Origin of the sequence: Streptomyces sp. NPDC032940, assembly GCF_040636935.1 — a bacterium.
Taxonomy (GTDB): Bacteria; Actinomycetota; Actinomycetes; order Streptomycetales; family Streptomycetaceae; genus Streptomyces.
On sequence record NZ_JBEZVJ010000004.1, the window covers coordinates 115344 to 222796 of the forward strand.

Sequence of the window (107453 nt, forward strand, 5' to 3'; positions counted from 1 at the left end):
GGGCCACTCTCCAGCAGGACCGGAAATGACCGACGCCCGCCCGCAGGACGGAAGCAGCTGAATCACCTCCATGCCAGGACAGTTCGAACCGCTCCCCGGCGGCGGCGCGGCCGTCGCCCTCGACGACGTCGAGATCTCCATCATCCGTTCGCTGGCGGTCCAGCTCCTGGAGCTGATCGGCCCCGGCCCCGCCGAGGACGCCTCGGACGACCCGCTCGCCGAGCTCTTCGCCGAGGGCCCCAGTGAGCCGCCCTCCGACCCGGTGCTGCGCCGCCTGTTCCCGGACGCCTACGGCGACCCGGAGGCCACCCCGGGGCCCCAGGAGGCCGAGGAGCAGCGGGCGCACTCCGCCGAGTTCCGCCGCTACACCGAGAACGACCTGCGGGCCGGCAAGCGGGAGAACGCGCTCGCGGTGATCCGCGCCCTGGACTCCCTCGCGTCGGCTTCGGCCGGCGAGGACGGCGCGGTGCTGAAGCTGTCGCCGGACGAGTCCCGGCAGTGGCTGGGCGCGCTGAACGACCTGCGCCTGGCGATCGGCTCCCGGCTGGAGATCGCCGACGAGGACGACTCCGACCTGCTCTACCGGCTCCCCGACGAGGACCCCCGCAAGCCCATGGTCATGGCCTATCTGTGGCTCGGCGGGCTCCAGGAGACGCTCGTCGCCACCCTTATGCCCTGATCCGTCCCGGTCTCGAGGCTCTCGCGTCCGATCAGCGGAGCCTCAAATCCGGATAACGATCGCGTCAAACCCGCGCCCTTCTTTGCACCCTCAGGGTGCCTTTTGTCCGCTTCTGCCTGTGGGGCACATCACAGGCGCCCCCTGTGATCAGCGCCGCGGCCGTGGTAAATCTTCACGACCGCCCGGCGAACACCACCCGAATGTTCGGCCGGGTGCGCCACCGAGCCGGCGGACCGCCGGCCAGGCACGAGCGGGACGTGAGGCCCGCTCAGCTCCATCATCCGGGGGGATCGAGACCCGATCCGAGGCCGACGACAGGCCCGGGTCGGCATGGAGAAAGGCGCACCACACATGACCTCTGCGCAGGTCGACACGGAGAAGGCCCCCGAAGAGGGGTACGAGCGCGGGCTCGGCAGCCGTCAGGTCCAGATGATCGCGATCGGCGGCGCCATCGGCGTCGGCCTCTTCCTGGGAGCCGGGGCCAACATCGCCAAGGCCGGCCCCAGCATCATCCTCATGTACGCCCTCGCGGGTGTGATCATCTTCTTCATCATGCGGGCGCTCGGCGAGCTCCTGCTCTACCGTCCCGTCTCGGGCTCCTTCGCCGAGTACTCGCGCGAGTTCCTCGGCCCCTTCTTCGGCTACTTCACCGGCTGGACGTACTGGCTGATGTGGGTGGTCACCGGCATGGCGGAGCTGACCGCCGCCGCCATCTACATCCACTACTGGTTCCCGGACATCCCGCAGTGGGTCTCCGCCCTGGTCTTCCTGGTCGTGCTCTTCGCGGCCAACCTGATCTCGGTCAAGCTCTTCGGCGAGATCGAGTTCTGGTTCTCGATGGTCAAGGTCACCGCCATCATCGGCATGATCGTCATCGGCGTCGGCGTGCTCACCCTCGGCTTCAGCCAGGCCGGCGACACCGCTGCCGTCTCCAACCTGTGGGAGTTCGACGGCTTCTTCCCCAAGGGCATCGGCTCGTCCCTGATGACCCTCCAGGGCGTCATGTTCGCCTACCTCGCCGTCGAGCTGGTCGGCGTCACCGCCGGCGAGTCCGAGAACCCGGAGAAGACCCTCCCCAAGGCGATCAACACCCTGCCCTGGCGCATCGCCCTCTTCTACGTCGGCGCCCTCACCGTCATCCTCGCCGTCGTGAAGTGGACCGAGTTCGCCGAGGGCGTCAGCCCCTTCGTGAAGGCCTTCGCGGTCATCGGCATCCCGGCCGGCGCCGGCATCGTCAACTTCGTCGTGCTCACCGCCGCCCTGTCCTCCTGCAACTCCGGCATGTACTCCACGGGCCGCATGCTGCGCACCCTCGCCGACAACGGCGAGGCGCCCAAGGTCTTCAGCCGGCTGTCGTCCACCAAGACCCCGGCGTTCGGCATCACCGTCTCGGTCGTCTTCATGGGCATCGGCGTCGTGCTGAACTACATCGTCCCGGAGAAGGCCTTCGGCTACGTCACCTCCGTCGCCACCGCGGCCGGCATCTGGACCTGGCTGATGATCCTGGTCAGCCACGTCCTCTACCGCCGCCAGGTCGTCGCGGGCCGCCTGCCCGCCTCGTCCTTCCCGGCGCCGGGCGGCTCGGTCTTCTCCTACGTCGCCATCGCCTTCCTGCTCTTCGTCACCGGCCTGATCGCCTACGACGCCGACTCCAGGATCTGTCTGTACGTGATGGCCGGCTGGGCCCTCGCCCTGGGCATCGGCTGGTTCGTGCTCAAGATCCGCAACCCGCAGGTCACCGAGCGCCACGGCGAGCCGGAGTTCGAGAAGGTCGGCTGACCGCCGCCCCACCGGACCCCGCTGACCAGCGCCTTCGCGCGCACCCGGGACATCCGGCCGCACGGGACGCTCGTGGCTCCCCGGCGCGGCCACCGCTCAGGATGTCCGGCATACGGGCCGATCCGTACCACTCCTCGGTACGGGTCGGCCCTTCTGCTTATGCTGGCCGCATGCTGACCCTCACCCAGGCCCTGTACGACCAGATCGTCGCCCACGCGCGCGAGGACCACCCCGACGAGGCGTGCGGCGTGGTGGCCGGCCCCGTGGGCGCCGGCCGGCCCGAGCGGTTCATCCCGATGCTCAACGCCGCCCGCTCGCCCACCTTCTACGAGTTCGACTCGCAGGACCTGCTCAAGCTCTACCGCGAGATGGACGACCGCGACGAGGAGCCGGTGATCATCTACCACTCCCACACGGCCACCGAGGCGTACCCCTCCCGCACCGACATCACCTACGCCAACGAGCCCGGCGCCCACTACGTCCTCGTCTCCACCGCGGACACCGACGGCGCCGGCGACTTCCAGTTCCGTTCGTTCCGGATCGTGGAAGGCGAGGTCACGGAGGAGGAGGTCAAGGTGGTGGAGGCGTACTGATCTCGCACTGCGGATGAAAAGCGTCCGAAGGGTGAGATCACACTCCGGAAGCCGGACCGGGAATCGATACGATGAGCCCATGGTTCTTCTCGACGTGAGCAAAAAGGCGCCGGGCACACTGCTCGTGGCGCGGCTGCACGTCGACCTGTGCAGGCTGAACAGCGCCATCTGTTGATCTTCGCTGCCGCCGTACGGCCGTGAGCCGCGGCGGGCTGCCGCGCGCCGCCGCGCGCCCCACCGAACCCACGACACCTTCCGACAGGAGCCCTCAGCCATGGCCATCGAGGTCCGCATCCCGACCATCCTCCGCCAGTACACCGACGGCCAGAAGGCGGTGGAGGGCACCGGGGACACCCTCACCGAGCTCTTCGCCGACCTCGAGACCCGGCACACGGGCATCCAGGCCCGCATCGTGGACGGGGACCAGCTGCGCCGCTTCGTCAACGTCTACCTGAACGACGAGGACGTCCGCTTCCTGGACGGCATCGACACCAAGCTCGCCGACGGCGACAGCATCACGATCCTGCCGGCCGTGGCCGGCGGTATGGCCTGATCGGGATGCGGTACGACTCCCCGCTGGCCGCGGTGGGCAACACCCCCCTGGTGCGCCTGCCGCGGCTCTCGCCGTCCGACGACGTCCGCATCTGGGCCAAGCTGGAGGACCGCAACCCGACCGGCTCGGTCAAGGACCGCCCCGCGCTCCACATGATCGAGCAGGCGGAGAAGGACGGCCGCCTCACCAAGGGCTGCACGATCCTCGAGCCGACCAGCGGCAACACCGGCATCTCCCTGGCCATGGCCGCCAAGCTCAAGGGCTACCGCATCGTCTGCGTGATGCCCGAGAACACCTCGCAGGAGCGCCGGGACCTGCTCGCCATGTGGGGCGCGGAGATCATCTCCTCCCCGGCCGCGGGCGGCTCCAACACCGCCGTACGGGTCGCCAAGGAACTCTCCGCCGAGCACCCGGACTGGGTGATGCTCTACCAGTACGGCAACCCCGACAACGCGGGCGCCCACTACGCGACGACCGGCCCGGAGATCCTCGCCGACCTGCCGTCCATCACCCACTTCGTGGCCGGCCTCGGCACCACCGGCACCCTCATGGGCGTCGGCCGCTATCTGCGCGAGCACAGGCCGGACGTCAAGATCGTCGCCGCCGAGCCGCGCTACGACGACCTGGTCTACGGCCTGCGCAACCTCGACGAGGGCTTCGTGCCCGAGCTGTACGACGCCTCCGTGCTCACCACCCGCTTCTCGGTGGGCTCCGCCGACGCGGTCACCCGCACCCGCGAACTCCTCCAGCAGGAGGGCATCTTCGCGGGCGTCTCCACCGGCGCCGCCCTGCACGCGGCCATCGGCGTCGGCAAGAAGGCGCTCAAGGCGGGGGAGAGCGCGGACATCGCGTTCGTCGTCGCCGACGGCGGCTGGAAGTACCTCTCCACCGGCGTCTACACCGCCGCCACCACCGAAGAGGCCATCGAGACCCTCCAGGGCCAGCTCTGGGCCTAGACCGCCACGGCCCGACGCCTCATCGGGCGAGGTGCCGCACCTGGTCCCACAGGGCCGGGTCCACCTCGCCCACCCGGCGCCGGAAGTCCCGCAGCGGGACCCGGCGCAGCTCGTCCGTCTCCAGGTAGCTCGCCCGCCCCCGCCCGTCCCCGACGGCCCCCGGCGGCAGCGGGATCACCCCGGCCCGCCCCTCCCGGTACCGGCTGGTGATCTTCGCGACCAGCACCTGCCGCCCGCGCACCGCGATCACCAGACACGGCCGGTCCTTCGCACCCCGGACGTCCTCGAAGGGCACGTTCGCCCACCAGATCTCCGCCGGCCGCGGCCGTACCGCCCGGTCCCGCGGGCCCCGGGGCCGCCCCGGCGGACGCCGGACGCCCGCGGGCCGCCGCCGTCCCCCGCCCCAGCCGTCGACGACCGTGGCGACGAGCGCGAGAAGCACCACCGCCGCGAGCGCGAGCCACCAGGACGTGTCCATACCGACGACGTTACCGGCGCGCGCCCGCGCCGCGCGCCCCCTCAGTAGCCCCGGGCGCCCCAGTTCCAGCCGAACCGGTGACACCACAGGTGAGTTCGCCCACAACGGCCCCTGGCGGAGGAGCGACCCAAGGTTTCGCGCCTTACGCTCGACGGACCGCACGACCCCCGTCTCTCCATACCCGCCAGCGGAGGTTTCTGCTTCATGAAGCTCACCGTCGTCGGCTGCTCGGGGTCGTTCCCGTCCGCGGAATCGGCCTGCTCGAGCTACCTCGTCGAGGCCGACGGCTTCCGGCTGCTCCTCGACCTGGGCAACGGCGCCCTCGGCGAGCTGCAGCGCCACTGCGGTCTCTACGACCTCGACGCGATCTTCCTCAGCCACCTGCACGCCGACCACTGCATCGACATGTGCGCCTACTTCGTGGCGCGCTACTACCGGCACGACGGCGGCCGCTGCGCGCCCCTCCCGGTCTACGGACCCGAGGGCACCGAGCACCGGCTCACCACCGCCTACGCCGACACCCCCTCCGCCTCCTCGATGAGCGAGGTCTTCGACTTCCACACGGTCAAGCCGTCCACCTTCGAGGTCGGCCCCTTCACCGTGCACACCGAGCGCGTCGCCCACCCCGTGGAGGCCTACGCCATCCGCGTCGAGCACGGCGGGCGGTCACTGACGTACTCCGGCGACACCGGCGCCACCCCCGTGCTGGACGAACTCGCCCGGGACACCGACCTGTTCCTGTGCGAGGCCGCCTTCACGCACGGCAAGGAGAACATCCCCGACCTGCACCTCAACGGGCGCGAGGCGGGACAGAGCGCGAGCCGCGCCGGCGCCCGCCGCCTGGTCCTCACCCACATCCCGCCGTGGACCGACCCGCAGATCAACCTGACCGACGCCCGCGAGGTCTACGAGGGCCCGGTGGACGTGGCGGCGCCGGGCGCGGTGTACGAGATCTGACGCCGAAGCACCCTCCGCGCAGACGACGAGGCCCCCGGAGCCGTTGCTCCGGGGGCCTCGGTCATGCCGTGCGGCGGGACATCACGCCTTGGTGAGGTCCTCGACCTCCTCCTCGGGCTCGCGGCCCGGGGTCTTGAGGTTGAACTTGACGATGGCGAAGCGGAACGTCACGTAGTAGATCGCTCCGAACACCAGGCCGATCGGGATGATCAGCCATGGCTTGGTCGCCAGGTGCCAGTTCAGGGCGTAGTCGATGAAGCCGGCCGAGAAGTTGAAGCCGGCATGCACCCCCAGGCCCCAGGTCACCGCCATCGAGACGGCCGTCAGCACCGCGTGCAGCACGTACAGGACCGGCGCGATGAACATGAAGGAGAACTCGATCGGCTCGGTCACACCGGTGACGAACGAGGTCAGGGCGAGCGACACCATCATGCCGAGGACGGCCTTGCGGCGCTCCGGGCGGGCGCAGTGGGCGATGGCGATCGCGGCGGCCGGCAGACCGAACATCATGATCGGGAAGAAGCCGGCCTGGAAGAGTCCGGCGTTCGGGTCACCGGCCAGGAAGCGGGTGATGTCGCCGTGCACGACCTCACCGGCGGAGTTGGTGAAGTCGCCGAGCTGGAACCAGGCCACGGTGTTCACGAACTGGTGCATGCCGACCGGGATCAGCGCGCGGTTCACGCCGCCGAACAGGGCGGCGCCGCCGGAGCCGAGGCCGGTCATCCACTCGCCGAAGTTCGAGATGCCGGTGCCGATGGGCTCCCAGACCAGACCGAAGAAGACGCCGACGACGATGCCGACGAAGGCCATGATGATCGGCACCAGCCGGCGGCCGTTGAAGAAGCCGAGCCAGTCCACCAGCTTGGTGCGGTGGAACCGCTGCCACAGCACGGCAGAGAGCAGACCCATGATGATGCCGCCGAGCACACCCGGGTCGTTGTACGTCGCGGCGACGTCCTCGCCCTTCTGGATCACCGCCTCGGTGACCGGGAAGGCCTCGAGGACCTTGCTGTACACGAGGAAGCCGACCACCGCGGCCAGCGCCGTGGAGCCGTCCGCCTTCTTGGCGAAGCCGATGGCCACGCCTATGCAGAACAGGATCGGCAGCGAGCCGGTGAGGGCACCGCCCGCGTTGTTGAAGACGGCGGCGACCTTGTCCCAGCCCAGGCCGTCCTTGCCGAAGATGTCGTCCTGGCCGAGCCGGACCATGATGCCCGCCGCCGGCAGTACGGCGATCGGGAGCTGCAGGCTGCGGCCGACCTTCTGCAGGCCCTGGAACAGGCCCTGTCCCCGCTTCTTTGCGGGGGCCGCCGTTGCGGTGGCGGTGCTCATAAGTCCTCCATCGGGTGATGGTCTACACCACTCAGTGGTGTAGACCTGTTGTAGCACGATGAAGGCCGCGTAAGGAACCCGCGAATCCGCTACCGCGGCGCTACGCGCAGTGCCGGTCGAGCGCACCAGGTCAGACCCCCTCCGGAGCGCGCCGGAGCGCGCCGAAGGCCCCCGGACCAGAAGTCCGGGGGCCTTCGCGAGACCACCCCCACAGGGTACGTGAGGTCTACCCCTTGGTGACGTCCTCCACCTCGTCCTCCGGCTCCCGGCCAGGGGTCTTGAGGTCGAACTTCGTGATCGCGAACCGGAAGACCACGTAGTACACGACCGCGAAGCACAGGCCGATCGGAATGATCAGCCACGGCTTCGTCGCCAGATTCCAGTTGATGACGTAGTCGATGAGACCGGCCGAGAAGCTGAACCCGTCGTGCACCCCGAGCCCCCAGGTCACCGCCATCGACACACCCGTCAGCACCGCGTGCACCGCGTACAGCACCGGCGCGATGAACAGGAACGAGTACTCCAGCGGCTCGGTGATGCCCGTCACGAACGACGTCAGCGCCACCGACAGCATCAGCCCGCCCACCTCCTTGCGGCGGTGCGGCTTCGCGCAGTGCGTGATCGCCAGCGCCGCGGCCGGCAACGCGAACATCATGATCGGGAAGAAGCCCGACGTGAACTGGCCCGCGTTCGGGTCCCCTGCCAGGAACATGTTGATGTCGCCGTGCACCACCGTGCCGTCCGGCTTGGTGAAGCTGCCGAACTGGAACCACATCGGCACGTTCAGGAACTGGTGCAGCCCGATCACCAGCAACGCCCGGTTCGCGAGCCCGAACACACCCGCGCCCCACGCGCCGATCCCGTTCAGCCAGTCGCTGAAACTCTCCAGCGCGTCGCCGATCGGCGGCCACACCCACAGGCACAGCGCCGCGAACACGATCGCCACGAACGCCATGATGATCGGCACCAGCCGGCGGCCGTTGAAGAAGCCGAGCCAGTCCACCAGCCTCGTCCGGTGGAACCGCTGCCAGAAGTACGCCGACAGCAGCCCCATCACGATGCCGCCGAACACCCCCGGATTCTGGAAGACGAACGCCGTCACGGTGCCCGAGCCGTCGGTCACCTGACAGCCGATCTGCGGGATCGCCTTCGACCCCTCCGGACAGTCCTCCGGAAACTGCCGCAGCACGTTGAAGTAGACGAGGAACCCCGCCACCGCCGCCAGCGCCGTCGACCCGTCCGCCTTCTTCGCCATCCCGATGGCGACACCGACGCAGAACAGCAGCGGCAGCCCCAGCGAACCGTCGAGGAGCGCGCCGCCCGCGCCCGTCATCACCTTCGAGACGTCCGTCCAGCCCAGGCCGTCGTCCCCGAACACGTCGGGCTGCCCGAGCCGGTTGAGGATGCCCGCGGCGGGAAGGACCGCGATGGGCAGCTGGAGGCTGCGGCCCATCTTCTGCAGCCCCTGGAACGCCTTGTTCCAACGGGCACGCGCAGGACTGACCGCACTGTCGGCACTCATCCGGTCTCCATCCGGTCGCCGGTACACTGGTGTAGACCAGTTGCGGGACGGTTCCTCTGTCGTGACGCCATCATTCGGTACGCACCGCATGGCCGCTCGCGAAGATGGGCCAACTGTGGGTTACTGCGACAAAGCGGTTCGGATCAGGGAGAAGGAACATGGCCAGCAAGGCTGAGAAGATCGTCGCCGGCCTCGGCGGCATCGACAACATCGACGAGATCGAAGGCTGCATCACCCGCCTCCGCACCGAGGTCAACGACCCCGCCCTGGTCGACGAGGCCGCCCTCAAGGCCGCCGGCGCGCACGGCGTCGTCAAGATGGGCACCGCCATCCAGGTCGTCATCGGCACCGACGCCGACCCGATCGCCGCGGAGATCGAAGACATGATGTGAGCCACCGCTCACCGGCGAGGGGCCTTTCCCACTGCGGGACGGGCCCCTTCCCCATGGGCCGCTAGGCTCACCCGCATGTCACGAATCGACGGCCGCACCCCCCAACAGCTCCGCCCCGTCACCATCGAACGCGGCTGGAGCAAGCACGCCGAAGGCTCCGTCCTGGTCTCCTTCGGCGACACCAAGGTCCTCTGCACCGCCTCCGTCACCGAAGGCGTCCCGCGCTGGCGCAAGGGCAGCGGCGAAGGCTGGGTCACCGCCGAGTACGCCATGCTGCCCCGGGCCACCAACACCCGCGGCGACCGCGAGTCCGTCAAGGGCCGCATCGGCGGCCGCACCCACGAGATCAGCCGCCTCATCGGCCGCTCCCTGCGCGCCGTCATCGACTACAAGGCGCTCGGCGAGAACACCATCGTCCTCGACTGCGACGTCCTCCAGGCCGACGGCGGCACCCGCACCGCCGCCATCACCGGCGCCTACGTCGCCCTCGCCGACGCCGTCGCCTGGGCCCAGGGCAAGAAGCTGATCAAGGCCGGCCGCAAGCCCCTCACCGGCACCGTCTCCGCGGTCTCCGTCGGCATCGTCGGCGGCACCCCACTCCTCGACCTCCGCTACGAGGAGGACGTCCGCGCCGACACCGACATGAACGTCGTCTGCACCGGGGACGGCCGCTTCGTCGAGGTCCAGGGCACCGCCGAGGCCGAGCCCTTCGCCCGCGACGAACTCAACGCCCTCCTCGACCTCGCCGCCGGCGGCTGCACCGAACTGGCCGAACTCCAGCGCAAGGCGCTCGAGACCGTCCTCGAACGGTAAGAACGGCAAACGAGAACGTAAAGAGGACGCCAAGAAAACGACACCGGGCGCGCAACTCGCCCGCCCGTCACCGCGTCCCTAGCAGTACAGCACCACGGGCGTACGGCACACCTCGCCGTACGCCCGACGCCGCACCGCAGACGGGCCACCCGGCCCTGTCCCCAGGGGAGGACCGAGACCCATGGCCGCGAGCCGCCACCGCAGCCTTCGCCGCACCGTCATCGCCGCCGCCACCGTGGCGACCATCGCCCTGACGGCCGGTCTCACCACCGGCTGCGACGCCGTCGACAAGGCGCTCGACTGCGTCCGCACGGCCGACGCGATAGCCGACAGCGTCACCGAACTCCAGCAGGCGGTGGAGAACACGGACGACCCCACCCAGTGGGAGGAGTCCCTCGACTCCATCGACAAGAACCTCGACAAGATCGGCGACCAGACCGACGACGCCGACGTCAACAAGGCCGTCGACGACCTCGGCAAAGCCGTCGACAACGTCCGCACATCCGTGGAGAACGGCGACCGGACCCCCGACCTCAGCCCCGTCACCGACGCGGCGGGCGAACTGACCAAGGTCTGCACGCCGTAAGGCAGGGCACCGGGGTCCGGAATACTGGGCCCCATGACGCGCCTGATCCTCGCCACCCGCAACGCCGGAAAGATCACCGAACTCAGGGCCATCCTCGCCGACGCGGGCCTGCCGCACGACCTCGTCGGCGCGGACGCCTACCCCGAGATCCCCGACGTCAAGGAGACCGGCGTCACCTTCGCCGAGAACGCCCTCCTCAAGGCCCACGCCCTCGCCCGGGTCACCGGCCTGCCCGCCGTCGCCGACGACTCCGGCCTCTGCGTCGACGTCCTGCACGGCGCCCCCGGCATCTTCTCCGCCCGCTGGGCCGGCCGCCACGGCGACGACAAGGCCAACCTGGACCTCCTCCTCGCCCAGCTCGGCGACATCGCGGACCCCCACCGCTCCGCCCACTTCGCCTGCGCGGCGGCCCTCGCCCTCCCCGACGGCACGGAACGCGTGGTCGAGGGCCAGCTCCGCGGCACGCTGCGCCACGAGCCCGCGGGCACGGGCGGCTTCGGCTACGACCCGATCCTCCAGCCGGACGGCGAGACCCGCACCTGCGCGGAGCTCACGGCGGAGGAGAAGAACGCCATCAGCCACCGCGGCAAGGCTTTCCGGGCGCTGGTACCGGCGGTGCGGGAGCTGTTGGGCTGAGACGCCACGACAACGGCCTGCGCATCCTCCTTGGATTCGCAGGCCGTCCATGTGCGGCGGAAGGGATTCGAACCCTCAAGCCCGGTCAGGGGCCACAGATCCTAAGTCTGCTGCGTCGCCATTGCGCCACCGCCGCCAGTGTCTGCCATCGTACCGGGAGTCGCACGTCGCCTGGCGCGTCCCCTGCACCAGGTGCTAGTAGTCGCGTGGCAGTTGGGGCACAGCAACCGCAGATTCTCGCGCCGATTGTCACTCCGGTCCCCGTTGACGTGATCGACCTCCAAGGTCATCGGCTTTCCGAGCCACTCCGGCCCGGTGCCACATTCGGCGCACTTCTCGGGTACGCCGATCTCGCGGAGTGCGCGGCGGAGCGGTGCGGTCCGGGCCCGGTTGCCGTCGTCCCGCCTGACGAGGATCTCGTCAGGTTGCTTGCCCAACGTCGGGCGAGACTTGCCTCGCTGATGTGCCTGCCCCAGGAAGTGCGCGGTGGTGAGGCCCTCTTCGGCGACCCATTGGCGTAGGAGCGCCCGTTGCCTGCCCGTGTCCGGGCGCTCCAGGCGACGGAGGGTCTCTGCTATCGAGGAAGACTCACCAACCGCGGCACTCAACTCGTCCGACGAGGGGCGGGCCGGCAGTCGCCAGGGCTTGAAGTGCGAGATGTCAATGTCGAAGTGGGCGAAGCGACGTGTGAGGTGGCGTCGCAGTGTCGCGTAAGGCCGGGTGCCGAAGAAGGCGATGACCTCGTCGATGTCGGAACACTGGGCGGCAGCTTCGATGAGTTGCTCGCGCGAGTACCGGACGCTGTCGTTCATGAGGCCGCTCCCCTGGGGCGCCCTTTGCCGCGCCCTCGGTACTCGTCCGTCGTCGAGTGGCAGTTGGGGCACAGGAACCTGAGGTTCTGAAGGCGGTTGTCTCGCCAGTTGCCATTGATGTGATCGACCTCGAGCGGTAGCGGTCGGCCACGCCAAGTCGTCTGCACACCACAGAGGTCACACTGCTCCGGAACCCCGAGTGTCGTCATCGCCCATCTGAGACGGTCGCTGTGGATGCGTCGGGCCGCAGCGGACACCTGCTCGACGAGCAGGACCTCAGGGGTTCGCGGGCGGCGTGGCTCGCCGCGCCGGGACGGTACCCGGAAATGCGAGATGTCGATGCCGTACGCCTTGATCCGGCGGCTGATGTGCGTGTGGTGTCCGCCGACCACCTCCAGCCCGAGGCGACGGAGCACCTCGCACATGTTCGTCGAGGCCGAGACCGCTTCCTGAAGGACTTCTCTGGTCCACTTCACCCCCTCCCGCTGGAAGTGGGAGGTGTCCACTCCCAGTTTCTTCATCCGCCCCAGCAGATACCGGCGCGTCGAACTCTTCGGATCCACCCCCAGCCGTACCAGCGCCTCGGACAGCGTCCGAGATCCCCGGGCCGCCTCCTCCAGGCGCTCCCTGCTGTATGCACTGGCTCCCATCGAGCCCCCTCCGTTCTCGGCCACTCGTTCGTGTCCTCGTACGGAGTAACGAACCGTTTATCGGACCGTCACGCACGACATGCGGAAGGGCCCGTACCGGAGTCGGACGGTACGGGCCCCCGGGGGCGGTTCAGATGCCCAGGTCCTTGATGATCTTGGCCACGTGGCCCGTCGCGCGGACGTTGTACAGGGCGCGTTCGACCTTGCCCTCCTCGTCCACGACGATCGTGGAGCGGATGACGCCCATGTAGGTCTTGCCGTAGTTCTTCTTCTCGCCGAAGGCGCCGTACGCGTCCAGGACCTTCTTGTCGGGGTCGGCGAGGAGCGTGACCTTGAGGGACTCGGTGTCGCGGAACTTGGCCAGCTTCTCCGGCTTGTCGGGGGAGATGCCGAGCACGTCGTACCCGGCGGAGGCCAGCAGTTCCAGGTTGTCCGTGAAGTCGCAGGCCTGCTTGGTGCAGCCGGGGGTAAGCGCGGCGGGGTAGAAGTAGACGATGACCTTGCGGCCCTTGTGGTCCGACAGGGACACCTCGTTGCCGTCGGCGTCCGGGAGGGTGAAGGCGGGGGCCGGGTCCCCGGGCTGGAGTCGCTCGCTCATCGAATCAGCGTAACCGGGGGTCCTGACAGTGCGGAGCGGCGAGTTGCTGACAGACTGTCCGGGACAGCGTCAGCAGATTTCGGAGGCCGTACGGTGGCGGACACGTCGGACATCAGAACCCCGGCGCAGATCGAGGCGGACATCAGGCGCCGCCGCGAGGTGCTGGCCGAGACGCTCGACGAGATCGGGGTGCGGGTGCACCCGAAGACGATCATGGGCGATGCGAAGGCCAAGGTCGCTTCCAGCGTCGACCACACCCTCGGACGGGCGTACGTCCAGGTCAATCGTGTGGTCAGCGATGTGAAGTCCCGGTTCGTGGACGAGGAGGGTGCGCCGCGGCTGGAGCGTGTCGTGCCGGTGGCCCTCGTCGTGGTGGGAGTGGTGGGGCTGCTCACCCTCGGCACCCGGCGGCGTAAGGGCTGAGGCGGGGCAGGTAGGTTTCAGGGCGTGAGCGCCAAGAGAAACGAGCACAGTTCCCCGGACGACAAGCTGCCCATCCGGATGCTGCACGACCGTGTACTCGTGCGGCAGGACACCGGTGAGGGCGAGCGGCGTTCCGGGGGCGGCATCCTGATCCCCGCCACGGCCGCGGTCGGCAAGCGGCTGGCCTGGGCCGAGGTCGTCGCGGTCGGGCAGAACGTGCGGACGGTGGAGCCCGGCGACCGGGTCCTGTACGACCCGGAGGACCGGGCGGAGGTCGAGGTGCGGGGCACGGCGTACGTGCTCATGCGCGAGCGTGATCTGCACGCGGTGGCCGCGGACCGCTTCGAGGGGTCCGAGGACTCGACCGGGCTGTATCTGTAGGGATCGGCGGTGCCGAGGGGCTGGTGACCACGGTCACCAGCCCCTTCGTGCTGTCTTTGCTACGGTGGAGGCATCCCGACGAGACGCGCCGTACCGGGTTGAAGGAAAAGACGACGCACCCCGTTCAGTTCGCTTCACGGAGGTGCCTTGTCATGGCGTGGGTTCTGCTCGTCGTCGCCGGTCTGCTCGAGGTCGGCTGGTCGATCGGGATGAAGTACACCGAGGGATTCACCCGGCTCGTGCCGAGTCTGCTCACCGGCGCCGGGATCGTGGCCAGCATGCTGCTGCTGTCGTACGCCGCCCGGACGCTGCCCATCGGTACCGCCTACGGCGTGTGGGTGGGGATCGGTGCGGCCGGTGCGGCGGTGCTCGGCATGGTGGTGCTGGGTGAGCCGGCGACCGCCGCCCGGATCTTCTTCATCTGTCTGCTGCTGGTCGCCGTGGTGGGGCTCAAGGCGACCTCGGGTCACTGATGTCGGTGGCGTCACCGGCCCCGTGCGGGGTCATTCGTGCCGCGGGGGCGTGGTGATGCCGCCGACGAATCCGCCGGTGTCCGCCTCGCCGCCGCCCGCTCCGTCGGTGTCCCCCTCGTCCGTGCCGCCGTCGCCGTTGTCCCCGTCCCCGCCGCCGGTGGGGCCGGGTTCGGTGCTGGCGCCGCCCGACGAGGGGCCGCCGGTGGTGGGGTCGCCGTCGTCGCCGGTGTCGCCCTCGTCGGTGCCGCCGTCGCCGGTGTCGCCGGTGTCGCCCGGGGTGGCGGTGTCGGTCTCCTGGTCGCCGGTGCCGTCCTCGTCGCCCGTGCCGCCGTCGGACTCGTCGCCCGTGCCGGTGTCCTCGGAGGGGTCGGCGGAGGGCGGTGCGGTGACGTCTGCGCCGGCCTGGAGCTGGAGGTCGAAGTCGCTGACCGGTTCGCCCTTGAGGGCGTTGCGGGTGTACTGGGCCCAGATGTCGGCGGGTGCCCCGCCGCCGTTGATGCGGTCGAGGCCCATGACGCCGTAGAGGGACTTGTGGGCGGCCGTGACGGGGTCCTGGCCCATCACGGCGACGACGGTGGCGAGGTCGGGGGTGTAGCCGGCGAACCAGGCGGCCGTGTCCTCCTCGGCGGTGCCGGTCTTGCCGGCCGCGGGACGGCCGGCGGCGAGGGCGGCGGTGGCGGTGCCCTTCTGGACGACGCCGCGCAGCACCGAGGTGGTGGTGTCGGCGGCCTCGCGGCTGATGGCCTGGCTCTCGCGCCGCTCGGGCAGTTCCACCTCGTGCCGGCCGTCCTTCATGACCTTCTCGACGAAGGTGTACGTGCTGTGCCGGCCGTGGTTGGCGAGGGTGGCGTAGGCCTGGGCCATGTCGAGGGGGCTGGCGGTGGCCGTGCCGAGGGCGATGGCGGGGCCCTCCGGCATCTCCGGGGTGTCGGCGGCGAGGCCGAGGTCGACCGCGGTCTGCCTGACCTCGGCGGGGCCGACGTCGACGGCCATCTGCGCGTACACGGCGTTGACAGACTTGTCGGTGGCCTCGCGGACGGTGATGCGGCCGTAGTCCCGGTGGTCCTCGTTCTCGGGTGCGTAGCGGGTGCCGCTCCAGCCCTGGACGGGGCGTTCGCTGTCGCCGTCGTAGGTCGTGTTGGGGTTGATCATCTGGCCGTCCTGGGTGTCCGAGTGGTTCTCGACGGCCGCGGCGAAGACGAAGGGCTTGAAGGTGGAGCCGACCTGGAAGTCCCGGCGGGTGGCGTTGGGCGTGTACTGCTTCACGTAGTCGATGCCGTTGTACATGGCGACGACCTTGCCGGTCTTCGGGTCGACGGAGGCGCCGCCGGCGCGGACGTAGGAGTCGACCTTGCGTTCCTTGTCCAGTTCGGACATCAGCTGGTCGTCGACGGCCTTGACGAAGGCGTCCTGCTTGTCCTTCTGGAGGGTGGTGGTGATGCGGTAGCCGCCGCGGGCGAGGTCGTCCTCGGTGACGATGCCGTTCTTGATCAGGTAGTCCTTGACGATGCGGACGACGTAGCCGCGCTGTCCGGACATGCTGGTGGAGACGGTGGTCTGCTTGGGCGTGGGGAACTTCAGCCCGGCGCGTTCGCTCTGGTCGAGCCATTTCATCTTGACCATGCCGTCGAGCACGTAGTTCCAGCGGGCGACGGCGGAGGCCTTGTTCTCGGGGTGGGCGACGACGTCGTACTCGCTGGGCGCGTTGAGCAGCGAGGCGAGGTAGGCGCCCTGGGCGGCGGTGAGCTCGGTGGCGTCGACGCCGTAGTAGGCCTGGGCGGCGGACTGGATGCCGTAGGCGCCGCGGCCGAAGAAGCTGGTGTTGAGGTAGCCCTCGAGGATGTCGTTCTTGCTCTTCTCCCGGTCCAGCTTGATCGAGATGAAGAACTCCTTCACCTTTCGGGTGACGGTCTGCTCCTGGGCCAGGTAGTAGTTCTTGACGTACTGCTGGGTGATCGTGGAGCCGGACTGCTTGCCCTTGCCGGTGGCGGTGTTCCAGCCGGCCCGGATCATCGCCATGGGGTCGATGGCGGACTCGGTGTAGAAGTCGCGGTCCTCGGCGGCGAGGACGGCGTGCTGGGCGTCCTTGGAGATCCGGGCGAGGCTGACGTTCTCCCGGTTGACCTCGCCGTCGCGGGCGAGGACGGTGCCGTCGGCGTACAGGTAGACGTTGCTCTGCTGGGTGGCGAGGGCGTTGGCGGACGGGATCTGGACCAGCGAGTAGCCGAGGAAGAAGCCGCCGATCAGCAGCAGGACGCCGACGACGAAGGCGCCCAGTGTCATGCGCCAGGTGGGGATCAGCCGGCGCCATCCGGTCCGCTTGGGCCTCTTCGGCTTCTTCGGCGTCGCCGTTCCCGGTTCCGTTCCCGGTTCCGAGCCCTGGTCAGGCTGCTGCGGCTCGTCGCTCATCTCGTGCACGGACTCCTGTTTCGCGTCGTACGGTCTGGTCTCGTACGGCCTTGTGCGCTTCTGCGCCCTCTGGTGAAGACTCTCGCATCGCGTGTTCCGTTCCCGCTCTGCGGCACACGCGTGAAATCGGTGCCGTCGTCCGGTGTCCCGGATCGTGCCCCGTAATCGCATGGTGTGCCCCGGCACCGTCGTACTAGGCTTCTGCGCTTTGTGGCCGGGCGGAGGGGAGGGCTGTGGGCGTGGGTTCGGGACGGTTGTACGTGGCCGTCGCCATGGGGGGATTCAGACGGTACGCGACGTATCGGGCGGCCACTGCCGCCGGGGTGTTCACCAACACGGTCTTCGGATTGATCCTGGTCTCCACCTATCTGGCCCTGTGGGACGAGAAACCGCAGCTCGGGGGGTACGACCAGGCGCAGGCGGTCACCTTCGTGTGGCTGGGGCAGGCCTTGCTGGCGGCGCTGGCGATCGGTGGCGGCGGCATCGAGGCCGAGTTGATGGAGCGCATCCGTTCGGGTGACATCGCCGTCGATCTGTACCGGCCGGCCGACCTCCAGCTGTGGTGGCTGGCGGCGGACGTGGGGCGGGCGCTGTTCCAGTTGCTGGGGCGCGGGGTGGTGCCGTTCGTGTTCGGTGCGCTGGTCTTTCCGGTGGCGCTGCCGCGGGAGGCGTCCAGGTGGCTGGCGTTCCTGGTGGCGGTGTTGCTGGCGATGCTGGTGGGCTTCGCGTTGCGCTATCTGGTGGCGCTGTCGGCGTTCTGGCTGCTGGACGGCACCGGGGTGGCGCAGATGGCGTGGATCGCGGGGCTGTTCTGCTCCGGGATGCTGCTGCCGCTGAACGTGTTCCCGGGCGCGCTCGGCGAGGTCGTCCGGGCGCTTCCGTGGTCGTCGCTGCTCCAGGGCCCGGCCGATGTGCTGCTGGGGGAGGCGGATCCGCTGGGGACCTTCGTCTTCCAGGCGGCGTGGGCGGTGGCGCTGCTGGCGGTGGGGCGGCTGGTGCAGTCGGCGGCGACGCGGCGGGTGGTGGTGCAGGGTGGCTGAGACGGCCGAGGCACGGGCCGGCCGGGACGGCCGGATCGTCGCGGGGCTGCGGGCCTACGGGCTGATCGCGGCGATGTGGATCCGGTCGACGATGGCCTACCGGACGTCCTTCGCGCTGACGACGTTCGCGAACTTCGCGGTGACCCTGCTGGACTTCGTGGCGATCCTGCTGATGTTCTCCCGGGTCGACGCGCTGGGCGGCTACGCGCTGCCCGAGGTGGCGTTCCTGTACGGGCTGTCCGGAGTCTCCTTCGGGCTGGCCGACCTGGCGATGGGCTCGATGGAGCGGCTGGGGCGGCGGGTGCGGGACGGCACGCTGGACACGCTGCTGGTGCGTCCGGTGCCGGTGCTCGCGCAGGTGGCCGCCGACCGGTTCGCGCTGCGCCGGCTGGGCCGGGTGACGCAGGGTGCGCTGGTGCTGGGCTACGCGCTGGTGGTGCTGGACGTCGACTGGTCGGCGGCGAAGCTGCTGCTGATGCCGGTGATGCTGCTCAGCGGCGCGGGGATCTTCGGTGCGGTGTTCGTGGCGGCGGCGGCGTTCCAGTTCGCGGCGCAGGACGCCTCGGAGGTGTCGAACGCCTTCACCTACGGCGGTACGACGATGCTCCAGTACCCGCCGACGGTGTTCGCGCAGGAGATGGTGCGGGGGGTGACGTTCGTGGTGCCGCTGGCCTTCGTGAACTGGCTGCCGGCGAGCTATGTGCTGGAGCGGCCGTATCCGCTGGGGCTGCCGGGGTGGGTGGCGTTCACGCCGCCGCTGGTGGCCGCGGCCTGCTGCGCCCTCGCGGGGCTGGCGTGGCGTGCGGGGCTTCGTTCGTACCGGAGTACAGGGAGTTAGCGGGAGATGGACATCGGCGGCGGCGCCGGGGTGGCGGGGGCTGGCTTCATCGAGCTGGAGGGCGTCGAGAAGGTCTTCGACGTGCGCTGCAGGACGGGGTTCCTCAGGCGGGAGCGGCGTGAGGTGCGGGCGGTGGACGGTCTGTCGTTCACCGTGGCGCGGGGCGAGATGGTCGGCTACATCGGGCCGAACGGCGCGGGGAAGTCGACGACGATCAAGATGCTCACCGGCATCCTGACGCCGAGCGGCGGGCGGCTGCGGGTGGCCGGTATCGATCCGTCACGGGAGCGGACGCGGCTGGCGCACCGCATCGGGGTGGTGTTCGGGCAGCGGACGACGCTGTGGTGGGACCTGCCGCTGATCGACTCCTACCGGCTGATGCACCGCATGTACCGGATCCCGGACGCCCGTTACCGGGCCAACCTGGACCGCTGCGTGGAGCTGCTCCAGCTCGGGTCCCTGCTGGACGTGCCGGTGCGGCAGCTGTCGCTGGGGCAGCGGATGCGCGGCGACATCGCGGCGGCGCTGCTGCACGACCCGGACGTGCTGTACCTGGACGAGCCGACGATCGGCCTGGACGTGGTGTCGAAGGCCAAGGTGCGCGGTTTCCTGCGGGAGTTGAACGCGGAGCGCGGCACGACGGTGCTGCTGACCACGCACGACCTCCAGGACATCGAGCAGCTGTGCTCCCGGGTGATGGTCATCGACCACGGGCGGCTGATGTACGACGGCCCGCTGACCGGGCTGCACGAGGCGGGGGAGAGCGAACGGACCCTGGTGGTGGACCTGGAGCGGGAGGTGCCGCCGATCGAGCCGCCGGCGCCCGCGCGGGTGGTGCGGGTGGAGGGGCCCCGGCAGTGGCTGGCCTTCCCCGCGTCGGCCTCGGCCGCGGGGCTGGTGGCGGACATCGCCGCCCGGTATCCGCTGGTGGACCTCTCGGTGCGGGAGCCGGACATCGAAGCGGTGATCGCGAAGATCTATGCGGAACGCGCGAGCGCGTAGTGCCCGGCGGGCCGAACTCGTAGGCTGCTGTACATGACCGACGACGCCCCGGACCTCCGTGCATCCGACGCCGACCGTGAACGAGTCGCCGAGGTCCTGCGGGACGCCCTCGCGGAGGGCCGCCTGGACATGGGCGAGTTCGAGGAGCGGCTGGACGCCACCTACCGTGCGCGGACGTACGGGGAGCTGGCGCCGATCACCCGTGACCTGCCGGTGGGGGCGGGCGGCGCGGCGCCGGTGCCGCGGGTGTCGATGACCAAGGAGCCCGCGGGGCGCGAGGACTGGTCGGGGCGGATCACGGGTGGCGAGGGGTCGTCGACGTGGGCGGTCGCCGTGATGTCCGGGTTCGAGCGCAGGGGGCGCTGGACGGTCCCGAAGCGGTTCAACTGCGTCGCGTTCTGGGGCGGCGGTGAGCTGGACCTGCGGGAGGCGAACTTCGCGGACGGCGAGGTCGTGATCAACTGCGTGGCGATCATGGGCGGGGTGAACGTGGTCGTGCCGCCCGGGGTCGAGGTGGTCGTGCGCGGGATCGGGATCATGGGGGGCTTCGACCACCGGGAGGAAGGGGTTCCCGCGGAGGCGGGGGCGCCGCGGGTGGTCGTCACCGGGTTCGCCTTCTGGGGCGGGGTCGGGGTGGAGCGGAAGGTGACGCGGGCGGAGCGGGCGCGGCTGAAGGAGGAGCGGCGGCGGGAGCGGAGGGAGTTGCGGGGGGAGGGTTGATCGCCGGCCCGGCGTGCCGTGGTGGCCGTGCGTCGGTGGCGGCCGGGGGCGGGTCGCGCGGGCCGGCGTTGCCGGGGTGCCCGGCGCGGGTGCTGGGCGGGGTGGGTTTGCGCGGCCCGGCGTTGCGGGGTGCCGCTGCGCCCACCCGTGCCGCCCCAGCGGCACGATTGCCCGCAGCTACGGGCACGATTGCCCGCAGCTGCGTAGGCCGGACGGTCAGAGCGTGGCCGGTGTGGTGGCTCTCAGGTCGGTCAGGTCGAGGGCTGTTGCCATGCGGGCGTAGCCGTTGTCGCTGGGGTGGAGGTGGTCGCCGGAGTCGTACTCCGGGGCCAGGCGGCGGGGGGCGTAGGGGTCGCGCAGGGCCGCGTCGAAGTCGGCGACCGCGTCGAAGACCCGGCCCTCGCGGATCTCCTCGTTGATCTCCTGCCGCATCTGTTCGCGCGCGTCCGTGTACCCGCTGTGTCCGCCGAACGGCATCACCGTCCCGCCGACGACCGTGAGCCCGTGGGCGTGGGCCATGTCGACCAGGGTGCGCAGTCCCGCGAGGATCGAGTCCCGGTCGGCGAGTTCGGGGCTGTGCAGGATGTCGTTGACGCCGATGGCGACGACGACCGTCCTGGCGCCCGTGCGGCCCAGCACGTCCCGGGGGAACCGGGACAGCGTGCTGGGGTTGGCGGGGGGCGTGCCCGGACCGCTGGTGAGGAGACGGTTGCTGCTGATGCCCTCGTTGACGACGCTGTAGCGGGGCACGTTCTGCCCGGCGCCGGCCGCCGTGCGCAGCCGCTCGGTGAGGAAGTCGGTCCAGCGGTGGTCGGCGTCCATCGTGGAGCCGTAGCCGTCCGTGATGGAGTCGCCGAGCGCGACGACGGTGCCCACGGCCTCGTGGCTCAGCACGTCCAGCGCCGTCACGTAGCGCCAGTACGAGGTCTTGCCGGTGTAGGCGTCGGCGGCGACGTCCTCGGCGCGGTCGCCCTCGGCCACGTAGCTGGTCTGTCGCGCGTGCGGGTGGTAGGTGACCGGGCCGGACGGCACCGGGGAGTACGTCGTGATCAGCACGTCGCCGCCGTAGGGCACGGCGATGCGCGCGACGTCGCTCTTCACCTGGCCGCCCGCCGGGACGACCACCTGGGTGCTGCCGCCGAAGGTCAGCCGCCGCATGCTGCCGGCGGCCGCCGCGGCGGTGCCGTCGTCGGCGGCCAGGGCGATGGACGCGTGGGTGATCGTCAGCGGTGACCGGCCGTACAGGTTGGACAGGGTGATCCGCGCGCCGGTGCCGCCGGCGCCGGCGCGCACGACGTTGCGTACCGAGCGGCCGGCCATGCCCTGCGCCGTGGTGCCCGGTTCCGGGCCGACGGGCGAGGTGGCCCAGGCGCCGACCCAGGTGCCGGTGGAGGCGGGTTCGGCGTCGTTGTGCGGGAGCCGGCCGCCGGCGACGGGCGGGTGGTTCCGGGTGCCGTCGTCGGAGGCCACCGTGGCGTATATGGCGGCGGAGATCGCCACTATCAGAGCGACGATCGCGGTCAGCAGGGCACGCTGCTTGCTGGGAGGCGCCCCCACGCCTCCGTCATGACCCTGGGTCATGCTGTGTTTTTCTCCTCGGGCGAGGGGAGCACCGAGGCTCCGGTCCGATGTGCCCATGATGCGGCATGGGCGGGGAGAAGGCCGTGTGACCCCCCGGCTTTCCCTTTTCCGTCAGACGCCGGGAACTTGTGTTCCGTTCCAGGAGTCGGTCAGGAAGGGACAATGGGTGCGGACGGATCGTCGAACGGTGGAGCGGATGGCACGCACGAGGGCAGCACGTCCGGAGGGTTCCGCGGGTGGCGGGCAGGGCGCCGGGGAGGGGGAGATCCCGTCCGCCGCCGTCCGCAACCGGGCGATGACGGCGTTCAGCCCGGCCGACGAGGAGAAGCGGCGCGGGGTGCGCCGTATGAAGCTCACCGCCACCGGACTGCTGCTGTTCGTGGCCCTGGTCTACGTGCTGGCCGAGTGGGCCTCCCACCGGGGCGCGGGCGCCTGGGCGGGCTATGTGTCGGCCGCCGCGGAGGCCGGCATGGTCGGTGCGCTCGCCGACTGGTTCGCGGTCACCGCCCTCTTCCGCCACCCCCTCGGGCTGCCCATCCCGCACACGGCGATCATCCCCAGGAAGAAGGACCAGCTGGGCGTCTCGCTGGGCGAGTTCGTCGGCGAGAACTTCCTCTCCGAGGACGTCGTACGGCAGCGGCTGCGCGCCGTCGGCATCGGCAGCCGGCTCGGGGCCTGGCTGGCGGTGCCCGAGCACGCCGACCGGGTGACGGCCGAGCTGTCCGCGGCCCTGCGCGGCGCCCTCACGGTGCTGCGGGACTCCGACGTGCAGGCGGTGGTCGGCGAGGCCGTCACCCGGCGGGCCGACGCGCAGGAGATCGCCCCGGGCATCGGCAAGCTGCTGGACCGGGTCGTCGCCGACGGCGGGCACCGCCGGGCCGTCGACCTGGTCGTCTCCCGCGCCCACGACTGGCTGGTGCTGCACGGCGACTCCGTGATGGACGCGGTGCAGGGCGGGGCGCCCGGCTGGACGCCCCGGTTCGTGGACAAGAAGGTCGGCGAGCGCGTCTACAAGGAGCTGCTGCGCTTCGTCACCGAGATGCGCGACATGCCCGCCCACCCGGCGCGCGGCGCCCTCGACCGCTTCCTCACCGACTTCGCGTCCGACCTGCAGTCCGACACCGAGACCCGGGCGCGTGTGGAGCGGCTGAAGACGGAGGTGCTGGGCCGGGGCGAGGTCCAGGACCTGATCGCGTCCGCGTGGACGGCCGTACGGTCCATGATCGTCTCGGCGGCGGAGGACGAGCGCAGCGAGCTTCGGCTGCGGGTGCGGGCGTCGCTGCTGTCGCTGGGTGCCCGGATGGCCTCCGACCCGAAGGTGCAGGGCAAGGTCGACACCTGGGTCGAGGGTGCCGCGGTGTACGTCGTCACCACCTACCGGCGCGAGATCACGTCCCTGATCACGGACACCGTGGCGAGCTGGGACGCCGAGCACACCACGAAGAAGATCGAGGCGAACATCGGCCGGGACCTCCAGTTCATCCGGATCAACGGCACGGTGGTCGGCTCGCTGGCCGGGCTGCTGATCCACACGGTCTCCCGCGTCCTGGGGGCGTAGGGCCTGTGCCCCGTCGGGGCCGGCCCTCCCCCGGATGGCCTGGCTTGTCCGCGCCGGTCGCGGGCACACGGGTGACGATCGCTCGGTCCGCCGGCGCCGCACGGCACCTTCGGGACCGGGCGGCGCCGTTCCGCGGTCCTCGAGGGAGAGGGAGCCATGTCAGCGCAGTCGTCGTCCCCGGACTCCGTACCCGGCTCCACGGGCACCGTGACCACCGCCGTCCCGGCCCGCCTGGACCGGCTGCCCTGGTCCCGGTGGCACTGGATGATCGTGATCGGCCTCGGCACCGTCTGGATCCTGGACGGCCTGGAGGTCACGATCGTCGGCAACGTGGCCGGCCGGATCGCCGAGGACGGCAGCGGGCTGGACATCAGCTCGGCCCAGATCACCGGCCTGGCCGCCGCCCTCTACGTGGCGGGTGCCTGCTCGGGCGCCCTGTTCTTCGGCTGGCTGACCGACCGCCACGGCCGCAAGAAGCTGTTCATGGTGACGCTCGTCGTGTACCTGGCGGCGACCGCGCTGACGGCGGTGTCGTTCGAGTCCTGGTGGTTCTTCCTGTTCCGGTTCCTCACCGGCTTCGGCATCGGCGGCGAGTACGCGGCCATCAACTCGGCGATCGACGAGCTGATCCCGTCCCGCTTCCGGGGCCGGGTCGACCTCATCATCAACGGCAGCTACTGGCTGGGCGCCATCGGCGGTTCGCTGCTGTCCATCGTCATGCTGGACACCGACATCTTCCCGAAGGACCTCGGCTGGCGGCTCAGCTTCGCCCTCGGCGTGGTCCTCGGCCTGGTGATCCTGCTGGTCCGCCGGCACGTCCCGGAGAGTCCGCGCTGGCAGTTCATCCACGGCCACGGCGACGCCGCCGAGCAGCTCGTCGCCTCCGTGGAACGGGAGATCGAGGACGAGAAGGGCGAGCGGCTGCCGCCGCCGGCCGGAGAGATCACCATCCACCAGCGCAAGAGCATCGGCTTCGGTCTGATCGCCAGGACCGTCTTCGGCAAGTACCCGCGCCGCGCGGTCCTCGGCCTGTCGCTCTTCATCGGCCAGGCGTTCCTCTACAACGCCATCACCTTCGGCTTCGGCACCATCCTCATCACCTTCTTCGACGTGCCGACCGGCCACACCGGCTACTACTTCGCCGTCATCGCCGCCGGCAACTTCCTCGGACCACTGCTGCTCGGCAAGCTGTTCGACACGGTCGGCCGCCGGATCATGATCTCGGGCACGTATCTGCTGTCGGGCGTCCTGCTGTTCGTCACGGCGTGGCTCTTCGATCGCGGCTCGCTGACGGCGAACACGATGACGGCCTGCTGGTGCGTGGTGCTGTTCTTCGCCTCCGCGGGCGCCTCCAGCGCCTATCTGACCGTCTCCGAGATCTTCCCCATGGAGACCAGGGCGATGGCCATCGCCTTCTTCTACGCCCTCGGCACCGCCGCCGGCGGTATCAGCGGCCCCCTGCTCTTCGCCGACCTCACCGAGTCCGGCGTGGTCGGCGACACGGTGCTCGCCTTCCAGATCGGCGCCGGGCTGATGTGCGCGGCCGGCCTGGTGGCGGCGTTCCTCGCGGTCAAGGCGGAACGCCGCTCCCTGGAGGACATCGCCGAGCCCCTGTCGGCCGCCGGGGCGGTCGCGGGCACGAGGGAGGCGCCGGACACGGGCACCGCGACGCCGTAGAGTCCGGGCCGACCGCATCCCGGCCCGGCCGACCGCGAGGAGCCTTCCATGACCGTCCGCAGGATCGTCCCCAACATCCACTCCGGGTCCGCCGAGGAACAGGCTGCCGGCCGCGACTTCTACGGCCTGCTGGGCTTCCAGGAGGTCATGGACATGGGCTGGGTGACCACCATGGCCTCACCGTCCGTCCCCACCGCCCAGATCAGCTTCTTCACCGAGGAGCGCACCGCGCCCGTCGTCCCCGACCTGAGCGTGGAGGTCGAGGACGTCGACGCGGTCCACGCCCGCCTCGTCGCGTCGGGCGCGGAGATCGTCCGGGAGCTGCGGGACGAGGAGTGGGGCGTACGGCGCTTCTTCGTACGGGACCCCGGCGGGCGTGTGGTGAACGTCCTGACGCACCGGTCCTAGACCCTGCCGGGCGCGCGGGTCAGGCCCTGCGGTCGGCGACCGCCCAGGAGGCCAGCGCGACGGCGCCGGCGACGCCGAACACGGAGGGCCAGGCGCCGACCTTCCTGGCGAGCGGGTGGGACCCGGCGAAACCGGCGACGTAGGCGGCCGTCAGCGCCCCGGCGGCCTTCCCGCCGGCCGTCCGCCGCCACTGCTGCGCGGCGGCGGCCCCGGCGACGGCGAGCACGGCACCGCCGAGCGGCCGCTTCCCGGTCCAGCGGGCCACGCCGTACCCGCCGACGAGTCCGCCCGCCGCGACCAGCGCGCTGGGAACCTTCGCCATGTCTGCCTCCTGCGTTACTCCTGCTGTTCCCCGTCGTCTCGGACCGAGGCTAATCCCCGCCGGGCACGGCTCCCGCGCCGGGGCGTCCGGCGGGCGGCGGACCGCACGGGACGGAGTGTGGCGCAGGTCACGCACACTGCGCCGGTCTGCCTGTCACATCGCGCCGCCGCGGTCCGTCGTAGCTGCGTAACCGGATACGGCAACGGCCGACGGACCACGACGGAGGAACCACCATGGACGCTCGCCTCGACCTCTTCGGCAACCAGATCGCCGGCAAGCTCCTGCGCCACATCAACTCGGCGGGCAAGGTCGTGTCGGACTCGACACTGCCGGCCGCCACCCAGGAGCTGGTGAAGATCCGCGCCAGCCAGATCAACGGCTGCGGCTTCTGCCTCGACATGCACACCAAGGACGCCGCGAAGGCCGGTGAGACCTCGCTGCGCCTCAACCTGGTCGCCGCCTGGCGGGAGGCCAAGGTCTTCACCGACGCCGAGCGCGCCGCCCTGGAGCTGACCGAGCAGGGCACCCGCCTCGCCGACGGCGGCGGCATCAGCGACGAGGTCTGGGAGAACGCGGCGCGGCACTACGACGAGGAGCAGCTGGCCGCGCTGGTCGGACTGATCGCCGTGATCAACACGTACAACCGGCTGAACGTCATCACCCAGCAGCCGGCGGGCGACTACCAGCCGGGCATGTTCGGCTGAGCCCCCACGAGGAAGCGGGACGGCCCGCCCCGGCGTTGCGGGGCGGGCCGTCCCGTCCGCTCAGCCGTGCAGCAGGACCGGCAGCCGCTGGTGGCCGTTGCTGATCAGGGACGGCACCGCCCCCAGCTCGGCCGAGGGCTCGGCCAGGCGCATGTCGGGGAAACGGTCGAAGAGGCTCCGCAGCGCCAGGGTGACCTCCATGCGGGCGAGGGGCGCGCCGAGGCAGAAGTGGACGCCGTACCCGAACGCCAGATGGTCCTTGACCGTACGGGCCGCGTCGAACGTGTCGGCGTCCTCGTGCCAGTCGGGGTGCCGGTTGGCGGCGGCGTAGGAGGCGAGGATGGCCTCGCCGCGGGCGATGGTCTGCCCGTCGGGCAGCGGGATGTCCGTGACGGCGTACCGCAGCGGCAGGTGCTTGACCGCCGGCTCGTGCCGCAGCGTCTCCTCGACCACGTCGTCCCAGGTGACCGCGCCCTTGCGGACCAGTTCGAGCTGGTCGGGCCGGGTCAGCAGGGTGTGCACGGCCTGGTCGATGACGTTGACGGTGGTCTCGTAGCCGGCGCTGATCATCAGCAGCAGCGTGTCGCGCATCTCCTCCTGGGAGAGGCCCGAGCCGTCGCTCTCCTCGTCCCGCGCGGCGATGAGCAGCGACGTCATGTCGTCGCCCGGGTCGCTGCGCTTCTCGGCGATGAGCCGGTCCAGGGTCTCGTACAGCCGGGCGGTGTTGGCCCGGGCCTCGTCCTGGCTCAGCGTGGTGTCGAAGACGCCGTCCACGAGGGCCCGGAAGCCGTCCCGCCGGCTCTCGGGCACGCCCATGAGGTGGCCGATCACCGCGATGGGCAGCGGGTAGGCCAGCTTCTGGCGCAGGTCGACCGGCTCACCCTCGGGCAGGCCCGCGAGACGGTCGACGAGCTCGTTCACCATGCCCTCGACGGCCGGCCGCATGTGGGCTATGCGGCGGGCGCTGAAGGCCGGCGCCACCAGGCGGCGCAGCTTGCGGTGGTTGGGGCCGTACGCGGTGAACATGTTCTCCACCGCCACCCACAGGGCGAGCGGCCACGTCTGGACGACCTGCCCGAAGGCGGGCCAGTGCGCCCGGGCGTCCTTGGAGACGTCAGGGCCGGTGAGCAGCTGTTTGAGCAGAGCGGGGTCGGAGACCGACCAGGCTTCCACGCCGAGGACGTCCACCCGGGTGGCCGGACCGCGGGCGCGCAGCGCACGGTGCTCGGCGTGGTGGTCGGCACCGGCGGGATCGAGGACGAGGGGAGGCTGCTGGCCGGACATGGCGGGCTCCTTAGGGGGCCGGGGGAAAGGTGACGGGCAGGGATTCCAGGGCGCGGTGGAACGGGCCCGGACGCCAGACGAGCTCGGCGACGGGTACGGCGAGGTCCGTCTCCGGCAGCGCGTCGAGGAGGTGGGTGACCGCGGTCTCCGCGATCAGGTAGGCGTGCGAGCGGGCGGGACAGGTGTGCGGGCCGATGCTCCAGGCCAGATGGGCGCGGTTGCCCGTGTGCCGGCCCTCCGGCACGCCGTCGGTCAGCGCCGGGTCGTTGTTGGCGGCCGACATGGAGATCACGACCGGCTGGTCGGCGGGGAGCAGGAACCCGTCCACGTCGATCGGGTACGGCGGGTAGGAGATGCAGTAGTTCGCCATGGGCGGGTCGGTGTAGAGGACGGCGTCGAGCGCGTCGCGCACCGTGGAAAGACCGGCGTGCAGGTCGGCGGAGAACTCCTCGTCGGTGAGGATCTTCAGCACGGTGTTGCTGATCAGGTTGGTCAGCGGCTCGATCCCGGCGCCGTAGAGCGTGACGAGCTGGTGGCCCATCTCCTCGTCGTCCAGCCGCGCGGAGTGTCCGATCAGCCGGGACGTGATGTCGTCCCCGGGCTCCCGGCGCCGCAGGCTGACCAGGTCGAAGACGGCCTGCCCGAGGATCTGGTTGCCCAGCTCGGCGTTGGTGGTGTCGAAGATCTTCGCCATGCCGTCGGCGATGCGCACGCCGATCTCGTCCGGGCAGCCCAGCAGCGCGCTCAGCACCCGGAAGGCGATCGGGAAGGCGTACTGGGAGAGCAGGTCCGCCTCGCCCTTGCCGCGGAAGTCGTCGATGGCGCCCGAGGCGACCCGCTCCACGAGGGCCCGCAGCCCGTGCTGGTCGACCGCGTCGATCGCCGCGGTGTTCGCGCCGCGGTAACGGGCGTGCTCGGCGCCGCCGGACCGCAGCGCGTTGGGCCGCCACTCCATCATCGGCCGCACCGGGCAGGACGCCGGGATCAGCTTCTCCCACGCGCGCGGGTCGGCGGGGAAGTGCAGCGGGTCGTTGAGGATGCGGCGGGCCTGGTAGTAGCCGATCACCAGCGTCGCCGGGACCCCGGGCGCCAGCTCGACCGGGACGAGCGGACCGTGGGTGCGGCGCATGCGCCGGTACGCGGCGTGCGGATCGGCGGCGAACTCCGCGGTGTACAGGGCGATCCGCCCCGGTGGGCTCGTCGGCGCGGACGCGGCGGAGGGCATCGTCATCGGCGGGACTCCATGAGGGCGGCCGAGCGCTGCTCGGACAGGTACTCGGTGAGCGTGATCAGGGCGTGCAGGGACGACGTGCGGTCGCGGGCGTCGCAGGTCGTCAGCGGGGTGAACGGATCGAGGGCCAGAGCCTCCCGCAGCTCCGACTCGGGGTACTCCGGGGCGCCGGGGAAGGCGTTGATGGCGACGGCGTACGGGATGCCGCCGTTGTCCAGCAGGCCGAGCGCGTCGTGGGAGGCGTCGAGGTTGCGGGTGTCGGCCAGGACGAGACAGCCGAGCGCGCCCTCCGCCAGGTCCTCCCACAGCGGCTGGAAGCGGGCCTGGCCCGGCAGTCCGAACAGATACAGCGCGAGACGGCCGCCGGCCATGTGGATACGGCCGAAGTCCATCGCCACCGTGGTCGTCGTCTTGTGCGGGGTGCCCCGCAGATCGTCCACGCCCGCGCTCTCCTGCGTGATGGGTTCCTCCATCCGCAGGGGCTTCACTTCGGAGACGCTGCCGATCAGCGTCGTCTTGCCGACGCCGAAACCCCCCGCGACCACGATCTTGGCCGACCGGGTCACCGTGGCCGGGACGTAGGTGACGGGCGGGTCAGACCATGGAGCGCAGTCCACGCAGTACCTCCTGCAACAGGTCGGATTCGGGCTGGTGGTCGCCGGCCGCGACCGGGCTGGCCAGATGGCCGGAGTCCATCAGCGAGGAGACGAGGATGCGCACCGTGGAGGGCGGCAGCTCCAGCGCCGCGGCGATGTCCGCGACGGCCAGGCCGCCCTCCGCGCCGGAGAACAGGCGCATCACCCGGCGGGCGTCCGGGGCGAGGGACTCCGTGGGCCCGGTCGCGGCGATGAGCACGCTCTCCAGGCGCACGTCGTCCCGGGCGCGGACCTGCCCGCCGGTGCGGACGTAGGGCCTGACCATGTCGGGGTCACGCCGCGGCCCCGTCATACCGGTGAGCCGCCTTCCGCGGCCGGCACCCGCTCCGCGGTGCCCAGTTCGTGCCCCACCCGGGTGGCGAGCCGCACCATGTGATGGGAGATCAGCCCGACATCGGCGTCCGGACCGGTCGTGCACACCGACAGCATGGTGTTCTTCGCGGCGGTGGTCGTCAGCCCGATGCAGCCCACCGACTCGATCAGCAGCTGCCGCATGCCCTGGCCGCCGGTGAACTCGTCCCACGCCTTGCCCGCGGCCCGCAGCGCCGCCGTCAGCGCGGCGAACTTCTCCCCGTCGTCCTGGCCGATCGTCTCGGTCCTGGCCTTCAACAAGCCGTCGCTGCTCATCAGTACGGCGTACCGGACGCCCTCGACGGTGCCGAGTTCCTGGTCGAGCAGCCAGCCCAGGCTGTTGGTGTGTGTGTCTTGCACGATCAGTGTCCTTCTTCGTGTGCAGCGGGGGCGGGGTCGGATCCGGGGGAGGGGTCGGTTCCGGGACCGGATCCGGGGCCGGGTGGGGTCCGGTGGGCCGCGTCGGGCCCGGCGGGGGCGGCCGGGAGGGACTCCTCCTGTCGGCCGCGGCGGCTGCCCTCCGCCCAGGCGGCGGCGATGGAGGGCCGCCCGGGCGCGGCCGGGGCGGGCTCGGCGGCACGGCGCGCGGCGACGGGAGCCTTGGTGCGCCGGCGGACGGTCAGGCCGCTGGCGGTGGTGGCGGGGGTCGGCACCGACGTCTCCGGGGCGGCGGCCGGGGGCTCGGGAGTGGTGGCCTGGGCTCCCTGGCCGGTCGGGGTGGCCGCGGCGGTCGTGGTGGCCGTGGCGGGTACGGCGTCTGCGGCAGCCGCGGCGGGTACGGCGGCCGGGGCGGGCACGGGCTCCGGCGCCGGCTCGATCACGGGGACCGGCGGTGCGGCGGGTGCCTCGGCCCGGGCCGCGGGGACCGACGACGCGGGGGCCGACGACGCGGAGGCGACGACGGGACCGGCCGCGGCCGGCGAGACGAGCAGGTTCTTCGGCAGCACGATCATGGCGCGGGTGCCCTGGTAGATGTTGGGTGCGGTCAGCTCGACCCGGAAGCCGTAGTTCTCCGCCAGCAGGGACGCCACGCGCAGCCCGGTCTGGGGATGGGCGCCCAGCCGGGTGATGTCGTCGCGCTGCTCGCCGGACATCACGTTGCTGGCCCACAGCAGCCGCTCGTCGTCCATGCGCAGACCTGCGTCGTCCACGATCAGGAAGAACGCGTGGTGGCCCTGCTCCAGCGACACATGGACGTTCGCGGCGGGCGGCGAGTAGCGCAGCGCGTTGTCCAGCAGCACCGCGAGGGCGTGCACGACCGCCTCCACCGCGCGGCCCTCGACGGAGACGGATCCCAGCTCCGGGTGCTTGATCCGCTCGTACCCCTCGATCCGGCCCATCGCCGCCCGCACGATGTCGGTCAGCGAGGTGGCGGGCCAGCGCCGCGACAGCTTGTCCCCGGCGAGCACGGCGTACCCCGAGGCCGTGAGCAGCATCTGCTGGGTGAGGTGGTCGATCTCCACGAGCGTCGCGTACGCCTCGTCCGAGATGTGCCGTCGCACGCCCTGGCTGACGCTCCGGCCGAGCCGTGCCGCCCGTGCCACCACGTTGTTGGCGAAGCCGCGTACGGCGGCGCGGGCGACGCCCAGGGACTCGTGCCGTACCTGCGCGATCTGCCGTTCCGTGTCCTGCCGGATCTGATCGGCGGTCCTGGCGGCCGCGGCCCGCTCCTGCGCCCGTATCTCGCCCACCGCCGAGGCCAGCGCCCCGGGGAGGGTGAGCAGCCGCTCGGCGAGCGGGGTGCCGTCGAGGTTCGGCGGGACGGTGAGCGTGCCCTTGTGACCGGCGCCCTCCAGCCCGGCGCCGGCGGCCGCGGGGATCACGGTGGTCGCGAAGTGGCCCACGCACTGCTCGGCCGCGAGGAGTTGCAGGGTGAGCCGGTCGGCGTGCCGGCGCAGCAGCTCCGCCTGGCGCCCGGCCTGGTCGCGTGCGCGCCGGAAGTACCAGGCGGCCCCGGCTCCGGCCGCCGCCAGCAACAGGGCGCCGGTCAATAGCAGTTCAGTCATCGGGTCCTCACGGATGGGGAAGCCGTCGGTGTGGGGGAGGGGGTGGGCCGGTGGTCACGGCCGGGATCCGGGCTGACGGGACGGTGCCGTGGGGGACGGCGACCGGGGGCCTCAACAAGCCAGATGCAGCGGGCGTCTCCCGGCCCGCGGCAGAGGCGCGCGGCGGTCCTCGGCGCACTGCGGCGGCACCTTCCGGCACCGCACCTCCGCCGCGCTTCCCCGTGCCGAGGATTCAGCGGCGCTGACATCGGTGAGGGTGCACGACATGGATCTCCCGGGGGCGAGCGAGGGGCCTTCACGAGCGGTGGGGCGACGGGCGGGGCGGGCTCGCGACAGCGCGGATCCGTTCCTGCGTAAACCCGAACTGCCGCGTATGCCAAGGGCATTCGGCAGGGACCATACCGCTTGTGCTCACGCGTTGTGGCAGCCCTGTGACCAGGGACCGGCGTCCCCGGGAGTATGAGGCGAAAAATGCGCGGTTGACGGCCAACTGGCAATGGCCGAAAAGCGGTTGGCCCTCGACTCGGTGCTCGTGCTAGTCAGCGGTCCGACGAGGAGTCGTAGGCGATCCGGGCCTGTTCGACCTTGACCAGGTTCTCGGCGGCCCACTCGGTGAGGTGCGCGAAGAGGGGGGCGAGGCTGCGGCCGAGGTCGCTGATCTCGTATTCGACCCGGGGCGGCACCTCGGGGTGGTAGGTGCGCAGGACCAGGCCGTCCCGCTCCAGCTGCCGCAGCCGCTGGGTGAGCACCTTCGGCGTGATGCGGGCGATCCGCCGCTCCAGCTCCACGAACCGCTGACGCCCGTACGTGTGCAGGGACCAGAGGATCGGCGTGGTCCACCGGCTGAACACGATGTCCACGACGGGGCTGACCGGACAGGCCAGTTCGGGGTCGGTCGCAGGCTCCGCCGGGACGGCCTTCCGGGTCGCTTCACGGGCCATCTGTGCATCCCTCCCGGGGAGTCACTTTCCTCTGGGTACCTACTATACCGACGCTGCTAGCGTCTCCTCATGCCCGGCAGCGGGCGCCCAACAAGGGCCATTGAGCAGGGGGAGTCACGCATGATCATCGTCACGGGGGCGACCGGCAACGTCGGCCGTCCACTGGTCGGCATCCTCGCCGCGGCCGGCGAGGCCGTCACCGCCACGTCCCGCGGCATCACAGTCACGGACGTGCCGCGAGGCGTCCGGCACCGGCAGGCGGACCTGACCGACGCCGAGTCCCTCAGGCCGCTCTTCGACGGCGCCGAAGCACTGTTCCTGCAGAACGGCGGTGCCAGTGCGCACCTGATCGACCCGCACGGGATGCTCGACGCGGCCAAGACGGGAGGGGTGGAGCGGGTCGTTCTCCTCTCCTCCCAGGGTGTGGCCACCCGTCCCGAGTCGCCGTCCCACGGACAGGTGGGCCACGCGATCGAGGAGGCCGTCCGGCAGTCGGGCCTCCACTGGACGATCCTGCGCCCCGGTGGCTTCCACTCCAACGCGTACGCCTGGGCCGAGCCAGTCCGGGCCCACCGGACCGTCGCCGCGCCCTTCGGGGACGTCGGCCTGCCGACCGTCGACCCCGCCGACATCGCCGAGGTCGCGGCGGTGATCCTGCGGCAGACCGGCGACGGGGCGGGCGGCCACGCGGGCCGGACGTACGAACTGACGGGTCCCGCGCTCGTCACACCGCGTCGGCAGACGCAGGCGATCGCCGAAGCCCTGGGTGAACCGGTCGCCTTCACGGAACTCACCCGAGAGGAGGCCGCCGCCCGGTTCCTCCGCTTCATGCCCGAGCCGGTGGTGGAGACGACACTGTCCATCCTGGGCGAGCCGACCCCGGCCGAACAGCGCGTCAGCCCCGACGTCGAACACGTCCTCGGCCGGGCACCGCGGCACTTCGCCGACTGGGCGGCCCGTAACGCTGCCGCCTTCCGCTAGCCTCCGTCGAGCCGTTCACCGTCGCTCCGGCGATGCGAATGCCCGCGGCCGGCCGGCCGGGGAGGCGGAGGCCACCGTGACGGCCGGCCGCGGCCTTGGCCGGCATGGCGGACGGACGGGGAAGCAGGTCCCGGCATCGAGGGGCCGTCGACGCCGGCACGGCCGGACCCGGCCGCCCCCGTCGGCGCTGCGCGTCACGCGCCGAAACCCGGCGCCGTGGGACCCACGTCCGTACTAGGTTGGTCGGCCGAAGCCCCGACCGCAGCATCACAGGAGACCTGCCGTGCCGCACCCCGTCGACCAGGAACTGATCCAGGCCGCGGCCGATGTCGCCCGCACGCGCGCCCACGGTGACAACCACACCATGGCGGCGGCGGCCCGTACCCGGGACGGCCGGATCGTCACCGCGATGAACGCCTACCACTTCACCGGCGGTCCCTGCGCCGAGCTGGTCGTCATCGGCGCGGCGGCCGCGCAGGGCGCGTACGAGCTGGACACGATGGTCGCCGTGGGCGACCGCGACCGAGGCGTGGTCCCCCCGTGCGGCCGGTGCCGCCAGGTCCTGTTCGACTACTTCCCCACCCTCAAGGTCATCGTCGGCACAGGCACCGGCCCCGGCACACGGGCGGTCCCCATCGCCGACCTCCTCCCGGAGACGTACGTCTGGGCGGACCACCAGCTGGAGACCGACGGGGCGCCGTCCTGACGGCGTCTCGTCCGTCGCTGCCTACAATCCGTGCGCAAGGCCGGTGAGGCGGCAGTTGTCGAGAGGGGCGGGTACACCGTGTGGCCACGGGTGAACGGCATGCGGGCGCTGGAGCTCGGCACGGCCGGTGAGATGCGGGAGCGGCTCAACGCCCTCGTCCTGGACGGGCGGAAGACCGCCACCACCGGGCTGCTGGCCGAGTACGCCGAGGAGACCGAGGGCCTGGAGTACGAGGGTGAGCGCCTGGCGCTCCTCGGCAACGACGGAGACCGCGTCGCCACGATCGAGATCACCGACGTGGAGCTGGCCCCCTTCGGCGCGGTCACATGGGAACACGCCGCCGCCGAAGGCGAGGGCGACCGGACCCTGGACGAGTGGCGCACCGGCCACAGCCGCTTCTGGGACGCCATCGGCACACCGGTGGACGAGGACACGCCGTTGGTGTGCCTGCGGTTCCGGGTCGTCGAGCCCGCCTAGCCGCGTGGCGAGTCCGCGGCAGCGGATGTCGAGAGCGCAGGCGGCGATGGTCGCCGCACCCGCTCAGCCGGCCGAGGCGTTCTGTGTCGCTTCGCGCGCTTCGGTGAGGGCTCGCTGCCTGAGGCTGCCGCCGAACAACTGAATCGTGGTGGCGGCCAGGACGTCGTCCCGGCCGATGGCCCGCCCGGCCCTCCTGCGGGTGGACGGGGTCTGCGGGGGTGGATCCTGGAGGGACGACGAAGGTGTGCCCGGCTCGCCCGGTATCACCAGGGAGACCGAACCGAACCGCTTGATCCCGCCCTCGCGGACGACCATGGCCGAGTCCCGGGCGAGTCCCGTCAGGAACACGCTCGCGATCCCGTCCAGGTCGCGGACCATCGCCGGAACGGCCGTCACCCCCTGGCTCCGCAACAGCTTCCTGACCCCGGCCTCGAACCGGTGGGCGCCGACCACGGCACTCGCCTTGCGCGACCTGCTGCGCCTGGGAGAAGGCACGATCACACCCTGGGCGTCGTACAGGACGCCGGTCAGGCCGCGGAACGTCGGACTGTGGCCGTACCACCCGGTCCCCACCTCGAGCTCGACGTCCCGGTCGATCGCCGAGATCAGGTCCCGAGGGATCAGCTTCTTCCGGGACTCCTCCGCCGCCGCTCTCCTCGCGCCGCCGATGATCTCCGCCAGCACGGTCCGCGTCACCGACGCGGCGGCCCACACGGCCGACCGGGAGACGTGCATCGACGTCACGTCCCTGAACACCGCTTTGACGAGAGAGGGCTTGAACGGTGAGGAATCGCCGCGCTCAGTGCGTGCGGGCTGTGTGGTCATCGGAAGAGGCGCTCCCTGCCGGCGGAGTGGTCATCCCATCCTCCGTGGAAGCGGCATCCGGGCAACAGCCCTGAGATCCTTCTCCTCATGAGCACACCACCAGACGGACTGCCGGCCTACCGAGTCCTGACCGGCCCCGACGACGCCGCGTTCTGCCACCGCGTGAGCGAGGCGCTCGCCCTCGGCTACGAACTGCACGGGGGCCCCGCCGTCACCTTCAACGGGGAGCGGGTCATCGTCGCCCAGGCGTTGATCTGGCCGAGGCCGGCGTAGTGCCCACGGAAGTACGGGGCGCGGCCATGACCGAACGGCCGTAGCCGGCTACGCCCACACCACCTTGACCACGGCGTGGCCCGCTGCGGCCGCTCGTCCGTAGAACGCTTGCAGGCCCTCGTGACAGTCGAGGATCTCCTGCCTGGCCGCCTCCTCCTGCTCTCCGTGCCTGACGAGCTTGGCACCGGCGGCCCTCCACAGCTCCTCGAAACAGACGCCCGCGAGGAAGCCCGCAGCCTGTGACACCCCCGACGGCTCCAAAAGCATCATGGGCGGGTCGGAGGGGTCGGTACCGGCGCTGTGTGGCACGGGGCGCCCGCCGTAGATCGGCAAGGACCAGAGCTTTCCGGTACCCGTGGGCAGGGCGTCGGACGCGGCATAGAAGCCGTTGACGGCGTCCCAGACCTTGTCGATCGACTCGGCGACGCCCGATGCGTACTCCTCGGCGTGCTTCTCCCAGGCCTCCCACATGAACTCCGCGAGCCACGCGTGATCGTCCTGGATCTCGGATTCCGCGACGGCGCGCAGATGCAGATGGATGCTCATGGCGAGGAGTCCTCCAGTCCGTCCGGCCCGCCCGCCGGCCCGGACGGAGGGAACCTACGCGACGCCACTGACAATCGATAGGAGCATCAGCTCGTACGGAACCGATTCTCTGAACACCGAGCGCGATGGTCGACTGCCCTTCACGACCTGAGCCGTCGAAAGCCCGCCACGGTGGCGGGTGCGCCGGACGGACACCCGTGGGTCCACATCTGTGCTCGGTCGCAGGGCGCCGCAGCGACGGTCGAAGTCGGTTCCTTTGGCCGAGGACGGTCAGCGTGCTGCGCCGTTGAACTGGCCGATGTTGCCGGGGAGCTCGGCGAGGCTTTCGATACGGAAGGTCGGCAACTCTCTGGCTTCGGGGCTGTCCCACTGAATGGTGGCCCACGGTCCGCGCCGCACGAGTGCCGTGAGCATGCCCGCATCGCGGGCCGGACGGATGTCGTTGTCGCAGCGATCGCCCACGTAGAGGATTTCACCGGCCTCGGCAGGTACGGCGTCGGTGACGCGTTTGAAGAACTCAGGGTCGGGCTTACTGGCTCCCCAGTCGTCGGAGGTACCGATCAGGTCGACGTCATCGGAGAACAGCTCCCGCAGGATTCGCCCCGCACGGATGGTCTGGTTCCCCGCGATGCCCAGCCACAGGCCATCAGACCGGAGCTGGCGGAGAGAAGCACGGACCTCCGGGTACAGGTCGTCTTCGCCGAACGTCTCGGGCTGCCCGGCGGCGGCCCGCTTCTCGCGCTCTTCGTAGAGATCGAACCCGGGCCGGAACTCCCGGAAGGTCTCGCGGTAGTCGCGGTTTTGGGCGATCACGGCACCGAACATCGCATGAAACGTGTGCCGGGGGACGCCGAGCCAGTCTGCCCAGGTCCCGTACTCACGGGTCTCGTCGACCAGACACTCACCTACGTCGAAGACCACTGCGCGAATCACTCTGGCAGGGTATGCCGGAGAACAAGGATCAGCACACAGCGCTGGAACTCGGTAAGGGGCGCGTGAGATGAGGGAGCGGCTCAACGCTCTTGTCCTGGCGGGGCGGAAGGCCACCACCGGCTGCTGGCTGAGTACGCCGAGGAGACGGACGGCCTGGTGCTTCTCGAGAACGACGGAGAGCGCGTCGCCAGGTCGAGTCCAAGGATGTCAGCTGACAGAGCCCGTCTCCTGACTTGCAGGAGAGGAGGGTGTCAGGCAACGTGCATGCGCAGGCGCACCGTCCGCTTTCACGTCAGCGTTTCAGGGAAGCGGTCAAGAACCGATGCCAGGCGACACCCGACACCTCGACAAGGGGGCCGTCCTGTTGCTTCGAGTCGCGGATCAGTATCCCCGTCGGTATGAACGCCGCCTCCACGCACTCGGTCCCGCTGCCTCCGCTGTAGGAGGACGTGAACCAGTGAGGCTCCGACGCTGCCGTCATCATGACTCCTTGCAGATCCGATCGACGAGGGCGGCTGACGACTCCAAGTCGAGTGCCTGTGCGCTGAGATACTGGAACGCCAACCTATAACGCTCCAACTCCTTCGGCTTCTCCATGAAGAGCCCGCCGCCGAGGAGGTCCACGTACACCACGTCCAACTCGGGAGCTTGACCGCGGAGAACGGCGAAGCTCCCGACGGCCGCCGCGTGGGCGCCGCGTTCGAACGGTAGGACCTGGACTGTGACGTGCGGTCGTTCGGCCATGGCGAGCAGGTGATTCAGCTGCTCCCGCATGATCTCCCTGCCGCCGACTCGCCGTCGGATTGCCGCTTCATCGATAACGCTCCAGATGTGCGGCGGTTCCTCCCGGTCCAGCAACTCCTGTCGTTTCATGCGGATGTCGACCATGAGCTGGACCTCGCGCTCCTCGCACTGCACCTCCGAAGCGCGGTGTACGGCCTCGGCATATGCGCGGGTTTGGAGCAGGCCGGGAACGTACATGCAGGCGTAGTGGTCCTCGCGGACAACCTCGTCTTCGAGCGTGAGCATGAGGTTCATCGACTCCGGGATGGGGTCGGCGAGGGACCGCCACCAGCCCTGGATCTTGGCGCCCTTGGCCAGCTCGACCAGCGCTGAGCGTTCCTCGTCCGTGGCGCCGTACTCACGGCACAGGGCGTCGACGGCCGGCCACTTCACCGTGCCTTCCTTCGTCTCGTAGCGGCTGAGCGTCGCCTTCGAGATGCCGACCAGGGCTCCTGCCTCCTCCAGGGTCAAGCCTCTCGCCTCGCGGAGTCGCCGCAAGTCGGCGCCGAGCTGACGCCTGCGAGTAGTGGGTCCAATCGCCATGCCAACGGCCCTTCGTGTCGATGCGGTAGATCGTCGTGTCCGGCGAGGCGAACGGCAAGACGGTGTGCGCCGGGGGCGTGTGCTGGGCCCTTGCGCTCCTCTTAGACAGAAATGAGAGTTCCATTTTGGGAGTCTCAGTGCCACGCTTAGTCGTCGGAAGGTCACAGAGCGCTCAGGGCGCCAAAAGGTGAGGGAGTGAGAGAGTGGGCGACTCGACGGAGAGTGCCGTCCAGAGGGCAAGGCGGGCATGGAAGCTTCCCTTCTCTGCGGAAGCGGAGGAAGTAGCCGGCCTGCGCCAGCTCGTGCGACTGCATCTGGAGCTTTGGGACTTGCACGAACTCAGCGACGTGGCCCAGCTGTGTGTCAGCGAGCTCGTGGCGAACGTCATCAAGCACGTCGGGCCGGGGACCCCGACGACGCTAGCCATCTCCCTGAACGGCACTCGCTTGCGGATCGAGGTACACGACCCCAACTCCCGGTCGCTCCCGGCGCTGACCGACGCGGGCATGGATGCCGAAGCCGGACGAGGCATGGCGCTCATCGATGCCGTCACCGACCGTTGGGGCGTCGACCTCACATCCGAGTCCAAGTCCACCTGGTGCGAGCTCCGCACGAGCCCCACCGTGGTGCGCGGCTACGATGCTCCGTCCCGGGTGGCACGGGCGACCGATGTGCTTCAGCTATATGCCTCCGCGCCATTGCCGATGCAGGGCGCGGCCTTCAGCAGGCTGGGTGCGACGGTGGCGGAGGAGACGGCGATCGACGTCATCAGCGATCTCCTCCACTGGCTCCGCGCGCACGGCCGTGACCCCGACGACGTACTGGAGCGTGCCCAAGCCCATTTTGAAGCAGAGGCCGAGTCACGCTGACCGAGTGCACGAACTCCCGGCCTCAGCTTGCCTTGATGGCCGAATACGTCCACACGTCGGCCGGGATCTGGTGCTCCAGACGCCAGGTGATCGCCATCGGCTTGCTGCCGGTGTGGCTCTCGTAGGTCGCCGGGCCGAGAAGCATCCAGGGCTGGGACTTGCCTATGTCGTTGTTCTTGTACCGCCGCAGGAACAGCAGGACTTGACTCCCGCGCTGCACGTGCTGTCGATAGCGCATGCCGGTGGGAGAGTCGGCGGCCGTCGCGTTCTGGGATTCCCAGTGATAGAGGGTCGGGCTCAGGGCGTAGTCCCTGTACCGAACCGTGGGGGAGAAGTCCCTCTCGTTCTTCTCCTGCGTGATGAGGAGGGCGTCCGTCTGAATCTCCTCGACCCACTGCACACCCTTCGCGAAGGACCGGGGCATCTGGCCGCCGATGCGTGCGAAGCCGAGGGCGGCGAGTATCTCCGAGCGGTTGTACGCGCTGTGAACCTTGAGCGGAACGTGGCCGAGAGGACCGGACAGTGGGATGGGGAGGTGGTCGGCTTGCTCGATCACGTAGGAGAGCAACTGTCGGAGTTCGTCACGGACCGCCTGCTGGGTCCGCAGCGACTCCAGTCCCTCCTGGTAGTCGGTGAAACCACCCGCGTTGTCCCAGAGGTTGAAGAACAGCATGCGGGCATACGCCTGGTCCGTCGGACCCAGTTCGTCGTAGCGCGGGGCGTCGTCCGCGAGTAGACGGAGGTAGGCCTGCGCGCGCTCCGGATCATCCACGTGGAGGAACGCGTGGGCGCGCTTGAGTAGCGCCTCTTCGCCCTGCGGCGCTGAGCGTTCCAGTACGTCGGCTTTGCGGAGGACGTTCGTCCAGGAGTTGCCGCTCTTGTACAGCTCCTTGATCTCTCGGCGGCTTTCCCGGAGGTAGTCGGCGAGACGAGGAGTGCTGTACTCCTTGACCTCCTTCACCAGCGTCTTCACCGTGGCGCCCAGCTGGGTCCGGATGTTGTCGAGGATGAGGTCCTTCGACTTGCCCTCCAGGATGATCTGGGAGCCGGACGGCAGCTGCGGGAAGTCACGCGCGATGTGCTCGACCAGTCGGTTCCGCGAGAGGTTGGTCAGAGCTCGGAACTGTTCCTCGAAGCGGAACTCCGCCCGGTGCTGGCCGATGAAGTCGAGCACGGTGAGCACCGGCTTGTTCTCGGTGCGCCGCAGCCCCCTTCCCAGTTGCTGGAGGAAGACGGTGGCGCTGTTGGTGGGCCGCAGCAGGAGAAGGGTGTCGACGTCGGGGATGTCGAGCCCCTCGTTGAACAGATCCACCGAGAAGATGACCTGAAGTTTGCCGTCTTTCAGGTCCTTCAGCGCCTGGGTGCGCACGTCGGCGGGCGAGTCACTGTCGAGCGCCACGGCCGCGAAGTTGGCCTTGCGGAAGAAGTCCGCCATGTAGTGGGCGTGTGCCTTGGTGACGCAGAAACCGAGCGCACGCATCGCACCGGGGTCGGAGACCTTGTCCCGGATCTGCTTCACGATGATGCGGGCGCGGGCGGCGTTGCCTGTGAAGAGGTTCCCGAGCTCCTGATCGGCGTACGAGCCACTCTGCCAGCCGACGTTCGTGAGGTCTGTGCCGTCCGGGATGCCGAAGTAGTGGAACGGGCACAGCAGATCGTTCTCCAGCGCCTCCCACAGCCTCATCTCGGCAGCGATGCGGCCCTCGAAGAACTCGTCCTGCACATTGAGCCCGTCCATCCGCTCCGGAGTGGCGGTCAGGCCCAGCAGTTCCTTCGGCGCGAAGTGGTCGATCACCCGTCGGTAGGTGGAGGCCGTGGCGTGGTGGAACTCGTCGATGACGATGACGTCGAAGTGGTCCGGCGCCAACTGCTCCAGTCTTTGGACGTTGAGTGACTGCACGCTGGCGAAGACGTGGTTCCACTCGCGCGGATCCGCGCCGCCGTGCAGCAGTTCACCGAACGAGGCGTCGACCAGCACCTCGCGGTAGGTGCGCAGAGACTGCTTGAGGATCTCCTTGCGATGCGCGACGAACAGCAGCCTCGGCCGACCGACGGTCGACTCCTGGCACAGACGGCGGTAGTCGAGGGCCGCCATCACGGTCTTGCCGGTTCCCGTCGCCGCGACGAGCAGGTTGCGGTGCCGTCCGCGGATCTCACGCTCGACGTTCAGCCGTTCCAGCATGTCGCGCTGGTGCGGGAAGGGACGCACCTCCAGGCCGGAGAGGTTGATCTTCAGGTCTGTGGTCGACGTCGACCCACTCGCCTGAGCCAGTGCCTCGTCAAGACGCTGGCCGTGCAGGTCGGGGTCGTACGTCTCGAAGGCCGTGTCGTTCCAGTACGCGTCGAAGGTCGCCTCGAACTTGTCGAGTACGGCGGGTGTGGCCACGGACGACAGCCGTACGTTCCACTCCAGGCCGTCGAGGAGCGCGGCGCGCGACAGGTTGGAGCTGCCCACGTACGCCGTGTCGAAGCCCGTCCCGCGACGGAAGAGCCACGCCTTGGCGTGCAGCCGGGTCGAGCGGATCTCGTAGTTGACCTTGACGGTCGCGCCGAAGTCGCGCACGAGCCGGTCGAGCGCGCGGCGGTCGGTGGCACCCATGTAGGTGGTCGTGATGACCCGGATCGGTACGCCCCGCTCCTTGGCGGCCCGTAGGGAGTCCTCCAGGACGCGAATGCCGTACCACTTCACGAACGCGCAGAGCAGATCGATGCGGTCGGCGGTTGCCAGCTCTGCTCGCAGCTCGGAGCCCAGACTGAGGTCCTCGGGCGAGTTGGTGAGCAACGACGTCTCGGAGAGCGGAGTGAGCGGGCGTAGCGCATAGGCGCCAGGCGCCTCCTGCTCGGCGAGGGCCAGCAACTGCCGAGGGCCCTCGACGATGGGACCGGCCGGATCGGTGCCGCCGGGGCCACCGGCGTTCGCGGCCAGAGACTCGAGGATGCGGTTGGCGAAGGGAACCTGCTCGGCGGGCGGGAGCTGGCCGAGGTGACGGGCCACCATCTCGCCTACGTGCCGAGCCAGTACGTGAGGTGAGGACTCCGCACTGACCTCCGCGTCGACGGCCTTCCAGCCCATCGCCTCGAGTTGCTTCAGCTCGTCACGCACGTCCTCCGTGATCAGCTTCTCGTAAACCCCCGAGACCGGCTGCGCCAGCTCCCCCATGTCTCCCACCAGGACCCCCCTCGGCTACACGTCGATGTGTCCCAGTTCTAACAGGAGGAACTGACAAGCGAGGCACTCGACTGTGGGCGGCGTACATTTCGGCGGCCGGTTCCCGAGGAAACGCGGTTCCCGGCGTCCCCCGTCCCGGGTGGCCACGCGGATGCCGAGGAATCACCGCGGTCTCACCGCCAGGGACGCCGGCCCGCTACGCGAGAGCCTCGCGCACCGTCTCGACCAGGGAGGACGCACGCACATCGTCGATGCCCCCGACGATGTTGTTCATCGCGTACCCGAGGGCGACACCATGCTCCGGGTCGGCGAAGGCGAGCGACCCTCCTCGGCCTGTGTGGCCGAATGAGCTCGGCCCCAGCATCGGGTTGCTCCCGGTGGGCAGCATGTACCCGGCGCTGAAGCGGCTGGGGATCAGCATGACCTGATCTTTCCCATCGGCCTGTTCCTCGGTCGCCGACGCCAGGACGGCCGAGGAGAGCAGGCGCACGCCGTCCACCTCGCCGACAGCGCGGCGTACATGCGGGCAAGCGCGCGGGCCGTACCGATGCCGTTGGAGGCCGGGAGCTCCGCGGCCTGTACCTCCGGTGAGTCGAAGTCGATCGCGCCTGGGTCGGTGACCGCGTAGGCCCGGTTGCTGAATGAGTTCGGGTCCCGCCAGGCGGCGACCTGTTCGCGGACTTCTTCGGGGACCGACTCGGCGGGCAAGGTGGTGAGGTCGACGTCCGGCCGCTGGTACGCCATGCGGCTGACTCGGTTGCGTTTGCCGGCGGGCAGGCTGGCCATCTTGACAGTGTTGTGCTGCCCTTCTCCGACCTCGGAGTGCGCACGCCCACTTGCGTCAAGTCGCGAAGCGCGGCGGGCGTCGGCGGCGGCGCGGGTGATCCGCAGAGCACCGATGCAGTAACTCTGCCCTGCGGAGAGCGGGTCGGCGTAGACCACCATCACACTCCGTGTGAACCCGTTCGTCGCTGGGCGTGGGGCCAGAAGGGCATGGGAGACGAGCCTGACGGGCATCAAGTCGCCAATGGACGAGGTAATGCCGGATTGGGCAGGGCGCATTGCGGAGGCGGAGCTCCGTGAGCTGCTGCCTCGACGATGGCTGCACAGCCAGGGAGTGGCTGGAAGAGCGGAGGAACTAGGGTGCCTCCTGCGTACGGACGCTGAACTGCTGACCGCAGCCGCCATCCTGCACGATGTGGGTTACGCGCCTCGCTTGGCCCTCACCGGGTTTCATCCGCTCGACGGAGCACGCTTTCTTCGGGACGAACACGGGGCCGGTGAGCGGCTGACCCGACTGGTGGCGAACCATTCGTTCGCGCTTTTGGAGGCGGAGGAACGCGGCTTGAGAGAAGCGCTGGCTACGGAGTTTCCCTTGTCGGACGATCCGCTGCTTGTGGACGCTCTTGTCTACTGCGACATGACGACAACGCCGGACGGCAGCCGGACCACAGCGCGGGAGCGGGTCGCGGAGATCGTCGGCCGTTACGGTGCCGACAGCGTGGTCGGGCGGTTCATCCGGCGGGCTGCGCCTGAGATCTTCTCCTCGGTCGGGAGGATCGAGGCCGCACTGGCGGATCAGCCGAGGTGAGGATAGGTGCCGGACAAGTAGTCCCCGATCTGCTGGCGCATGCTCGGGTGGATGTCGTACTGGTCCAGGTCGGCCGGCTGGACGAAGCGGACTCCGTCGGCTTCGTCGTTGATCGTGGGCTCGCCGCCGACGGGACGGCCGATGTAGGTGTTCTCGTACTGCTGGCGGATCTCGCCGTCGCTGTAGGCGACGATGTGGTTCGGGTTGGTGTAGACGCCGAGAAAGCCGGTGATCTCCGCGATGATGCCGGTCTCCTCCAGGCACTCGCGGACCGCGCACTGGGCCGCCGTCTCGCCGATGTCCTGGGCTCCGCCGGGGAGTGCCCACTGTCCGGTATCGCGGCGGCGCTGGAGGAGGATGGCACCTGTCTCGTCGGCGACGAGCAGGTTGCTGGCCGGGATGAGAGCGTTCGCCTTCGGGGCCTTCGGGTCGTTGTAGTACTCAGTCCTGCCCATGGTCGGCGGTCCTCTCCTGGTCGGGTACCCATGGCCGTGCGGCGGCCCAGACGGCGTCGAAACTCTGAGCGTAGTTGTCGAACCACGCCTCGCCGTCGGCTCTCTTGAGGTGGAGGAGGGGGTTGGCGCTGGCCGGCTGCCCCCAGATGTGGGGATTGACGAGGAGGTCGTCGTCGTAGCGGAACATGGACGTGTAGAGCGTGGTGTCATGCAGACGCACCGCGCACCCGGCCTCGCCCAGCAGGGGGCGGTAGTACGTCAGCGAGGCGCGGATCTTGGCGGCGAGTGTGTCGCCGATTCCCTCTTCGCGGCCCCGGACGGCGACCGCCTGTCCGTCGGGGTCGCCGAAGCACAGGCGAACCCGGACGCCCTCGGCGGCGCGTGCAGAGAGCATCTTGGCGACGTGCGGGTTGGACTGTGCGAAGAACGTACCCGAGAAGACGAGGACGCTGATCTCCTGCCGGGCCTCCCGCAGCAGCGAGAGCCATACGTCCCGCGGCACGCTGGCTCGGTTCTGGTAGGTGCCGACCAGTTCGGTGCCTAATCCGTCGCGAGGCGGACCGGGCCGTTTGGAGGGCGTCGGCCAGAGGAAGGTCTCCTCCACGCGCAGGTGACCGGCCACCCGAAAGCGATGCCGCGCGTGAGGAACCCGTCCTCCCAGCCACCGGCTCACCGTCTTGGGGTCGACCTCGCAGATCTCCGCGAGCGCATCGGGCGAGACCCCTCGTTGGGCGAGCACGGTATGCAGTCGGTCGTTCACAGAAACCATGCAAGCGGTGCAATGCGTGATCGCGCAAGGACGTTGTGGGACGTTGTCGCGGAATCACAGTGTCACCGGCTGCTGCTTACGCTGGCGTCATGGAGCTCATCGTCCTGTGGGACATCGACCACACCCTCATCGAGAACGCGGGGGTGAGCAAGGAGATCTACACCGCCGCCTTTTCGGCGCTGGCGGGGCGCGAGCCGACAGGGCCGGCACGTACCGACGGGCGTACGGATCGATTGATCATGCGCGACATGTTCGTTCGGGATGGACTGCCCGTACCCGACTGGCCCGGCATCGAGGCCGCCCTCGAACGGGCAGGGCGTGAACGCCTGGACTCTCTGCGCTCGCGCGGATGCGCCTTGCCAGGAGCCCATGAAGCACTGAAGGCCGCCTCGGCACGGAGGGGCTGGGTCTCCTCTGTCCTGACCGGCAACATCGCGGCCAACGCCCGTGTGAAGCTCTCCGCGTTCGGCCTCGACTCCTTGCTGGACCTGCCGGTGGGCGCCTACGGAGCGGACGCCGATCTCCGGCCCGACCTGGTCGCGGTCGCCCGCGAGCGAGTGCGGCGGCTTCGTTGCGTCCCGGTCGACACGCCCATCGTCCTGGTCGGGGACACCCCTCGCGATGTGGAGGCTGCCCTGGCCACGGGGTGCGGGATCGTCGCCGTCGCCTCCGGTCTGCACGATCGCGCGGAACTCGCAGCGGCCGGCGCCCCCGAGGTCCTGCCTGACCTGGCAGACACCCAGCGCCTTCTAATCGTCCTGGAGTCGTTCGCAGGCGACGGAAAACGTCCCAGGACGTCCTCGGGCCGTCCCCGAACGCGGTGACGAGGTCCCCGGGCAGAAAGCCACGATCGGGTTCCCGAAAGGCAGCCAGCCGAAGGAGCCCAAGTGATCAGGGAAGTCACCGGGATCAGGAAGATCCGGATGCTGTACCTGCAGCTGCTCTACCGCTGCAACTTCACGTGCCTGCATTGCTTCCACGGCAAGCGGCTGCAGTACGCGGACACCTTCACCGCCGACGAAGCCGCTTGCCTCCTCACCCTGATGCGCGACGAGTACGGCACGGAGGAGGTCACCCTGCTCGGTGGGGAGCCCTTCGTCCACCGGGATCTCCCGCAGGTCGTCCGCCACGCCAAGGAAGAACTGGGCCAGCGCGTCGAGATCTGCACCAACGGGTACCGGATCGAGCGCCGCCTGACTGAGATCGCACCGCACCTGGACCTCCTCAGGGTGTCCCTGGAGGGCGTCGGATCCACCAACGACGGCATCCGCAGGCACGGCAGTTACCAGAGCGCCCTCAACGCACTGAGCCTGGCACGGGACCTCGGAGTTCCGACCGGCGCGACCATGACCGTGACCTCACGGAACATCGGTGAGGTACTCCCCCTCGCCGGCATCCTGGCCCGACTCGGGGTCCAGCAACTCAAGCTCCACCACCTGCGGCCCGTAGGCAATGCAGCCGACCACCCCGAACTGCTGGTCATCAGCCCGGCGGCCTACGGCCGGCTCCGCGAACAGCTCGCGGCGGCCGACCTGCCCCTGGAGGTGATCGTCGACGAGGACCTCTCCGAGCGCGGCGCCCCGCAGCTCTGCGCCCCGACCGGCGGGCCCCGCGAGATCGACCGCATCGAGGCCGACCCGCGTGGCGCTCTGACCATGTCCTGCAAGGCTGTGGGCAAGGACTCTCACGCCTTCTGGTACGAGAAGAGCGTCGGCCGCATTGTCCATCAGCCCTCGGCCACGGACGAGCTCACGCTCGCGGTGCCGGACGTGGTGTACGCCCATGCCTGACCACCCGCGCTTCGAGAGCCTGGAGGGCTTGCGGGGCACCGGCAAGTCGACCATCGCCCCCATGCTCGCCGCCGCCCGACAAGCTGTGCTCGTCCCCACCGTGCCCGCCCTGTACCAGCCCCTCAGGGCGGCCGTGGACCAGCGGACCAACGTCGACGCGCGGATGTGCCTCTACCTCTCCGCGCTGTTCACCGCGGCCGAGGAAATCCAGAGCCACCTCGACGCCGGCGTCCCCGTGGTCGTCGAGAGCTACTTCGCCCGGTGTCTCGCCACCCACCAGGCCATGGGGGCTCGGCTCGGCGTCACGCTGCCGCACCGGCTCCCGACACCCGTCACGTACTGCCTCGTCTGCGGCGACGACGAACGCCGGCGCCGTCTGGCGGCTCGGGACAAGCCAGCGACGCAGTGGGACGCACTGATCGAAACCGTCCCGGACCAGGTGATCGACGCCTACGCCTCGTTCCCGATGCGGCGCGTCGACACCACGGGGCGCAGCCCCGAAGAGGTCCTCCGTGTGATCACAGAAACCGACGGGCAAGGAGCGAACTCCCATGCAGACTCAGAGCCTGTGGGAGCACACCCTCACTTTCTTCCCTCAGTTCCTCGGCACACTGCGCGAGCGTGTCGCCCCTGACGCCACTGTCGCGGTCGTCGGCGCGAGCGACGGAAAGTTCGTCCTGCCGTTGGCCGCCGCCGGCTACCACGTCGTCGCCATCGAACGCGACGCGCTCGCCCTGCACGGAGGCGAGGTACGCCTTCCGGGTGACAGCGAGGCCCACGCGATGGGCCTGATCGAACGGCTGAAGCTCGAAGAACTCCATTCCCGTGTCCACGTGGTTGAGGACGACTTCCTCGAGGGCAAGCCCCTGGGCGTGCAGTGCGAGGCAGTCTGGACGAGCTGCTCATGGCACTACAGTGCCAACCACCACCGCCCGCTCGCCGAGTTCGTCGACCGCATGCAACGCCTGGTCCGCCCGGGCGGTGTGTTCGGTGCGGAGTTCATGATGCCCGTCGAAAGACGCCACCACATGACCGAGCACTACACCTCTCCCGAGCGCCTGCTCCCTCACTTCATCGGTGACTGGGAAATCCTGCTCACCCTGCGTACGAACGAGTTCACGGAACGGGCCCACGTCGGCCAGCCGAACGACCACACCCACCGCATGGGCCTGCTCATGGCAGCCCGAACGTCCCCCTTTACCGATCACTTCTGAGAGAAGGACACATGAAGCACGAGTACGAGGCGAAGTTCCTGGCCGTCGACGCCGCCGGTCTTCAGGCCAAGCTGGCCGCCCTCGGAGCCGTCCAGGCGTTCCCCCGCACGCTTCTCACGCGCAAGATCTTCGAGAGCGACTCCCTCGACGGCGGGGCCTGGGTCCGGCTCCGGGACGAGGGCACTCGGTCGACGCTCACGCTCAAGCAGGTCACGGACGCCACGACGATCGAGGGCACCAAGGAGATCGAGACCGAAGTCGCCGACCTGCACGCCATGGCCGACATCCTGCGTCGGGTCGGCCTCACCGAGGTGCGCTACCAGGAGAACTACCGGGAGGAGTGGCGCCTGGGCGAGGTCGCCTTCGACTTCGACACCTGGCCCGACCTCCCCACCTTCCTGGAGATCGAGGGGCCCGACGAGGCATCGGTCCGGCAGGCCGCCGCGCTGCTGGACCTCGACTACTCCGAGGCCCGCTTCGGCAGCGTCGACGAGATCTACAAGAGTGAGGCCGGCCGCGACATCCTCTCCGAGCCCACGCTCCTGTTCTCAGACACCGAGAAGCAGGAGGGCTCTTTCTCGGCGGTGCGAGACCATTGATCGACAGGGCGGACAAGCCATGCTCACGGAAGCCGTCTTACGGCACCGGGTCATCCCCGGGGTAGCCGACTTCGCACGCGGCGGACTGCCTGCCCCGGCAACCACGGACGACGCCAACGAGTGGGTCGACGGGGCCTGCTGGCTCTACTGCGGACAGTGGTGGACTCGCGTCTTGTGGATCGGCCCCGCGAGTGTCGCGGGCGCCCAAGCGCCGATGTACGCCTGCGGGCCCTGCATCCGCACGCTCCAGGAGCGGGTCTGGCAATCGCTCCTCAGCCGGGACGAGCCGACTCGCCCCGTGCGGCCGAGTGATCCCAGCGCAGATGGACCGTCCTCCGACCAGCGACCTGGCAGGCACCAGGGCCAGCGCAGATCCCTCCGCCGCGGTTGAGTCCCCGTCCTGGTCACATAAGCACCTACGGGCTCCCTGCGGTATGAGTCCGTGACCAGGGCGGGCCTTCGGTGTGCCGTCGCCGCGGCCGGGGCTTCGGGGCGAGGGGGACCGCTCAGGCCCGGGTCCCCTCCGCCAGGTGTCCCTCCAGCCCGTCCAGCAGCATCCCGCTGCCCTGCTCCGCCATGTCCCGTTCCTCCGCCGTGTCGCAGGTCTGGCGCAGGACGATCTCCGTGCGGTCCGGGCCCTGTGCCGTGAGGTCCAGGCTCATCGTCACCTGGTCCGCGCGGCCGGGGACGTCCATGCCGAGGACGAGGTGGCCGGGCTCGGCGACCTCCACGTAGGAGCCGGTCAGCGGGAAGGCGGCGCCGTCGGGGGTGAGCATCGTGGCCTTCCAGGCGCCGCCCGGGCGTGCGTCCATCTCGACGGAGCCGGGGACGGCGTGGGCCCACCGCGTGTACTGCTCGGGGGTGGTCCACGCCTGCCAGACCCGGGCCACGGGGGCGTTCAGGGTGCGGGTCAGGGCGTAGGAGAAGCCGTCGGCCGCGGAGGTCCGGTCGGTGCTCATGTGCTGACTCCCTTGTCTGGGCCCGCACGCCTCGCGTGAGGTGCCGTGGTCGCTCGCACATGGGTAGACGTCCGCGGGCCTCGGGACTCATCGGTCCGCGGGGAACCGATCCGTACGCCGCCGCCCAGGTGGAGGTCCCCTCAGGCCCCCGCCCCGTGGCACTCCCCGTACGCCCGTCCCGACCCGCACCAGCACTCCGCGCCCCGCTGCGGCGGCCACGCCAGCGCGCGGCCCCGGGCCGCAAGGGTCGTCGCGTACTGCGGCAGCAGCGTCGCGTCGGACGGGGACGCGCCCTCCGAGGCCGCGAACGCCTCGTAGGACGGGACCGTGCCCGGGACGACGCCCAGGTTCGGGGTGCCGGAGGCGGCGAGTTCGCGCAGGGCCGCCTCTATCGTCGTCAGGTGCTCCTCGTAGGAGGGGTACTCCTCGGACAGCGACGGGTACGCCTCCAGCAGCTCCGCCAGTTCCTCCGCCGGCCAGTGCAGCACGGCCACGGGGAAGGGGCGGGACAGGGCCTCCCGGTACGCGCCCAGCTCGGCCCGCAGGCGGGAGATCTCCGCCTCCAGGTCGGCCGGGTCGTCCGAGCCGAGGGACCAGACGCGCTTGGGGTCGTGCAGCTCGTCCAGGGACACCGGCATCGAGTGCAGGGTGTCCGCCAGGCGGTCCCAGTCGTCGTGGGGCGCGCCCAGCATGCGGCGCACCCGGTGACGCCCGTACAGGAGCGGATGCGTGGAGTACGGCGGCTCGGCCACGTCCGTCAGGAGCAGGCGGGCGCCCTCCGTGAACGTCTCCTGGGCCGCCTCCAGCTCGTCGTGGGACTCCAGGGCCTCGGCCACGATCACCCAGGGGGCCGGATCGCGCGGAGCCGTCGTGCGGACGCCCTCGATGATCGCCCTGGCCTCCGCCTCGTGGCCGTACTCCCACAGGTTCGACGCCTTGAGGGCGCGGACCAGGGACGGGTTCTCCAGGCCGTCCGGCGAGGACAGCAGGCGGTCGTAGAGCTTGGTCGCGGAGGGGCGGTCGCCGGACAGTTCCAGGTGGGCCGCGGCGCGCACCAGAAGCGCCTCGGCGTCCTCCGGGTACAGGCCGGCGGTCCGCTCCAGGCGGGCGGCTTCGGCGGTGTGGTCGACGTTTTCGGCAGGCGTGTCGGGGCGCATGGGTGACACCGTACTGCCGAGAGGTGACGAAGGTCAGGGCCCCGCAGGTCAGAAGCGGTACCGGCTCCCCGGGGGCAGCAGGGTCGCGATGCGGACCAGGACCGCCGTCAGCGTCCCGGCCCACAGCAGTACGCCGAGGCACATGCCGAGCACCGCCGTCCGGTAGCGGTCCGGCGCGTCCAGGACCACGCTCTCGGGGGCGCCGGGGAGATGGCGCAGGTGGACGCGGGTGCCCTCGGTGATCCGGTGGGCGTCCGCCGTGTGGGGGAGGGGGTACTCGTGCTCGGTGCCGTGGTCGTCGGTCCAGCGGACCACCAGGTGCAGCGTCGGGTACGAGCCCTCACGGGACGCGACGTGGTCGGTCACCACGCCTTGGGTACGACGTCCCAGGCTGCGCGTCACGTGCTCGGTGAACGCGATCCTGGCCTCGACGGCCGTGAGGGCGAGCCCGGCGAGGAAGGGTATGAGGGCCAGGAACCAGTAGGCAGTCATGGACGCAGAGCCTATGGCGGCCTCCGGCGGGGCGGGGCGGCGACCGTCCCCGGCGGGCGGATCGCCCCGCCCTGTCCGACGGGTCCGCGCCCGGCCCCCGCGCAACCCGTGGGGGCCGTACGTCGTCCTGTTGTATAACTGGGGCAAACGCGCGTACGAGAGGAGGAGCCGCTGATGACCCGAGGCCGGGCCGTCCCGCGTCCCCTCCTCGTGCTGCTGCTGGTGCTCCTGCCCGTCGCGCTCGTCGACGTCGGCAGCCTCTCCGCCACCGTCGCGCTCGCCGCGACCGCCGCGGCCGGCTCCGCGCTCGCCGTCTGCGCCGTCATCGCCGCGCGCTGCGTGCCCGTCGTGCCGCCCACCCGGGTGCGCACGGCCATCAGGGACCGGGACCGGCGTACGGCCTTCCTGCCGCAACGCGATCCCGACGCCGCCGGACGCCGCAGGCCCCGGGCACCCGGACACGCCCTCCCGGCGACCGCCGCGTAGGGCATCCCTTCACCTCGCAAGGCCCGATGCTCCCGCGCGGGTCGTCATGCCGCAACACCCCGATCACCGGTCACCCGCACCGGTCGTCGATCGCACCGGCACGACGAGACCCCCGGAGGGCTCCTCACCCATGTCCGTTTTCGCCAGCCTGGTCGAGCACCTGGCCGACCTGCTCCAGCCGCTGTTCGGCGCCTCCGCCGCGGCCGCCGCCATCGTCCTGTTCACCGCCCTCGTACGCCTCCTCCTCCACCCACTGTCGCGGGCCGCGGCGCGCGGGCAGAAGGCGCGCACCGAGCTCCAGCCGAGGATCGCCGAGCTGCGCCGCAAGCACGCCAGGAACCCGGAGAAGCTGCAGAAGGCCGTCCTGGAGCTGCACGCCGAGGAGAAGGTGTCGCCGCTGTCGGGCTGCCTGCCGAGCCTCTGCCAGCTCCCCGCGTTCTTCCTCCTCTACCACCTCTTCTCCAACGGATCGATCGGCGGCGAGGCGGGCGGCCTGCTCTCCCACCGGCTGCTCGCCGCGCCGCTCGGCGGGCGGTGGGCCGACGCGCTCGGGGACGGCGGGCCCTTCGGCGGCGCCGGGCTCGTGTACGCGGGGCTGTTCGTGCTGGTCGCCTCTGTCGCCGCCTTCAGCTACCGGCTCACCCGGCGTCGGACGGCCGGCCAGCCGGTGCTGCCCGCCGCGGGCGGCGGGGGAGAGCAGGTGCCGGGGCTGGGGGCGATCACCAAGGTCATGCCGTTCATGTCCTTCTTCACGCTCGTCACCGTCGCCGTCGTGCCGCTGGCCGCCGCCCTCTACATCGTCACCAGCACGACCTGGAGCGCCGTCGAACGGGCCGTGCTGTACCGGTGAGGCGGGCGGCGGCGACCGGTGAGGCGACCGCCTGCCCGTGGCTACGGTCCAGTACGTGAACGGGGTATTGCGGAGTGGAACCCGACCTTGGACGATCGAACAAGTCCACCGATGGCTGCGCACTGCCGCAACCAGGTCGCACCTCATCGGGCGGGCGCCCGCGAATGAGGAGTTGGGGATCATGAAGCTGCTGCGAGTCGGTACGGCGGGGTCCGAGCGGCCCGCGCTGCTCGACGCCGACGGGACCCTGCGTGACCTGTCGGGCGTGGTGACGGACATCGACGGCGACCTGCTCGCCGACGACGCGGCGCTCGACCGGGTACGGGCCGCCGCCGGCGCCGGTGAGCTGCCCGTCCTGGACGGCACGGGGCTGCGCGTCGGACCGCCCGTGGGGCGTATCGGCAAGGTCGTGTGCATCGGGCTCAACTACTTCGACCACGCCCGCGAGACCGGCGCCGAGCCGCCCGCCGAGCCGGTCGTCTTCCTCAAGGCGCCGGACACGGTCGTCGGGCCGGACGACACCGTCCTCGTGCCGCGCGGGTCCGTCAAGACCGACTGGGAGGTGGAGCTGGCGGTCGTGATCGGGCGTACGGCCCGCTACCTGGACTCGGCCGAGGAAGGGCTCGCCTGCGTCGCCGGGTACGCGGTCGCGCACGACGTGTCCGAGCGCGAGTTCCAGATCGAGCGGGGCGGGACCTGGGACAAGGGCAAGAACTGCGAGACGTTCAACCCGCTCGGCCCCTGGCTCGTGACCGCCGACGAGGTGCCCGACCCGCAGCGGCTGCCGCTGCGGCTGTGGGTGAACGGGGAGCTGAAGCAGGACGGCACGACCGCCGAGCAGATCTTCCCGGTGGGGGAAGTCGTGCGGTACGTCAGCCGGTTCATGGTGCTGCGCCCCGGTGACGTGATCAACACCGGGACGCCGGCGGGCGTGGCGATGGGGCAGCCGGAGCCGAAGCCGTATCTGCGGGCGGGAGATGTGGTCGAGCTGGAGATCGAGGGCCTGGGGCGTCAGCGGCAGGAGCTGAAGGACGCGTAGGCGCTCCGCTGGGGGCGGGGGACTTCGGTGCGTTGTCGGCCGCGGGCCGAGTGTGGCTGGTTGCGCAGTCCCCGCGCCCCTTCAGGGCGCGTTCCGCTCACGCCAGTAGTGCGGCGAGCCTGCGCCAGCCTTCCCTCGGGGCCGGCGTCGTGTCCGGCTCCACCACCTGGAGGGCCACGTGGTCCGCGCCCGCGTCGTGGAAGGCCGTGATGCGGGTGCGGATCGTGTCCTCGTCGCCCCAGGCGAAGACCGCGTCGATCAGGCGGTCGCTGCCGCCGTCCGCGAGGTCGGCCTCGGTGAAGCCGAGCCGCAGGAAGTTCTGGGTGTAGTTCGGGAACCGCAGGTACATGGCGAGGTAGGCGCGGGCCGTCGCGCGGGCGCCGGACGGGTCGGCGTCGAGGACGACCTTGAGCTCCGGCGCCAGCAGCGGGGCAGCGCCGAGGATCTCGCGGGCCTGCGCGGTGTGCTCGGGGGTGACCAGGTACGGGATCGCGCCCGCCGCCCGGTCCCGGGACAGCTCCAGCATCTTCGGGCCGAGCGCGGCCAGCACCCGGTGACCGGAGCGCATCCCGGCCTTGTCCAGCTCGTCCAGGTAGCCGACCATCGTCGAGTACGGGCGGCTGTACCCCTCGACGCGCGGGCCGTGGCTGACCCCGAGGCCGAGCACGAAGCGGCCGGGGTGGGCCACCTCCAGCTCGGCGAAGGCCGCCGCGGCGGCGGAGGCCTCGTGCTCCCAGATGCTCTGGATGCTGGTGCCGACGACGATCCGCGAGGTCGCCTCGAGCAGCGGGGCGGCGTGCGCGGCGGAGCTGTTGCCGCCCAGCCACAGGGCGCCGAAGCCGAGCTGCTCCAACTCGGTGGCAGCCTCGGCGCGTTCACCCCGGCCCTCCGGGTCCTCGGCGCGCAGGTGCGGGCTCCAGATCCCGTACCGTCCGACGGATTCCTTCAGTGTGGCGCTCGCGTCGTTCATCGGTTCCGATCCCTCCGGTGGGCACGTGATCGTCTCGTCCGGCGTCGTACGTCGCGTGCCAACCGGAGGGACCCGGAGATGATTCCCGGTGGCGGCCGATCGGGCTACTCGCCCAGGAAGCGCTCCAGCGCCTCCACCACCAGCCGGTGGTCCTCCAGCTGCGGCAGACCGGACACCGTCACCGCGCCGATCACCCCCACGCCCTCCACGGTGACGGGGAAGGAACCGCCGTGCGCCGCGTACATGTCCGGGTCGAGCCGCGAGGAGTCCTCGAACGTCGTGCCCTTGGCCCGGAAACGGGCGCCCACCAGGTACGACGCGGAGCCGTACCGCTCCACCACCCGGCGCTTGCGGGTGATCCAGGCGTCGTTGTCGGGGGTCGAGCCGGGCAGGGCCGCGTGGAAGAGCTGCTGGCCGGCCCGGTGGATGTCGACGGCCACCGGCGCCCGGCGCTCCCGGGCCAGCTCGACCAGGAGCGAGCCCAGCGCCCACGCGTCGTCGTGGGTGAACCGGCGGAAGACCAGGCGGCGTTCCTGCGCCTCCAGCTCCTCCACCGTCGGGACGGGGGTCTGCTGGCCGGTCACAGGGACACCACCACTTGGTCGCGGGCCGAACGGCGGGCCGCCTCCAGGACGTCCAGGGCGGCGGCCGCCTCCCGGACGCCGACCGGGTTGGCGCCCTGACCCCGCAGCGCCTTCGCCACCGCCGCGTAGTAGGCGGGGTAATCGCCGGGAACGGTCGCCTCCACGCGTCCGCCGCCGCTCAGCGGGGACTCGCCGGAGCCCACGCGGCCCCACAGCGACTCGGCCTCCTCGCCCCAGCCGGGGCCCGGACGCTTGCCCTCGCGCAGCGCGGCCTCCTGCGGATCCAGGCCGTACTTGACGTAACCCGCCTGCGAGCCCAGCACCCGGAAACGGGGGCCGAGCTGGGCGGCGGTGGCGGAGACGTACAGGTGCGAGCGGACGCCGTTCGCGTGCGTGATCGCGATGAACGTGTCGTCGTCCGCCTCGGCGCCGGCGCGCCGCACGACCGACTCGGCGTACACCTGCGCGGCCGGGCCGAACAGCACGAGCGCCTGGTCGACGACGTGGCTGCCGAGGTCGTAGAGCAGACCGCCGATCTCCGCCGGGTCGCCCGACTCGCGCCAGCCGCCCTTGGGCTTCGGCCGCCAGCGCTCGAAGCGCGACTCGAAGCGCCACACGTCGCCGAGCGCGCCCTCGTCCAGCAGCCCCCGCAAGGTGAGGAAGTCGTTGTCCCAGCGGCGGTTCTGGAAGACGGAGAGCAGCAGGCCGCGCTCCTCCGCCAGCGCCGCCAGCTCGCGGGCCTCGGCCGCCGTGCCCGCGACCGGCTTGTCCACGACGACCGGCAGACCGGCCTGAAGGGCGCGCCGGGCGAGCGGTACGTGGGTCTTGTTCGGGGACGCGACGACGATCAGGTCCAGCTCGGCGGCCCGGTCGAACAGCTCGTCCGGCGTGGCGACGGTCCGCACGTCCGGGAACTCGTCGTGGGCCTGCCGCTGCCGGTCCGGGTTCGAGGTGACCACCGTGTCCAGGGCCAGGCCCTCGGTGGCGGCGATCAGCGGGGCGTGGAAGACGGAGCCCGCGAGGCCGTAGCCGACGAGACCGACGCGCAGCGGGGTGCCGGGAGGAGTACCAGTCATGCGTCCACTTTCGCAACGCTGTTGCCAAAGTGCAAGCGCGGGGGACAATGGGGGCGTGAACAGGGCTGACGGCGAGGGAACGGGCGACGGGGCGCGCGGTGGCGGTGACGGTGGCGGGGGTGTGCGCGGGGGCGGTGGCGTGCGGACCTCGGCGGGCGGGGCGAATCTGCTCGCCCTGCGCAGTCACAACACCGCCCTCGTCCTCGACCTGCTGCGCACCGCCGGCGCGGAGGGCATAAGCCGCCTCGAAATCGCCGAGCGCACCGGGCTCACCCCGCAGGCGGTCAGCAAGATCACCGCCCGGCTGCGGGCGGAGGGCCTCGCCGCCGAGGCCGGGCGCCGCGCGTCCACGGGCGGCAAGCCGCGCACGGTACTGCGGCTGGTGCCGGAGGCGGGGCACGCGGTGGGCGTGCACCTGGACCGGGACGAGCTGCGGGCCGTGCTGGTCGACCTCGTGGGGACGGTCGTGGCGGAGCGGCGGTCCCCGCTGGACCTGGGCGCGGGGGCGGCGACCGTGCTGGAGGGGGTGGCACGGGCGGCGGGCGAGCTGGTCGGCGAGGCACTGGGAGTGCGGGGCGGTCCTGACGGGGCCGGTGCCCGGGAGGCGCCAGGAGACCTGGGGATGCCCGGCGCGCCGGGTGCGCCGGCTGTGCCGGGGGCCCCGGGTGGTCCGGTCGGGCCGGGTGTGCCGGGAGACCCGGGCGGGCGGAACGGTCCCGGTGTGCCGGGAGACCCGGGAGGGCCGAACGGTCCGGGTGGCCGTCTCGCCGATGCCCCCACGCTGCTCGGTCTGGGGGTCGCGCTCCCCGGGCCGCTCGACCACGTCCGGGGAGTGCTGCACCGGGTCACCGGCTTCCCGGAGTGGGACGGCTTCCCGCTGCGGGACGCGCTGGCCCGGCGACTGGGGGTGCCCGTCGTCGTCGACAAGGACACCAACGCGGCGGCCCTGGGGCTGGCCGTCGGGGGCGAGGGCGGCGAACGGGGCGGTGAGAGCGGGTCCTTCGCCTATCTGCACCTCGGTACAGGGCTCGGCGCCGGCCTCGTCTTCGGCGGCGGCGTGCACCGGGGGGCCCGCACCGGCGCCGGGGAGTTCGGGCACCAGGTCGTCCAGCTGGACGGGCCGCCCTGCACCTGCGGCGGGCGCGGCTGCATCGAGGCCCTCTGCCTGGGCGCCGTCGCCCGCGGCGACCTCGGGGAGGCGGCGCGGGTCCTGGGCGCGGGCGCCGCCAACCTCGCCGGGCTGCTGGACATCGACCTGGTCCTGCTCGGCGGCCGTACCGTCGCCGCCGCGCCCGACGTGTTCGTCTCCGGAGTCGGCGCCGTCCTCGACGGCCGGGCCCGGCGCGAGGGCGGGCGTGCGGGTGCCGTGCCGGTGCGGATCGCGCCCGGCGGGACGCGCGGGGTCGCCCGGGGCGCGGCCCAACTGCTGCTCGCGCCGCTGTTCGGGCGGGGCGACGTCCCCTGAACCGGCCGACCGGCCCCGTTCACGACCCGGCGAACGGGCCCGTCACGACCCGGCCCGGGCCCCGGTGCTGACCCGGCTGGCCCCGGTCCGACCTCGCCGGCGGGCCTGCCCCGACCTGGCCGGGGGGCCTGCCCTGACCTGGCCGACTGGCCATGCCCGACGTGGCCGACTGACCATGCCCGACCTGGCCGGTGGGTTTGCCTCGACTTGGCCGGCGGTCCACCCCCCGATTTCGCCGGTGGGCCTGCCTCGATCTCGCCGACGGTCCCCCCGGACCCGGCCGGCGGGCCTGCCCCGACGTGGCCGACTGGCCATGCCCGACTTGGCCGGCGGACCATCCCCCGACCCGACCCGACCCGACCCGACCCGACCCGACCCGACCCGACCCGACCCGACCCGACCCGACCCGACCCGACCCGACCCGACCCGACCGGCGGACCATCCCCGACTTGGCCAGCGGTCCATCCCCGACGTGGCCGACTTGCCATGCCCGACCTGGCCGGTGGGTTTGCCTCGACTTGGCCGGCGGTCCACCCCCCCCGATCTCGCCGGTGGGCCTGCCTCGATCTCGCCGACGGTCCCCCCGGACCCCGCCGGCGGTCCACCCCCGACCCCGCCGAGGGGCCTGCCCCGACCTCGCCGGCGGGCCTGCCCCGACCCCGCCGACGGGTCACCCCCGGCCCCGTCGGCGCGCTCGCCTCCGGTGCGCCGGACGAGGGCACTGGTGCCGCCGTTCGAGGGGCGCACCCCGAACGGCGGTTCCGGTCGCCGCCATCGGCCGACACGCTCATGTGTTTATGCGACTGTTCACGCCCGCGTCCCCCTGCCTGGCGGCGGCAGCCGCCCTCCTGGCCGCCTCCGCCCCGGCCACGGCCGCCGCACCTCCGGCCCCCGGCGGCTCCGGCGCCCCGCTGCCCGCCTGCACGGCCCCCGACGACCACACCTTCCCGCTCACCACCCGCATCCACGGCGGCCCGGGCGCCTACGAGTCCGGCGGCGGCTTCGGCGTCTGGTACCTGGACCTCACCAACACCACGTCCCGCACCTGCGAGGCCGTCCACCCGGTCGTCGTCCTCGTCGACGAACGGCGGGCCCTGGAGCCGGCGCAGGCCCGCCTGGAGTTCTACGACGGCGACCGCCCCCGTCCCGTCACCTTCGAGGAGACCGACCGCGACGAGCTGATCGGCGCCTTCGGCGGGGGAGCGGGCGAGGCCGCCTTCCCCGGCTTCACCGTGGGCCCCGGCAGGACCCTCACCGTCAAGGTGCGGCTCGCGCTCACCTCGGACACCGCGCCGGGCGAGGTCACTGCCAACGCCGCCGTCGTCCAGCGCCGCGGCGACGACGGCGACTGGGTCGGCCAGTCGAACGACTACCGCTTCCGCGTCGGCGCCGGCGGCACGTCCGACGAGGGCGTCGACGAGGGCGCCGACGAGGGCGTCGACGAGTCGGCCGCCGCCGGGAGCGCCGAGCCCGTCGCACCCTCCGTCGCCTCCACGCCCGACGGCCGGGGCGACCGGTTCCCGTTCGCCGACGAACTCGCCGGCACCGGTGCGGGCCGCCTGGACGCGGCCCTCGCGACCGCCGCCCTGCTCCTCGCCACCGGCGCCGCTGCCGTACTGGTGTCCCGCAGACGCCGCTGACGCCTGGGCCGGCCAGCGCCCCTACGCCGGCAAGGCGGCCACCGAAAGCTGAGACGGCCGTTCCCCCAAGATCCTGCCTTGCTTAGGCTGGGGCGCACGCTGGACCGCGTACGGCAGGAGATCCCGCACATGGCAGACCGCAAGCCCATCGAGTCATGGCTCACCGACATGGACGGGGTGCTCATCCACGAGGGTGTCCCGATCCCCGGCGCCGACGCCTTCATCAAGAGGCTGCGCGAGTCCGGCAAGCCCTTCCTCGTGCTGACCAACAACTCCATCTACACCCCGCGCGACCTGCACGCCCGGCTGCGCCGCATGGGCCTGGAGGTCCCGGTCGAGGCGATCTGGACCTCCGCGCTGGCCACCGCCAAGTTCCTGGACGACCAGCGGCCCGGCGGCTCGGCGTACGTCATCGGCGAGGCCGGGCTGACCACCGCCCTGCACGACATCGGCTACATCCTCACCGACCACGACCCCGACTACGTGGTCCTCGGCGAGACCCGCACCTACTCCTTCGAGGCCATGACGAAGGCGGTCCGGCTGATCAACGCCGGCGCCCGCTTCATCTGCACCAACCCCGACGAGACCGGCCCCTCCACCGAGGGTCCCCTCCCGGCGACCGGCGCGGTGGCCGCGCTGATCACCAAGGCGACCGGCAAGCAGCCCTACTTCGCGGGCAAGCCCAACCCGCTGATGATGCGCACCGGCCTCAACGCGATCGGCGCCCACTCCGAGACCAGCGCGATGATCGGCGACCGCATGGACACCGACGTGCTGGCCGGCATGGAGGCCGGGATGCAGACCTTCCTGGTGCTCACCGGCCTGACCCGGCCCGAGCAGGTCGAGAACTTCCCGTACCGGCCGTCCCAGGTCGTCGACTCCATCGCGGACCTCGTCGACCGGGTCTGAAACCCCCGCGGGCCCCTCATCGCCCGTTCGGCCCAGTACCGCCCCCGCACCGGATGCGGGGGCGGTCCCCGCGGGGCAGCCTCCAGGTGACTGGAGGTACACGATGGGCTCACTGAAGGTAACTCTCTGTGCCACGGCCGTGCTGGCCGCGGTGTGCGCACCGGTCGCCCCGACGGCGCAGGCGGCGGACGGGAGCGGGGTCTCGGTGACCCCGGCCTCCCCGGCGCCCGGCGCCGACGTCACGCTCCGCGTACCCGACTGCACCGAGCGGACGGCCGTCGCCGTGTCGGCGGCCTTCGAGACGGACGTCCGGCTCTTCGTGGCCGCCGGGGACGGCGCCCTCGTCGGCACCACCCGGGTCCGCACCACGGTGACGGCCGGTGTCTACGCCGTGCAGGTCACCTGCGGCCAGGAAGCCCGCAGGGGCACCCTCACCGTGCAGCGCCCGCACCGCCCGACCGCGCCCGCCTCACCCGTCGCCCCCGTCGACGCGGGCGGCGGCGGCGCGGCGGAGCTGGCCGCGCCGGACACCGGGGACGGGGCGCGCGTCGACGCCCCCGGCACCGCGCACACCGTGACCGGCCTGGCGCTCGCCGGGGTCGCCGCCGTCGCCGTCGGGCTGCGCGGGGTGCGCAGCCGGAGCCGCAGGACGGACTGACCATGTCCGACCGTGATCAGGGCCGGGACGAGGGCCCGATACCCGTCGTCGGCCCCGGCAGGCTGGTGAGCGGCATCGCCTGGGTGGTGCTGCTCCTCGGGCTGTGGCTGTGGGGCCGCGAGGCCACCGACGTGCGCGAGGGCGTGTCCCGTCCGGCCACCGGCGACATGGCGGCGGCCGGACGGCCCCCCGACACACCGCTGCCGCCCGCCCACGCGCCCCTCGGCGACGCCCGGCCCGAGCGGCTCGACGTCCCGGAACTCGGCATCAGCGCCCCGGTGCTGGCGCGCGGCCTCGACGCTGAGGGCGCGATCGAACCGCCCTCCTTCGACCAGGCCGACGCCGTCGGCTGGTACGCGGCCGGCGTGACCCCCGGAGAGGCCGGGACCGCCCTGATGGTCGGGCACGTCGACACCGAGACCCGCCCCGCCGTCTTCTACAAGATCAGCACCCTGGAACCGGGCCGGACCATCCGGGTGCTCCGCGAGGACGACGAGATCGCCGAGTTCACCGTCGACGACGTCGAGGTCCTCGACCGCGACGGCTTCGACGCCCGCCAGGCCTACGGGCCGCACGACGCGGGCCGGGCCGAACTGCGGCTGATCACCTGCGGCGGCACCTTCGACCGCGCCACCGGCGGATACACCGCCAACGTCGTCGTCTCCGCGTATCTCACGGGCACCGGCACGTGACCCGCGTATGTCAGGATTGACCCCTCGAACAGTGCACCCAGGGGGGTTGGATGTACGGCAGCAGGGGGGCCGGGACGATGACCGCGAGGCGGGCGTCCGCGGCGGTGCTGGGGGCGGCACTGCTGATCGCGGGGTGCTCGTCGTCCGGTGACGACGAGGACGAGAACAAGGACGCGGGGGCCGGGATCACCCAGCAGCCCAAGGAGACCGACCCGTTCTGGGTCAATCCGGACGGCAACGCGGCCCGGCAGGTGGCCTCGCTGGAGAAGGCCGGCAAGAAGGACCAGGCCGACCGCATCCGCAAGATCGCCCAGCAGCCGACCGGCGAGTGGATCAGCCCGGAGAACCCGGAGGACCAGGCCCGCGGCTTCACCGAGGCCGCCGACAGGGCCGGGCGCACCGCGCTGCTCGTCCTGTACAACATCCCGCACCGCGACTGCGGCCAGTACTCGCAGGGCGGTGCCGCCGACGGCGACACCTACCGGGAGTTCATCGACGGCGTGGCCAAGGGCATCGGCGACCGCGCCGCCACCGTCGTCCTCGAACCGGACGCGGTGCTCCACCTGGTCGACGGCTGCACCCCGGACGAGTTCCACGAGGAGCGCTACGACCTTCTCAAGGGCGCCGTCGCCAAGCTCACGGCGCTGAAGAACACCAAGGTCTACCTGGACGCGGGCAACGCCGGCTGGGGCCACCCCGACCAGATCTTCGAGCCCCTCAAGTGGGCCGGCATCGACCAGGCCGACGGCTTCGCCGTCAACGTCTCCAACTTCTACTCCACCGAGGACTCCATCGCCTACGGCAAGCAGCTCTCCGCCAAGGTGGGCGGCAAGCACTTCGTGATCGACACCAGCCGCAACGGCAACGGCCCCTACACCGAGGGCGCCCCGGACGAACGCTGGTGCAACCCGCCCGGCCGAGCCCTCGGCGAAACCCCGACGACGAAGACGGCCGACCCCCTGGTGGACGCCTACCTCTGGGTCAAGCGCCCCGGGGAATCGGACGGCGAGTGCAAGGGCGGCCCGAAGGCCGGCGAGTGGTGGTCGGACTACGCCTTGAAACTGGCGGAGGGATAACGCCCAGGGGCGCGGGGCTGTGGCAGGTGCGGCTCCACCGTGTGGACCCGGCCGGCCACAGCGCTCCCGCGCCCCTGGGCACCGCCTTCGGGAGCGCTACGGCACGTGCACCCACTGCGCCTTGGAAGGCGTCCCGTCCCCGTCCGTGGCGAACAACATGTACCACCCGGACTGCACCAGGTTCTTCCCCTCCGGCACCGTCACCGTCAGCTTGTCCCCGTCCGCCTTGAAGTCCAGCGCGATGGACCGCTGGTCGACGTCCGTGACGTGCGTCGAGGCGCTCGGCCGGATCAGCCGCACCTTCTTGACCGTCGAGGCCGCCCGCGAGGTGAACGTCCCCGACTCGCCGCGCGCGATGGTCTGCGGGCCGCCCGACAGGTCGGGCCGCGAGTCCCGGTACAGGTACGGCGGCGTGTAGATCTCGATGCGCTGCTCGAACTTGCCCGGCTTGGTGTTGGCCTTGTCGGCGTAGAGCGAGTCCGAGCCGAAGAACATCAGGCGCCCGTCGGGCAGCAGGATGGACCCGGAGTGGTAGTTGCGGCCCACGAGCGGGTCGGCCACCTTCTCGAACGTGTTGGTGTCCGGGTGGTACAGCCGCGCCTGGTGGATGTTGGAGTCGCCGCGGCCCCGGTAGTCCTCCGAGCCGCCCGAGACCAGCACGGTGTCGTCGGGCAGGACCGAGGCCTGCGGATAGCGCGTGCCCTTCTCCAGCGACGGCCCGTCGACGAACTTCGGGTCGTCGGCCCTCAGATCGACGATCCGCGTCTTCTCGCTGGCCAGCTTGGACTCGCCGACCCCGCCACCGCCGATCACCATGTACTTCTCGTCCTGCGCCGGCGGCAGCAGCACGGTGCCCGAGGTCTCCAGCATGTTCGGGTCGCTCATGCCGGGGATCTTGGTGAACTTGTTGGTCTCCACGTCCCAGATGCCCGGGTCGCGGCCGACGTCGTCGGGGCCGTACCCGGCGTTCGAACCCGAGTAGAAGATCTTGCCGTTCTGCATCAGGAACAGCGCCGGGTACGTCGGGAACTGGCGGACCTTGTCGGTGTAGGTCCACTTCTTGGTCTCGGGGTCGTAGACCTCGTTCTTGCCCGGGACCAGCTGGCCGATGTCGTCGAGGCCGGAGACGCTGAGGATCTTGCCGTCGCTCAGCGTGGTGAGCGTCGGGTACCAGCGGGCCTCGTGCATCGGGTCGACCTTGATGTACTTCTCGGCGACCGGGTCGAACTCGAAGGCGTCCCGGATGCCCTGGAAGTCCTTCTTGTCGAGGGCGAGCTTCTGCGCGATCCCGTAGGTGTTGCGCGCGTCCGCACCCGACAGGCCCTGGATGCGGTAGTTGTCCTCGGTGCCGGTCTCGTACTCGGCGCCGCTCTTCTGCGCCTCGACGTAGATCCGGCCGAGACCCGGGTCGTTGCGCACGAACGCGCCGGTCGCCGGGTCGAAGACCTTCTTCGCGCGCGGCACCAGCACCGGGTCCTTGGAGACGAACGTCTTGCCGTTCTCCTTGCCGGTGAAGCGGGTGCCCGCGGGCAGCGTGATCGGCTTGTCCGGGTTCTCGTTGTGGACGATCATCAGACCGCCGGCCTTGGTGACGTCACCCTTGAGCTTCTCGTACCGCTTGGTGCCGCCCGCGATCAGCAGATTGCCGTTGGCGAGCTGGGTGTGGCCGGTGCAGAACAGGTCGGCGGGCGTCGGCACCTCCTTGATGGTCCCCTTGACCGGGTCCCAGATCCGGGTGTCGAACTTCTTGGCGTCGAAGTTGTCCTGGTTGTTGCCCGACCCCGCGACGAGCAGCACCTTGCCGGTGCGCAGCAGCGCCGCGTGGATGGTGTTCTGCCGGTACTTCTCGGGAAACTCGATGATCTCCCACTTGCCGTTGGCGGCCTTGTACTCCGGCTTGTTGATCTTGTACTGGTGGTATTTCTCGGTTCCGAAGCGGTAGAGCCACGGCCCGTTCATCCCGGCCAGCGCTACTACCACCGCCGTGCCTATCGCGAAGCGACGGGCCCGGCGGCGGCCGGCACGGTCCTTCATTCCTTACGTCCCCCAAGTCCACCAAGGGCGATCTGCATGGTCTGGTCGCTGCCCCCCTCGGGGGAGGCGGCCCAGCTGGGCTTCTGCTGCGGCAGGTGCGCGCCGTGCGCACCCGGCGTTCCGTAGGGCGCGTCCTGCGCCGGCAGCGGATGCGGCTGGTAGGGCCCCGCGGGCGCCGCGTCCTCGGGCTGCGTGCGCGGCTCCGCGGGAGCCGCCGGGGCGGGCTTCTTCCTCGCCTCCCGCAGGGAGTGCCGCCAGGCGAAGATCGGCGAGGCGGTGATCAGGAGGGCGAACATCGCCCAGATGATCATCGCCGGGTGGGAGTGGCCCAGCGCGAAGCCGGCGGTGATCGAGCCGCCGAAGATGACGATGAAGTACCAGTGGTAGCGGAAGGTCCCGAACAGGGTGTCCGGGCTCGCCGAGTCGCCCTTGGGGGTCACCACGAACTTGCTCTTGCGCCGCAGCACGGAGTCGATGAGCGCCTTGGCGTACAGCGGCGCCGACAGCGCGGACATCACCATGCCGGCCACACCGCCGGAGCCCTCCGGCTCGTGCGGCGAGACGTTGTGCCGGCGGTTCCAGACGTACAGGCCGATCTGGAGCGCGGAGGCGTTGCCGTAGAGCATCAGCCAGACCGCGGGGTCGATGTTCACACCCGAGGCGCCCATGCCCAGGAACAGGGCGCAGCTCAGCGCCGCCAGGATCCAGTTCAGCGCCGACATCGGGTAGAAGATGATCATCATCGTGTAGTTGAAGAGCTTGCTCGGCGGCAGCGAGTACCAGCCCTTCCAGTACTGCTTGAGGATCGTCTCGTACGTCCCTCGCGACCAGCGCATCTGCTGGGTGAAGAAGTCCGTCCAGGCGTTCGGGCCCTCGCCGACGGCCAGCACGTCGGGGGTGTAGACCGAGCGCCACTTGCGGCCCGTGGCCGGGTTCTTGTGGCGGTGGATCTCGAAGCCGGTCGCCATGTCCTCGGTGATCGAGTCGTACAGACCGCCGATCTGCTTCAGCGCCTTGATGCGCACCGCGTTGGAGGTGCCCACGAACATCGGCGCGCCGTAGCGGTTGCCCGCGCGCTGGATCAGCGCGTGGAAGAGGAACTGCTGGGACTCGGCGGCCTTGGTGATCGGGTTGTCGTAGTTGCCGTAGACCTGCGGGCCGATGACGAAGCCGACGTCCGGGTCGCGGAAGAAGCCGAGCATCCGCTCCAGGTAGTTCGGCAGCGGCACGTGGTCGGTGTCGACGGAGGCGAAGAAGTCGTAGTCGTCGCCGTGCGCCTCGAGCCAGGCGTTGTAGTTGCCGTGCTTGGTCTTGGCACGGTGCGGTCCCTTGGGCCGGTTCCACTTCGCGACGCCCTTGCGGGAGAAGTGGTGCACGCCGAGGCGCTCGCAGACGGCCTTCACCTCGGGGTCGTCGCCCTCGTCGAGGAGCCAGACGTGCATCAGACCGCGGTGGCGGATCTTGACGGCCGCCTCCAGGGTCTTCGTCACCATCTCCAGCGGCTCCTTGCCGGGCACGAAGGAGGTGAGGAAGGCGACGCGGGTGCCGGTCTCGGGGACCACGGGTATCGGGTCGCGGGCGACCAGCGTGGCGTGCGCGTTCGACAGCACGTTCAGACAGCGGAAGAGCTCGATCAGGCCGATCGAGACGAGCATGACGATGTCGAGGGCGGGCAGCCAGTCGAAGGCCGGGTAGTCGCGCTCCGTCCAGTGCTCGGGCTGGAGCAGCCACACCAGCAGCACCACCGACAGCAGCGGGGCCGCGGCCAGCATCAGGGCCACGCGTATCCGGTGCGGCTCCTGCGAGAGCAGCGAGCGGTACTGCACCTTGTACGGCTTGTGCGGGTCCGGCTGGGTGAGGGGGCCCGCGAGCCGGCTGTAGTGCTCGTAGTCGTATCTCGGCAGCGTCTTCTTTATCCGGCGGAACGAGCCGGTGTTCCAGGTCCGGTGCGCGGGCACCCTGAGCTGGGTCGTCTGAGACGGGTCGTGGTCCTGCCCGGCGCCCGTCGGCGTCGACGTCATGAGTCATCCCCCCACACGCGGGTCAACGCGCGTTTCGTCGCTTCCTTCGTCCGCCGGGTCCCCCTCGGCCGTCACGGACGTCACAGTGGTGGGTTGCGGTCACCACGGCATCCACACCCTATCTAGACATGGATCCGCGACCCCCGGTTGCATGATGCCCCCCACGGCATCCGGCCCCCCAACCGGACCAGGGTTCTACGGCGTTCGTCATGATCGCAAGAGGCCGAGGCGCCGGGTACGCCGAAGGCCCCCCGTGTGCTACGGAGGGCCTTCGACCGTCTGTGCGCCGCCAGGGACTCGAACCCCGGACCCGCTGATTAAGAGTCAGCTGCTCTAACCAACTGAGCTAGCGGCGCCTGCTGACCTGGAGAACTCTACCGGACGCGGACGGGTGCTCCGGACCACGTCCGGGGCGGGCGTCCCCCTGCGCGCCGCCCGGGTACATCATTCGGACCGTCAACATGCGCGCAAACAGGACAGTTGGGAAACTGATCACTGTGCGCCGGTACGCACGCCGTCGCGGACTTTTTCACGTGGATGTGAGAGGAATCGCATGGAGACTCCGGTATTCGAGGAGGTCGGCCCCGTGAGCGACTGCGACTGCCCCGGGTGCCGGCACTGGCGCAGCGTCCTGCCGCACGCCCCGGCCGGCCGCGCCCCCGCCCATCCGGCCGCGCACCGGGTCCTGGTGATGGCCACCGCCGCCACCGCGACCGCCGCCCTCGGCGCGGGCCAGGCCGCGGCGGCCCCGACCACCGTCCACGCCCCCGACCGGCCCGGCGATCCGGGTGATCCGGTGGCCGTGGAGCCGGACACCCCCCAGGGCCCCAGGGCTCCGCTGCACGGTCCGACGGGCCGCCCGGCGGGTCCCGCGGCCGGCACGCTGCTGCCCGCGATCACCCGTACGGAGATCATCGAACGGGCCAGGACCTGGGTCACCGCCAAGGTGCCCTACAGCATGACCGCCTACTGGTCCGACGGTTACCGGCAGGACTGCTCGGGCTATGTCTCGATGGCCTGGAACCTGCCCACCAACGAATGGACCGGCAGCCTCGGCGCCTTCGCGGACCGGATCACCAAGGAGGAGCTCCAGCCCGGCGACATCCTGCTCTTCCACAACACGGCCAACCCGCAGTCGGGCTCCCACGTGGTGATCTTCGGCGGCTGGACCGACTCCAAGCACACCTCCTACACGGCCTACGAGCAGACTCCGCCGCACGCCCGCAAGGCGACGACGCCCTACGCCTACTGGAGCAACTCCGCCAAGTACCTCCCCTACCGCTACAAGGGGGTGACGAGCACGACGACGCCCGCGGCGGGCGGGGAGCCGGCCACGGCGGCGAGCCCGGAGAAGTCCTCCACCGGCGCCGGCGCCCCGCCCGCCTCGCACGGGGTGCCCGGCTATCCGGGGCGGGCCATGTTCCGCCCGGGCGCGGACAACCCGTACGTCACCCAGCTCGGCGGACAGCTGGTGAAGAAAGGATTCGGCAGGCACTACACGAAGGGGCCGGGGCCGCGCTGGGGCGAGGCGGACCGGCGCAACGTCGAGGCCTTCCAGCGCGCCCAGGGCTGGCGCGGCGGCGCGGCGGACGGCTATCCGGGCCCGGAGACCTGGCGGCGGCTCTTCTCGTGACCGCTCCCTCGGGGGCACCGTTCGTGATCACCCGTTCATGACGCGTCTGGCGCGGAGGCTGGAGCACGCATGAGTACGACCTCTTCCACGACACCCCCGACGACCCCGGAGCCGGCCCCGTCGGCGGCCTCGCCGTCGCCGATGCCCTCGCCCCAGGCTCCGCCGCCCGCCCAGGCCACGGCTCCCGGGCCCGGCGGGCCGGGGGAGGGGACGGCGCGGCAGCGGCTCATCCACAACGAGGCGACCACCGAGATCCCCGTCCACCTGCTGTTCCGGGACGACCCCGCCCCGGCGCCGGTGCCGCTGCGGCCCGCGGTCGTCGAGCGCCGGCACGGCACGGGGGAGCAGCCCCGGATGCGGCGTCCCACCGCGGCGCGGCCCCGCCCGGTGGCGGCGGTGGACCCGGAGCTGACGGAGCGTCCGGCCCGGGTGCTTCCGGGCCTCGCGGGCGTGGCCGCGGGGGCCTGCGGGGTGGCGGGCTGTGCGGTCACCTCCTGGTGGGCCGGGATCGTGCCGCCGCTCGCCGTCGGGGCGCTGGGGCTGCCGGCCCAGGCGGGCGCCGGGCTCGGGCCCGCGCAGTGGGCGGCGTACGCGGCCGCCGGGGCGCTCGGGCTGTTCGGCTTCGGCGGGCTGGCCCGGGGCCGGACCGGCCAGGCCTGGGTGCTCGGGCTGTTCGGCCGCTACCGGGGGACCGTGCGGCGCACCGGCCTGATGTGGGTGAACCCCCTGTTCCTGCGCCGCCGGGTCGACGTGCGGCTGCGGCACTGGCGCAGCGAGCCGATGCCCGCGGCCGACGGGAACGGCGTCGCGCTGCGGACGGTGACGCTGGTGGTGTGGCGGGTGCGGGACACCGTACGGGCCACGCTGGGCGTCGAGGACCACGAGACGTATCTGCGGGAGTGCGTCGAGGCGGCGCTGGCCCGGGTCCCGGTGGAGCCGGCGGGCACCGTCCGGGGTGCGGCGGACGTGGCGGGCGAGACGCTGACCCGGCTGGTGGCGGCGGACGCGGCGCCGGTCGGCCTGGAGGTGTTCTCGGTGCGGCCGGTCCGGGTGGAGTACGCCCCGGAGGTGGCCGCCGCGATGCACCGGCGCCGGATCGCCGCACTGGACGCGGCGCAGCGGGCGAGCGTGCTCACCTCGGTCGTGGACTCGGTGGAGGACACGGTGACCCGGCTGACGATGCGCGGGCTGGTGGAGCTCGACGACTACGAGCGCAAGGTGCTGGTGAAGGACCTGACGGTGGCGTTCTGCGCGGGGCGGGGCGAGCCGGGGGCGTGAGCGGGAGGCGTCGGACGGGGCCCGGGGCGGGGCGCACCCGGTTCTTCGATTGGTATGGACATGTTCAACTGTCAGCAATAACCTGGGACTTGGTCTAGACCAGAAAAGCTCGCTGCACTTCCCCCACGTCACAGGAGAAGACAGTCATGCGCACAAGGACCAAGCTGTCCGCCGCGGCGCTGGGTATCGCGACGACCGGAGCCCTCGTGCTCTCGTCCGGCGGTGCCAGCGGCCACGGCTACACCGACCTCCCCGTCAGCCGGCAGAAGGTGTGCCAGAACGGCACCGTCACCGGGTGCGGCTCCATCCAGTGGGAGCCGCAGAGCGTCGAGGGTCCCAAGGGCTTCCCGGCCGCCGGACCGGCCGACGGGAAGATCTGCTCGGCGGGCCACGGCACCTTCGCCTCGCTCGACGCCCCCAAGCAGCCCAACGGCCAGGCGTGGCCGACCACCAAGGTGAACGGCGGACAGAGCTACACCTTCCGCTGGCAGTTCACCGCCCGGCACGCCACGACCGACTTCAAGTACTACGTCACCAAGCAGGGCTGGAACCAGGACCACGCCCTGACCCGGTCCGACCTCAACCTCACGCCGTTCTTCACGGTGCCCTACGGCGGCAAGCAGCCGCCGGCCACGCTCTCCCACAGCGGCACGCTGCCGACCGGGCTGAGCGGGCACCACGTGATCCTGTCGGTGTGGACGATCGCCGACACGGGCAACGCGTTCTACGCCTGCTCGGACGTGACCTTCTGAACGAAGGAGGGCCCCTCGCGTGTGCGAGGGGCCCTCTTCTGTGCGCCGCCAGGGACTCGAACCCCGGACCCGCTGATTAAGAGTCAGCTGCTCTAACCAACTGAGCTAGCGGCGCATGACTCCCGCCGTCCGCTTCCCGCGGCCGGCGACGAGAAAAATAGTACCCGGTCCGCGGGGGTGCTCCCGACCACCGCCCGCGCCGGGCCGCCGGGTCCTAGATCGCCAGGGACAGCAGGACCGGCGCCGCGCCCCGGTTCAGGGCGTCCGCGGCCTGCCGCAGCCGGTGGGCGTGGGCGACCGGCAGGGACAGGGCGAGGCAGCCCGCGGCGGAGCCCGCCGTCAGCGGGACGGCCGCGCAGACCGTGCCCACCGCGTACTCCTGCAGATCGAGGACGGGCACCGTGGGCGGCTGCGTCTCCAGCCGGGACAGCAGCAGCTTGTCGCTGGTGATCGTGCGCGAGGTCAGCCGGGCCATCTTGTGCCGGGACAGATGGTCGCGGCGGCCCGCGTGGTCCAGCTGGGTCAGCAGGCTCTTGCCGACCGCGGTGGCGTGCGCCGAGACGCGGAAGTCCACCCACTCGTTCACCCGGGGGGCGGCCGGGCTGTCGGCGTACTGGGTGACCCTGACCTCGCCGTCGACGTACCGGCTGATGTAGACGGCGGCGCCCACCGAGTCGCGCAGCCGGTCCAGGGTGTGCTGGAGCTTGTCGCGCACGGCCTCCTCGCGGCCGTGCGCGGAGCTCAGCCGGGACAGGGCCTCGCCCGTGACGTAGGCCCCGTCGCCGGTCTGCTCGACATAGCCCTCGCGGCGCAGCATGCGCAGCAGCGGGGTCAGCCGCTCCCGGCCGAGGCCGGTCTGCCGGGCCAGCTCGCCGGCGGTGATTCCGGTGCTGTGCCGCGCCACCGTCTCCAGGGCGCGCAGGGCGTCCTGGACCGAGTGGTGCGGCGCGGTCGGCTTGTGCTGCAGCGCCACGGTGGTCTCCCCCTGCGCTCGCTTCGTAGGCCCTGATCCGGACAGCGGGTCACCTTCACGATAGCCGTCAAGGCGCCCGATGCGAGGGGGTGTTGGCGAGATTCCGGCGCCCCCAACTGCGACGCAGGCACTCTGGCATATGCCAGTGGCGTGCCCCGGCGTCCCGACCTCGGACGTTGGGGCACGCCCCGCCCTCACAGCACCGCGCTGAGAAATTCCCGCGTCCGGTCGTGCTCCGGCTCGCTGAAGATCTTCTCCGGGGCACCCGCCTCGATGACCCGGCCCGAGTCGAACATCAGTACCTGGTCCGAGATGTCCCGGGCGAAGTTCATCTCGTGGGTCACGCAGAGCATGGTGATGTCCGTGCTGCGCGCGATGTCCCGCAGCAGGTCGAGGACGCCCGCGACCAGCTCCGGGTCGAGCGCGGACGTCACCTCGTCGAGCAGCAGCACCTTGGGCCGCATCGCCAGCGCCCGGGCGATCGCCACCCGCTGCTGCTGACCGCCGGAGAGCTGGGCCGGGCGGGCGTCGCACTTGTCGGCCAGGCCCACCATGTCGAGCAGGCCCTTGGCGCGCTCCACCGCCTCGTCCTTGGACAGGCCGAGCACGGTGACCGGCGCCTCGGTGATGTTGCGCAGCACGCTCATGTTCGGGAACAGGTTGAACTGCTGGAACACCATGCCGATCTGCTTGCGGACCTCGCGGCGCTCCTTCTCGGTCGCCGGGAAGAGCTTCTGCCCGTCCACGGTGATCGTGCCCTCGTCGGGCTTGAGCAGCGTCATCAGCAGCCGCAGGATCGTCGTCTTGCCCGACCCGGACGGGCCGATCAGCGTGACGTGCTTGCCGGCGTCGACGGCGAAGTCCAGGTGGTCGAGGACGGTGTTGTCCCCGAACCGCTTGGTGACCTGCTCCAGGCGGATCAGCTCGCCGGAGCTGCGCTCGGGGCTCTTCTCGGGATTGGGGAGAGTGTCAGTGGGCAAGGCGTCGCTCCAGGGCTCGCAGGGCAAGGGAGGCCAGGTAGGAGACGATGACGAAGGCCACGCCGATCACCGTCAGGGGCTCGGTGAACTGGAAGTTCTGCTGCGAGAACAGCCGCGCCTCGCCGAGCATCTCCAGCACCGTGATCGCCATCAGCAGCGGCGTGTCCTTCAGCATCGAGATCACGTAGTTGCCGAGTGCGGGCACCACCCGGCGCACGGCCTGCGGCAGGATCACCGCGGTCCACGTCCGCCCGAGCGGCAGGTTCAGCGCCGTCGCGGCCTCCCACTGGCCGACCGGCACCGCCTCGATGCCGGCCCGGTAGACCTGCATCGTGTACGTCGAGTAGTGCAGGCCGATGCCGATCACGCCGGTGGTCAGCGCCGAGGCGGTCACGCCCCATTCGGGCAGCACGTAGAACAGGAAGAACAGCTGCACCAGCAGCGGGGTGTTGCGCACGAACTCCGTGACCACCCCGACCGGCCAGGTCACCCAGCGCGAGGGCACCCGCATCAGCAGCGCCCACACCAGGCCCAGCGCGAAGGAGATCAACGAGCCGAGCACCAGGATCTGCAGGGTGACCAGCAGGCCGTCCCAGAAGTGCGGCATGAAGTCGGAGACCGCGTTCCAGTCCCACGTCATCGGACACCCCCGATCTGCGCCGGCTCAGGGGTGACGGTCTTCCGCTTCGGCGCCGCCTTCCCCACGCCCGCCTTCAGCTTCTTCTCCAGACCGCGCATCATCCGCGTGAGCAGGAAGGCGATCACGAAGTAGATCAGCAGGATGTACGTGTAGATCTCCGCGCTCTCCTGGAGCGCCAGACGCACCAGGTTGCCGCTGAACGCCAGATCGCCCATGCCCATGATCGACACCAGGGCGGTGCCCTTGAGCAGCTCGATCAGCAGGTTGGAGAAGGGCGGGATCATCTCCGGCACCGCCTGCGGCAGCAGGATCAGCTTCATCCGCTGCCAGGGCGTGAAGCTCAGGGCGATGCCGCCCTCCTGCTGCGCCGGGTCGACCGCGCCGAGCGCGCCGCGCACGATCTCGGATCCGTACGCCCCGTAGGTCAGGCCCAGCGCCAGCGTGCCCGCCCACATCGGCACCAGCTGCCAGCCGAAGGCGGGCGGCAGCACGAAGAACACCCAGAAGATCATCACCAGCGCGGAGGTGCCGCGGAACACCTCGGTGTAGAAGCCCGCGAGGAAGCGGACGACCCACAGCCGGTGGGTGCGCGCGACGCCGACCACGAAGGAGACGGCGGTCGCCAGCAGCGCGCTGAAGAAGAGCAGCTGGACCGTGACCCAGACGCCCCGGAGTACGAGTTCCCAGAGTCCGGATGTCATCCGCCGCACAGCTCCTTCGCGGTCAGGGTGGTCATCTCGTCCTCGGTGAACCCGAACGGCTTGAGGATGCGGAGCAGTTCACCGCTCCTCTTGAGCTTCTGGAGCTCCACGTTGAAGGCGTCCCGCAGATTGGTCTCGGTCGGCCGGAAGGCGAAGCCGCCGCCGTCGACGTGCGGCTTGCCGCCCACGAGCGGCTTGAACGCCTCGGTCACCTCGGTCTTCGAGGACTTCTTCACCACCTCGCGGGTGGTCAGCGCCGTGCCCGCGAAGACGTCCACCCGCCCGGCCTCGACGGCGTTGAGCCCGGCCACCTGGTCGGGGACGATCAGGATGTCGCCCTCCTTGTACCCGGCCTCCACCGCGTACTGGATCTCGGCGTAGCCGGTGCCGGTCGCGAACTTGGCCTTCTTCTCCACGACGTCCTGGTAGTCGCGCAGGCCCAGCGGGTTGCCCTTGCGCACGATGAAGGAGTCGAGCATCTGGTAGTCGGGGTCGGAGAAGATGACCTGCTCGCAGCGGTCCGGGTTGATGTACATCCCGGCCGCCACGACGTCGAACTGCTGCGACGCCAGCCCCGGGATGAGGGAGCCGAACTCCGTCGGCACCGGCTGCACCCGGTCCACCCCGAGCCGCTTGAAGATGACCTTCGCCAGCTCCGGGGCCTCGCCGGTCAGCTCGCCGTTCTTGTCGATGTACCCGAAGGGGATCTCGCCCGCGATGCCGAGCCGGGCCACGCCCTGCGCCCTCAGCCGGTCGAGGAGATCGCCGCCCTTCACGTTCGACGCGGTCGCGACCCGCGAGCAGCCGGCGGCCCCCAGCGCGCCGAGCGCCGCGGCCCCCGCGAGCAGCGTTCGGCGAGTGGGCCCCGAACTCCCGGGCCTTCGGACGGATATGCCCCATGGAGGGGTTCTGTGTGGTGGAGCCATGGGCGCGCAGCTACCCGAAGCCCCGCAGGTTATGCCGGTCTTTTTCGGTCCGATACGTCGGCACGGCACCCTTGACCGCGGCGCCCCGGACCACTGCCATGGAGGGCATGGCCGATCGCTACATCGAAGTCTCGCTGGTCAAGCGCGGAATCACCTGCACGGCCCGACTGCTGGACGAACGGGCCCCGCTCACCTGCGCGGCGGTCTGGGACGCGCTTCCCCTTGCCGGCGACGTGTATCACGCCAAATACGCCCGTAACGAGATCTACGCCCTCTTCCCGCCCTTCGCGGCGAACGAACCACCACTGGAGAACCCGACTGTCACGCCCATTCCGGGCGACCTGTGTTATTTCGCCTTCGCGGGCGCCGAGTTGGGCACCAAGGCGTACGGCTACGACCGCGAGGTCCACCCCGGCACCACCCTCGTCGACCTGGCCCTGTTCTACGAGCGCAACAACCTCCTCCTCAACGGCGACGTGGGCTGGGTCCCGGGCACGGTGTGGGGCGAAATCATCGACGGCCTGGACACGATGGCCGAGGCCTGCAACGACTTGTGGCGCACGGGGGCGGCGGGGGAGACGCTGAGCTTCCGCCGCCGCAGGTAGCTGCGGGCAGTCGTGCCGCTGGGGCGGCACGGGTGGGCGCAGCGGCACCCCGCAACGCCGGGCTGCGAAACCCACCCCCGCCCAGCCCCAACCCCGTTCACCAACCAGCCATCGCCCCGTACAGCGCATGCGCAGCCCGCAGCACCACATCGTCCCGGTGGCGAGCAGCCACCAGCTGGAGCCCGACAGGCAAACCGTCCCCGTCAGTCCCCACCGGCACCGTCCCCGCAGGCTGCTGCGTCAGATTGAACGGATACGTGAACGGCGTCCACCCCGTCCACCGCCGACACCCCGCCCCCCTGGGCACCTCCACCCCCGCCTCGAACGCCGTGATCGGCAACGTCGGCGTCACCAACAGGTCGTACCGCTCATGGAAGCGCCCCATCCGCCGCCCCAGCTCCATCCGCACATCCACCGCGGCCAGATACTCCAGCGCCGAATACCGCGCCCCCGCCCCCACGACCTCCCGCAGCCCCGGATCGAGCACCTCGCGCTGCGCCGCCCGCAGCCCCTGCGCGACCCGCGCCGCCCCGCTGAACCACAGGGTGTGGAACGCGTCCACCGGGTCCGTGAAGTCGGGGTCGGCCTCCGTGACGTACGCGCCCAGCTCCGCCAGCCGCTCCACGCCCCGCCGCACCGCCGTCGCCACCGCCGGACGCACCGCCACCTGCCCGCCGAGCGAGGGCGAGTACGCCACCCGCAGTCCCCGCACCCCGCCCGACAGTGCCTCGGAGTAGGAGCCGGGCGCCGGTCCCAGCGCCGACCAGTCGCGGGCGTCGGGCGTGCCGATCACGTCCAGCATCAGCGCCGCGTCCGCCGCGTCCCGCGTCATCGGGCCGACGTGCGACAGTGTGCCGAAGGCGCTCGCCGGGTACAGCGGGACCCGGCCGTACGTCGGTTTCAGGCCGAAGATCCCGCAGAAGGACGCCGGGATGCGCACGCTGCCGCCGCCGTCCGTGCCCAGGGCCAGCGGCGCCGCCCCCAGGGCCACGGCCGCCGCCGCGCCCCCGCTGGAGCCGCCCGCTGTGCGGGAGGGGTCGTGCGGATTGCGGGTGACGCCGCTCAGCGGCGAGTCGGTCACGCCCTTCCAGCCGAACTCGGGCGTCGTCGTCTTGCCCACGAGCACCGCGCCGTGCTCGCGCAGCCGGGCGACGGACGGCGCGTCCTCGTCCCAGGGACCCTCCGGGGAGACGGCCAGGGAGCCGCGCAGGGTCGGGTGGCCGCGCATCAGCAGGATGTCCTTGACGGTGACCGGAACCCCGTCCAGCCGCCCGGCCGGCTCCCCGCGCCGCCACCGCTGCTCGGCCCGCCGCGCCTGCTCCAGCGCCTCCTCGCCGGTCAGCCGGACGAACGCGTTGACCGTGGGCTGGATCCGCTCGGCCCGCTCCAGCACCGCCCGCGTGACCTCCACGGGACTGAACTCACCTTTGCGGTACCCGTCGACGAGCTGCACGGCGGTCAGCTCGGTGAGGTCGGTCATGCACCCTCCCGTTTCAGTGTCCGGGCACGTATCCGCGCTTCTTGTCGACCACGTTCGGCAGCGGCTCGCCCGCCGCCCACCGCTCGTACAGCTCCACGAACTGCTCGCCGAGTTCGTCCCGCCAGCCGACCGTGTCGCCGCTCATGTGCGGGGACACGATCAGCCCGGGGACCTGCCACAACGGGCTGTCGGGGCCGAGGGGTTCGTGCTCGAAGACGTCCAGCGCGGCCCCGGCGACCCACCGGTCGGACAGGGCCTTCGCGAGGTCGGTCTCGACGACCAGCTGCCCGCGTCCGACGTTGACGAAGCGGGCGGAGGGCTGCATCACGCCGAACCGGCGGGCGTCGAACATGCCGCGGGTCTCGTCGGTGAGCGGCGCGGCGGCGACCACCCAGTCGGCGCGGGCCAGCAGCCGGTCCAGGTCCTCCGGTCCGTGCACCCCGGACCGCGCGGCCCGGCCGACCAGCGCCGTGGTGACGCCGAGCGCCTTCAGCGTCCCGGCGACCGCCCGCCCGATCGGCCCCGAGCCGACCACGCAGGCACGCGTTCCGGCCACCCGCAGCGACTCGCGGTGCCGCCAGGTCCGCTCCCGCTGGAGCTCCAGCGTGCGGGGCAGGTCCTTGGCCATCGCCAGGACGAGGGCGGCGACGTACTCGGCGATCGGCCGGTCGAAGACGCCGCGCGCGTTGGTCACCACCGTGTCCGAGCCGGCCAGCTCGGGGCACATCAGGTGGTCGACGCCCGCGCTCGCCGTGTGCACCCAGCGCGGGCGCGGCCCGCCGCCGGGCCAGGCCCGCCGTACGGCCTGCGAGCGGAAGTCCCACACGAGCAGCACGTCGGCGTCCGGCAGCCGTTCGGCGAGCGTCGACTCGTCGGCGTGCACGATCCGGACCCGGCCGGTCAGCCGGCCCAGCCGGGGCGGGGGCTCGGCGTCCAGGACGAGGAGGGTGGGCATGGTCATCGGCGGCGTGCCTCCGGGGACGGGGGAGGGCGGCGGTCGGCCGGGTGCCGGCCGGGCCGTATGCGGTCGGGCCGGGCGGCGGTCGGGCCGGGGACGACGGGTTAACCAGCTGTTGACCTGCTGGTGACGCGGGCGGATTGACCACGCTCGCACCGGAACCTACCTTCGTCAACACGGCCGTGCGTACGGTGCGTTGTCCTCCCCTTCCTCAGCGTGAGGCCGGTGCGTGCCATGGACATCTCCTTTCTCGGCGGACCCGCTCCGCAACGCGGGGTCGGCGTGGTCGCCCCGTTCGACTTCGCACTCGACCGCGAGCTGTGGCGGTGGGTGCCCGACGAGGTCTCGCTGCACATGACGCGGACCCCCTACGTGCCCGTCGAGGTGAGCCTGGACCTCGCCCGGATGGTCAGCGAGCACGCGACGCTCGGCGAGGCCGTGCGCACCCTCAACGCCATCGCCCCCGAGGTCGTCGCCTACGCCTGCACCTCCGGCAGCTTCGTCGGCGGCCTCTCCGGCGAACGCGCCATGTGCGAGGCGATGACCTGGGCGGGCGCCGTCCCGTCCGTCACCACCTCGGGCGCCCTGCTGGACGCGCTGACCGAGCTCGACGTGCACCGGGTCGCGCTGGTGACGCCGTACACCGTGTCGGTGACCCGGGCGCTGGAGCAGTACGTCGCCGAGGCGGGCGTCACCGTCACCGGCTGCGCGTTCATGGGGCTGACCCGGCACATCTGGAAGGTCCCGTACCGCGACGTGGCCGAGATGGCACGCCGGGCGGTGCCGCGCCCGGGGGCCGCCGACGCCCTGTTCATCTCCTGCACCAACCTCCCCACCTACGACGTCATCCCGCAGCTGGAGGCCGAGCTGCGGATACCGGTGATCTCGGCCAACCAAGTGACGATGTGGGCGGCGCTGCGCCGACTGGGTACCCGTGCCGTGGGGCCGTACCAGGCGCTGACCGACCCGGCGGCGCGGACCGGCCCCGCGGTGCCGGGTCCGGCCGGCCCCGTACTGCCAGAGACCCCGGACGTCCCTGGCACGGAACAGCAGCAGGAAGGGTGGACATGACAGCACTGGGATTCCTGTACCCGGGCCACTCCGGCGAGGACGACTACCCACGCATCGAGCAGCTCCTGGGCAGCGACATCCGGGTGGACCTGGTGCACACCGACATCGGCGAGGACGCGCACCGCGTCGACGCGCTGCGCGAGATGGGCTCGCCGCGGCGGCTGGAGGCGGGCACGGCGGAGCTGCGGCTGGCCGGCGCCGACGCCGTGGTGTGGGCCTGCACCAGCGGCAGCTTCGTGCACGGCTGGGACGGCGCCCAGGAGCAGGTGCGCTCCCTGGCCCGGACGGCGGGCCTGCCAGCCTCCTCCACCTCCTTCGCCTTCGTGCACGCGGCGAAGGAACTCGGGGTGCGCCGGGTCGCGATCGGCGCGACGTACCCGGCCGACGTGGCGGAGCTGTTCGCGGACTTCCTGCGTTCCGGCGGCGTGGAGGCCGTCTCGGTCGTCGGCTCCGGCGTCATCACCGCCGCGGAGGTCGGCACCTGGACCGAGGCCGAGGTGCTGGCGCTGGCCCGCTCCGCCGACCGCCCCGACGCGGAGGCGGTCCTCCTGCCGGACACGGCCCTGCACACGGCGGCGCACATCCCGGTACTGGAGAAGGAGCTGGGCAAGCCGGTCCTCACCGCCAACCAGGTCACCGTCTGGGAGGGGCTGCGGCTGGCCGACCGCCGGGTCAACGCGCCGGAGCTGGGGGCGCTGTTCACGCGGGAGCCGGTGGTCCAGGTGTGAGGGACGGGGGCCGGCGGACCCCGTACGCGCTCCGCACCGGTTCCGTGGTGCTTTCCGTGGCCGGCACGGAGGCGCGGGCGCTTCTGCGGGGAGAGGCTGTGACCACAGCGGCCGGAGCGCACACGGACCCCGGCCGATCCTGAACACGACTAGGGGAGCGACCATGACCGGCACCGGCACGTACGAGGGTTTCACGGCCGACGAGCGCGCCGCGATGAAGGAGCACGCCCAGGAGCAGAAGAAGGCGGCGCGGCGTGGCTCGAAGGCGGAGAAGGCGGCGGAGGCCGAGCGGGACCTGCTCGCGAAGATCGCCGAGATGGAGGACTCCGACCGGATCATGGCCGAGCGCGTCCACGCCGTCGTCACGGCCACCGCCCCCCACCTCGCACCGAAGCTCTGGTACGGGATGCCCGCCTACGCGCTGGACGGCAAGGTCCTCTGCTTCTTCCAGAGCGCGGCGAAGTTCAAGGCCCGCTACGCGACCCTCGGCTTCAACGACCCGGCGCGGCTGGACGACGGCGCGATGTGGCCGACCGCCTTCGCCCTGACCGAGGTCACGCCCGAGGTGGAGGCACGCATCGCGGCCCTGGTGAAGCAGGCGGTCAGCTAGGGCCTGAGCCCCAGACCGGTCAGCGCGGCCTCGCCGGCGGCGGCGTGTCCGCCCCCGGCGAGGAGCAGGGTGCGCGCCGACTGGTAGGGGCAGCCGGCCGCGTCGAAGGCCGCCGCGGTGGCGAGCTGCGCCGGCAGGTCACCGTCGAGCAGCGCCCGCGCCCGCTCCACCTGGGCGGTGGCGACCGGGTTCCCGGCGACCGTCTTCAGCGCGGCGTCCACGCGGGCCCGGGCCTCCGGGTGCCCGGCGAGCACCGCCGCCTCCGCCCTGAGGGCCACGTACCAGTGCAGCCAGATCCAGCACACCCACTTCCACACCGCGTCGGGATCCGGCGCGAGCCGGTCCACCGCCGCCCCGGCGTCCCCGCGATGGAGCAGGACCAGGGCGTCGAGGACCGCGCCGTACCCGAGACGGTGCTGCTCCGGCGCCGTGTCCGCCCGGTCGACGACCGCCAGCCACGCCGCACGCTCGGCGTGCTCGCCGCGCAGACCGTGCACCATGGCGACCGACGCCGCGGCGGCGCCCAGGGACAGCGACGGCCGGCGGCCACTGTGCTCCCACGCCTCCAGGAACCGCGCGCTGTGGTCCAGCACCTCGTGGCCGTGCCCGGCGAAGGCGTCCGCGGTCAGCAGCCACGCCGTGGCGTGATGCCCCGCCTCGGCCAGCAGCGGATGGCCGGCGAGCTGGGCGCCCCACCGCCGGGCGTCCGCCAGCGCGCCCACGCCGACGGCGTTGCCGGCGGCCATGGCGAGGGCGTCCATCGACTCGTGCGTGGCTGCCGGTGCGGGCGCGAGGGAGGCGAGGACGTCGACCCGGCGCCGGGCCGCCGCCGCACTGCCGAAGGAGTCACCGGCCCAGCTGCGGGCGCCGGACAGCGCGTCGAGGGCGGCGGACTCCGCCACCGGGTCGCCGGTGCGCCGGGCGAGCGCGACGGCCTGTTCGGCGCGTACTGCCGTGTCGGCGACGGTGTTCTCCGCGGCGCCCTGGACCGCGCCGTACGCGTCGTGGAGCACCGCCGCCTCGGCCAGCGCGACGGCCGCACTGGCCGCGGGGGAGCCGTCGGACTGCTCCCGCGCCTCGGCGAGCAGAGCCGTCACCTCCGCCACGGGGGGAATCCGCGTGAACAGGGTGGAGAAGCGGTACGCGACGGTGGCGGCCGTCGCCAGGTCGCGGCACGCCCCCGCACCGTCCCCGGCCCGGCGCGCGGCCCCGGCGGCGGCACGGTGCAGCCGGTACATGTCGTCGCCGAGCCTGCGGCACCCGGCCACCCCGGCGGCCTGCCGCAGCGCCTCGGCGGCGGCGGTGCCGTCGTCGGTGAGGGAGGCGGCCTGCTCGTACCGCTGCTGGGCCTCGCCGAGCAGGGTGCGGGTGAAGGCCAGCCGGGCCAGCGACAGGGCGAGCCGGTGGGCGTCCGCGCGCCGCTCCGGCCGGCCGGCGGCCCAGGCGAGGGCGGCCCGGCAGTCGTCGGCGAGCGCGTCGAAACGGGCCCGCCAGTCCGGCCCCGACGCGCCCTCCAGCGCGGACGCGGCGGCCAGACACCAGGCCAGATGCCGGGCCCGGACGCCGTCCAGTTCACCGGCCTCGGCGAGCCGCTCGGCCCCGTACTGGCGGATGGTCTCCAGCGCCTGGTACCGGGTGCCGGTCGCCGACGGCGTCACGGTGAGCAGACTCTGCTCGGCGAGGCGCCCCAGCCCGTCGACGACGGCGGCGATGCCGGTGCCCTCAGTGCCCTCGGCGACCGCGAGCGCCGCGACCCCGGTGGCTTCCCCCGCGGCGAGCCCGGCGCCCGTGGTGGCCTCCCGGCCGGCCGCTCCCGTGGCGAGCCCAGCCCCCGCGGTGGCCTCCCCGCCGGCCTCCCCCGCGGCGAGCGCCGCGACCTCCGTCGCCGCCTCCGCCGTGAACGGGGCGACGAACACCGACACCCGGCGCAGCAGCACCCTGTCCCACGGGTCCAGCAGGTCGTGGCTCCAGTCCAGTACCGCCCGCAGCGACCGGTGCCGGTCGTTCGCGCGGGGCCCGCCGGTGAGGATCCGCAGGGGGTCGGAGAGACCGGCCGTCAGGCCGTCCAGACCGAGCGTGGACCAGCGCGCCGCCGCCAGCTCGATCGCCAGCGCCATGCCGCCGAGCCGCTCGCAGACGGCCACGATCCCGTCGCCCACCGCCGGGCCGGGCGGCTGCCCGACGGCGACGGCCCGGTCCATGAACAGCGCCACCGCCTCCGAGGCGTCACCGCCCTCCCGAGACAGCGGCGGCACCGGCAGGACCCGTTCGAACGGCACCATCAGCCGGGCCCGGCTCGTCACGAGCACCCGCAGCCCCGGACAGGCCGCGAGCAGCCGCTCCAGGAACGGCGCCACCCCGTCGAGCACCTGCTCGCAGTTGTCCAGCACCAGCAGCGCCCGGTGATCCGCCAGCGCGGCCGGCACCGCGTCGTCGATGCCTTGCCCCGGCTGTTCGCCCACGCCCACGGCCGCCGCGACCGCCGCGCCCACCCGGTCGGGCTCGGTGACCGGGACCAGGTCGACGAACCACACCCCGTCCGCGAAGTCACCGCCCAGGTCCGCCGCCACGGCCAGCGCGAGACGCGTCTTGCCCACCCCGCCCGGACCGGTCACGGTCACCAGCCGGTGCGCCCGCACCGCCTCGGCGAGCTCCCCGCGCTCGCGCCTCCGGCCGACGAACGACGTCAGCGGCGCCGGCAGGGCGGGCGCGCAGCGGGACCGCTCGGCGCGGGCCACCTCCGCCGCGTGCCGGGCGAGCGCCCGTCGGTCCGGCAGCCCCAACTTCCGCAGCAGCGAGGAGACATGCGACTCGACGGTGCGTACGGAGAGGACCAGCCGGGCCGCGATCTCCGCATTGCTGAGGTGCTCCCCGAGCAGCGCGAGCACTTCCGCTTCCCGCACCGATATCCCTGGACTCGTCACCGGCCCATTATCGGTGGCACTCCCCGGCCCGGTGCGGGACGGACGTCAGCGGGCGGGCGGGGTGAACTCGGGCTGGTCGAGCACGCGCAGCCAGCTCCCGTCGGGCTGCCGCCGCACGACCTGCGCCCGCGCCCCGGACCCGTCCTTCGGCGGGGTCGAGGTGAGGGCGATGTCGCCGCTGACCAGCGTGGGCAGCGGCTCCTCCGGCTCGAAACGGGGAGCGCCCGCCAGCACCTTCTCCCACAGCGCGCGGATCGCCTCCCGCCCCACCGTCCGCTCACCGGGCGGATAGGCCAGCACCGCGTCCTCCTCGTACAGCGCGGCCACCCCGGCCGCGTCACCGGCGTTGGACCGCTCGACGAACAGACGGGTGATGTCCTCGGGCCGCATGGCCTTCTCGTACTCCGGCACGGCTGGCACGGTTCCTCCTGCGTCGTTCGGACTCTCGTGCTTCCAGCGTCGTCGGCCCCGGACCAGAAGTCCAACGGATGATTCTTCTCGGAACTAGAATCGACAGTCATGGAACTGAGGCAGCTCGAGTACTTCGTCGCGGTCGCCGAGGAGCGGAACTTCACCCGCGCCGCGGAGCGGGTGCACATCAGCCAGTCCGGCGTCAGCGCCCAGATCCGCCGACTGGAGCAGGAGCTCGGCGCCGAGCTGTTCGACCGGTCCGCCCGCACCGTCACCCTCACCGTCGCCGGGAAGGCCGCGCTCGAACACGCCCGCGCCGCACTGGCCGCGGCCGGGGCGGTCGGCCAGGCGGTGGGCGAGGTGACCGACCTGATCCGGGGCCGGCTCGCCCTCGGCATGGTCATCGGCTGCACCCTCACCCCGCTGTTCGACGCCCTCGCGGCCTTCCACGAGGCGCATCCGGGCGTGGAGCTGTCCCTGCTGGAGGACAGCTCCGACCGGCTCGCGGACGGGGTGCGCACCGGCGCCCTCGACCTGGCGCTCGTCGGCGCGGCGGCGGCCGCCCCCGGGGACCTGGAGACGCACACGATCATCAGCGAACGCCTCGTCGTCGCCGTCCCGCCCGGGCACCCCCTGGCCCGGCGGCACCGAGTCGTGCTGCGCGACCTGACCGACCACCCGGTCATCTGCATGCCCCCGGGCACCGGTCTGCGCGCCGTTCTCGACCAGGCCTGCGCCGGGCAGGGCCTGCGCCCCACGATCGCGCTCCAGGCCAGCGCCGGCGACGCCATCGCCGACCTGGCCGCCCGCGGACTCGGCGTCGCCGTCCTCAGCGCCTCCATGGCCGCCGCCCACCACGACCGCCTCACCGCCCGCACCATCGAGGACCTGGAGACACCGGGCGTCCTCGCCCTCATCTGGGCCCCCACCCCCGGCCCGGCGGTACGCGAACTGGTGGCGCACTGCCGCAAGGCCTTCGGCGGCGGAGCGGGGCATCGCTGATCCGGCGTAGCAGGGGCTGCTGCCTCCTGTTGGACGGGCCCATCACCGTCGGCTGGCCGCCCGTACAGCCCGGATATGGGAGTGTCTCGGTTTTTGTGTATGCCCCTTCTTTGATGCTCTGTCGGTCAGCGGCGAAATTGGGCGGGGGCGCCCAGCCGCAGGGCGAGCGCTGAGACGTTGTCGAAGGAGGAGTCCTGCTTGGCCGGGCCATGGACCTGCTTGACCTTGGAGTCGATGTCCTTTCCACTCCGTCCACAGACCGACTATCCCGCGGCGGACCGAGGCTGACTCGATCCGGACGGGATCGCTTCCCTGAGCTCGCACCAGATGTACCTGCCCCGGTTGCCCTCCCGGGCGAGCGGCTGCCAGCCCCAGACGTCGGCGCAGGCCCGCACCAGGGCCAGGCCCCGTCCGTCCTCCCGGTCCACGGCGCGGTCGAGCGGCTGCGGCGGTTCGGGCGGGGACGGGTCCGCGTCCCAGGCGCCGAGGCGGAGGACGCCCGTCCCGGACCAGCGCACCCGCAGGGCCGCCGGCCCCTTGGTGTGCCGAACGGCGTTGCCGATCAACTCCGTTGCGAGCAACTCGGCCATGTCGACCAGGCGGATCAGGCCGTGCATGGTCAGGATCAGGCGGAGGGTGCGGCGGCAGACGGTGACGGCTCTGAGGTCGTTGGGGATGTAGAGGGAGTACTCCCACGGTTCGTTTTCGGGCATGGCTCGCTCCTGTCGAGACGGCGGTGGGGGATGGGGATGCGGGTGGGGCGCGGTGGCAGTGCCGCTCCGTCATGGCGCGACGAAGCGGTGCGCTTCCGGTGCCCCGGTGTTTCGCAGTGTGTGCGGCGCGTCACCGAACGTAGACCTTAGATTTAACGTCAAGCAAGCCTTTCGCGTAATCTGGCACCCGAACGGGTCGCGCTGCCAGGCGTGTTGAGCGAGGGAGCAGGGATGGGGACCAAGCGCGAGGCGACGGCTCGGCAGATGCGCTTGGCGGTCGAACTCCGCAGGCTGCGCGAAGCGTCCGCTCTCAGCGCTCGCGAGGCGGCGGCTCTTCTGGGCGTGAACTCGGTCCAGATCAGCCAGATCGAGTCCGGCGTCACGGGTGTGAGCGAGGAGCGGCTACGACGCCTCGCGGCCCACTACGCCTGCACGGACGCGGAGTTGGTCGATGCCCTGGTGGCGATCGCGACGGAGCGGACGCGCGGCTGGTGGGAGGAGTACCGAACGCATCTGCCCACGTCGTTCCTGGATCTGGCCGAGTTGGAGCATCATGCCGTCTTCCGCTGGGACGTGGACTTCCTGCACGTGCCGGGCCTTCTGCAGATCGATGACTACGCGCGGGCTCTCTTCTCGCGCAGGGTGCCCGAACCGACGCCCCGCGAGCTTGACTTGCGTGTCCGTCATCGAATGCGGAGGCGTGTCATCCTCGAAGGCGATCGGCCGGTCCCTTACAAGGCGCTGGTCCACGAAGCGGCTCTGCGTATCCGGGTCGGTGGCCGTGCCGCCTCACGCTCCCAACTCGCCCACATCCTGGAGTTGTCGGAGGCGGAGCATGTGACGGTGCGCGTCATCCCGTTCGAGCTGGAGGAGTTCGCCGACATCACTGCCGCGATGGTCTACGCCGGTGGCGCCGTGCCGAGACTCGACACCGTGGTGCGGGACGGCCCTCACGGGACGCTCTTCATCGATTCGGAACCACAGCTCGGTGTCTATCGAACGCTTTTCCGTAGAGTGGAGGCGGTGTCACTCGACCCAGAACGTTCGCGTGACTTCATCCACAGGCTGGCAAAGGAACTGTGAGGCACCCGGTGATCACCCCTGGCAACTGGCGGAAGTCCTCCTACTCCGGCAGCGGCGACGGTAATGCCTGCGTCGAGGTCGCCGACCGCCGCCCCCGTGTGGCCGTCCGTGACTCCAAGGCTCCCGCACGGGCCGTGCTCACGTTCACCGCCCCCGCCTTCACCGCCTTCCTCGACGCCCTGAAAGCCCCCGCCGGGGAATAACCGGAGGCACCCTCCTGTTAGCCAGCGCAGCGGAGCGCACCGCAGTGATCCGGCACGACAACAGGAGGCATCCCACCATGGCCGCAGACGCCGCAGAGGAGATCCGGGGCACCGCCCACGGCACCGCACCCGTCCCCCTGTCCGTACTGGACCTGGTGACCGTCGGCGAGGGTCGCACCGCCACGGACGCGCTGCGGACCAGCGTGGACATCGCGCGGCTCGCCGAGGCCCGCGGGTACCACCGGTACTGGGTGGCCGAGCACCACTCCATGCCCGGCGTCGCCTCCTCCTCGCCCGCCGTGATCCTCGCGCACCTCGCCGCCCACACCGGCCGCATCCGGCTCGGCTCGGGCGGCGTCATGCTGCCGAACCACGCCCCGCTGGTGATCGCGGAGCAGTTCGGCACGCTGGAGGCCATGGCGCCGGGACGCGTCGACCTCGGCCTCGGCCGGGCGCCCGGCACCGACGGGGCGACGGCCGCCGCCCTGCGCCGCACCGACCGGCTGAACGAGGGCGCCGACGACTTCCCGCAGCAGCTCGCCGAGCTGATCCGGTTCCTGGACGACGACTTCCCCGACGGGCACCCGTACCGGCGTATCCACGCCGTGCCCGGCCCCGTGCAGGCCACCTCGCCCGGCGGCGTCCAGTCCCCGCACCGGCCGCCGGTGTGGCTGCTGGGGTCCTCCGGCTTCAGTGCCCGGCTGGCCGGCACCCTGGGCCTGCCCTTCGCCTTCGCGCACCACTTCTCCGCGCAGAACACCATCCCGGCGCTGGACCTGTACCGCGAGTCCTTCCGCCCGTCCGCCGTCCTGGACGCGCCCTACGCCCTCATCGGCGTCTCCGCCCTCGCGGCCGACGACGAGAAGGAGGCCCGCCGGCAGGTGCTGGCCGCCGCCCTGAGCATGGTCCGGCTGCGCACCGGCCGCCCCGGGCTCGTGCCGACGCCGGAGGAGGCCGAGGCGTACGATTTCAGCCCGATGGAGCGGGAGTTCGTGCAGACCTGGAACTCCAACGTCGTCCACGGCACCGCCGACGAGGTCCGCGCCGGGCTCGACGACCTCCAGAAGCGCACCGGCGCCGACGAGCTGATGCTCACCGCCAACGCCCACGGCGGCGACGTACGCCTGCGCTCCTACGAACTGATCGCCGACGCCTACGGGTTGCCGACGCCCGCCTGAACCCCGGCCGTGCCGGGCCCGGCGGAGTCCAGCAGCGCGGAGATGCGGTCCGGCGCCACCGGCCGGGAGTACAGCCAGCCCTGGCCGGTGTCGCAGCCGATGCGGCGGAGTCGGCTCGCCTGGTCCGAGGTCTCCACGCACTCGGCGGTCACGGTCAGGCCGAGCCGGTGGGCGAGCTGGACCATCGCCTCGACGATGACCTCGTCGGCCGGGCTGGCCGCGGCGGCCTCGGACGCGGCAGCGGCGTCGGCGGTGTCCGCGACCCCCGCGTACTGGAAGCCCCGTACGAAGGCCCCGTCCAGCTTCAGCACCGACACCGGCAGCCGGCTGAGGTAGGCCAGGTTGGAGTAGCCGGTGCCGAAGTCGTCGATGGCGATGCGGACGCCCATGTCGCTCAGCGCCTTCAGCACCTGGAGCGGCCGGCCCGCCGAGCCCATCACGGCGGACTCCGTCAGCTCCAGCTGGAGCAGGTGCGGGGCGAGGCCCGTGTCCTCCAGGGTCGCCGCCACGTCCGCCACCAGGTCGGAGTCCCAGACCTGACGGACCGCCACGTTGACGCTGACGAAGATGGGCGGCTCGCCGGGGTGGTCGAGCTGCCAGCGGCGGGCCTGGCGGCAGGCGGTGCGCAGGATCCAGCGGCCGAGCGGGACGATCGAGCCGTCCTCCTCCGCCAGTGCGATGAACCGATTCGGCGCCAGGACGCCGAACTGCGGGTGATTCCAGCGGATAAGCGCCTCGACGCCCCGCACCCGGCCGTCGTCCATGCCCACCAGCGGCTGGTACTCGAGGGCGAACTCGCCGCGGTCGATGGCCGGGCGCAGTGTGGCGGCGAGGGCCTGGCGTGTCATGCGGGTGGCGTTGCGCTCGGGGTCGAACAGCGTCCAGCGGGCCCGGCCGTCGGCCTTGGCCCAGTACAGCGTCGTGTCGGCCGCCTGCATCAGCGCGGTGGGCGTCGTCCCCGCGGTGTGCCGCTCGACCACGCCGACCGACGCGGTGACCGACAGCCGGCGGCCCGAGAGCTCGAACGGCTCCTGGAGGGCGGCCAGTACGGACTCGGCGAGGTCGGCGAGCTGGTCGGTGCCCGTGGAGTCCTCCACCAGCAGGGCGAACTCGTCGCCGCCGAGCCGGGCCACCAGCGGCACCCCGGCCCGCGCGCCCGCGGCCTCCTCCGCGCAGCGCGTGAGCCGCTCGGCGACGGCGGCCAGCAGCCGGTCGCCGACCCGGTGGCCGAGGGTGTCGTTGACGGCCTTGAACCCGTCCAGGTCCAGATAGCACAGGCCGACCCGGCCCGAGCCGCCCCGCTCGTACGACTCCGCCTCCAGCGCGGCCGTCAGCCGCTCGAAGAACAGGGCGCGGTTGGGCAGCCGGGTCACCGGGTCGTGCATCTGGAGGTGGCGCAGCCGGGCCTGGAGTTCGCGCCGGGCGCTGATGTCGGAGACGGAGAGCAGCAGCCCGGGCGTCTCCCCGGTCAGCGGCGCCACGGTGACCTGGGCCCACAGGGAGTGGCCGTCGGCCCCCTTCAGCCGGCGGGTGCAGCGCAGCCGCGGCTGCCGGCCGGCCAGCACCTCGCGGTACGCGTGCCAGGTGCCCGCGTCGGACGCCAGGTCGACCAGGTCGGCCGCCGCGCAGCCGGCCAGGGCGGCGGGGTCGGCGCCGAGCAGCGCGCCCAGCGTGTCGTTGGCGCTGACGACCAGGCCCTCGGGGTCCACGACGGCCATGGCGAGCGGGGCGGCCGTGAACACCTCGCGATAGGCCGGGGCATCCGTACGTCCCGCCAGGCCGATGTCACGGTCCGTGACGGCCGACCGGTCGAGGTCCGCCGCGTGCGCCGGCCCTTCGGAGGTTCCGTTCACCGCTCGCTCCCGCAGTGCCTCGATCTCGGTCCGTCTGTGTCCGTGCAGGAAAGTGTGCCGATCATAGAGGCTGGCACCGGGCCCTTCCAGCCGTCGATCCGCCTCTTGGACCGACTGAGCCCTCTGGGTGATCGTTTCTGCCCATCTCTTGGCGGCTCCGGCACGCCTCCGACCAGTCGTGACGTTCCGTGAGTGGTCCGGGGGTGTCGGCTCCGGCGCACTCCGGCGGAATCTCGCGCGGCTCACCCATTGGGTGCAGGCGAACAGGGCGCAGTACGACAAATATGCACAAGCTGGGTGCGGTGTCCCGCGAACCCCACCCGGAGGTCCCTGTGCCGCGCCAGCTCCCCCTGAGGCGACTTCCCCGCGAGGCCCTCAAGGGTCTCGGCGCGAGCCGCCGCGCCACGGGGACGACGGGCCGGCCCAGGCTGCGCAGCACGGCCGCGGTGTGCACCACCATGTCGGCGCTCGCCGCGACCTCCCTGATCACCGCCCCCTCGGTCGCCGAGCCCTTCTCCCCGGAGCCCTGCGCGCTGCGGCGTACCGCCGCCCACCACTCCGAGGGCCTCGACACCTGGAACGCCGCCTATCCGCGCCCGGCCCGCGCGCTGGACGCGGTGATGGTGTTCCTGTCCTTCCCGGACTCCCAGCCGCTGACCTCCCCGGCCGAACTGGCCGCCGACCACTTCCCGGCCACCACCCGCTTCTTCCAGCGCGCCTCCTACGGCGCGTTCACGCTCCACCCGCACCCGATGCGGCGCTGGATCCGCATGCCGAAGCCGTCGACGGCGTACGACATACGGCGTGACTGGAGCCCCGAGCACCGGGCGGCCTATCTGCACGACGCGCTCGCCGCCGCCGACCCGCACGTGGACTTCTCCCGCTACGACATCGTCTACTTCGTCGCCGACCCGGACGCCCCCGGCGTCGACTCCGACGCCACGAAGGTCGTCAACCTGGACTCCCCGCTGCGGGCCGACGGCACCGACGTACGGCGGGTCGTCACGGTGTTCGAGCACCATCCGCCGGACCGGCTGGTGCTGGCCCACGAGACCGGGCACGTCTTCGACCTGCCCGACCTGTACCACCGGCCCGCCGACGGCAAGGGCGACTGGGACACGCACGTCGGCGACTGGGATCTGATGGGCAGCCAGTTCGGGCTGGCCCCCGACCTCTTCGGCTGGCACAAGTGGAAGCTGGGCTGGCTGCGGCCCCGGCAGGTGGCGTGCGTGCGCGGCAGCGGGCCGACCCGGCTGACCCTGGAGCCGCTCGGCGCCGGTCCCGGCGTGGAGGTGACGGGGGCCGCCGGGGCGCCGGCCTTCGGTCTCGGACGGGGCACCAAGCTGGCCGTGGTCCGCACCGGCGCCGAGAGCGCGCTCGCCTTCGAGGCACGGGGACCGGTGGGCAACGACGCCGCCGCCTGCCGCGCGGGGGTGCTGGTGTACCGGGTGCGCGGCGGGACCCAGTCCGGGGGCGGGCCGATCGAGGTGATCGACGCCCACCCGCGCACCGAGGCCTGCTGGGAGGACTCCGTCTATCCGCCGCTCGCGGACGCACCGGTGGGGCTCGGCGAGAGCTTCACGGTGCCGGGTGACGGCGTACGGGTGGAGGTGGAGGGGCAGACGGCGTCGGGGGCGTGGACCGTGAAGATCACGCCCGGCTAGGCAGAAGATCCCGCCCGGCTGGGGATACGCGGAAGGCCCCTCGCTCTCACGAGGGGCCTTCCGGTGTCTGTGCGCCGCCAGGGACTCGAACCCCGGACCCGCTGATTAAGAGTCAGCTGCTCTAACCAACTGAGCTAGCGGCGCCTGCTGACGTCGTAGACCTTAGCATCAGGGTCGGCGGGAGGAAAAATCGAAATCCGCACCGCGTCCCGGGCCGCCCGGACGGCCGCCCAGAGCAGGATCTCCGGGCCCGGCAGCCAGGGCAGACGGGTGTCGGGGGCCACCAGCCAGCGGGAACAGGAACCGGACCCGGAACGGGCGGACGCGCCGGTGAGGGCCGGGACCGTCACCGCGTCCCCGGCGCCGTGGCACAGCAGCGGCGGCACGGCGACGGTACGGCCGCCCGGCCGGCCGCGCGCGCTCCACTCCTCCCACTCCAGCAGCGAGGGCAGCCGCTGGGCGGTGCCCGGCGCGCAGAACAGCAGCATCCGGCCCCGGTACTCGGCCACGGGGCCCGAACCCGGGCCCTCCTCCCACATCCGGTCCAGCATCCGGCGCCCGAAGACCGTGGGAACGCTCACCACGTCGAAGGCCGAGCCGCAGGGCAGGACGACCGGGGCGTCGGGCCGCTCCTCCCACAGGGCGAGGGTGCTGCGCGGGTAGGCACCCGCCGAGGCCAGCCAGGCGGCGCCGTCCGCGGTGACGTCCGTGACATTCCGAGTGCTGCTCATGCTCCTTACGTCTACCGGGTGTGAGGAGGCGGATCCGTTGAGTTGCGGGAAACCGGGACGTGGGGGCCGGGAAGCGGGTATCTTGCCCGTCTGGCATATGCGTCCGGGGTAGTCGAACAGACGGACGGGTGCCGGGTGCCGGCTACACCGGGTCGACGTGACCCGGGCCGCGGCCCTCGACGCCGCGCAGCAGGTCCCGCCCGAACTCCACCATCTTCTTGGCGTAGTCCTCGGTCCACTCCGCCCGGTCCGCGATGTCCGCGACCGTCAGCCGGTCGAACTTCCGCGGGTCCGCCAGCTGCGCCGCCGCCATCGCCTGGAACTCCACCGCCCGGTCCGCCGCAGCCCGGAACGCCTGCGTCAGCTCCGTCGCACGCTCCAGCAGCGCCCTGGGGTCGTCGATCGACTCGAGATCGAAGAAGTGCTCCGGATCGGCGGCCGCCTCCGCGGGCTCGAAGAGCAGGGGCGCGGGGCGCAACCGCGGCTGGTTCCGGCCCGGCGTGGGCTCCGCCATGTCTTCTCCTTCTCGTACGTCACGAACGACCCTCCCCGGACCCGGGGGCACCCTCGGTGGAGTGGGCCACCGTCCATTGTCCCGCGCCCATGCAAGAGGGCGTCGCGCCTCAGAGGGCGCGCACACGCTCGCGGGACACTTGTGCGATCGGGGCCGGATGGGGGCCTGTTCGGTCACGGTCGCCAGGGCACGCGGTGTTCCGCGAGGTGGGCCAGGACCGCGTGGTTCGCCTCCCAGCCGTCCGGGAACTTCACCAGCGTTCCCAGCTGGACCGGCTCCGTCGACGGGTAGTCGTCGAGCAGGGCGTCCACCCCCGCGCGGCACACCACGATGCACGCGTGCCGGTGCCGGGAGGCCAGGACGCACAGGCGGCCCGTCTCCAGGTGGAAGGCGGTGGCGTCGGGGCGGCCGGAGAGCGGGTGCAGGACGACCGTCACGTCGTACTCCCGGCCCTGGAGCCGGTTCGCCGTGTCCACCGTCACGTCCCGCACCCCCAGGCCGGCCAGCGCCGCCCGGACCGCCGCCGCCTGGTCCCGGTGCGCGGTGCCCACGGCGATGCGCCCGGCGGTCAGCGGGGCCGGGTCCGCCGAGCGCTCGGAGGACGCCGCGCCCCCGCGGTCGAGCAGCCGGCGCACCACCGCCGCCACCGCCCGCACCACCTCCGGATCCGTACGCGGCGTGTGCCGCGCCGGCAGCTCCAGCAGGCCCCAGCCCGAGGCGGCGGCCTCGTCGATGACCCGGTCGGGCCCCGAACCGTCCGACGGCACCGCGAAGGACAGCCGCCGGTCACCGTGGCCCGTGCCGCTGCGGAACGGCGTGTACGGATAGAACGCGGCCGACACCAGCGGCGCCGCCGACGCCGGAAGCCGCCACGACACCGGCAGCCGGTGCTGCGGCAGACCCGGATTGTGGGCGAGGAGCGTCGTCACCGCGGAGGCCGACGGGTCGTACGACAGCCCCGCCCACTGCTCGCCGCCCACCGTCGCGAACGGGTCCAGCTGACCCGGGTCGCCCACGAACAGCGCCCGTTCGAACAGCCCGGCCACGGCCAGCAGCGCGTCGGAGCGCATCTGGTAGGCCTCGTCCACGATCGCGTGCCGCCACGGCTCGTCCACCGTGACGTGCGCCCACTTCGCGGCGGTCGACAGGACCACCGCCTGCCCGGCGAGGTCCGCGGCCTTCGCCGACTTGCGGACGTTGGCCAGACCGTCGAGCGCCTTGTCGTACGGGTCGGCGTCGCTGCTGTGCAGGCGGCCCACCGGGAGGTCCGGATTCTTCTCGGCGAGCCGGAGCACCAGGTCGTCCACCTGGGCGTTGGTCTGCGCGACCACCATCAGCGGACGGCCCGCCTCGGCCAGCTCCAGCGCCGCCCGCACCACGAGCGTGGACTTGCCGGCGCCGGGCGGGGAGTCCACGACGACACCGCGCTCCGTGCCGTGCAGGGTGTCGTGGAGGATCGCCGCGGTGGCGCGGGCGGCCTCCGCACCCGGGTCGAAGGCCGCCCCGACGACGGGGGCGGCGCCGGCCTCGGCGGTCACAGGACGTCCTCCGGGGTCTGGGCGTCGGCGGGCTCCGGTACGGCGGCCTGATCAGCGGGCGGCCCGCCGTGCGTCCACGGCGTCTGCTCCGGGTCCGGCAGCTTCGCCCCGCCCCGCTGTTCGTGCTCGAAGAGGGTGAAGCAGACCAGGTCGCCCTTCTCCGGCACCGACCCGGGCTCGGGCTCCTTGCCGCGGCCCATCTTGTCCACGATGCGCAGCACCAGCACACCCTCCTCGTCCGGCCCGTCTCCCGGCCCGACGTACTCCGCCGCCTGCGGCTTGCCGCCCAGCGACCGGTACACCTTCACCCGCTCGCCCAGATGCGGCCGGTCGTCCGTGCGGACCGTGACCAGCGGGCGCGGACTGGGCCGCTTGCTCTCGCTGTACGCCATGACCACGTCCACGACCTCCCCCGCGAACGCCTCCCCGGACAGCCGCCGCCCCGCCATCACCAGCGGATCGTCCAGCGCCTCCTGCGCCTCCAGCCGGGCCTGCTCGCGCTCGCGGGTGGCCAGCTTGTTCGCCGCCGTCACCGCGTCGTCCCGGCGCGGCTGCGGGGGCTCACCGGCGAGGACACGGTCGCGGTGCGCGGTGAACGACCAGCGGTCCCGCGTCCACCGGTCCTCGACGTGCGCCCCGGCGGGCAGCTCCCGCAGCAGGTCCAGGCCCCGCCACACCGCGTCCCAGGTGGGCCGCGTACGGCTCTCCACCAAGGCGCGGATCTCCCGCTCGGCGGCGGTCAGCGCACCCAGCCGGTCGTCGGCCTCCAGACCGTCCTCGGCGGCGGCGAACGCGGTGCGGGCGCGGTCGTAGCGCTCGATGGCCGGCGCGAGCAGCTTGTTGTCGAAGGCCGGGTCGGTCGCCGGGCCCGCGGGCGGGCACAGCAGCTGACCGTCGGCGTCGCGGGCCAGCTCGGCACGGCGCGCCGCCTCCGCGCCGGTCCGCCCCTCGTCGGGCGGGGCGATCCACGCGAGCAGCGCCCCCAGGTGCTGGTCCTCCAGGGTCGACTGCCCGGTCGCCCAGTGCCGGCCCAGCAGGTCGGTCATGGCGAGCAGGAGGGACGAGCCGGGCACCCGCGCCCGCTCGCCGTAGTGGGTCAGCCACCGCCCGAGCAGCGGCACCCTCGGCGGCGCGGGATGCGGCGTCTGCGGATCCTGCTCCGCCGTGCGCCGGAAACGCATGGACCGGCCGAGCAGCCGGACGAAGTCGACGCCGGCGCGGCTCGGCACGATCAGCTGCGCCGCGTCCGCGCACAGGTCGACCTCGACCTTGACCCGCTTGCCGGTCACCGGGTCCGTCTCCGTGCGCTCGGCCGCCTCGACGGCATCCGCGTACGCCTCGACGTGCGGGAGCACGATGCCGGCCAGCTCGGCCAGGAACGCGAAGCGCAGGTCGCGGTCGCGGGGCTGCGGGACGACCAGCAGGTGCGGCGCTGCACGGTCGGTGCCGACCAGCGCGCCCAGCGGGGCGCCCGCCTCGCCCGCGGTGGTCAGCGGCACGAAGACCAGGGGCCGGTCGGACAGATGCCGGTGCCGGACGGTGGCGGCGGGCTGCGCACGGCCGCTGCGCACCGCCTCGAGCCGGGCGAGCGTGGTGATCAGCGACATGCGGCCACCTCCCCGGCTCCGACCCCCGCCGACGCCAGCGCCTCGGCCCGCAGCTCCGCCGCCCGGCGCAGCGCGGCCACCGCCGGGTCGTCCGGGTCGCCGGCCTCCCCACGCGCCGCGGCCAGCACGTCGTCCACCGTGGACAGCCCGCCCAGCTCGGCCCGCACCGGGCGGCCCAGCGTGGTCACCGCGCCGGCCTCCCGGGACCGGGCACGGCAGTGGAAGGCCAGCTCGCACGCGGACAGGCACTCGGGCGCGTACGTCGCCGGGACCGCCTCGACCGCGGCCGTCAGCTCGTCGGCCGGCAGCGCGGGGGAGAAGCAGACACCCTCCGGGAGCGCCTCGGCGATCTCCTCGATCCGGGTGAGCCGGGCCAGCTGGCGGCCGGTCACGGCGCGCTGCTTGCGCACGTCCACGGCGGACGCGGTGGGCAGGTTGGAGAAGTCCCTGGGGCAGACCAGCAGGACGCGATGGCGCACGCGCGGCGCCGGCTCCAGACGGGCGGCGACCTCTTCCAGCGCCAGCACGTACACCGCGGCCTGCCGGGCGGCGGCGCCCACCTTCGCCGGGTCCGCGGAACCGTCCAGCATCGGGAAGGACTTGATCTCGACGACCGTCCAGGTGCCGTCCGGGTGGACCACCACCGCGTCCGGCTCCAGGAAGGCGGGGGAGCCGGCCACGTCCAGCGCCAGCATCGGGTGGTCCAGGAGCGTCCAGGTGCCGGACGCGCGTGCCGCCTCCCGCAGCGCCAGCGAGGTGCGCGCGGCGCGGCCCTCGGGCCCGGTCGCCGACAGGTCGGGCGTCTGCGCCCCGGCGGGCGGCTCGGCGCCCCGGTCCAGCTTCTCGTGCACCAGGCGCAGCAGCTCGGCGCCGCCGTCCGCCTTCACCCGGGCCTCGAAGGCGTTCCCCCGGGTCAGCGCGAACTGCGACTGGCCGAAGACCGACGGCGAACCGAGCGCACTCGCCAGCGAGCCCTTGTCGACTCCGGCGCCGTCGAGGATGGCGCGCCGTCTGCACCCCGGGTTGGCCGCGAGGGCGGCCAGCGCCCGCGCGTCCAGCGCCTTCGCCGGGACGTCGGGACCGCGCAGCTCAGCGAGCCGGTGCCGGAGCCCCGTCCCCCGCGTCCGAGGGGGAGGTGTCCGGCTCGGCTCCCGCTCCGAGCCGCTGCTCACGCTGCCGTGGAAATCGCTCACCCGCGGAAGTCTGGCATCCACCACTGACAACGGGGGAACCAGCGTCGCCGGAAACCTGCGGGAGAGAAGCGGAACGGGAGGTGATCAGCTTCCTGGCCCGGTCCGCGACGCGCATCACGAGCGGCGCCAGCAGGAAGCCCGCGCCCATCACGGCGGCGCCCGCCACCGCGTCCAGGAAGTAGTGGTTCGCGGTGCCCATCACCACGATCGTCGTCACCAGCGGATAGACGACACCGGCCGCCTTCGCGGTGCGGGTGCCGCCGTGGCGCCACAGCATCACACCGCACCACAGCGCCCAGCCCACGTGCAGGCTCGGCATGGCCGCGTACTGGTTGGTCATCCCGCCCAGCCCGCGCGGCGCGCTCGCCTCGCCGCCCCACCAGCCGTACGAGCTGTAGTGGGCCATCGTGTCGACGAACCCGTGGCTCGCGTCCAGCAGCCGGGGCGGGCAGGTCGGCAGCAGCGTGAAGCCGATCAGCCCGATGAACGTGGACGTCATCAGCCAGGTCCGGGCCGCCCGGTAGCGCACGGCGCGGGAACGGAACAGCCAGACCAGGATCACCGGGGTGACGAGATAGTGCAGCGACGCGTACCAGAAGTCGGCCGGGACGCCGAGCCACGGTTCGCGGGTGAAGAGACGGTTGAGCGGGTGCTCCGCGTTGAGGTGGAGCGCCTTCTCGATGTCCAGGAGGGCCAGCCCGTGGTCGACGGCGTCCGAGACGTCACCGCGCACCAGGAGGCGGCCCGCGGAATAGCAGGCGTACACGAGGACGATCAGCGGGAGCTCGGTCCACCAGCGGAGCCGAGTCCGCTGGGCCGCCTCGGTGCCCGGTGTCTCGGTGTGCGGCAATCCGATCGCCCTCCCCCTTCTTCTCGCGTGGCCCGACGGCGCCGGGCGTGCCACTCTACGGCGTCCGGGAGCCCGCCTCGCGGCGCGCCCCCGGCCCTGATAGACGCCGGGACGTCCCCCCGGGTTGCCCGGGTGCCGGGTGCGCGATGATGGAGGGGTCCCCCTCCGACGTTGCTCCCGGAAAGGCCCCTCCATGGCACCGCGCATCCTGCTGGCCCGGCACGGACAGACCGAGTGGTCGCTGTCCGGCAAGCACACCGGCAGGACCGATGTGCCGCTCCTGGAGGAGGGCCGGCGCGGCGCCAAGCTGCTCGGCGAGCGCCTGCACCGGGCGCCCCTGGACGGCCTGCCCGGCGTCGAGGTGCGCACCAGCCCGCTGGTCCGCGCGCGGGAGACCTGCGAACTCGCGGGCTTCGGCGAGCGCGCCGGCACGTGGGACGCGCTCATGGAGTGGGACTACGGGGCGTATGAGGGCATGACGCCGGACGAGATCCAGGCGGTCCGGCCCGGCTGGCTGATCTGGCGGGACGGGGTCCCGGAGGGCGAGAGCCTGGCCGACGTCACCGCGCGCGCGGACGAGGTGGTGTCGTGGGCGCTGGAGGCGGACCGCGACGTCCTGGTCTTCGCCCACGGACACATCCTGCGCTCCATCGGCGCCCGCTGGCTGGGCCTCCCCCTGGACTTCGCCGCCCGCATCCGCCTCAACCCGACGTCCCTCTCCGTCCTCGGCTGGGCCTACGGCGCTCCGGCCCTCGAATCCTGGAACGACATGGGCCACCTCACCGCCACCGCGGCGGCATGACGACGCCCCACCCCGCCCGCCCTCGCTGAGAGACACCGCTCACGCCCCAGCCCTCCCGCATAGCTGCGGGCCCTCCGCCGCCCCACCCCCTCGCGTAGCTGCGGGCAGTCGCCGTGCCCCCCAGCTGCGGGCATTCCGCCGCCCCCTCGCGTAGCTGCGGGCAAATCGTGCCTCCCCAGTGCCTGAACGGCCTGGGAGGTACCCCCAGGGGCGGCACGGGTGGGCGGCGGGGGTCCCCCCGCTCGAGCGAAGCCGAGAGTGGGGGAGGGGAGGCACCCCGCAGCGCCGGGCCACGCGACGCGCCCCGCCGACACGCACGCCGTGCACTCCCGCAGCGCCGGGCCACACGACCCACCCCCCACCCCGCGCCAGCGCCAAGCACCCTCAACGCCCTCACCGCACCCCAGCCGGTCAGGCGATCCGTGGCAACGCCCCATGCCGATCCAGAAACGCCGACACCCCCGAAGCCCGCCGATGCGGCAGCAGCACCCGCGCCGTCCCCGCCAGCATCGAACGGATCCGCGACGACTGGACCTCCCCCAGCAGGTCCAGCACCCGCATCCCCGCTCCCGCCGCCTCGTCCGGCCGCCCGCCCCGCGCCAGATCGTCCGCCAGCTCCGCCGAGTACAGCGCGAGATTCCGCGTGAAGTGCGGATCCTGAAGTTCCGCCGCCCGGCGCGCATGCCCCGCCGCCCGGGTCCAGTCACCGAGCGTGGACCAGCACTGCGCCTCCAGCCCCTCCAGCTCGGCCTCCCCGTAGAAGCTCATCCACTCGGGGTCGTCCTCCGAGACCCCCCGTGCGAACAGCACCTGCGCCCGTGTCAGCGCCTGCTCGCAGCCGACCCGGTCCGCCAGCCCCGCCCAGCCGCCCGCCTCACGCAGCGCCAGCAGCGACATCAGCCGCGCCGACCCCAGCGACCGGGCGGCACGCTGCGCGGCCTGGGCCGCCCGTACCGCCTCGCGCGGCCGGCCGGCGTCCCGCGCCAGGAACGCCGTGTTGCAGAAGGCGTGTGCCTCCAGGCCCTCGTCCCCGGTCATCCGCGCGGTGGCGAGGGCCTCGGCGTAATGGGAACGCGCGTCGTCGAAGCGTCCCGAGTCGTGGGCGAGCCAGCCCACGGAGATGGCCAGCTCCCCGGCGCCCGCGTAGAGCCGGTCCGCCGTCGTCTGCCGGGTCGCGCCCGCGTCCAGCAGCGCGTACGCGGTGCGCAGCGGGGCCGCCGCGCGACGGTAGAGACCGTCGGCGCCGTGCCGGTCGTCGAGCAGCCGGATCCGGCGGACGGCCTCTTCGAGGGCGCCCGCCTCGCTCCGCCCGGCCCGGCGGGCGCCGCCCGGCGCCGCCATGGCCTCGGTGACGAGCCCCAGCGGGCCCAGCGAGACGGCGGCCACGGTGGCGCCGCCCGTCATGAATGCGCGACGCAGCACGTCGCTCTCCTCGTTGTCGTCGTGCGTGTCGTACGGGTTGTGCGTGTCATACGTCTCATACGGCTCACCCGCTCCACCTGTCTCACCGGCCCCACGCGTCTCACCGGTGGGGCACGGCGGGCGGTCGAGGCACTCCGGCAGCGCGTCCTCGTCCGTGCGCGTCCGGCGTCCGCGTACGGACGACCGGGGCGCGAACCCCAGATCGGTGAGCGTGCGGCCGGGGAACATGTGCAGGAACACCCGCTCGTACGCGTAGTTGGGGCAGCGGATCTCGCCCGCCTCCACGCGGCCGACATAGCGCGCGTCACAGCTGACCCGCTCGCCGATCTCGCGCGCGGCCCGGCGCACCAGCGCCGCGAACTCGGCCGGCGAGCGCTGTCCGCGCAGGCGCCGGAAGGCGAGGTTCGGCCGCGGTGGCCGATCGGGCTGGGCGGAGGTCACCGTTGACGTCGCCATGGCCGGGTCCTCTCGTGCGAACCGTCGAACCACGCCGGTAAAGGTGTGAGTTGCGGGTGATTCTCCCGTTTGCCACCCCGTTGCCGGCGAGCAAGAACGTACCGGCTGTGACGGAGTCGCCACGCGGTGTTTGGCTACAAACCGGATATCTCATCCGGGATCTGCCATGAAGTGCCATCCTTTGCGGCGGACTTGTGCCGTAGCTGTTGACGTTCCGCCGCGTTGAACCCTGTGGACCGGGAGGCCCCCGACTCCCGAGCCGCTCGTCCGAGGAGGAGTTCCGTGGTGGAGGCCGGAATGGAGACCAGCCCGAGCAGCGACCGCGCAGTGGCCTGCGACGCGGGCGGCGACGGTGGCTGCGACCTCGTCACCGTGCCGACGCGGCAGGGCCTGGAGGCCGTCGACATTCTCAGGAGGGGTGCCGGTGAGGCGGTGGGGCGGGTGCTCCACGACCACGGCTGCGACACGCTCGGCTTCCTGGTGCCCCCGGGCACGGCCGCGGCCTGGGACGTGCCCGGCAGCACCTGCACGGAGACCGACGGCCGGGGCATGAGGGTCGACGCGACGCCCGATCTGGCGCCGGAGCCCCCGGTGGAGGGCTCGGACTGGCTGCTGCCGCCCGGCGGCGCGGACCTCGCGACCGACCCCGCCGTCCTGCGGGCCGCGCTGGGGGAGGCCGCCCGGCTGATCGAGGCCGCGGACAGCTGCCGCTGACGCACGTCGCGCGGGTGCGGGGTCCACGCCGCCGGGCGCACGGGCCGCCGGGCGTTCGATAATGGCCCGATGGGAAAGTCCAGGAACGCCCGCCGCGGGCGCGCAGCCGCGGAGACCGTCGCCGAGGACGTCGACGGCGGTCACGCCGAGCTGATACCTGACCGGGAACGGGCGCGGGCCTGGACGCTGCTGATCGACGGCGCCCCGCAGTCGCACGTCGACCTGGACGACCCGGCGTATCTGTCGTTCGAGTACCAGCGCCGCATCGGGCACGTCATCGACCTCGCCGCCCCGCCCGGCAAACCCGTCCGCGCCGTGCACCTCGGCGGCGGCGCCCTCACCCTCGCCCGCTACGTCGCCGCCACCCGCCCCCGCTCCACCCAGCAGGTCGTCGAGCGCGACGCCGCCCTGGTCCAGCTGGTCCGGCGCGAACTGCCCCTCGACCCCGCCGCCCGGATCCGGGTGCGCTCCACCGACGCCCGCGCCGGGCTCGCCAAGGTGCCCGACGGCTGGGCGGACCTGGTCGTCGCGGACGTGTTCAGCGGGGCCCGCACCCCGGCCCATCTGACGTCCACCGAGTTCCTCGACGAGGTGCGCCGCGCGCTCGCACCGGGCGGGGTCTACGTCGCCAACCTCGCCGACGGCCCGCCGCTCGCCCACCTGCGCGGCCAGATCGCCACGGCCGCCGCCCGCTTCCCCGAACTCGCCCTGATCGCCGACCCCGCCGTGCTGCGCGGCAGACGCTTCGGCAACGCTGTCCTCGCCGCCCGCGACCACCCGCTGCCCGTCGCCGAGCTCACCCGCCGGGCCGCCTCCGACCCGCACTCCGCGCGCGTGGAGCACGGCAAGGCGCTGACCGACTTCGCCGGCGGCGCCCAGCCCGTGACGGACGCGGCCGCGGTGGCCTCGCCGGCCCCGCCGGCCTCGGTCTTCCGGTGACCCGGCGGCCCACGGTGACCCGGAGGAAGGCTCAGTAGCTGCCGATCTCCACCCGCGGCGGGCCGTCGTGCCAGGTGCAGAACACCGACACCCGGTCCGCGCCCGAGGTGAACTCCACCCGGATCCACGTCTCCGTCTTCCACACCTGCATCGACCAGCCCGCACCCGGGGTCGCCGACACCAGCGACGCGGACGACGGCCCGAGGTCGAACACCGCGCGCCCGCCGTCGGTCTCGTAGCTGCGGACCCCGCCGGAGGCCGTGGGGGAGGGGGCCGGGGCGGCGGGGGTGGTGGCCGGCGCGGTCCGCGAGGGCGCGGGGCTCGGTGTGCGGGGCGTCCGGCTCGGCGTCGCCGACGGCCGGTCCGGCTCACCGGCCGAGGGGGAAGGGCGCCTCGTGGACGACGCCACCGGCGCCGAGTCCCGCGCGGCCGCGTCCACTGCCGTGACGGGCAGGGCGCGGGGCGCGTCGTAGGCCGTGCCCGCCATCACGGTGTGCACGCCCCACCACGACAGCGTGACCGCCGCGCCGGTGGCGAGCAGCCAGGCGAGTACGTGTACGAGTCCTCTGCGCATCGCGGCCATACTGCCTCACGCGTCCCACACGTGTCGCCCGGACGGGTCGTCCACAGCCGTGCCCGGCCCCGGCCGGAGTTGTCCACAGGCCGGCACCGGCCTCCCCCGCATGGCGTACGGTGCCGCCCATGGCAAGTGTGTTGGTGGTCGAGGACGACCAGTTCGTACGCTCGGCGCTCATCCGGCACCTGACCGACGCCTCGCACCTCGTGCGCAGCGTCGGCACGGCGCTGGAGGCGCTGCGCGAGGTCGCCCATTTCCGGTTCGACGTCGTGATCCTCGACCTCGGACTGCCCGACCTCGACGGCTCGGAGGCGCTGAAGATGCTGCGCGGCATCACCGACGTGCCCGTCATCGTCGCCACCGCACGGGACGACGAGGCGGAGGTCGTCCGGCTGTTGAACGCGGGCGCGGACGACTACCTCACCAAGCCGTTCTCGGTGGAGCACCTGTCGGCCCGCATGGCGGCCGTGCTGCGCCGCGCCCGGGCCGGCGCCGGGGAGGCACCGCCGTCCACCGTCATCCGCGTCGGCGGCCTGACCGTCGACCCGCTGCGCCGCCAGGCCGAACTGGACGGCGAACGGCTCGACCTGACCCGGCGTGAGTTCGACCTGCTCGCCTTCCTCGCCGGCCGCCCCGGCGTGGTCGTCCCCCGCAAGGAGCTCCTCGCCGAGGTCTGGCAGCAGTCGTACGGCGACGACCAGACCATCGACGTCCATCTGTCCTGGCTGCGCCGGAAGCTGGGCGAGACCGCCGCCCGGCCCCGCTATCTGCACACCCTGCGCGGCGTCGGCGTGAAGCTGGAGCCGCCGGCCGCGGAGCCGCCGCGATGAGGTGGGCCCTGGTCAAGGTGTCGCTGGCGGTCACCGCCATGGTCGTGGTCGCCTTCGCCGTGCCGCTCGGACTCGTCATCCGGGAGATGGCCCGGGACCGCGCCTTCTCCAACGCCGAGCGGGAGGCCGCCGCCGTCGCCCCCGCGCTGTCCATCACCACCGACCGGGACCAGCTGGAGCGCGTCGTCGCCTCCGCGGGCTCGGACGCCGGGATGTCCGTGCACATACCGGCGTCCGGCACCGGGGACGCCGGCATCAAGGACACCGGCACCGGCGGTGACAGCGGGGGCGGCACCGTCATCGGCCGGCAGCGCGCCACCGACGAGGACATCGCCGCCGTACGCGCGATGGGACGCGCCTCCACCGCCGGGGTGCCCGGCGGCTCGACACTGCTCCAGCCGGTCGCGCTCAGCTCCGGCGAGATCGCGGTCGTCGAGGTCTACGTCCCCGAGTCCGAGGTCACCAACGGCGTCGGCACGGCCTGGGCGGTGCTCGCCGCGGTCGGTGCCGCGCTGGTCGTCGGCTCGGTCGCCGTCGCCGACCGGCTGGGCGTGCGCATGGTGCGGCCGGCGCAGAAGCTCGTGGAGGGCGCGCACGAGCTGGGAGAGGGCAAGCTGGGCGCCCGCGTGCCCGAGGAGGGCCCGACCGAACTGCGGCTCGCGGCGGTCGCGTTCAACTCCATGGCCGACCAGGTCGTCCAGCTCCTCGCCAACGAAAGGGAACTGGCCGCCGACCTGTCCCACCGGCTGCGCACCCCGCTGACCGTGCTGCGGCTCAACGCGGCCTCGCTCGGCGACGGTCCGGCCGCCGAGCAGACCCGGGCGGCGGTCGAGCAGCTGGAGCGCGAGGTCGACACCATCATCCGCACCGCCCGGGACGCCAAACCGCAGACCGCCGCGGCCGGTCCCGGCGCCGGATGCGACGCGGCCGAGGTGGTCCGCGAGCGGATGGGCTTCTGGTCCGCGCTCGCCGAGGACGAGGGACGCAAGTGGCGGGTGGCCGGCGCCGACCGCCCGGTGCGCATACCCGTGGCCCGTGCCGACCTGGCCGCCGCCCTCGACGCCCTGCTGGGCAACGTCTTCCGGCACACCGCCGAGGGCACCGCCTTCGCGGTCGACCTGCACAACGGCGAGGACGCGGTGATCGTCCTCGTGTCGGACGCGGGCCCCGGCATAGCCGACCCCGAGGCGGCGATGGCCCGCGGCCGGGGCTCGGGCACCGACGGGTCGACCGGGCTCGGCCTGGACATCGTGCGCCGGCTCGCCGAGTCGACGGGCGGGGACGTACGCATCGGCTCGTCCGTGCTCGGCGGGACGGAGGTGCGGATCTGGATCCAGCTGGACGGCCGTACGGCACCCGTGCGGCACGGACACCGGGGCACCGTGCGCCGCCGCCGGCAGCCCCGCCGGGGCTCTCCCTTTAACCGGTCCCGATCCCTTCCTTAAGCGCGCCCTAAGATCCCCGACCCCCGCCCGGAACAGGCACTTTGCCCGGTTCCGCCTCGCTAGCGTGCTGCCGCACCCCGGCCCCGCGCACCCCGCAGGGCCCCCGGAACAGCGAAGGCAGGCACCAGATGAGCAGCACGCACCGGCGCAGGGTCAGTGGCAGGAACAAGGCGATCGGCGCGCTCGTCGCCACCGCCGTGGCCGGCGGCGGCGCGCTGCTGTTCACCAGCACGGCCCAGGCCGCCGGAGTCGGCGCCGCCTACACGAGGACCAGCGCGTGGTCGACGGGCTACACCGCGCAGTACGTCGTCACCAACAACAGCCAGGAGGCGAAGCGGGACTGGACACTGGAGTTCGACCTGCCCGCCGGGGCGACGCTCGGCTCACTGTGGAACGCCGAGCCGAGCGTCAGCGGCCGGCACGTCACCGTGACCGGGCCGAAGTGGGACACGGACGGCCTGAAGGCCGGCGAGTCCGTCACCGTCGGCTTCGTCGTCAACGGCACCCAGGACCCGACCGGTTGCCGCGTCGACGGCACCCGGTGCTCGGCGGACGACGGCGCCACCCCCGAGCCCAGCGGCCGCCCGACCGAGCCCTCGACCCCCACGCCCACGCCGACGGCCACCGCCACCGCCCCCGAGCCGGCCCCGACCCCCACGGCCACCACCCCGGCCCCCACCGGGACCCCCGGCAGCGGCACCGCGACCGGCGCCGGCTTCGCGCCCTACGTCGACACCTCCCTCTACCCGGCCTTCGATCTGGTCGCGAACGCCGAGGCCACCGGCGTGAAGGAGTACAACCTGGCCTTCGTCACCGACGGCGGCGGCTGCACCCCCAAGTGGGGCGGCGTCAGCGACCTTACGAGCGACGCCGTGGCCGGGCAGATAGGCGCCCTGCGCGCCGAGGGCGGCGACGTCCGCGTCTCCTTCGGCGGCGCGGCCGGCTCCGAGCTGGCCACGACCTGCACCTCGGCCGAGACCCTCGCGGCGGCGTACGGCAAGGTCGTGGACGCCTACGGGCTCACCAAGGTCGACTTCGACGTCGAGGGCGGCGCCCTGCCCGACACGGCCGCCAACACCCGCCGCGCCCAGGCCGTCGCCGCCCTGCAGAAGCAGCACCCGGGCCTCGACGTCTCCTTCACCCTGCCCGTGATGCCCGAGGGACTGACCCAGGCCGGCGTCGACCTCCTCGCCGACGCCCGGAAGAACGGCGTGAAGATCGACGCGGTCAACATCATGGCGATGGACTACGGCCCGGCGTACAGCGGCGACATGGGCACCTACGCCGAACAGGCCGCCACCGCCACCCAGGCCCAGATCAAGAGCGTCCTCGGCCTCTCCGACGGCGCGGCCTGGCAGACGGTCGCCGTCACCCCGATGATCGGCGTCAACGACGTCGCGAGCGAGGTCTTCACGGTCGGGGACGCCGCCCAGCTGGTGACGTTCGCCGAGGCCAAGGGCCTGGGCCAGCTGTCCATGTGGTCCGCGACCCGCGACA

The 107453-nt window shown here is 71.9% G+C and carries 112 protein-coding genes, 4 tRNA genes, 1 pseudogene and 1 riboswitch (2 of these 118 cut by a window edge); of the genes and pseudogenes, 61 read left to right on the plus strand and 56 right to left on the minus strand.

Translation table 11 applies throughout. The annotated features are described in order from the left end of the window. The 7 genes from clpS to AB0E77_RS07530 form a co-directional block, all read left to right on the plus strand. A protein-coding gene (gene clpS / locus AB0E77_RS07500) for an ATP-dependent Clp protease adapter ClpS (protein ID WP_361566931.1) crosses the window boundary here: on the plus strand, positions 1-29 show its 3' portion. Its footprint begins 289 nt before the window's first position; the window shows 29 of its 318 coding nt (coding positions 290-318); its start codon lies off the left edge, out of view; the stop codon is at positions 27-29. Between the two features lie 41 nt (positions 30-70). Beyond that, positions 71-679, plus strand: a complete 609-nt coding sequence (locus AB0E77_RS07505) for a DUF2017 domain-containing protein (RefSeq protein WP_361566933.1) — start codon at positions 71-73, stop codon at positions 677-679. Between the two features lie 351 nt (positions 680-1030). Further along, positions 1031-2458, plus strand: a complete 1428-nt coding sequence (locus AB0E77_RS07510) for an amino acid permease (protein WP_361566935.1) — start codon at positions 1031-1033, stop codon at positions 2456-2458. Positions 2459-2628: 170 nt separating this feature from the next. Next, positions 2629-3051 carry a M67 family metallopeptidase gene (locus AB0E77_RS07515; RefSeq protein WP_361566937.1) on the plus strand — a complete coding sequence of 141 codons (423 nt, stop codon included), beginning with the start codon at positions 2629-2631 and terminating at the stop codon, positions 3049-3051. A 79-nt stretch (positions 3052-3130) separates the two neighbouring features. After that, on the plus strand, positions 3131-3226 hold the full coding sequence (locus AB0E77_RS07520; protein ID WP_361566940.1) for a putative leader peptide: 96 nt from the start codon (positions 3131-3133) through the stop codon (positions 3224-3226). A gap of 99 nt (positions 3227-3325) precedes the next feature. Continuing rightward, on the plus strand, positions 3326-3604 hold the full coding sequence (locus AB0E77_RS07525; protein ID WP_361566943.1) for a MoaD/ThiS family protein: 279 nt from the start codon (positions 3326-3328) through the stop codon (positions 3602-3604). Between the two features lie 5 nt (positions 3605-3609). Next, complete coding sequence (locus AB0E77_RS07530; protein WP_361566945.1) at positions 3610-4560, plus strand: cysteine synthase; 951 nt, start codon at positions 3610-3612, stop codon at positions 4558-4560. A 19-nt stretch (positions 4561-4579) separates the two neighbouring features. Here the strand turns inward: AB0E77_RS07530 and AB0E77_RS07535 are convergent, their stop codons facing one another. Further along, complete coding sequence (locus AB0E77_RS07535; protein ID WP_361566947.1) at positions 4580-5038, minus strand: type II toxin-antitoxin system PemK/MazF family toxin; 459 nt, start codon at positions 5036-5038, stop codon at positions 4580-4582. A gap of 204 nt (positions 5039-5242) precedes the next feature. On the opposite strand from AB0E77_RS07535, the gene AB0E77_RS07540 reads away from it, so the two are divergent. Next, positions 5243-5995: an MBL fold metallo-hydrolase gene (locus AB0E77_RS07540; protein WP_361566950.1), complete on the plus strand. Its 753-nt coding sequence runs from the start codon at positions 5243-5245 to the stop codon at positions 5993-5995. 81 nt (positions 5996-6076) lie between these two features. Here the strand turns inward: AB0E77_RS07540 and AB0E77_RS07545 are convergent, their stop codons facing one another. Then, positions 6077-7327 carry a PTS transporter subunit EIIC gene (locus AB0E77_RS07545; RefSeq protein ID WP_361566953.1) on the minus strand — a complete coding sequence of 417 codons (1251 nt, stop codon included), beginning with the start codon at positions 7325-7327 and terminating at the stop codon, positions 6077-6079. Positions 7328-7553: 226 nt separating this feature from the next. Next, positions 7554-8849 (minus strand): PTS transporter subunit EIIC, encoded by a 1296-nt coding sequence (locus AB0E77_RS07550; RefSeq protein WP_361566956.1) that lies wholly within the window; start codon positions 8847-8849, stop codon positions 7554-7556. Between the two features lie 158 nt (positions 8850-9007). Between AB0E77_RS07550 and AB0E77_RS07555 the strand changes: the two genes are divergently transcribed. The 4 genes from AB0E77_RS07555 (at position 9008) to rdgB (ending at position 11276) form a co-directional block, all read left to right on the plus strand. Further along, positions 9008-9241 carry a PTS glucose/sucrose transporter subunit IIB gene (locus tag AB0E77_RS07555; protein ID WP_077801219.1) on the plus strand — a complete coding sequence of 78 codons (234 nt, stop codon included), beginning with the start codon at positions 9008-9010 and terminating at the stop codon, positions 9239-9241. Between the two features lie 75 nt (positions 9242-9316). Next, entirely contained in the window at positions 9317-10054 is a 738-nt protein-coding gene (rph, locus tag AB0E77_RS07560) for a ribonuclease PH (RefSeq protein WP_361566959.1), read from the plus strand. A gap of 181 nt (positions 10055-10235) precedes the next feature. Then, on the plus strand, positions 10236-10640 hold the full coding sequence (locus tag AB0E77_RS07565; protein WP_361566962.1) for a hypothetical protein: 405 nt from the start codon (positions 10236-10238) through the stop codon (positions 10638-10640). A 33-nt stretch (positions 10641-10673) separates the two neighbouring features. After that, on the plus strand, positions 10674-11276 hold the full coding sequence (gene rdgB / locus AB0E77_RS07570) for an RdgB/HAM1 family non-canonical purine NTP pyrophosphatase (protein ID WP_361566964.1): 603 nt from the start codon (positions 10674-10676) through the stop codon (positions 11274-11276). A 52-nt stretch (positions 11277-11328) separates the two neighbouring features. On the opposite strand, the gene AB0E77_RS07575 is transcribed toward rdgB, so the two are convergent. The 4 genes from AB0E77_RS07575 to bcp all read right to left on the minus strand — a co-directional run bounded on the left by AB0E77_RS07575 (position 11329) and on the right by bcp (position 13336). Continuing rightward, positions 11329-11412: transfer RNA gene (locus tag AB0E77_RS07575), tRNA-Leu, on the minus strand. Beyond that, positions 11378-12088: an HNH endonuclease gene (locus AB0E77_RS07580; RefSeq protein ID WP_361566966.1), complete on the minus strand. Its 711-nt coding sequence runs from the start codon at positions 12086-12088 to the stop codon at positions 11378-11380. The genes AB0E77_RS07575 and AB0E77_RS07580 overlap by 35 nt, the downstream gene beginning before the upstream one ends. Beyond that, positions 12085-12738, minus strand: coding sequence for an HNH endonuclease signature motif containing protein (locus AB0E77_RS07585; RefSeq protein ID WP_361567510.1), 654 nt, complete (start codon positions 12736-12738; stop codon positions 12085-12087). Before AB0E77_RS07585 ends, AB0E77_RS07580 begins: the two co-directional genes overlap by 4 nt. Before the next feature lie 130 nt (positions 12739-12868). Next, entirely contained in the window at positions 12869-13336 is a 468-nt protein-coding gene (bcp, locus tag AB0E77_RS07590) for a thioredoxin-dependent thiol peroxidase (protein WP_361566968.1), read from the minus strand. 93 nt (positions 13337-13429) lie between these two features. Between bcp and AB0E77_RS07595 the strand changes: the two genes are divergently transcribed. The 3 genes from AB0E77_RS07595 (at position 13430) to AB0E77_RS07605 (ending at position 14613) form a co-directional block, all read left to right on the plus strand. After that, positions 13430-13759 (plus strand): DUF3618 domain-containing protein, encoded by a 330-nt coding sequence (locus tag AB0E77_RS07595; RefSeq protein ID WP_361566970.1) that lies wholly within the window; start codon positions 13430-13432, stop codon positions 13757-13759. A gap of 24 nt (positions 13760-13783) precedes the next feature. After that, a complete protein-coding gene (locus tag AB0E77_RS07600) occupies positions 13784-14140 on the plus strand; it encodes a co-chaperone GroES (RefSeq protein ID WP_361566973.1) in 357 nt (118 codons plus the stop codon). Between the two features lie 53 nt (positions 14141-14193). Continuing rightward, positions 14194-14260: riboswitch (guanidine-III (ykkC-III) riboswitch) on the plus strand. A 32-nt stretch (positions 14261-14292) separates the two neighbouring features. After that, entirely contained in the window at positions 14293-14613 is a 321-nt protein-coding gene (locus tag AB0E77_RS07605; protein WP_361566975.1) for an SMR family transporter, read from the plus strand. A gap of 30 nt (positions 14614-14643) precedes the next feature. Here AB0E77_RS07605 and AB0E77_RS07610 read toward each other — a convergent pair whose 3' ends face one another. Further along, on the minus strand, positions 14644-17022 hold the full coding sequence (locus AB0E77_RS07610) for a transglycosylase domain-containing protein (RefSeq protein WP_361566977.1): 2379 nt from the start codon (positions 17020-17022) through the stop codon (positions 14644-14646). Positions 17023-17255: 233 nt separating this feature from the next. On the opposite strand from AB0E77_RS07610, the gene AB0E77_RS07615 reads away from it, so the two are divergent. From AB0E77_RS07615 to AB0E77_RS07630, 4 genes are read left to right on the plus strand one after another with little or no spacing between them, the layout of a single operon-like run. Further along, positions 17256-18062, plus strand: a complete 807-nt coding sequence (locus tag AB0E77_RS07615; RefSeq protein ID WP_361566979.1) for an ABC-2 family transporter protein — start codon at positions 17256-17258, stop codon at positions 18060-18062. Beyond that, a complete protein-coding gene (locus AB0E77_RS07620; protein WP_361566982.1) occupies positions 18055-18900 on the plus strand; it encodes an ABC transporter permease in 846 nt (281 codons plus the stop codon). The genes AB0E77_RS07615 and AB0E77_RS07620 overlap by 8 nt, the downstream gene beginning before the upstream one ends. A gap of 6 nt (positions 18901-18906) precedes the next feature. Next, positions 18907-19902, plus strand: coding sequence for an ATP-binding cassette domain-containing protein (locus AB0E77_RS07625; RefSeq protein WP_361566985.1), 996 nt, complete (start codon positions 18907-18909; stop codon positions 19900-19902). 33 nt (positions 19903-19935) lie between these two features. Beyond that, entirely contained in the window at positions 19936-20622 is a 687-nt protein-coding gene (locus AB0E77_RS07630; protein ID WP_361566987.1) for a DUF1707 domain-containing protein, read from the plus strand. 216 nt (positions 20623-20838) lie between these two features. On the opposite strand, the gene AB0E77_RS07635 is transcribed toward AB0E77_RS07630, so the two are convergent. Continuing rightward, on the minus strand, positions 20839-22203 hold the full coding sequence (locus AB0E77_RS07635; protein ID WP_361566989.1) for an SGNH/GDSL hydrolase family protein: 1365 nt from the start codon (positions 22201-22203) through the stop codon (positions 20839-20841). Positions 22204-22399: 196 nt separating this feature from the next. Between AB0E77_RS07635 and AB0E77_RS07640 the strand changes: the two genes are divergently transcribed. From AB0E77_RS07640 to AB0E77_RS07650, 3 genes are all read left to right on the plus strand, one after another. Continuing rightward, the gene (locus tag AB0E77_RS07640) at positions 22400-23761 is read left to right on the plus strand and encodes a DUF445 domain-containing protein (protein WP_361566991.1); all 1362 of its coding nucleotides are present in this window, start codon (positions 22400-22402) and stop codon (positions 23759-23761) included. Positions 23762-23917: 156 nt separating this feature from the next. Beyond that, complete coding sequence (locus tag AB0E77_RS07645) at positions 23918-25438, plus strand: MFS transporter (RefSeq protein WP_361566994.1); 1521 nt, start codon at positions 23918-23920, stop codon at positions 25436-25438. A gap of 48 nt (positions 25439-25486) precedes the next feature. Then, complete coding sequence (locus tag AB0E77_RS07650) at positions 25487-25846, plus strand: VOC family protein (protein WP_361566997.1); 360 nt, start codon at positions 25487-25489, stop codon at positions 25844-25846. Between the two features lie 19 nt (positions 25847-25865). Here the strand turns inward: AB0E77_RS07650 and AB0E77_RS07655 are convergent, their stop codons facing one another. Next, a complete protein-coding gene (locus AB0E77_RS07655) occupies positions 25866-26168 on the minus strand; it encodes a hypothetical protein (protein WP_361567000.1) in 303 nt (100 codons plus the stop codon). A 233-nt stretch (positions 26169-26401) separates the two neighbouring features. Between AB0E77_RS07655 and AB0E77_RS07660 the strand changes: the two genes are divergently transcribed. Then, on the plus strand, positions 26402-26872 hold the full coding sequence (locus tag AB0E77_RS07660) for a carboxymuconolactone decarboxylase family protein (protein WP_361567003.1): 471 nt from the start codon (positions 26402-26404) through the stop codon (positions 26870-26872). Between the two features lie 60 nt (positions 26873-26932). Here the strand turns inward: AB0E77_RS07660 and AB0E77_RS07665 are convergent, their stop codons facing one another. The 7 genes from AB0E77_RS07665 to AB0E77_RS07695 all read right to left on the minus strand — a co-directional run bounded on the left by AB0E77_RS07665 (position 26933) and on the right by AB0E77_RS07695 (position 33341). Continuing rightward, complete coding sequence (locus tag AB0E77_RS07665) at positions 26933-28156, minus strand: cytochrome P450 (protein WP_361567006.1); 1224 nt, start codon at positions 28154-28156, stop codon at positions 26933-26935. A 10-nt stretch (positions 28157-28166) separates the two neighbouring features. Next, complete coding sequence (locus AB0E77_RS07670; protein WP_361567009.1) at positions 28167-29387, minus strand: cytochrome P450; 1221 nt, start codon at positions 29385-29387, stop codon at positions 28167-28169. Then, complete coding sequence (locus AB0E77_RS07675) at positions 29384-30004, minus strand: ATP/GTP-binding protein (RefSeq protein ID WP_361567011.1); 621 nt, start codon at positions 30002-30004, stop codon at positions 29384-29386. The genes AB0E77_RS07670 and AB0E77_RS07675 overlap by 4 nt, the downstream gene beginning before the upstream one ends. Continuing rightward, on the minus strand, positions 29982-30335 hold the full coding sequence (locus AB0E77_RS07680; RefSeq protein ID WP_361567014.1) for a DUF742 domain-containing protein: 354 nt from the start codon (positions 30333-30335) through the stop codon (positions 29982-29984). The genes AB0E77_RS07675 and AB0E77_RS07680 overlap by 23 nt, the downstream gene beginning before the upstream one ends. Then, positions 30332-30754, minus strand: coding sequence for a roadblock/LC7 domain-containing protein (locus AB0E77_RS07685; protein ID WP_361567017.1), 423 nt, complete (start codon positions 30752-30754; stop codon positions 30332-30334). The genes AB0E77_RS07680 and AB0E77_RS07685 overlap by 4 nt, the downstream gene beginning before the upstream one ends. 2 nt (positions 30755-30756) lie before the next feature. Continuing rightward, a complete protein-coding gene (locus AB0E77_RS07690; protein ID WP_361567020.1) occupies positions 30757-32400 on the minus strand; it encodes an ATP-binding protein in 1644 nt (547 codons plus the stop codon). 539 nt (positions 32401-32939) lie between these two features. Beyond that, entirely contained in the window at positions 32940-33341 is a 402-nt protein-coding gene (locus AB0E77_RS07695) for a helix-turn-helix domain-containing protein (protein WP_361567023.1), read from the minus strand. A gap of 120 nt (positions 33342-33461) precedes the next feature. Between AB0E77_RS07695 and AB0E77_RS07700 the strand changes: the two genes are divergently transcribed. From AB0E77_RS07700 to AB0E77_RS07710, 3 genes are all read left to right on the plus strand, one after another. Further along, the gene (locus tag AB0E77_RS07700) at positions 33462-34322 is read left to right on the plus strand and encodes an NAD(P)H-binding protein (RefSeq protein WP_361567026.1); all 861 of its coding nucleotides are present in this window, start codon (positions 33462-33464) and stop codon (positions 34320-34322) included. Between the two features lie 283 nt (positions 34323-34605). Further along, complete coding sequence (locus tag AB0E77_RS07705) at positions 34606-35028, plus strand: cytidine deaminase (RefSeq protein ID WP_361567029.1); 423 nt, start codon at positions 34606-34608, stop codon at positions 35026-35028. Between the two features lie 99 nt (positions 35029-35127). Further along, the gene (locus AB0E77_RS07710; protein WP_361567032.1) at positions 35128-35505 is read left to right on the plus strand and encodes an ASCH domain-containing protein; all 378 of its coding nucleotides are present in this window, start codon (positions 35128-35130) and stop codon (positions 35503-35505) included. 63 nt (positions 35506-35568) lie between these two features. On the opposite strand, the gene AB0E77_RS07715 is transcribed toward AB0E77_RS07710, so the two are convergent. Next, positions 35569-36330, minus strand: a complete 762-nt coding sequence (locus tag AB0E77_RS07715; protein ID WP_361567035.1) for a hypothetical protein — start codon at positions 36328-36330, stop codon at positions 35569-35571. An 87-nt stretch (positions 36331-36417) separates the two neighbouring features. On the opposite strand from AB0E77_RS07715, the gene AB0E77_RS07720 reads away from it, so the two are divergent. After that, on the plus strand, positions 36418-36603 hold the full coding sequence (locus AB0E77_RS07720) for a DUF1737 domain-containing protein (RefSeq protein WP_361567038.1): 186 nt from the start codon (positions 36418-36420) through the stop codon (positions 36601-36603). A gap of 48 nt (positions 36604-36651) precedes the next feature. Here AB0E77_RS07720 and AB0E77_RS07725 read toward each other — a convergent pair whose 3' ends face one another. The 4 genes from AB0E77_RS07725 to AB0E77_RS07740 all read right to left on the minus strand — a co-directional run bounded on the left by AB0E77_RS07725 (position 36652) and on the right by AB0E77_RS07740 (position 39408). Beyond that, positions 36652-37149, minus strand: coding sequence for a DUF1877 family protein (locus tag AB0E77_RS07725; RefSeq protein ID WP_361567041.1), 498 nt, complete (start codon positions 37147-37149; stop codon positions 36652-36654). A 270-nt stretch (positions 37150-37419) separates the two neighbouring features. Next, positions 37420-38082 (minus strand): HAD family hydrolase, encoded by a 663-nt coding sequence (locus AB0E77_RS07730; RefSeq protein ID WP_361567043.1) that lies wholly within the window; start codon positions 38080-38082, stop codon positions 37420-37422. A gap of 292 nt (positions 38083-38374) precedes the next feature. Continuing rightward, positions 38375-38566 carry a DUF397 domain-containing protein gene (locus tag AB0E77_RS07735; protein WP_361567046.1) on the minus strand — a complete coding sequence of 64 codons (192 nt, stop codon included), beginning with the start codon at positions 38564-38566 and terminating at the stop codon, positions 38375-38377. After that, the gene (locus AB0E77_RS07740; protein ID WP_361567049.1) at positions 38563-39408 is read right to left on the minus strand and encodes a helix-turn-helix transcriptional regulator; all 846 of its coding nucleotides are present in this window, start codon (positions 39406-39408) and stop codon (positions 38563-38565) included. Before AB0E77_RS07740 ends, AB0E77_RS07735 begins: the two co-directional genes overlap by 4 nt. A gap of 203 nt (positions 39409-39611) precedes the next feature. On the opposite strand from AB0E77_RS07740, the gene AB0E77_RS07745 reads away from it, so the two are divergent. After that, entirely contained in the window at positions 39612-40277 is a 666-nt protein-coding gene (locus AB0E77_RS07745) for an ATP-binding protein (protein ID WP_361567052.1), read from the plus strand. A gap of 22 nt (positions 40278-40299) precedes the next feature. Here AB0E77_RS07745 and AB0E77_RS07750 read toward each other — a convergent pair whose 3' ends face one another. Continuing rightward, the gene (locus AB0E77_RS07750; protein ID WP_361567055.1) at positions 40300-43437 is read right to left on the minus strand and encodes a DUF3427 domain-containing protein; all 3138 of its coding nucleotides are present in this window, start codon (positions 43435-43437) and stop codon (positions 40300-40302) included. A 205-nt stretch (positions 43438-43642) separates the two neighbouring features. Beyond that, positions 43643-44223, minus strand: a pseudogene (locus AB0E77_RS07755) (serine hydrolase domain-containing protein); the annotation flags it as partial. 250 nt (positions 44224-44473) lie between these two features. Here AB0E77_RS07755 and AB0E77_RS07760 point away from each other — a divergent pair. Beyond that, complete coding sequence (locus AB0E77_RS07760) at positions 44474-45037, plus strand: HD domain-containing protein (protein ID WP_361567058.1); 564 nt, start codon at positions 44474-44476, stop codon at positions 45035-45037. On the opposite strand, the gene AB0E77_RS07765 is transcribed toward AB0E77_RS07760, so the two are convergent. After that, entirely contained in the window at positions 45025-45492 is a 468-nt protein-coding gene (locus AB0E77_RS07765) for an NUDIX domain-containing protein (protein WP_361567061.1), read from the minus strand. The two genes, AB0E77_RS07760 and AB0E77_RS07765, sit on opposite strands and share 13 nt — an antisense overlap. Continuing rightward, a complete protein-coding gene (locus AB0E77_RS07770) occupies positions 45479-46252 on the minus strand; it encodes an XRE family transcriptional regulator (protein WP_361567064.1) in 774 nt (257 codons plus the stop codon). The genes AB0E77_RS07765 and AB0E77_RS07770 overlap by 14 nt, the downstream gene beginning before the upstream one ends. A gap of 98 nt (positions 46253-46350) precedes the next feature. Between AB0E77_RS07770 and AB0E77_RS07775 the strand changes: the two genes are divergently transcribed. The 5 genes from AB0E77_RS07775 (at position 46351) to AB0E77_RS07795 (ending at position 49864) form a co-directional block, all read left to right on the plus strand. Further along, positions 46351-47085, plus strand: a complete 735-nt coding sequence (locus tag AB0E77_RS07775) for a haloacid dehalogenase-like hydrolase (protein WP_361567066.1) — start codon at positions 46351-46353, stop codon at positions 47083-47085. 63 nt (positions 47086-47148) lie between these two features. Further along, positions 47149-48051, plus strand: coding sequence for a radical SAM protein (locus AB0E77_RS07780; RefSeq protein ID WP_361567069.1), 903 nt, complete (start codon positions 47149-47151; stop codon positions 48049-48051). Positions 48052-48112: 61 nt separating this feature from the next. Then, positions 48113-48685, plus strand: a complete 573-nt coding sequence (locus AB0E77_RS07785) for a hypothetical protein (protein ID WP_361567072.1) — start codon at positions 48113-48115, stop codon at positions 48683-48685. Beyond that, positions 48603-49265 (plus strand): class I SAM-dependent methyltransferase, encoded by a 663-nt coding sequence (locus tag AB0E77_RS07790; RefSeq protein WP_361567075.1) that lies wholly within the window; start codon positions 48603-48605, stop codon positions 49263-49265. The genes AB0E77_RS07785 and AB0E77_RS07790 overlap by 83 nt, the downstream gene beginning before the upstream one ends. A gap of 11 nt (positions 49266-49276) precedes the next feature. Next, positions 49277-49864 (plus strand): class IV adenylate cyclase, encoded by a 588-nt coding sequence (locus AB0E77_RS07795; protein ID WP_361567078.1) that lies wholly within the window; start codon positions 49277-49279, stop codon positions 49862-49864. A gap of 506 nt (positions 49865-50370) precedes the next feature. Here AB0E77_RS07795 and AB0E77_RS07800 read toward each other — a convergent pair. From AB0E77_RS07800 to AB0E77_RS07810, 3 genes are all read right to left on the minus strand, one after another. Then, positions 50371-50823: an SRPBCC domain-containing protein gene (locus AB0E77_RS07800; protein WP_361567080.1), complete on the minus strand. Its 453-nt coding sequence runs from the start codon at positions 50821-50823 to the stop codon at positions 50371-50373. 140 nt (positions 50824-50963) lie between these two features. After that, complete coding sequence (locus AB0E77_RS07805) at positions 50964-51980, minus strand: SEC-C domain-containing protein (RefSeq protein WP_361567083.1); 1017 nt, start codon at positions 51978-51980, stop codon at positions 50964-50966. A 48-nt stretch (positions 51981-52028) separates the two neighbouring features. Further along, positions 52029-52472 carry a DUF3592 domain-containing protein gene (locus AB0E77_RS07810; protein WP_361567085.1) on the minus strand — a complete coding sequence of 148 codons (444 nt, stop codon included), beginning with the start codon at positions 52470-52472 and terminating at the stop codon, positions 52029-52031. Between the two features lie 174 nt (positions 52473-52646). Here AB0E77_RS07810 and AB0E77_RS07815 point away from each other — a divergent pair, with 174 nt between their 5' ends. The 3 genes from AB0E77_RS07815 to AB0E77_RS07825 all read left to right on the plus strand — a co-directional run bounded on the left by AB0E77_RS07815 (position 52647) and on the right by AB0E77_RS07825 (position 54847). Beyond that, positions 52647-52958 (plus strand): DUF6412 domain-containing protein, encoded by a 312-nt coding sequence (locus AB0E77_RS07815; RefSeq protein WP_361567088.1) that lies wholly within the window; start codon positions 52647-52649, stop codon positions 52956-52958. A gap of 130 nt (positions 52959-53088) precedes the next feature. Continuing rightward, a complete protein-coding gene (locus AB0E77_RS07820) occupies positions 53089-53808 on the plus strand; it encodes a YidC/Oxa1 family membrane protein insertase (protein ID WP_361567091.1) in 720 nt (239 codons plus the stop codon). Positions 53809-53989: 181 nt separating this feature from the next. Next, on the plus strand, positions 53990-54847 hold the full coding sequence (locus AB0E77_RS07825) for a fumarylacetoacetate hydrolase family protein (RefSeq protein ID WP_361567093.1): 858 nt from the start codon (positions 53990-53992) through the stop codon (positions 54845-54847). A 97-nt stretch (positions 54848-54944) separates the two neighbouring features. On the opposite strand, the gene AB0E77_RS07830 is transcribed toward AB0E77_RS07825, so the two are convergent. The 3 genes from AB0E77_RS07830 to AB0E77_RS07840 form a co-directional block, all read right to left on the minus strand. Beyond that, the gene (locus AB0E77_RS07830; protein WP_361567096.1) at positions 54945-55817 is read right to left on the minus strand and encodes an LLM class F420-dependent oxidoreductase; all 873 of its coding nucleotides are present in this window, start codon (positions 55815-55817) and stop codon (positions 54945-54947) included. A 104-nt stretch (positions 55818-55921) separates the two neighbouring features. Then, positions 55922-56401 (minus strand): heme-degrading domain-containing protein, encoded by a 480-nt coding sequence (locus AB0E77_RS07835; protein WP_361567098.1) that lies wholly within the window; start codon positions 56399-56401, stop codon positions 55922-55924. After that, complete coding sequence (locus tag AB0E77_RS07840; protein ID WP_361567101.1) at positions 56398-57477, minus strand: Gfo/Idh/MocA family oxidoreductase; 1080 nt, start codon at positions 57475-57477, stop codon at positions 56398-56400. The genes AB0E77_RS07835 and AB0E77_RS07840 overlap by 4 nt, the downstream gene beginning before the upstream one ends. On the opposite strand from AB0E77_RS07840, the gene AB0E77_RS07845 reads away from it, so the two are divergent. The 6 genes from AB0E77_RS07845 (at position 57476) to AB0E77_RS07870 (ending at position 63917) form a co-directional block, all read left to right on the plus strand. Continuing rightward, on the plus strand, positions 57476-58942 hold the full coding sequence (locus tag AB0E77_RS07845) for an ROK family transcriptional regulator (protein ID WP_361567104.1): 1467 nt from the start codon (positions 57476-57478) through the stop codon (positions 58940-58942). The genes AB0E77_RS07840 and AB0E77_RS07845 overlap by 2 nt on opposite strands. Positions 58943-59739: 797 nt before the next feature. Next, a complete protein-coding gene (locus AB0E77_RS07850) occupies positions 59740-60582 on the plus strand; it encodes a hypothetical protein (RefSeq protein WP_361567107.1) in 843 nt (280 codons plus the stop codon). A 129-nt stretch (positions 60583-60711) separates the two neighbouring features. Further along, positions 60712-61491 carry an HAD-IIA family hydrolase gene (locus AB0E77_RS07855; RefSeq protein ID WP_361567109.1) on the plus strand — a complete coding sequence of 260 codons (780 nt, stop codon included), beginning with the start codon at positions 60712-60714 and terminating at the stop codon, positions 61489-61491. A 103-nt stretch (positions 61492-61594) separates the two neighbouring features. Further along, positions 61595-62149 (plus strand): hypothetical protein, encoded by a 555-nt coding sequence (locus AB0E77_RS07860; RefSeq protein ID WP_361567111.1) that lies wholly within the window; start codon positions 61595-61597, stop codon positions 62147-62149. Positions 62150-62151: 2 nt separating this feature from the next. Continuing rightward, on the plus strand, positions 62152-62841 hold the full coding sequence (locus tag AB0E77_RS07865) for a class F sortase (RefSeq protein WP_361567114.1): 690 nt from the start codon (positions 62152-62154) through the stop codon (positions 62839-62841). A gap of 50 nt (positions 62842-62891) precedes the next feature. After that, the gene (locus AB0E77_RS07870; RefSeq protein ID WP_361567117.1) at positions 62892-63917 is read left to right on the plus strand and encodes a glycoside hydrolase family 6 protein; all 1026 of its coding nucleotides are present in this window, start codon (positions 62892-62894) and stop codon (positions 63915-63917) included. Positions 63918-64013: 96 nt separating this feature from the next. Here AB0E77_RS07870 and AB0E77_RS07875 read toward each other — a convergent pair whose 3' ends face one another. From AB0E77_RS07875 to AB0E77_RS07885, 3 genes are all read right to left on the minus strand, one after another. Next, positions 64014-65951 carry a kelch motif-containing protein gene (locus tag AB0E77_RS07875; RefSeq protein ID WP_361567120.1) on the minus strand — a complete coding sequence of 646 codons (1938 nt, stop codon included), beginning with the start codon at positions 65949-65951 and terminating at the stop codon, positions 64014-64016. After that, positions 65948-67972, minus strand: coding sequence for a cellulose synthase catalytic subunit (locus tag AB0E77_RS07880; RefSeq protein ID WP_361567123.1), 2025 nt, complete (start codon positions 67970-67972; stop codon positions 65948-65950). The genes AB0E77_RS07875 and AB0E77_RS07880 overlap by 4 nt, the downstream gene beginning before the upstream one ends. Before the next feature lie 282 nt (positions 67973-68254). Next, positions 68255-68328: transfer RNA gene (locus AB0E77_RS07885), tRNA-Lys, on the minus strand. Positions 68329-68525: 197 nt separating this feature from the next. Between AB0E77_RS07885 and AB0E77_RS07890 the strand changes: the two genes are divergently transcribed. The 3 genes from AB0E77_RS07890 to AB0E77_RS07900 all read left to right on the plus strand — a co-directional run bounded on the left by AB0E77_RS07890 (position 68526) and on the right by AB0E77_RS07900 (position 71635). Further along, positions 68526-69605, plus strand: a complete 1080-nt coding sequence (locus AB0E77_RS07890) for a peptidoglycan-binding protein (protein WP_361567126.1) — start codon at positions 68526-68528, stop codon at positions 69603-69605. A 69-nt stretch (positions 69606-69674) separates the two neighbouring features. Beyond that, positions 69675-70883 (plus strand): SPFH domain-containing protein, encoded by a 1209-nt coding sequence (locus AB0E77_RS07895; protein ID WP_361567129.1) that lies wholly within the window; start codon positions 69675-69677, stop codon positions 70881-70883. A 146-nt stretch (positions 70884-71029) separates the two neighbouring features. Further along, positions 71030-71635 carry a lytic polysaccharide monooxygenase gene (locus tag AB0E77_RS07900; protein ID WP_361567131.1) on the plus strand — a complete coding sequence of 202 codons (606 nt, stop codon included), beginning with the start codon at positions 71030-71032 and terminating at the stop codon, positions 71633-71635. A 41-nt stretch (positions 71636-71676) separates the two neighbouring features. Here AB0E77_RS07900 and AB0E77_RS07905 read toward each other — a convergent pair. The 6 genes from AB0E77_RS07905 to ehuB all read right to left on the minus strand — a co-directional run bounded on the left by AB0E77_RS07905 (position 71677) and on the right by ehuB (position 75855). Further along, a tRNA-Lys gene (locus AB0E77_RS07905) sits at positions 71677-71750 on the minus strand. A 99-nt stretch (positions 71751-71849) separates the two neighbouring features. Next, on the minus strand, positions 71850-72608 hold the full coding sequence (locus AB0E77_RS07910) for an IclR family transcriptional regulator C-terminal domain-containing protein (RefSeq protein ID WP_361567134.1): 759 nt from the start codon (positions 72606-72608) through the stop codon (positions 71850-71852). Positions 72609-72802: 194 nt separating this feature from the next. Then, positions 72803-73588 (minus strand): ectoine/hydroxyectoine ABC transporter ATP-binding protein EhuA, encoded by a 786-nt coding sequence (ehuA, locus tag AB0E77_RS07915; RefSeq protein WP_361567137.1) that lies wholly within the window; start codon positions 73586-73588, stop codon positions 72803-72805. Beyond that, positions 73578-74228 (minus strand): ectoine/hydroxyectoine ABC transporter permease subunit EhuD, encoded by a 651-nt coding sequence (gene ehuD, locus AB0E77_RS07920; RefSeq protein ID WP_361567140.1) that lies wholly within the window; start codon positions 74226-74228, stop codon positions 73578-73580. The genes ehuA and ehuD overlap by 11 nt, the downstream gene beginning before the upstream one ends. Beyond that, the gene (ehuC, locus tag AB0E77_RS07925; RefSeq protein WP_361567143.1) at positions 74225-74929 is read right to left on the minus strand and encodes an ectoine/hydroxyectoine ABC transporter permease subunit EhuC; all 705 of its coding nucleotides are present in this window, start codon (positions 74927-74929) and stop codon (positions 74225-74227) included. The genes ehuD and ehuC overlap by 4 nt, the downstream gene beginning before the upstream one ends. Beyond that, complete coding sequence (gene ehuB, locus AB0E77_RS07930) at positions 74926-75855, minus strand: ectoine/hydroxyectoine ABC transporter substrate-binding protein EhuB (protein WP_361567146.1); 930 nt, start codon at positions 75853-75855, stop codon at positions 74926-74928. Before ehuB ends, ehuC begins: the two co-directional genes overlap by 4 nt. 107 nt (positions 75856-75962) lie before the next feature. On the opposite strand from ehuB, the gene AB0E77_RS07935 reads away from it, so the two are divergent. Next, the gene (locus tag AB0E77_RS07935) at positions 75963-76460 is read left to right on the plus strand and encodes a DUF3830 family protein (RefSeq protein ID WP_361567148.1); all 498 of its coding nucleotides are present in this window, start codon (positions 75963-75965) and stop codon (positions 76458-76460) included. 97 nt (positions 76461-76557) lie between these two features. Here the strand turns inward: AB0E77_RS07935 and AB0E77_RS07940 are convergent, their stop codons facing one another. Continuing rightward, positions 76558-77940, minus strand: coding sequence for an amidase (locus tag AB0E77_RS07940; protein WP_361567151.1), 1383 nt, complete (start codon positions 77938-77940; stop codon positions 76558-76560). A 13-nt stretch (positions 77941-77953) separates the two neighbouring features. Beyond that, positions 77954-78901, minus strand: a complete 948-nt coding sequence (locus tag AB0E77_RS07945) for a D-2-hydroxyacid dehydrogenase (RefSeq protein WP_361567154.1) — start codon at positions 78899-78901, stop codon at positions 77954-77956. A gap of 231 nt (positions 78902-79132) precedes the next feature. Between AB0E77_RS07945 and AB0E77_RS07950 the strand changes: the two genes are divergently transcribed. The 3 genes from AB0E77_RS07950 (at position 79133) to AB0E77_RS07960 (ending at position 81307) form a co-directional block, all read left to right on the plus strand. Then, positions 79133-79969: an aspartate/glutamate racemase family protein gene (locus tag AB0E77_RS07950; protein ID WP_361567156.1), complete on the plus strand. Its 837-nt coding sequence runs from the start codon at positions 79133-79135 to the stop codon at positions 79967-79969. Further along, entirely contained in the window at positions 79966-80697 is a 732-nt protein-coding gene (locus tag AB0E77_RS07955) for an aspartate/glutamate racemase family protein (protein WP_361567158.1), read from the plus strand. Before AB0E77_RS07950 ends, AB0E77_RS07955 begins: the two co-directional genes overlap by 4 nt. A gap of 163 nt (positions 80698-80860) precedes the next feature. Continuing rightward, positions 80861-81307: a DUF1801 domain-containing protein gene (locus AB0E77_RS07960; RefSeq protein WP_361567160.1), complete on the plus strand. Its 447-nt coding sequence runs from the start codon at positions 80861-80863 to the stop codon at positions 81305-81307. Here the strand turns inward: AB0E77_RS07960 and AB0E77_RS07965 are convergent. Continuing rightward, on the minus strand, positions 81304-84231 hold the full coding sequence (locus AB0E77_RS07965; RefSeq protein ID WP_361567163.1) for a LuxR C-terminal-related transcriptional regulator: 2928 nt from the start codon (positions 84229-84231) through the stop codon (positions 81304-81306). The genes AB0E77_RS07960 and AB0E77_RS07965 overlap by 4 nt on opposite strands. A gap of 45 nt (positions 84232-84276) precedes the next feature. Beyond that, entirely contained in the window at positions 84277-84642 is a 366-nt protein-coding gene (locus AB0E77_RS07970; RefSeq protein ID WP_361567512.1) for a nuclear transport factor 2 family protein, read from the minus strand. A 108-nt stretch (positions 84643-84750) separates the two neighbouring features. Here AB0E77_RS07970 and AB0E77_RS07975 point away from each other — a divergent pair, with 108 nt between their 5' ends. Next, entirely contained in the window at positions 84751-85644 is an 894-nt protein-coding gene (locus tag AB0E77_RS07975; RefSeq protein ID WP_361567166.1) for a LysR family transcriptional regulator, read from the plus strand. 263 nt (positions 85645-85907) lie between these two features. Here AB0E77_RS07975 and AB0E77_RS07980 read toward each other — a convergent pair whose 3' ends face one another. After that, positions 85908-86357: an ATP-binding protein gene (locus tag AB0E77_RS07980; protein WP_361567169.1), complete on the minus strand. Its 450-nt coding sequence runs from the start codon at positions 86355-86357 to the stop codon at positions 85908-85910. 231 nt (positions 86358-86588) lie between these two features. Here AB0E77_RS07980 and AB0E77_RS07985 point away from each other — a divergent pair, with 231 nt between their 5' ends. The 3 genes from AB0E77_RS07985 (at position 86589) to AB0E77_RS07995 (ending at position 88821) form a co-directional block, all read left to right on the plus strand. Further along, positions 86589-87440, plus strand: coding sequence for a helix-turn-helix transcriptional regulator (locus AB0E77_RS07985; protein ID WP_361567172.1), 852 nt, complete (start codon positions 86589-86591; stop codon positions 87438-87440). A gap of 8 nt (positions 87441-87448) precedes the next feature. Further along, a complete protein-coding gene (locus AB0E77_RS07990) occupies positions 87449-87643 on the plus strand; it encodes a DUF397 domain-containing protein (protein ID WP_361567175.1) in 195 nt (64 codons plus the stop codon). A gap of 77 nt (positions 87644-87720) precedes the next feature. After that, complete coding sequence (locus tag AB0E77_RS07995; RefSeq protein ID WP_361567178.1) at positions 87721-88821, plus strand: LLM class flavin-dependent oxidoreductase; 1101 nt, start codon at positions 87721-87723, stop codon at positions 88819-88821. On the opposite strand, the gene AB0E77_RS08000 is transcribed toward AB0E77_RS07995, so the two are convergent. Then, entirely contained in the window at positions 88797-90674 is a 1878-nt protein-coding gene (locus AB0E77_RS08000; RefSeq protein ID WP_361567181.1) for an EAL domain-containing protein, read from the minus strand. The two genes, AB0E77_RS07995 and AB0E77_RS08000, sit on opposite strands and share 25 nt — an antisense overlap. A 302-nt stretch (positions 90675-90976) precedes the next feature. Between AB0E77_RS08000 and AB0E77_RS08005 the strand changes: the two genes are divergently transcribed. Beyond that, complete coding sequence (locus AB0E77_RS08005) at positions 90977-92338, plus strand: M6 family metalloprotease domain-containing protein (RefSeq protein WP_361567184.1); 1362 nt, start codon at positions 90977-90979, stop codon at positions 92336-92338. Positions 92339-92408: 70 nt separating this feature from the next. Here AB0E77_RS08005 and AB0E77_RS08010 read toward each other — a convergent pair. From AB0E77_RS08010 to AB0E77_RS08040, 7 genes are all read right to left on the minus strand, one after another. Then, positions 92409-92482, minus strand: a tRNA-Lys gene (locus AB0E77_RS08010). Then, complete coding sequence (locus AB0E77_RS08015) at positions 92473-93069, minus strand: bifunctional DNA primase/polymerase (protein WP_361567187.1); 597 nt, start codon at positions 93067-93069, stop codon at positions 92473-92475. Before AB0E77_RS08015 ends, AB0E77_RS08010 begins: the two co-directional genes overlap by 10 nt. A gap of 142 nt (positions 93070-93211) precedes the next feature. After that, complete coding sequence (locus AB0E77_RS08020) at positions 93212-93583, minus strand: hypothetical protein (protein ID WP_361567190.1); 372 nt, start codon at positions 93581-93583, stop codon at positions 93212-93214. A 173-nt stretch (positions 93584-93756) separates the two neighbouring features. Continuing rightward, complete coding sequence (locus AB0E77_RS08025) at positions 93757-95121, minus strand: AAA domain-containing protein (protein WP_361567193.1); 1365 nt, start codon at positions 95119-95121, stop codon at positions 93757-93759. Next, complete coding sequence (locus tag AB0E77_RS08030; RefSeq protein ID WP_361567195.1) at positions 95118-96728, minus strand: hypothetical protein; 1611 nt, start codon at positions 96726-96728, stop codon at positions 95118-95120. The genes AB0E77_RS08025 and AB0E77_RS08030 overlap by 4 nt, the downstream gene beginning before the upstream one ends. After that, positions 96719-97900 carry a hypothetical protein gene (locus AB0E77_RS08035; protein ID WP_361567515.1) on the minus strand — a complete coding sequence of 394 codons (1182 nt, stop codon included), beginning with the start codon at positions 97898-97900 and terminating at the stop codon, positions 96719-96721. Before AB0E77_RS08035 ends, AB0E77_RS08030 begins: the two co-directional genes overlap by 10 nt. Beyond that, on the minus strand, positions 97818-98771 hold the full coding sequence (locus AB0E77_RS08040; protein WP_361567198.1) for a phosphatase PAP2 family protein: 954 nt from the start codon (positions 98769-98771) through the stop codon (positions 97818-97820). The genes AB0E77_RS08035 and AB0E77_RS08040 overlap by 83 nt, the downstream gene beginning before the upstream one ends. Positions 98772-98964: 193 nt before the next feature. Between AB0E77_RS08040 and AB0E77_RS08045 the strand changes: the two genes are divergently transcribed. Continuing rightward, positions 98965-99573, plus strand: coding sequence for a histidine phosphatase family protein (locus AB0E77_RS08045; RefSeq protein ID WP_361567201.1), 609 nt, complete (start codon positions 98965-98967; stop codon positions 99571-99573). Positions 99574-99984: 411 nt separating this feature from the next. Here the strand turns inward: AB0E77_RS08045 and AB0E77_RS08050 are convergent, their stop codons facing one another. Continuing rightward, positions 99985-101451, minus strand: coding sequence for a hypothetical protein (locus AB0E77_RS08050; protein ID WP_361567204.1), 1467 nt, complete (start codon positions 101449-101451; stop codon positions 99985-99987). A 297-nt stretch (positions 101452-101748) separates the two neighbouring features. On the opposite strand from AB0E77_RS08050, the gene AB0E77_RS08055 reads away from it, so the two are divergent. Together AB0E77_RS08055 and AB0E77_RS08060 are read left to right on the plus strand one after the other, a co-directional pair. Then, complete coding sequence (locus AB0E77_RS08055) at positions 101749-102165, plus strand: hypothetical protein (RefSeq protein WP_361567518.1); 417 nt, start codon at positions 101749-101751, stop codon at positions 102163-102165. 69 nt (positions 102166-102234) lie between these two features. After that, the gene (locus AB0E77_RS08060; RefSeq protein WP_361567207.1) at positions 102235-103104 is read left to right on the plus strand and encodes a fused MFS/spermidine synthase; all 870 of its coding nucleotides are present in this window, start codon (positions 102235-102237) and stop codon (positions 103102-103104) included. A gap of 31 nt (positions 103105-103135) precedes the next feature. Here AB0E77_RS08060 and AB0E77_RS08065 read toward each other — a convergent pair whose 3' ends face one another. Further along, positions 103136-103678 carry a hypothetical protein gene (locus tag AB0E77_RS08065; protein ID WP_361567210.1) on the minus strand — a complete coding sequence of 181 codons (543 nt, stop codon included), beginning with the start codon at positions 103676-103678 and terminating at the stop codon, positions 103136-103138. Between the two features lie 128 nt (positions 103679-103806). Between AB0E77_RS08065 and AB0E77_RS08070 the strand changes: the two genes are divergently transcribed. The 3 genes from AB0E77_RS08070 to AB0E77_RS08080 all read left to right on the plus strand — a co-directional run. Further along, positions 103807-104511 (plus strand): response regulator transcription factor, encoded by a 705-nt coding sequence (locus AB0E77_RS08070; protein WP_361567212.1) that lies wholly within the window; start codon positions 103807-103809, stop codon positions 104509-104511. After that, positions 104508-105956 carry a HAMP domain-containing sensor histidine kinase gene (locus tag AB0E77_RS08075; RefSeq protein ID WP_361567215.1) on the plus strand — a complete coding sequence of 483 codons (1449 nt, stop codon included), beginning with the start codon at positions 104508-104510 and terminating at the stop codon, positions 105954-105956. The genes AB0E77_RS08070 and AB0E77_RS08075 overlap by 4 nt, the downstream gene beginning before the upstream one ends. A gap of 128 nt (positions 105957-106084) precedes the next feature. After that, positions 106085-107453, plus strand: partial view of a cellulose binding domain-containing protein gene (locus AB0E77_RS08080; RefSeq protein ID WP_361567218.1) — the 5' portion only. The gene runs 101 nt beyond the window's last position; 1369 of the gene's 1470 nt are visible here — the first part of the coding sequence; its start codon is at positions 106085-106087; the stop codon falls past the right edge of the window.

What these genes read in the sequence shown, in the direction of transcription:
- AB0E77_RS07505 (WP_361566933.1), top strand. Translation starts at nt 71, where the DNA reads ATGCCAGGACAGTTCGAACCGCTCCCCGGCGGCGGCGCGGCCGTCGCC.
- AB0E77_RS07510 (WP_361566935.1), top strand. Translation starts at nt 1,031, where the DNA reads ATGACCTCTGCGCAGGTCGACACGGAGAAGGCCCCCGAAGAGGGGTAC.
- AB0E77_RS07515 (WP_361566937.1), top strand. Translation starts at nt 2,629, where the DNA reads ATGCTGACCCTCACCCAGGCCCTGTACGACCAGATCGTCGCCCACGCG.
- AB0E77_RS07520 (WP_361566940.1), top strand. Translation starts at nt 3,131, where the DNA reads ATGGTTCTTCTCGACGTGAGCAAAAAGGCGCCGGGCACACTGCTCGTG.
- AB0E77_RS07525 (WP_361566943.1), top strand. Translation starts at nt 3,326, where the DNA reads ATGGCCATCGAGGTCCGCATCCCGACCATCCTCCGCCAGTACACCGAC.
- AB0E77_RS07530 (WP_361566945.1), top strand. Translation starts at nt 3,610, where the DNA reads ATGCGGTACGACTCCCCGCTGGCCGCGGTGGGCAACACCCCCCTGGTG.
- AB0E77_RS07535 (WP_361566947.1), bottom strand. Translation starts at nt 5,038, where the DNA reads ATGGACACGTCCTGGTGGCTCGCGCTCGCGGCGGTGGTGCTTCTCGCG.
- AB0E77_RS07540 (WP_361566950.1), top strand. Translation starts at nt 5,243, where the DNA reads ATGAAGCTCACCGTCGTCGGCTGCTCGGGGTCGTTCCCGTCCGCGGAA.
- AB0E77_RS07545 (WP_361566953.1), bottom strand. Translation starts at nt 7,327, where the DNA reads ATGAGCACCGCCACCGCAACGGCGGCCCCCGCAAAGAAGCGGGGACAG.
- AB0E77_RS07550 (WP_361566956.1), bottom strand. Translation starts at nt 8,849, where the DNA reads ATGAGTGCCGACAGTGCGGTCAGTCCTGCGCGTGCCCGTTGGAACAAG.
- AB0E77_RS07555 (WP_077801219.1), top strand. Translation starts at nt 9,008, where the DNA reads ATGGCCAGCAAGGCTGAGAAGATCGTCGCCGGCCTCGGCGGCATCGAC.
- rph (WP_361566959.1), top strand. Translation starts at nt 9,317, where the DNA reads ATGTCACGAATCGACGGCCGCACCCCCCAACAGCTCCGCCCCGTCACC.
- AB0E77_RS07565 (WP_361566962.1), top strand. Translation starts at nt 10,236, where the DNA reads ATGGCCGCGAGCCGCCACCGCAGCCTTCGCCGCACCGTCATCGCCGCC.
- rdgB (WP_361566964.1), top strand. Translation starts at nt 10,674, where the DNA reads ATGACGCGCCTGATCCTCGCCACCCGCAACGCCGGAAAGATCACCGAA.
- AB0E77_RS07580 (WP_361566966.1), bottom strand. Translation starts at nt 12,088, where the DNA reads ATGAACGACAGCGTCCGGTACTCGCGCGAGCAACTCATCGAAGCTGCC.
- AB0E77_RS07585 (WP_361567510.1), bottom strand. Translation starts at nt 12,738, where the DNA reads ATGGGAGCCAGTGCATACAGCAGGGAGCGCCTGGAGGAGGCGGCCCGG.
- bcp (WP_361566968.1), bottom strand. Translation starts at nt 13,336, where the DNA reads ATGAGCGAGCGACTCCAGCCCGGGGACCCGGCCCCCGCCTTCACCCTC.
- AB0E77_RS07605 (WP_361566975.1), top strand. Translation starts at nt 14,293, where the DNA reads ATGGCGTGGGTTCTGCTCGTCGTCGCCGGTCTGCTCGAGGTCGGCTGG.
- AB0E77_RS07610 (WP_361566977.1), bottom strand. Translation starts at nt 17,022, where the DNA reads ATGAGCGACGAGCCGCAGCAGCCTGACCAGGGCTCGGAACCGGGAACG.
- AB0E77_RS07625 (WP_361566985.1), top strand. Translation starts at nt 18,907, where the DNA reads ATGGACATCGGCGGCGGCGCCGGGGTGGCGGGGGCTGGCTTCATCGAG.
- AB0E77_RS07630 (WP_361566987.1), top strand. Translation starts at nt 19,936, where the DNA reads ATGACCGACGACGCCCCGGACCTCCGTGCATCCGACGCCGACCGTGAA.
- AB0E77_RS07635 (WP_361566989.1), bottom strand. Translation starts at nt 22,203, where the DNA reads ATGACCCAGGGTCATGACGGAGGCGTGGGGGCGCCTCCCAGCAAGCAG.
- AB0E77_RS07640 (WP_361566991.1), top strand. Translation starts at nt 22,400, where the DNA reads ATGGCACGCACGAGGGCAGCACGTCCGGAGGGTTCCGCGGGTGGCGGG.
- AB0E77_RS07645 (WP_361566994.1), top strand. Translation starts at nt 23,918, where the DNA reads ATGTCAGCGCAGTCGTCGTCCCCGGACTCCGTACCCGGCTCCACGGGC.
- AB0E77_RS07650 (WP_361566997.1), top strand. Translation starts at nt 25,487, where the DNA reads ATGACCGTCCGCAGGATCGTCCCCAACATCCACTCCGGGTCCGCCGAG.
- AB0E77_RS07655 (WP_361567000.1), bottom strand. Translation starts at nt 26,168, where the DNA reads ATGGCGAAGGTTCCCAGCGCGCTGGTCGCGGCGGGCGGACTCGTCGGC.
- AB0E77_RS07660 (WP_361567003.1), top strand. Translation starts at nt 26,402, where the DNA reads ATGGACGCTCGCCTCGACCTCTTCGGCAACCAGATCGCCGGCAAGCTC.
- AB0E77_RS07665 (WP_361567006.1), bottom strand. Translation starts at nt 28,156, where the DNA reads ATGTCCGGCCAGCAGCCTCCCCTCGTCCTCGATCCCGCCGGTGCCGAC.
- AB0E77_RS07670 (WP_361567009.1), bottom strand. Translation starts at nt 29,387, where the DNA reads ATGACGATGCCCTCCGCCGCGTCCGCGCCGACGAGCCCACCGGGGCGG.
- AB0E77_RS07680 (WP_361567014.1), bottom strand. Translation starts at nt 30,335, where the DNA reads ATGACGGGGCCGCGGCGTGACCCCGACATGGTCAGGCCCTACGTCCGC.
- AB0E77_RS07690 (WP_361567020.1), bottom strand. Translation starts at nt 32,400, where the DNA reads ATGACTGAACTGCTATTGACCGGCGCCCTGTTGCTGGCGGCGGCCGGA.
- AB0E77_RS07695 (WP_361567023.1), bottom strand. Translation starts at nt 33,341, where the DNA reads ATGGCCCGTGAAGCGACCCGGAAGGCCGTCCCGGCGGAGCCTGCGACC.
- AB0E77_RS07700 (WP_361567026.1), top strand. Translation starts at nt 33,462, where the DNA reads ATGATCATCGTCACGGGGGCGACCGGCAACGTCGGCCGTCCACTGGTC.
- AB0E77_RS07710 (WP_361567032.1), top strand. Translation starts at nt 35,128, where the DNA reads ATGCGGGCGCTGGAGCTCGGCACGGCCGGTGAGATGCGGGAGCGGCTC.
- AB0E77_RS07715 (WP_361567035.1), bottom strand. Translation starts at nt 36,330, where the DNA reads ATGACCACACAGCCCGCACGCACTGAGCGCGGCGATTCCTCACCGTTC.
- AB0E77_RS07720 (WP_361567038.1), top strand. Translation starts at nt 36,418, where the DNA reads ATGAGCACACCACCAGACGGACTGCCGGCCTACCGAGTCCTGACCGGC.
- AB0E77_RS07725 (WP_361567041.1), bottom strand. Translation starts at nt 37,149, where the DNA reads ATGAGCATCCATCTGCATCTGCGCGCCGTCGCGGAATCCGAGATCCAG.
- AB0E77_RS07735 (WP_361567046.1), bottom strand. Translation starts at nt 38,566, where the DNA reads ATGATGACGGCAGCGTCGGAGCCTCACTGGTTCACGTCCTCCTACAGC.
- AB0E77_RS07740 (WP_361567049.1), bottom strand. Translation starts at nt 39,408, where the DNA reads ATGGCGATTGGACCCACTACTCGCAGGCGTCAGCTCGGCGCCGACTTG.
- AB0E77_RS07750 (WP_361567055.1), bottom strand. Translation starts at nt 43,437, where the DNA reads ATGGGGGAGCTGGCGCAGCCGGTCTCGGGGGTTTACGAGAAGCTGATC.
- AB0E77_RS07760 (WP_361567058.1), top strand. Translation starts at nt 44,474, where the DNA reads ATGGACGAGGTAATGCCGGATTGGGCAGGGCGCATTGCGGAGGCGGAG.
- AB0E77_RS07765 (WP_361567061.1), bottom strand. Translation starts at nt 45,492, where the DNA reads ATGGGCAGGACTGAGTACTACAACGACCCGAAGGCCCCGAAGGCGAAC.
- AB0E77_RS07775 (WP_361567066.1), top strand. Translation starts at nt 46,351, where the DNA reads ATGGAGCTCATCGTCCTGTGGGACATCGACCACACCCTCATCGAGAAC.
- AB0E77_RS07785 (WP_361567072.1), top strand. Translation starts at nt 48,113, where the DNA reads ATGCTCGCCGCCGCCCGACAAGCTGTGCTCGTCCCCACCGTGCCCGCC.
- AB0E77_RS07790 (WP_361567075.1), top strand. Translation starts at nt 48,603, where the DNA reads ATGCAGACTCAGAGCCTGTGGGAGCACACCCTCACTTTCTTCCCTCAG.
- AB0E77_RS07795 (WP_361567078.1), top strand. Translation starts at nt 49,277, where the DNA reads ATGAAGCACGAGTACGAGGCGAAGTTCCTGGCCGTCGACGCCGCCGGT.
- AB0E77_RS07800 (WP_361567080.1), bottom strand. Translation starts at nt 50,823, where the DNA reads ATGAGCACCGACCGGACCTCCGCGGCCGACGGCTTCTCCTACGCCCTG.
- AB0E77_RS07805 (WP_361567083.1), bottom strand. Translation starts at nt 51,980, where the DNA reads ATGCGCCCCGACACGCCTGCCGAAAACGTCGACCACACCGCCGAAGCC.
- AB0E77_RS07810 (WP_361567085.1), bottom strand. Translation starts at nt 52,472, where the DNA reads ATGACTGCCTACTGGTTCCTGGCCCTCATACCCTTCCTCGCCGGGCTC.
- AB0E77_RS07815 (WP_361567088.1), top strand. Translation starts at nt 52,647, where the DNA reads ATGACCCGAGGCCGGGCCGTCCCGCGTCCCCTCCTCGTGCTGCTGCTG.
- AB0E77_RS07820 (WP_361567091.1), top strand. Translation starts at nt 53,089, where the DNA reads ATGTCCGTTTTCGCCAGCCTGGTCGAGCACCTGGCCGACCTGCTCCAG.
- AB0E77_RS07825 (WP_361567093.1), top strand. Translation starts at nt 53,990, where the DNA reads ATGAAGCTGCTGCGAGTCGGTACGGCGGGGTCCGAGCGGCCCGCGCTG.
- AB0E77_RS07830 (WP_361567096.1), bottom strand. Translation starts at nt 55,817, where the DNA reads ATGAACGACGCGAGCGCCACACTGAAGGAATCCGTCGGACGGTACGGG.
- AB0E77_RS07845 (WP_361567104.1), top strand. Translation starts at nt 57,476, where the DNA reads ATGCGTCCACTTTCGCAACGCTGTTGCCAAAGTGCAAGCGCGGGGGAC.
- AB0E77_RS07840 (WP_361567101.1), bottom strand. Translation starts at nt 57,477, where the DNA reads ATGACTGGTACTCCTCCCGGCACCCCGCTGCGCGTCGGTCTCGTCGGC.
- AB0E77_RS07850 (WP_361567107.1), top strand. Translation starts at nt 59,740, where the DNA reads ATGCGACTGTTCACGCCCGCGTCCCCCTGCCTGGCGGCGGCAGCCGCC.
- AB0E77_RS07855 (WP_361567109.1), top strand. Translation starts at nt 60,712, where the DNA reads ATGGCAGACCGCAAGCCCATCGAGTCATGGCTCACCGACATGGACGGG.
- AB0E77_RS07860 (WP_361567111.1), top strand. Translation starts at nt 61,595, where the DNA reads ATGGGCTCACTGAAGGTAACTCTCTGTGCCACGGCCGTGCTGGCCGCG.
- AB0E77_RS07865 (WP_361567114.1), top strand. Translation starts at nt 62,152, where the DNA reads ATGTCCGACCGTGATCAGGGCCGGGACGAGGGCCCGATACCCGTCGTC.
- AB0E77_RS07870 (WP_361567117.1), top strand. Translation starts at nt 62,892, where the DNA reads ATGTACGGCAGCAGGGGGGCCGGGACGATGACCGCGAGGCGGGCGTCC.
- AB0E77_RS07875 (WP_361567120.1), bottom strand. Translation starts at nt 65,951, where the DNA reads ATGAAGGACCGTGCCGGCCGCCGCCGGGCCCGTCGCTTCGCGATAGGC.
- AB0E77_RS07880 (WP_361567123.1), bottom strand. Translation starts at nt 67,972, where the DNA reads ATGACGTCGACGCCGACGGGCGCCGGGCAGGACCACGACCCGTCTCAG.
- AB0E77_RS07890 (WP_361567126.1), top strand. Translation starts at nt 68,526, where the DNA reads ATGGAGACTCCGGTATTCGAGGAGGTCGGCCCCGTGAGCGACTGCGAC.
- AB0E77_RS07895 (WP_361567129.1), top strand. Translation starts at nt 69,675, where the DNA reads ATGAGTACGACCTCTTCCACGACACCCCCGACGACCCCGGAGCCGGCC.
- AB0E77_RS07900 (WP_361567131.1), top strand. Translation starts at nt 71,030, where the DNA reads ATGCGCACAAGGACCAAGCTGTCCGCCGCGGCGCTGGGTATCGCGACG.
- ehuD (WP_361567140.1), bottom strand. Translation starts at nt 74,228, where the DNA reads ATGACGTGGGACTGGAACGCGGTCTCCGACTTCATGCCGCACTTCTGG.
- ehuC (WP_361567143.1), bottom strand. Translation starts at nt 74,929, where the DNA reads ATGACATCCGGACTCTGGGAACTCGTACTCCGGGGCGTCTGGGTCACG.
- ehuB (WP_361567146.1), bottom strand. Translation starts at nt 75,855, where the DNA reads ATGGCTCCACCACACAGAACCCCTCCATGGGGCATATCCGTCCGAAGG.
- AB0E77_RS07935 (WP_361567148.1), top strand. Translation starts at nt 75,963, where the DNA reads ATGGCCGATCGCTACATCGAAGTCTCGCTGGTCAAGCGCGGAATCACC.
- AB0E77_RS07940 (WP_361567151.1), bottom strand. Translation starts at nt 77,940, where the DNA reads ATGACCGACCTCACCGAGCTGACCGCCGTGCAGCTCGTCGACGGGTAC.
- AB0E77_RS07945 (WP_361567154.1), bottom strand. Translation starts at nt 78,901, where the DNA reads ATGACCATGCCCACCCTCCTCGTCCTGGACGCCGAGCCCCCGCCCCGG.
- AB0E77_RS07950 (WP_361567156.1), top strand. Translation starts at nt 79,133, where the DNA reads ATGGACATCTCCTTTCTCGGCGGACCCGCTCCGCAACGCGGGGTCGGC.
- AB0E77_RS07955 (WP_361567158.1), top strand. Translation starts at nt 79,966, where the DNA reads ATGACAGCACTGGGATTCCTGTACCCGGGCCACTCCGGCGAGGACGAC.
- AB0E77_RS07960 (WP_361567160.1), top strand. Translation starts at nt 80,861, where the DNA reads ATGACCGGCACCGGCACGTACGAGGGTTTCACGGCCGACGAGCGCGCC.
- AB0E77_RS07975 (WP_361567166.1), top strand. Translation starts at nt 84,751, where the DNA reads ATGGAACTGAGGCAGCTCGAGTACTTCGTCGCGGTCGCCGAGGAGCGG.
- AB0E77_RS07980 (WP_361567169.1), bottom strand. Translation starts at nt 86,357, where the DNA reads ATGCCCGAAAACGAACCGTGGGAGTACTCCCTCTACATCCCCAACGAC.
- AB0E77_RS07985 (WP_361567172.1), top strand. Translation starts at nt 86,589, where the DNA reads ATGGGGACCAAGCGCGAGGCGACGGCTCGGCAGATGCGCTTGGCGGTC.
- AB0E77_RS07995 (WP_361567178.1), top strand. Translation starts at nt 87,721, where the DNA reads ATGGCCGCAGACGCCGCAGAGGAGATCCGGGGCACCGCCCACGGCACC.
- AB0E77_RS08015 (WP_361567187.1), bottom strand. Translation starts at nt 93,069, where the DNA reads ATGAGCAGCACTCGGAATGTCACGGACGTCACCGCGGACGGCGCCGCC.
- AB0E77_RS08020 (WP_361567190.1), bottom strand. Translation starts at nt 93,583, where the DNA reads ATGGCGGAGCCCACGCCGGGCCGGAACCAGCCGCGGTTGCGCCCCGCG.
- AB0E77_RS08030 (WP_361567195.1), bottom strand. Translation starts at nt 96,728, where the DNA reads ATGTCGCTGATCACCACGCTCGCCCGGCTCGAGGCGGTGCGCAGCGGC.
- AB0E77_RS08045 (WP_361567201.1), top strand. Translation starts at nt 98,965, where the DNA reads ATGGCACCGCGCATCCTGCTGGCCCGGCACGGACAGACCGAGTGGTCG.
- AB0E77_RS08050 (WP_361567204.1), bottom strand. Translation starts at nt 101,451, where the DNA reads ATGGCGACGTCAACGGTGACCTCCGCCCAGCCCGATCGGCCACCGCGG.
- AB0E77_RS08055 (WP_361567518.1), top strand. Translation starts at nt 101,749, where the DNA reads ATGGAGACCAGCCCGAGCAGCGACCGCGCAGTGGCCTGCGACGCGGGC.
- AB0E77_RS08060 (WP_361567207.1), top strand. Translation starts at nt 102,235, where the DNA reads ATGGGAAAGTCCAGGAACGCCCGCCGCGGGCGCGCAGCCGCGGAGACC.
- AB0E77_RS08065 (WP_361567210.1), bottom strand. Translation starts at nt 103,678, where the DNA reads ATGCGCAGAGGACTCGTACACGTACTCGCCTGGCTGCTCGCCACCGGC.
- AB0E77_RS08070 (WP_361567212.1), top strand. Translation starts at nt 103,807, where the DNA reads ATGGCAAGTGTGTTGGTGGTCGAGGACGACCAGTTCGTACGCTCGGCG.
- AB0E77_RS08075 (WP_361567215.1), top strand. Translation starts at nt 104,508, where the DNA reads ATGAGGTGGGCCCTGGTCAAGGTGTCGCTGGCGGTCACCGCCATGGTC.